This is a genomic window from Mesorhizobium sp. M4B.F.Ca.ET.058.02.1.1 (genome assembly GCF_003952505.1).
Lineage (GTDB): Bacteria > Pseudomonadota > Alphaproteobacteria > Rhizobiales > Rhizobiaceae > Mesorhizobium.
On record NZ_CP034450.1, the window covers coordinates 3,143,877 to 3,256,930 of the forward strand.

The window sequence follows — 113,054 nt, forward strand, 5'->3', positions numbered from 1 at the left end:
CTGGCACAATTCCGTGCTGCAGACGAGCGACGAGATCTTCATCGTCTTCGAGCTCAACGTCGCCTCGCTCAGGCAAGGCAAGCGACTCTACAAGAAGATCCGCGAGCTGCGCGGCAACCAGGTGAACATCACGCTGGTGGCCAACAAGCACAAGCGCAAATGGTTCGGCAACCACTTCTCGCGCAGCGAGCTGGAGAAGATCTTCAAGGCGCCGCACATCAAGTCGGTGGCGCTCGACAACGCGCTTTTGACCGACGCGCTGAATCGCGCCATTCTGCCCTCCGAAGTCGACGGGCGGGCGCGCTTCAACAAGGACCTGAAGCTGATGTTCAAGGAGCGGCTCAGCGATGCCAGTCGCTAGAGCAGTTCCAGGAAAAGTGCGCAGCGGTTTTCCGTCCGGAATTGCGTCAAGACAGATGCCCGGGGCGGGTCTGCGTTTCCATGAAACGCTGAACCGCTCCAGGTGGCAAATTATCCGTGCCCTCGCTTGCGCGTGCATCGCGGTGACAGCGCTGGCGTCGAGCCTGCCGCCGGCCGGGGCCAGGTCCGCGCTTGCCGACCGGCCGCCGCTGCCGGCCATGGGGCCAAGCCTGCGCAAGGCGGTCGCCTTCCAGACCAGCGAACAGACCGGCACGATCATCATCCGCAAGGACGAGAAGGCGCTCTATCTGGTGACGAACCGGGGCCAGGCGCTGCGCTACCAGATCAGCGTCGGCCGCGACGGCTTCGGCTGGACCGGGACGGTCGAGGTCGGGGCCAAGACCGAATGGCCGGAATGGCGGCCGCCCAAGGAGATGCGCGCCCGCCAGCCCGAGCTGCCGGCGATGGTGCCCGCCGGGCCCTACAACCCTCTCGGCGCGCGCGCGCTCTATCTTTCACGCGGCGGACGTGACACGCTCTATCGCATACATGGCACCAACGATCCCAAGGGTGTCGGTTTCGACGGCACGTCGGGCTGCTTTCGCCTGACCAATACCGACGTGATCGATCTCTTCAAACGCGTCGCGGTGGGCGCAAAGGTGGTGGTGGAATGACTATGATCAGGGACCCGGACATTCCGGCAATCGAGCTCGGCGCTCAGGAAGCCGCCGTCGGCAAACCCAGCCGCAAAGGCACGATCGGCGTTGTCGTGGCGGGCGCCGCGCTGGTCACGCTGGTGAACCTGACCGCAGCCGTCTACCTCTACCGCGGCATCAGCGACCTGCGCAGCGTGGAAGCGCGGCTGGAGCAGCTCGGTCAGTTCGAGCAACGCATTAGCGCCCGGCTCGATACCGTCAACAACGGTTTCCAGAGCCGGTTCGAAAAGCTCGACGACCAGTTGCAGGCGAAGTTCAACGAGGTCAACGGCGGTATCGCCCGGTTGGGGCAGAGCCGGCCTTCCATCGCCGACGAACCTATGGCCAGCGCTCCGGAGCCGGCAGTAGCCCCCACCAGCAGCGAGGCGGAGACGCCGGCCGTCGCCGAAAACATGGCGAACCCAGGGTCGGTCGAAATGCCACAGCCTAGGAAGCGAGCAGCGCCGCCTGCCCCGAACCCTGCCTACCAGCGTATCCAGCAGGCGGACGGCAAGGTCTACTACCGGAAAATCAACTGAGGTTGCCGGGCGTTCCGGGCGATTGAGGCAGCAGGTCTAGAAGTCCCGCTGCAGCGCGAGAATACGGATCGCGCGTGTTTCAGCGCGCTGCCGCGCTTCGCTGAGGAAGGCGACGTGGCAATAGGCGCACGCCGCAGTGCCAAGGATCAGCACCAGGCTGTTCTTCATGGTGAAATCGATCGCCAGCGAGAATGGGATGCCGCTGGGCGCGGTGAAGGCGGCAATCGTGCTCGCCGTCTCCGAATGGCTGCCGGCGGCGATCATCAGCCCAGCGAATAGAATGGCGATATGGTTGGCCAGGAAGAAGGCGGCCGATGCCTTCGCCTGGCACGCCATCCAGCAGGCGATCGCGGCAGCGGCGAGGATGGCGGCGTCAAGCGCGATCGAAGCGCCGAGATAGAGGTCGACCTGCTGCCAGAACATCGTCGCCAAGGGCCGCAGCTCCAGCCAGACCCGCCATATCGTCGGACTGGCGGGATAGGCGCCGAGCAGGAATGTCGCCGCTCGCTCAGCCGCCAGGATGAGCAGCATGAGGGCCGGAAATGCAAAGAGCAGTATCGGTTTGCGCTTCATGTCGTCCTCGACAATTCCGAGGCCAGAATAGGCAATAGAGATTGCGCAAGCCTTAACGAAGCTTAACAAGCCGCTTGCTTCGGCATCCTTCTTACCCGTGCTATGCTGGGCCGCTGGGACGCAAACGCGGGTTCAGGCGGCCGGAGCCGTTTCATCGGGGGTTGAAAGGGTGCGCTCAAGCAGTTTGCCAAGTCGGCCTTCTGTTCGACAGCAAGCTCCGGGACATCGCCGATGAGCGGCGGCGTCCCTGTGGGAAGGTCTCGCCTGGCGATCGCGTTAGGGAGTGTCGAGCTCGTGGCCGGAGTCCTGCTGATCCTTCACGCCGGCGCTTTGATCGGGGTCAACCGGGCCACGCCGGCATTGAACGTCGTCAGAAATCAGCCGCTGCCAACGGCATTGCCTGTGTTCGATGCCGGACCGCGGCAACCTGCACGCAAGATCGCCCAGGAGCTTATCGCGCCACCGCAGCTCGAAGCATCCCGGTTCGAGCGGGTCGAGCCCCGTCCGCCACTTGGCGAACTCGGTCTCGCATACTGGCCGAAGACGCCGATGCCGGACGATTGGCGCGAGACGCGGCTCTATCGCCCGATCGCCACCTCGTCGGCGACCTTCGAGGCGATGGGGCGAACGGTGGCGATCAGCGGCACCCTCGGCATCGACCCCGACAGGAGCTGTTCCTTTCACGAAGCCGCCTGGCCGTGCGGCCAGCGCGCGCGGGCGGCCTTCAATGCCTGGCTGCGCGGGCGGGCGCTGAAATGCTTGGTGCCGCCCGATGTCGACCGCTTCACGATTGCCGCGCCCTGCAAGCTCGGCAGTCAGGATGTCGGCGCCTGGCTCGTCTCCAATGGCTGGGCGATGGCGCTGCCCGGCGGTATCTACGGCAAGGCCGAGGCAACGGCCAGAAATGCCGAGATGGGCATATTCGGACCGCCTCGCTAGTTTGCCAGTGTAACCAGGGCCCGTTCACCTTAGGCTGCCCGCCAGGCCTGCGCCAACAGCCGCCTTCGATATTTGTTTTGTTAACCCTTGCGGCGCAGTTTTCTTGGCGCGGGCCGGTTTGATCGGTCTTTCCGCACCATCGATCAAATTGTACGGATCGTCGAAACCGAAATTGCAACACACCGGCCTTATGCCAGCGCATCGGACAGGAGATTGGCCAGTGACCAAACCGACAGCGACCCCCCTGCACAAGCCTGGAAAGATGTCGCGTGGCTGACGGTGCTGGGGACGGCCGCCTGCCTCATCCTCTCGCTCGGCCTCAACTACCTGCTTTTGTTCAGCGAGGCGCTGACGCCGTTCGCGCGCAGCGTGATCACGGCAACGCTTGTACCGGTTGCCATCGGCCTGCCGCTGTTCCTGCTGCTCGGCTCGAAGCAGGCCGAGATCCGCCGCTATCGGCAAGAGCTCAACCGGTCGGCGACTTATGACAGGCTGACCGGCTGCCTGAATGGACCAGTCTTCACGTCGATGGTGGACCGACGGGCCGCGAAACCGTCCGAGGACGGGCCGCGCTCCGGCGCTTTCCTGGTCATCCATCCCGAGCATCTCAAATCCCTCAACCTGCGCTTCGGCCTGGAGTGGGGCGACGAGGCGCTGCGGCTCATCGCCTCGACCATCCAGTCATCGGTTCGTAAGGAGGATCTCGTCGGCCGCATTGGTACCTCGATGTTCGGCGTCTTTCTGCCCGGCGCGAGCGAAAAGGACGCCAAGGATATCGGCGAACGCATCAAGGCGCGGGTGCGCGACGTCTATTTCGCGCCCAAGGGAACGGAGGACGTGCTCGCCGTTCAGGTCGGCGGCGTCATCTTCGAGCACGAGCTTGCCTTCGAGGACATGTTCCGATCGGCGGAAGAACGCCTGTCGGCCGCACAGGATCGTCTGGAATTTTCGCACCTGAGCAGCTAGGCGTCGACACGGCAGTGCGGCCGAACACGAGCGGACAGATGCAACGAGAGCGGCTCTGAAGCATATCAGCGTCTCTGCTCTGCCTTTGGCAAAGACAGTCGCAGCATTAATCGGGCGTTGACTCGTTCGGCGCAATCTCGGCGGGATCGAAGCAGCGATCTGCCGAATTCTGATCCTCGTCGGGTTGGCTTACGAATGTGCGTGCTGTCGCAGGAATGAGCGAATCACTTCGTCACGCCCTGCCGGATGTCGGGGCAATCTCGGTGTTCGTGAGCGAACCATGTCGCGTTTGGTGATGATTCTTCACCCTATGCAACGCCCGCTGTCGCACGCGCTGGCCAAGATCGTCGCGGTTGCGGCTCTGTATTACCTGACCGGCCAGCTTGGGCTGCTTCTGGCCGTGCCGCCCGGCTACGCGACAATCATCTGGCCGGCATCCGGCATCGCCGTCGGGGCATTGCTCGCCTACGGGCGTTCATTGTGGCCGGGGATCTTCGTCGGATCGCTCGTGCTCAATGCCGCTATCGGCGGCGGCTATTCAGCTGAAACCGGCTGGGCGCTCGACAAGCTCGCCGTTGCCGCCGCGATTGCTGGCGGCTCGACCGCGCAGGCCCTGGTCGCGCGGTGGCTTGTCGGTCGCGTGGTCGGGATACCGATCAATCTCAGGGGCATGCGCGATATCATCGCGCTGTTCCTTGCCGCCGCTCCGTTCAGCTGCATCGTCGCGCCCTCGGTTGGCGTGACCTCCCTGTACGTCGCCGGCGTTGTTCCTCCCGCGGGCGTGGCGCACAACTGGCTCACATGGTGGAGCGGCGATGTGCTTGGCATCGTCATTTTTTTGCCAATCGTGCTCATTGCCCCCGGCGCCAAGCGCCAGCTCAGCTGGCGCGGCACACCGCTGGGCGCATTGCCGATTGCCGCGATCCTTACGCTGCTTTTGCCCCTCGGCCTGACGTTCTACGGCTGGAAGGCAAGCAACCAGTTCATCTACGATCGCAACAGCGCGATTTTCGCCTCCATGGCGATCGAAAACGAGCAGGCGCTGATGCACCGCCTGGCGTCCTACGATCAGGCCTTGCTTGGCGGCGTCGGCTTCTTCGAAGGATCGAACTCCGTGAGTGCCGAAGAGTGGCGCTCCTATGTCGATGTCCTCGACCTCAAGCGCAGCATGCCCGGCGTCAACGGCATCGGCTACATCGAAAACGTTCCGGCGGAAAAGATATCGGACTTCCTTTTACGGGCGCAGATGGCGCAGCCGCAATTCACGATCCACCCCGACGTTCCCGGCGAACCTCGCTTTATCATCACCTATATCGAGCCGCTGGCACCGAACCGTCCGGCGCTTGGGCTCAACATCGCGTTCGAGAGCAATCGCCTGGAGGGCGCGACTCTCTCGCGAGATACCGGCAAGCCGGCCATCACCAAGCGCATCGTGCTGGTGCAGGACCAGACAAAGAGCAACGGCTTCATCCTGCTCCATCCCATGTACCGCAAGAACGTGCCGCTTGGTTCGGTCGACGAGCGACGCGCGGCCCTGACCGGTTGGATTTATGCGCCCTTCGTCGCGCAGAAATTCATGAGCGGGCTGACGACGAGCGAAGACCGTTCGCTGACATTGCAGGTCTATGACGGCGACGGCGAGAACGCCGATGCATTGATCTACCAGAGTGGTGAGCCCAACCAGTCCGCGTCCGCGCCGGCGTTTTCGATACGAAAGCAGGTCGACGTGATGCAGCAGCGTTGGACACTTTCGTGGCACAGCACGCCCGCGTTCGAGCAAAGCGTCGCCAGCCGGGAGCCGCTCCTCGTGCTCGCGAGCGGCATCGTCTTCACCGCCCTGTTCGGCCTCCTGCTGTCCTTGTTCGCCCGCCGTGCCGAAACGATCAAGGTACTCGTCGATCGAAAGACGAGCGAACTGGCCGAGCGGGAAGCGCTCTATCGCCTCCTGGCGGAAAATACCTCGGACATGATCAGCCGCGTCGCCTTCGACGGAACGCGGCTCTACACCTCGCCTGCCTGCATGCGGCTTCTCGGCTACACGGCCGAGGAACTTCTAAATTCAAATGCGTTTTCGGATGTCCACCCAAAGCAGCGATCTCGTCTCCAGGCCGAGTATGCGAAGCTGGCGCGCGGCGAAATCGACGAATCGAAAGGCGTGTTCACGCTGCACCGCAAGGACGACGACTGGGTGCAGGCGGAAATCACCCTGCAGCTGGTGCGCGACCGGACGGGAAGCCCCGCCGAGTTGGTCGTCACCGAGCGCGACGTCACGCTTCAGGAGCAGAGAGCCGAGGAACTCAAGCTTGCCAAGGCCGAAGCGGAAATCGCCAAGATGAACGCCGAGCAGGCGAGTGAAGCCAAGACGGCCTTCCTCGCGACCATGAGCCATGAAATCCGCACGCCGCTCAACGGTGTAATCGGCTATGGCGACCTGCTGCTTTCCTCCAACGAACTGTCGGAACAAAACAGGCGCTATGCCGAGCGCATCGGCACGTCGGCCGCGGCGCTGCTTACCGTCGTCAACGATATTCTCGACTTCTCCAGGATCGAAGCCGGTCAGATCGAAATCGACGCTCATCCGTTTGCGCTCGGCGCCTTGATCGACAATGTGCTCTCGATCGTCGGCGGCGTCGCCGCACGCAAGGGTCTTGCATTGGTCCGGAAGGTCGACCCGACCTTGCCGCCCCGCCTGATTGGCGATCAGGACAGGCTGAGACAGGTTCTACTCAATCTTCTGAACAATGGCGTGAAGTTCACCGCCACGGGAAGTGTCACCCTGGCCGTCGACCGCATCGGCGATTCCGGCGCCGGACCGGTCGGGCTGCGCTTTGCCGTCCGCGACACCGGCATCGGCATCTCGTCCGAACAGCGCGATCGTCTGTTCCAGCGCTTCTCGCAGGTTGACGGATCGATCCGTCGCGAATTTGGAGGCAGCGGTCTCGGACTGGCGATCTCGAAGCGCCTCGTCGAACTGATGGGTGGGCGGATCGGCGTTGAAAGCACGGCCGGCGAAGGTTCGCTGTTCTGGTTCGAAGTCGCGCTTGCCGAGGCCGGCTCGGAAGCGGAACCCTCCCGATTTGTCGAGGCGATGAACCAGACGACGGCGCCTGCCCGGATCCTGCTGGTTGAGGACATGGAGATCAACCGTGACATCGCTTGCGCGGTACTTCGATCCCGCGGACACGAAGTCGACATCGCGGTCGACGGCACGGAGGCCATCGCGGCGGTGCAGAACCGGACCTATGACGTCGTGCTGATGGACGTTCAGATGCCGGTCATGGACGGGCTCAGCGCAACCCGGCATATCCGGGCGCTCAATTCCCCGGCGCGGGATATCCCGATCGTCGCGTTGACCGCCAACGTGCTGCCGTTCCAACTCGCCGAGTTGCAGGCCGCCGGCATGACCGACCATGTCGGGAAGCCTTTCAAGCAGGCCGAATTGCTGGCGGCAATCGTCCGCAACACCGGCCGCGGGCCGGATCGAAACGCCGGCGAACCGGGTCCGGCCGCAGACGGCGGCCGGGACTTCAATGCCGATGTCTTCGGAAATCTCGAGACGGTGCTCGGCAAGAACAGAGTGGACAAGCTGCTCGACAAGCTGGCCGACGTGCTCAGGACCCGGCTCGTTTCGATCTCGCCTGAGGCGATCGATCGCGACGTCGTCCAACGCGACGCACACTCACTGGTCTCGTCGTCGGGCATGCTCGGTTTTGAAGCCCTGTCCAATTTGTGCCGCGACATCGAGACATCGTGCATCGCCGGCGCCGACCTGATGCCCGCCCTGCAACGTTTCGAGCGCGCGCGTGACGCCGTTCTGCACAAGATAGCGGCGCTCAAATCCGCTGCCTGACAGTCTGGTCCGTCATTCGGGCCAGGCGCGCCTCCTGATGGTCAGCATCGCTATGATCTTCATCATGGCCCGCGCGTCGGAGCCGGACTCAGATCACCGCTTCCTCCAGAAAAGGCTCGTTGCGCGATATGCGCTCGTAGCAGAATGGCGACAGATCGAGCGTCTGGAAGGCGCCGTGAACGATCAGCTCCGACACCGCTCGGCCGACGGCTGGCGATTGCTGCAGGCCGTGCCCGGAGAAGCCGTTGGCGAACATGAAGTTCCTCACCTCCGGATGGAAGCCGACAATGCCGTTGTGGTCGAGCATGTTGTATTCGTAGTGACCGGTCCAGCTGGTCTGGACCTTCAGCGCGTCGAAAGCCGGAATGCGGTGCCACAGCGCCGGCCAGATATGGTCGTCGAACTCCTCGAAGTGCATTTCGAAGTCGTCGTAGTCGGCCGGTCCGTCGCCCTGCGGCGTGTTGCCGGTGAGAAAGAGTTCGCCTTCCGGACGCACGAAGGTGCCGGAGAGGTCGATGACATTGGGCATGCGACCCGGGATCGGATTGGCGCTGGCGAAGACGAAGCTGTAGCGTTTGTAGGGCGCCACCGGGATCGACAGGCCAGCCATCGCCGCGACCTGCTGCGCGCGCGGACCGGCGGCGTTGACCAGGGTTCCACAGGCGACCGTCTGACCTGTCGCGAGACGGACTGAAACAACCCGCCCATCGGCGAGATCCAGTCCGGTCACGGCGTTGTCGATGTATTCGACGCCGCTGGCGCGAGCGGCGCGGCGGAAGCCGTTCATCATGCCCATGGAATCGAACCAGCCCTCTTCCCGCGAGCCCCAGGAGCCGCCGCCGAGATCCTCGACATTGAGCCAGGGAAAACGCTCCTTCAGCGGACCTGGCTCGAGGAAGACGGTGTGGGCGCCGAGACTGCGCTGCAGGTCGACGCGCTCGCGCGCCGCGTCCACGCCTTCGGGCGAGCAGCAGTAGAGATAGCCGTGCTCGCGAAAGCCGAGGTCGGGCGCCGGCTCGTCCTTGTAGAAGGGCGCCATGCGCTCCTGGAAGCCGCGGATGATCTCGATGCCGAACTGGCTGATCTTGACGTTGATCGGATTGGAATATTGCTGGCGGATGGCGCTGGTGGAGAGCGCCGTCGAGGAGAATTCGTAGCTCGAGTCGCGCTCGACCACGAGGATCGAGGCGCCATTGCCCAGCGCCTGGGTCAGCCAGTAGGCCGTCGACGAACCGATGACCGCGCCGCCGACGATGACGATGTCGTAGGCGGTGCGCGATGGCGCTTTGTAAGGGGGGATCGCCATGACTTTTCCTAGTGGTTGAACGAGGCGATCAGGGCATCCGAGCCCCGTGCCAGCAGGCTAAGGTCAGAACCGACGGCGACCATGGTGAAGCCATCTGTCAAATAGCGGTCGGCGTCGGCCTTCACCGGCGCCAGGATGCCGCTGGCCTTGCCCGCCGCGGTGGCGGACCTGCGCACGGAGGCGATCGCCTCCTGGACATGGGAGGCATTAGGATTGCCCATCGCGTCCATGTTGGTCGAGAGGTCGCCGGGGCCGACGAAAAGGACGTCCACGCCATCCACGGCTGCGATCGCGGCGGCATTGGCGACGCCGGTTTCGTCCTCGATCTGCACGGCGAGAAGCTGCTGTTCCCGCGCTTTGGCATGATAGCCGGCGATGCGGCCGAAGGCGTTGGCGCGGTGGCCGACCGAAAAACCACGGAAGCCGCCCGGGGCATAGGTCATCGCCGCGACGATGGAACGCGCCTGATCCGCTGTCCGTACGTTCGGGATCATCAGGCTGCGGCCGCCGATATCCATTGCCTGCTTGATCAGGCTGGCGTCGTCGGAGGGTAGCCGCACGACCGCCTCGCTGTCGAAGCCGCCCATCACCTGAAGCTGCGCCATGATGCTGCGCAGATGGTTGGGACTGTGCTCGCCGTCGACCAGGACCCAGCCGGCTCCGGAGCCGGCGACGATCTCGGTGGTGAGGGCGGAAGCCAGCGAGCACCAGATGCCGATATGGGCTCGGCCGGCAGAAATGGCGGCCTTCAGCGAATTGACGCGCTCCTGCATTTGCGATCGTCTCCCATGAGAAGAAGGTGCATTGAAATTTGTATGATGTCCTATATCATACGCCTCGCTTGGGCTGCAAGACGCTTAGACGCCGCACAGGAGTTGGCACATGAAAATTGGCTTTATCGGGCTTGGCGTCATGGGAGCACCGATGGCGCGACATCTCGCCGATGCCGGATACGAGATCGTCACGGTTCTGAACCGCTCTCCTCTCCCGAAAGATCTGCAAGCGTCGGTTGTTGCCTCCCCTGCCGAGGTTGCCCGAGCATCCGAAATCGTCATCACCATGCTGCCCGACACGCCGGACGTGGAGCGCGTCCTGCTCGGACAGAACGGCGCGCTGGAGGGACTGTCGGCCGGCAAGCTGGTCATCGACATGAGCTCGATCAGTCCGATCGCCACGGCGGAATTCGCGGCAAGGATTCGAGAGGCCGGAGCCGGCTATCTCGACGCTCCGGTCTCGGGCGGCGAGGTCGGCGCCAGGGCGGCGAGCCTCACCATCATGGTCGGCGGGCCGGCCGCCGAGTTCGAGCGGGCGCTGCCGATCTTCGAGAAGCTCGGCAAGAACACCACCTTGATCGGCGAAAAGAACGGCGCCGGCCAGACCTGCAAGATCGCCAACCAGATCATCGTCGCGCTCAACATCGAGGCGGTGGCCGAGGCGCTGGTCTTCGCCAGCAAGGCCGGCTGCGATCCGGCCAAGGTGCGCGGCGCGCTGATGGGTGGCTTCGCCTCGTCTCGCGTGCTCGAAGTGCATGGCGAGCGCATGATCGCGCGGACTTTCGCGCCGGGCTTCCGCATCCGGCTGCACCAGAAGGATCTCAACCTTGCGCTCGAAAGCGCCCGCGCGCTCGGCGTGGCGCTGCCGAGCACGGCCACGGCGCAACAGCTGATGAATGCCTGCTCGGCCCGGACAGGCGGCGCCGAAGCCGACCACTCGTCCCTCGTCAAGGCGCTCGAGATCCTCAGCGCCCATGAACTGTCAAACGGAAAGGAATGAACCAATGCGCGGTACCGGCAAGGCCGACGTCTTCGTCATGCTGGCCCATCCCGTGGGCCATGCGAAGAGCCCCGGCATGTTCAACGAGATATTCGAGCAGAAAGGGCTCGATAGCCTGATGGTGCCGCTGAGCTGCCGCCCGGAGGATTTCGACACCTTCTGGGCCGGCATAACTGCGGCCGAGAACATTCGCGGCGTGATCATCTCGGTGCCGTACAAGGTCCCGGTCTACCACAAATGCAGTGCTGCTCACGATCGCGCCGCGCGGGTGCAGAGCGCCAATTCCGTGCGCAGGCTGCCGGATGGAAGCTGGTACGCCGAAAATTTCGACGGCGTCGGCTTCATCGACGGGCTGAAGGCAGGCGGGCATCCGATTGCCGGCCGGCGCATACTGCAGGTCGGCGCCGGCGGCGCCGGGGCATCGCTGACCTACTGCCTGGCCGAGGAAGGCGCGGCGGAGATCCGGCTGGCCGACATCGACACGGATCGCGCCGGGAAACTCGCCGCGCTGGTCGGCAGGGCGTTTCCGAACTGCCGCATCGAGGTTGGCGAGCCCGATCCGTCAGGCATGGACATGGCGATCAACGCGACGCCGTCCGGGCTGAAAGCGAGCGATCCGTTGCCGCTGGATGTTAGCAAGCTGACTCCGGAGATGACGGTGGTCGACATTATCATGGAGCCGGCCGAGACGGCGCTGCTCAAGGCGGCGAAGGAGATCGGCTGCCGCATCCAGCCCGGACGCCCGATGATGGATTTCCAGGTGGAAGCCATGGCGGAATTCTTCGATATCGAGCGCAAGGAACGCCATCATGGCTGAGGCTTTGACCGCCGTCATCATCGGCGGCACTTCCGGCATTGGGCGCGCGATCGCCCTGCGCTTCGCCGAGGACAGCTATCAGGTGGTCGTCGCCGGCAGGGACTCCGAACGAGGCAAGGAGACGGCTCTCGCCTGCGAGACGGCGGGCGCGCCGCGTGCCCTGTTTGTCCAGACCGACGTCGGCAATCCCGCCTCCGTCGAGGCGCTGGCGCAAGCCGTCGTGGGGGTGCTCGGCACGCCGCATGTCGTCGTCAACTGCGCCGGCGTCCTGCAGAGCGGCAAGCACGTGCTCGACCAGGACCTGGACGAGGACGAGAAGATGTGGCGGATCAACTATCGCGGCACGCTGCTTGGCTGCCAAGCATTCGGCCGGCTGATGTCGGCCGCCGGGCGCGGCGCGATCCTCAATGTCGGCTCGCTCGCCTCCTTCGCGCCGCTGTCACTGCCGGCCTACACACCCGGAAAGCATGCGGTGCTGGCGCTGACGCAGATCCTTGCGGCCGAACTCGGCCCGCACGGCGTTCGCGTCAATGCGTTGGCGCCGGGCTACACGCTTTCGGACGGGCTGAAAGCGAAGATCGCCAAGGGTGAGCGCAACCCGGAAGCCATACAGGCCACCACCGCGCTGCGCCGCTTCGTCGAGCCGCGCGATGTCGCCGAGGCCGCGCTGTTCCTCTGCTCCGAGCGCGCCGCGTCGATCACCGGCGTCACCCTGCCCGTCGACGCCGGCTGGCTCGTTCAGGCGCCCTACGCGCAATATCTGCAAGGCAACCCGATCCGGCAGACGCCGGCAATCTGACAAGGACGATCCAGTGGGCGATATCCAGCGCTTTGACTTCGACACCCGCATCCACCACGGTGTCATCCACAACGGCACGCTCTATCTCATCGGCCAGGTCGCCCAACCCGGCCAGTCCGCGGCCGACCAGATGCACGAGGTGCTCGGCAAGATCGATGCGCTGCTTGCCAAGGCCGGCACGGACAAGAACCGCATCCTTCACGTCCAGATGTGGCTCGACGACATCAGAGACTTCGACGAGGTCAACACGGTCTGGGACGCCTGGATGCCGAAGCAACACGCGCCGGCGCGCTCTTCCGGCGAGGGCCGGATGGCGAAGCCCGGCATGCTGGTCGAGCTGATCGTCACCGCGGCGGTTTGAATGGTTCTGCCGGTTCGGGCATCATCCCGAATCGGGCGAGAGGGAGACTGATGACGAAGCGCAAGCCGCTGTCCACCGTCGTGGCCGAGAGCCTGTCCGAGAAGATCCGTTCCGGCCGGCTGCCTCCCGGCGCGCAGCTGCCGACCGAGGCGGAGCTGTGCGCGGCATACGACGTCAGCCGCACCGTGGTGCGGGAAGCGGTGGCGCGATTGCGTTCCGACGGCATGGTGGTGCCGCAGCAGGGACGCGGCATGTTCGTCAGCGAGACGCCGGCGCCGCGCAATTTCTCGATACCGGACGAGGCGCTGAGGACCTTGCCGGAGACCATCGCCCTGCTGGAACTCAGGCTGAGCGTCGAGGTCGAGTCCGCCGGGCTCTGCGCGGAACGGCGGAGCGAAGCAGAGGCGGGCGCGATCCGGGCCGTAATGGAGCAGGTCGACGCCCAGCAGGCGGATCCCGCCGTCGTCCAGATCCACTACGACTATGATTTCCACCTGGCGATCGCCAAGGCCGCGCGCAACGAATTCATCCACGGCTTCCTGGTCTATCTCCGGCCGATGATCGTGCCGCGCTTCCAACTCGGCTATGTGGTCGAACCCGCGCTCAAGGACAGCTACTACGCGCGCATCCACAGCGAGCACAAGGCAATCGTCGATGCCATCGAAAGGCAGGACGGCCGCGCCGCCCGCCAGGCCATGCGCAAGCACCTGCACAACAGTCTCGGCCGGGTGCGCGCGCTCGCCCGGGCCTCGGGCGTCGAGGCGACCGACGCCGAGCAGAAGGCGGCGGCGGCGGCGCTGTTCACCGAGAAGAACAAGCCCGTGCCGACGGCCGGATAGGCTTCGCCACCTTCGATGCGGCGCGCGTTCGCCGAGCAGGGCCGGCCGGGCGTTCACGAAAGCCATGTTTTTGCTCGATCGGCGGCCGAAAGCCCAGGTTCACGCGCTGAAAGCCTTACTTTGCCTGGGTTTGCGGGTTTCGCGGCTGCGCAAGCGCATTGGAATATTCCAGCCGCCAAAAAGGCCTTCGAAAGTTTATCTTTCCTTTTTGCTGGTTTTCTTGGTTTCGCGGCACCGGTCAAAGCCGCACAGTGAAAGCCAGGCAATCGGGGAAAGCCCACGTGACGACAGCCTTCATCACAGGTGCGACGAGCGGCATAGGGCGGGCCATCGCGGTCGCGTTGAGCGACGCGGGTTACGACGTCTATGCCGTCGGGCGCAGCCAGGCCGCGCTCAAGGAGTTGCAGGCCGAGCGGCCGGGCATCGTGCCGATCGCCGTCGACGTTACGGACCGCGAGGCGCTGGAATCGGTCGTGGCCGATCTCACCATCGACGTGCTGATCAACAATGCCGGGATCATGCCGCCGCTCGGCAATTTCGCCGACATGAAGATCGCCGACATCGACACCGCGCTCGAGGTCAACGTTAGCTCGGCAATCCTGCTCACCCGCCTCGTCGTGCCGCAGATGCGCGAGCGGCAGTCGGGGCACATTCTGTTCACCGGGTCTTCCGCCGGCCATGCGGCGTTTCCGAACGTCGCCGTCTATTCTGCCACCAAGGCGGCGATAGCCGGCTTTGCCGCCGCGCTGCGCGCCGACCTCTCCCCTCACGGCATACGTGTCACCGAAATCGTGCCCGGCCGCGTCGAGACGCAGCTCTACAAGGACATACTCGACGCGGAGGCCCGGGCCGCCATGTACGCCGGGAACGTCGCCGTGCAGCCGGACGACGTAGCGAGCATGGTCGTCACGCTGCTCGGCCTGCCCGCATGGGCCGACGTAACCCGCTTCGACATCATGCCGACCCGGCCGACCAGCCCAAGCGGCAGCAAGCAAGGAAAATAGGATGAAAGACCTTTCCGTTCTCATCGTTGGTGGCGGCGCCGGCCTCGGCGCGCTTTTGGCACGGATGGCCGTGGAGGCCGGGGCGGCAAAGATCGGCATCATCGACATCAACCAGGACGCGGCCGAGAGCGCGCTGGAGCCGGCCAAGGCCAAGGGCCTGCCGACCGCGTCTGCGACCTGCGACATCCAGGTCGGCCCGCAGTGCCACGCCGCTTTCGAGGCCATCGTCTCGAAGCTCGGGCGCGTCGACACGCTGATCAACTGCGCCGCGATCTACCCGCGCCGCCCACTGCTCGAGATCACCGACGCGGAGTGGGACGCCTCCAATGGCATCAACATCAAGGGCACCTACCACATGATGGCGGAGGCCGTCCGCCACATGCAGTCGCAGGAGCCGAAAGCGCAAGTGCGCGGGCGGATCGTCAACCTGACCTCGGTGGATGCGTTCAAGGCGCATCCGCAGAACGCCCATTATGCGGCGACCAAGGCTGCCGTCGTCAGCCTGACGCGGTCCTTCGCCCATCACGTCGCCAAGGACGGCATCCTGGTGAATTCGGTGGCGCCGGCCGGCATGGCGACGGAGAAGGCAAAAGCCCTCGGCTTCCTCGAGGAACTGGCCAAGGCAAGCCCGCTCGGCCGCGGCGCCGAGCCCACCGAGATCGCCGAGTGGGTGCTGATGACCGGCGGCCCCAAGAATACCTACATGACCGGCGAAAACGTAATCGTTTCAGGTGGTTATATCTACGCATGAGGCGACATTCCGCAGCCGCCGGCGGCGGAAAATACAGCAGTGCATGATCGACGGAGCCCAAGCAAAGAGGAGGCGGAATTCACGATGACCGGCAAGCTTCGCCTTCCCTCGCTCAATGCGCTCAGGGTCTTCCATGCCGTCGCGCAGCACAAGAGCTTCCGGCAGGCGGCCGACGAACTGCTGGTGACGCCGCAGGCGGTCGGCCAACAGATCAAGCTCCTGGAAGACACGCTGCAGGTGACGCTGTTCGAGCGCAAGGGCCGATCGATCGAACTGACGGAATCGGCGATCCTGCTGTCGCATTACGTCAAGGCCGGCTTCGACGAGTTCTCGGAAGGCGTCCGCCGCGTCACCAAGTCGAACTACCGGGATCGCATCAACCTGAATGCGAGCCCGTATTTCGCCACCCACTATCTGCTGCCCAGGCTTTCGCTGTTCCGCGAGATCCTGCCGGGCGCCGACCTGCGCCTGACGACGATGGTCGACCTGCCGGATTTCGGGCGCGACGACATCGATATGACAGTGCAGTGGGGTTACGGCAGCTGGCCCGACTACGACACGACGCTGCTGGTGCCGGACCCGAAGATCATCTGCTGCACGCCGGCGATCGGCGAGAAGATCAAGTCGGCGCACGACCTGACGAAGTTCACGCTGCTCGACACCGTCAAGTCGAAGCGCCTGTGGCCGGATATATTGCGGCACCTGGGGGTGGAGCTGACAGATGGTGACCGCAGCATCAGCTTCGACGATGCGGCAACCATGCGCCGGGCGGCCTTGCAAGGCATCGGCGTGGGCCTGGTTTCCGTCATCGACGCCGAGGAAGACTTCCGGTCGGGCGCGCTCGTTGCGCCGATCGGCCGCGACGCCATTGCCGACATGAAGCCGGAGGAAGTCCCCGGCTTCTACCTTGTCGTCCCGCGCGGGCATCTGCGTGTGAAGGCTGTGGCCGCGCTGCACCGATGGCTGGCGCAGCAGGACTGGCGAAGCGACCTCAAGATTTCCTTGCCGAAACCGACCCCGCTTTCCGACTAGGAAGCGGCTTCGCGACCGAGTTCCGAACGCTGTTTCGGACTCCAACAAAAACAAGAAACTGAACAACCTCAACAGTGGAGACAACACCATGAAAATGATGCAATGGGGGGCTGCGGCCCTGGCCGTTGGCCTGGTTCATTTCGCGGCGCCGGCCGAGGCCGCGGGCGGCAAGACGCTCGAAACCGTCAAGGCACGCGGCTTGCTCAACTGCACCGGCCATGACGGCTCCTATCTCGGCTTCGCCGAGGTCGACGACAAGGGCAACTGGAAGGGCATGGACATCGACCTCTGCCGGGCGGTGGCCACGGCTGTGTTCGGCGACCCGGCAAAACTGAAGGTCGTTCCGATCAGCTGGGCCCAGCGCTGGCCGTCGCTGCAATCGGGCGATGTCGACATTATCATCAAGGCCTCGGGCGGCACGCTCAGCCGCGACACCGAGCTCGGCCTGCAGTTCTCCATGTCCTATTATCTGGGCACGACCAAGGTGATGGCGCACAAGGAGCTCAACCTCAAGTCGCTCAAGGACGCCGATGGTGGCACGATCTGCATTCCCGCCGGCACGACCATCGAGCAGCAGGTCGCCGCCTATGCGCAGAAGGTCGGGATCAAGCTGGAACCGGTCGTCATCGAAAAGACGGAAGAGCTCGAGCAGGCATACTTCTCGGGTCGCTGCGACATGTACGCCCAGTGGGGGCCGGTCCTTGCAATCGCGCGCGTGGCCAAGGGCAAGGTCGACGATCACGTGATCCTGCCCGACGTGCTTGCGGTCGAACCCGAAGTCATGATCGTGCGTCAGGGAGACGATAACTGGGTCGACGTCGCCAACTGGACGCTCACCGCCCTGCTCTTCGCCGAGCAGGAAGGCATCACGTCGAAGAATGTCGACGAGATCAAGGCCAAGCCCACCTCGCCGGCAGTCGCGAAGTTTCTGGGTGCGGCACCGGGCATGGGCAAGGGTCTCGGGCTTCCCGACGACTGGGCCTACAACGTCATCAAGAAGGTCGGAAACTATGCGGAGATCTTCGATCGCGATCTCGGCAAGGAGTCGCCCTACAAGATGGATCGTGACCTGACCAACCTCTGGAACAATGGCGGCGTCCTGTTCCCGCTGGTCATCGACTGACCGTTCTTAACGCGTCCCGCTCTGAGTTCCGCCCGGTCTTGCCGGGTGGAACCGGCGGCAATTCGGGAGATTGGCAAATGGTCAGCCTGCTGAGAAATCAGAGGGTCCGCAACGTTTTGTTGCAGGTTCTCTATGTCGGCTCGCTTGTAGCACTTGTGCTTGCCGGCGTGATGATCGCGCGGCGCAACCTCGCTGAACAAGGGATCACTTCGGGATTCGACTTCTTGTACAAATCGACGGGCTGGGACGTGAACTTCTCGCTCCTGCCCGTCACAGCCAACGACCCCTACTGGTGGTTCTTCCTCATCGGCATCGTCAACACCCTGTTCCTGGGCAGCGTCGGACTGCTGCTGGCAACGGTCGTCGGGACGATCGTCGGCCTGGCGCGGACGTCCTCCAACGAATTGGCGCGGCTGCTCGGCCGAACCTATGTCGATGTCTTCCGCAACATCCCGCTGATCCTCCAGGTCTTCTTCTGGTACGCGATCATCACGCACCTGCCGACGCCGCGCGCCGCGCACGAAGCCTGGGGCATGCTGCTGACCAGCCGCGGGCTCTACCTCCCTGCTCCCAATGTCGGCGGCGTGGCAATGGCGCTGGCCATTTTGTCGGTGATCGCCGCTGTCGTGCTGCCGGTCTGGCTTGGCCGGACATCGCGGCTCAGCCAACCGGTCGGCGAGCGCCGGACCATCCAGCTCGCCGGCATGGCAACGGCGCTTGCCTGCGCGGTCCTCATCCTGATCGTCGGTCGTCTGCCAGATGCGCCGCTGCTCGACTTCCCTGCCCTGCAAGGCCTCAACCTAAGGGGCGGCCTGCGCATCCCACCAGAGTTTTCCGCGCTCGCGGTCGCCATCGCCATCTATGGCGGCTCCTACATCGCCGAGATCGTCCGCGGCGGCTTCAAGGCGGTCGGCAAGGGCCAGGTGGAGGCGGCACTCTCGCTGGGGCTCAGCCCATGGCGGGTCTTCACGCTGGTCAAGCTGCCGCTTGCTCTGCGCGCCATGCTGCCGATCCTCGCCAACCAGTATGTCTGGCTGATCAAGGCGACGACGATGGGCATCGCAGTCGGCTTCACCGACTTCTTCATGATCGTGGCGCTGACCATCAACCATTCCGGCCAGACGCTTGAGGCGATCGGTATTTTGATGGCGGGCTTCCTGACCATCAACCTCAGCCTCGCCGCAGTGTTCAACCGCATCAACAAGGCTATTGCCCTCAAGGGCAATCAACTGAGGGGGTGAGAGATGGAAATGGTCTTTGTCGCGCCACCTGCTCCCAGGAGGATCGAGGACCTGAAGCGGCGCTTCTTTGCGACGCCAGTTCAGGCGCTGCTGTCGTTGATCTCCCTGGCGGTAATGGTCTTCCTTGCCTGGAAGTTGCTCAACTGGGCGATCTTCTCAGCTGTTTTCACGACAAGCGGCGGCCCTGAAGCCTGCCAGGCGGCGGCGGGAGCCTGCTGGTCGGTCATCGCCGCAAGATGGCGGATCATCCTGTTCGGCCTTTATCCTTTTGAGGAGCAATGGCGCTCGGCGCTCGCCTGCGTCGCCGTGGTGGTGATGACGGTTCTGAGCTGCATGCCGGCCTTCTGGACCGGGCGCCGCATCGCGCTGGTCTGGGGCGCCGGAACGGCCCTCTATTACATGCTGATGAAGGGCGGGGTACTTGGCCTCGCCTATGTCGGCGAGGAAGCATGGGGCGGGCTGGCGCTGACCCTCTTCATCTTCGTGACCACCTGCCTGATCGGCTTCCCGCTGGCGATCTGCCTGGCCTTGCTGCGCCGGTCGGAACTGCCGTGGATATCGCGGACCACCGGCATCATCATCGACTCGGTCCGCTCGCTGCCGCTGATCTCGATCCTCTTCACCTTCGCAATCGTCCTGCCGTTCGCGCTGCCGCAGTGGCTGGCGGGCGACAAGCTGTACCGGGTAATCCTGGGCTCGGCCCTGTTCTTCTCCGCCTACCAGGCGGAGATCGTCAGAGGCGGCCTGCAGGGCGTTCCCAACGGACAGGAAGAGGCCGCCATGGCACTCGGCATGAGCTATTGGCAGCGCATCGGCCGCATCCTTCTGCCGCAGGCCATGCGCAACGCGCTGCCGGCCACGATCAACCAGTTCGTCATCTCGTTCAAGGAGACCTCGCTGGTGGTCATTGTCGGCTTCTTCGAGATCCTGGCGTCGGGCAACGCCGCCTACGGAACCGGCGAGTGGCGCTTCGCCTATGTCGAGGTCTACGCCTTCATCGCCTTCATCTACTTCGTCTTCGTTTTCAGCCTGTCCCGCTACGGCGCCTTTCTCGAGCGCCGCATGTCGGTCGGCGAACGCTAGGGAGGCCCGCATGACCATAGGCAATTCGGATGAATCCGGCGGGCCCGCGGTCCGCATCGAGAACCTCGACAAATATTACGGAGCCTTCCACGCGCTGCGGAACATAGATCTTTCCGTGGGGCAGGGAGAGAGGATCGTCGTCTGCGGTCCCTCCGGCTCCGGCAAGTCCACCATGATCCGCTGCATCAACCGGCTCGAGCAGCACAATGGCGGCCGCATCACCGTGCTCGGCACCGAACTCAACGACGATGTCGGCAACATCGACGAGATCAGGCGGGAGGTCGGCATGGTGTTCCAGCACTTCAACCTGTTCCCGCATATGACGGTGCTGGAGAACTGCATGCTTGCGCCGATGATCGTGCGCAAGCATGCGCGCGCGGAGGTCGAGGCGACCGCACGGCGCTATCTGGAGAAGGTCCGCATCCCCGAGCAGGCGATGAAGTTTCCCGGCCAGCTCTCCGGCGGCCAGCAGCAGCGGGTGGCGATCGCGCGTGCCCTTTGCATGCAGCCGCAGATCATGCTGTTCGACGAGCCGACCTCGGCGCTCGATCCGGAAATGATCTCCGAAGTGCTGGACGTCATGGTCACGCTCGCCTCCGAAGGCATGACGATGATCTGCGTCACGCATGAGATGGGCTTCGCGCGCCGGGTCGCCGACCGGGTGATCTTCATGGACGCCGGCGAGATCGTCGAGCAGGCGCCGCCGGAGCAATTCTTCGCCGGCTCCGAGAACGAGCGCACGCGGCAGTTCCTGTCGCAAGTGCTGGGTCATTGAACGGCATTCGGGAAGATGCAACGTTCCGCAGCTGCACGCCGCCAGCTATCTCCCGGGTATTTCGATGACTGATCCCACCGCCGTGCTGAGCGAGATTCTCGGGCCGAAAGGCTGGCTTTCGGGCAGCGATTCCGAGCCCTACCAGCGCGACTGGCTCAACCGTTACGGCGTGCCACCGCTTGGCGTCGCCAGACCGGCGAGCACCGCCGAAGTGGCTGCGGTGGTCAACGTGTGTCGGGAGGCTGGGCTGGCGGTGGTGCCGCAAGGCGGCAACACCGGGCTTTGCGGCGGCGCCGTCGCGGAGCAGCCCAACGCGGTGATCGTCTCGCTGTCGCGCATGGCGGCGATCGGCAAACCGGACCTCGACAGCGGCTCGATCATCGTCGAGGCGGGCGTCGTGCTCGCCGCGCTACACGAGGCGCTGGAGCCGCACGGCCTGATGTTCCCGATGCATCTCGGAGCGGAAGGCAGCGCCAGGATCGGCGGCCTGATCGGCACCAATGCCGGCGGCAGCCTCGCATTCCGCTACGGCATGATGCAGGACCTGGTGCTCGGGCTCGAGCTCGTGACCCCGGACGGGGTGGTGTGGGACGGGCTGCGCGCGGTGCAGAAGGACAATGCCGGCTATCAGCTGCGCAAACTGTTCTGCGGCGCGGAAGGCACGCTCGGCATCGTGACGCGCGCGGGGCTCAGGCTCTACCCGACGCCAAAACAGCAGGCGGGCGCGCTCCTGGTCCTGCCCGACTTTGCCGCCGCCGTCTCCTTCGGCGCTTTCCTGCGCGGCGAGGCCGGCGAATTCCTCACCGGGCTCGAATTCTTCTGCGATCTCGGCCTGGAGCTGGCGCTCAAGCATGTTCCCGATCTCACCTACCAGTTGGAGACAAGGGGCGACGTCTATCTGCTCGTCGAGCTGGCTTCGGGTTCGCCTCGGGTTCCCCTGGACGGAATCCTGAACTCGGCGCTGGAATGGGGCATGGAGCAAGGCCTGGTGCTCGACGGCGCGCTGGCGACATCGGGCGCGCACCGGGCCCAGTTCTGGCGACTGCGCGAGGAACAGCCGGAGGGACAGCGGCTGGAGGGCGAGCAGCTCAAGCATGACATCTCGGTGCCGCCGGGCGCCATCGCCCGTTTCATCGAGGCGGGCGCCCGGGTCTGCCAAGACATCCTGCCCGGCGTGCGGATCAACCCGTTCGGGCATCTCGGCGACGGCAACATCCACTACAATCTGTCGCCGCCGGAAGGCCGTGCCGATTTCGACGGCAAGGCCGGGCGGTTGGCCGAAGCACTGTCGGCGCTCGCCACGGAGATGGGCGGCAGCTTCGCAGCCGAGCATGGGCTTGGCCGCGCCAAGATCGCCATGGCCGATCGCAATCGCGATGCGGTGGAGCGGGACCTGATGGCGCGGCTGAAGGGCGCGCTCGATCCAAAGGGCACCATGAACCCCGGCGTTCTGGTGCGCCCGCCACTGTAAAGAAAAACTTTCGAATGGACCGCATTTCTTGATTTCGTCCCGGCCTGCCTGCGTGCAGGTATAGATCCGAAGAGGCAGGCTCGATCCGCTTGCCGCCAATCGTGAGGATGCCGAAGCATGGTCCGCAATGGCGGTCACCTTCTTGTCGAGTGCCTGATCGCGCTTGGCGCGAGCAAGAGCTTCGGCGTTCCCGGCGAAAGCTATCTCGCCGTCCTCGACGCGCTGCACGACACCCATGGCAAGCTCGACTACGTGCTTTGCCGCAACGAGGGCGGCGCGGCGTTCATGGCCTCCGCCTATGGCAAGCTGACGGGCTCGCCCGGTATCTGCTTCGTGACGCGCGGCCCGGGCGTGACCAATGCCAGCATCGGCGTGCATACGGCCATGCAAGACAGCTCTCCGATGATCCTCTTCGTCGGCCAGGTCGGCACCGACATGAAAGGGCGCGAGGCCTTCCAGGAGATCGACTACCGCGCGGTGTTCGGAACGGTCGCCAAATGGGCGGTCGAGATCGATGACGTCTCGCGTCTGCCGGAGATCGTGGCGCGGGCCTGGACCACCGCCCTGACCGGGCGGCCCGGCCCGGTTGTGATCGCGCTGCCTGAAGACATGCTCACCACCCTGACCGAGGCCGCGCCGCTCACCAGGCCGGCCGCGATCTTCGAGCCGGCACCGTCAGCGGAAGCGCTCGCCTCGGCGTTCAAGCTGCTGACGGGAGCCGAAAGGCCGGTGCTGCTGATGGGTGGCACCAACTGGACGGCGGAGGGACGCACAGCGCTGCAGGCTTTCGCCGAGGCCTCCGACATCCCTGTCGTGGCGGCCTTCCGCTATCAGGACCGGTTCGACAATCATTCGCCGGCCTTCGTCGGCGAGGCCGGCGTCGGCATGGTAGCGCATGTCAGGAACCTGATCCGCGAAGCGGACGTGATCCTGGCTATCAATGTCCGCTTCGGCGAGATGACGACGGACGGCTACACGCTGCTGTCGGTACCGGTGCCGCGGCAAAAGCTGATCCATGTGCATGGCTCCGACCGCGAGATCGGCAAGATCTATGTGCCGACGATCGGCATCCATGCCGGCCCGAACGCCTTTGCCAAGGCGCTGACCCCGGTCAAAGGCGGCTGGGCCGACTGGCGGGCATCCGCGCGCAAGGCCTATGAAGACACATTCGCGGCGCCCGTCCAGCCCGGCCCGGTGGACATGGTGCAGGTTGCCGCCTGGCTGCGCGACACCTTGCCGGCCGATGTCATCCTCACCAACGGCGCCGGCAATTTCACGGTATGGCCGAACAAGTTCTTCAAGTTCGGGCCGGAGGCGCGGCTGCTTGCTCCGCAGTCGGGCGCGATGGGTTACGGCCTGCCGGCGGCGATCGCGGCCAAGGTCGCGTTTCCGCAGCGAACGGTCGTCTGCTTTGCCGGTGACGGCGACTTCCAGATGAACTGCCAGGAACTCGGAACCGCCATGCAGGCGGGCGCGCAGCCGATCGTGCTGATCCTCAACAACGGCATCTACGGCACCATCCGCGCGCACCAGGAGCGCAACTATCCGGCCCGCGTTTCCGGGACCTCGCTCGAGAACCCGGACTTCGTGACGCTGGCGATGGCCTATGGCTTCCACGCCGAGCGGGTAGAGTCGACGGAAGATTTCGCCGCCTCGTTCGGCCGCGCGCTTAGCTCCGCGACCGGCGCCGTTCTCGACATCGCCATTTCGCCCGAAGCGCTCACGCCCCGGCAGACCCTTTCCCAGATGCGCGACGCCGCGCTCGCTTCCCAGAAGGCCAAGGCATGACCTCCAGAACTGACGACATCCGTCTCGGCGCGGACATCGGCGGCACCTTCACCGACATCGCCCTAGACATCAGGGGGACGCTGTTCTCGACCAAGGTGCTGACCAACTATTCGGCGCCCGAGCAGGCGATCCTAGACGGCATCGCCATCGTGACCCGCGATGCCGGCATCTCGCCTTCCGAAATCGGCATCATCATCCACGGCACGACGCTGGCGACCAATGCGCTGATCGAGCGGCGCGGCGCGAGGACCGCGCTGGTCACGACCGAGGGGTTCCGCGACGTGATCGAGATGCGGACGGAGAACCGCTTCGAACAGTATGATCTCAACCTGCAACTGCCGACGCCGCTGATCCCGCGCGAGGACCGTTTCACGGTCAAGGGCCGCATCGGCGCCGAAGGCCAGGAGTTGCAGCCGCTCGACGAGGCAGCGCTGGAGGAAATCGCTGATCGGATCGCGGCGGCCAATTTCGGCTCGGTGGCGATCGGCTTCATCCATGCCTACGCCAATCCGGACCACGAGCGCCGTGCCCGCGAAGTCCTCTCGCGAAAACTTAGCATCCCGATCTCGATCAGCGCCGAGGTGTCGCCGCAGATGCGCGAGTTCGAGCGCTTCAACACGGTCTGCGCCAACGCCTATGTGCGGCCGCAGATGGCCGACTACCTCGCCCGCCTGCAGATCCGCCTGAAGGAGATGGGCGCCGACTGCCCGGTGTTCATGATCCATTCGGGCGGCGGCCTGATCTCAGTGGAGACCGCCTCGGAATTCCCGGTGCGGCTGGTCGAATCCGGACCGGCCGGCGGCGCCATCTTCGCGGCCGACATCGCAAGGCGCTTCGGCCTGGAAAAGGTCGTCTCCTACGACATGGGCGGCACCACCGCCAAGATCTGCCTGATCGAGGACTATGCGCCGCGCACGGCAAGGACCTTCGAGGTGGCGCGCACCTACCGCTTCTGCAAGGGATCGGGCATGCCGATCTCTATTCCCGTGATCGAGATGATCGAGATCGGTGCCGGCGGCGGCTCCATCGCCTGGGTCGACGCCATGGGCCGCATCCAGACCGGGCCCGAAAGCGCCGGATCGGAGCCAGGTCCGGCCTGCTACGGCCGCGGCGGCAAGCGTCCGGCGATCACCGACGCCGACCTTGTGCTCGGCAAGCTCGATCCTGACAATTTCGCCGGCGGCGCGATCAAGCTCGATACCTCTGCCTCCGAGCAGGCGATCCTGCGCGTCGGCGAGCGGCTGTCACTCAACGCGATGTCGACCGCCTTCGGCATCTGCGAAGTGGTGGACGAGAACATGGCCAATGCCGCCCGCGTCCATGCCGTCGAAAACGGCAAGAACATCTCCGACAATCTGATGATCGCCTTCGGCGGCGCCGCGCCCCTCCACGCGGCAAGGCTGTGCGAGAAGCTCGGCATCGACCAGTGCATCGTCCCCAAGGGCGCCGGCGTCGGGTCGGCGATCGGTTTCCTGAAGGCGCCATTCGGCTACGAGGCGCTGGCCTCTAAGCTGACGCGGCTGTCGCGGTTCACGCCTTCCGAGGTCAACGCCCTGCTCGCCGATCTCAAGGCGTCGGCCGAGGGCTTCGTGCGAACCGGCGCCAGCGGCAGGATCGCCTGCGAGATCACCGCCTTCATGCGCTACGCCGGCCAGGGCTGGGAAATTCCCGTGGCGCTGGCGGACGAGCCGTTCGGCGACGATGCCGTAGCAAGGCTGAAGGAGCTGTTCGAGACGAACTACCAGCGCTTCTTCGGCCGCGCCATCGAGGGGCTCGACGGGCTGGAGATCGAGATCGTCACCTGGTCGGTCAAGGCGACGGATGTTCGCCCGGCCGTCGCCAGGCATGAACTTACCGCCGGCAAGCGGTCGAGTGAAGCAGTCACCACCCGGGCTGTCTTCGATCCGGCGAGCGGCGCGCCGCAGACCTATGGCATCATCGACCGTGAGACGCTTTGCGCCGGCGATCGCGTGGCCGGGCCGGCGGTCATCGTCGAGCGCGAGACCTCCACCGTCATCACCACCAGCTTCGATGCCGTCATCCAGAGCGACGGCGCGATCCTTCTCATCCGCAAAGGCGGCCAGGCATGAGCGACATTGGCGAAATCCGCATGCAGGTGATGTGGAACCGGTTGATCTCGGTGGTCGAGGAGCAGGCGCTTACCCTACTTCGCACCGCTTTTTCGACCTCGGTGCGCGAGTCCGGCGACCTGTCGGCGGGCGTGTTCGACCCGCGCGGCCAGATGCTGGCGCAGGCGGTCACCGGCACGCCTGGCCACGTCAACACCATGGCCGAGGCCGTGCTGCATTTCATGAACGCGATCCCGCGCGAGGAGATGTTCGAGGGCGACACCTACGTCACCAACGATCCCTGGCAGGGCACCGGCCATCTGCACGACATCACCATGGTGTCGCCGTCGTTCCTGAATGGCGAGCTGGTGGCGTTCTTCGCCTGCACGGCGCATGTCGTGGATGTCGGCGGGCGCGGCTTCGGCGCCGACGCCAAGTCGGTTTACGAGGAAGGCATCCAGATCCCGATCATGAAGTTCGCGGAGATGGGCAAGGTCAATCTCGACCTCGTCAGGTTGCTGCGCGCCAATGTCCGCGAACCGAACCAGGTGGTCGGCGACTTCTATTCGCTGGCCGCCTGCAACGAGGTCGGCCACCGGCGCCTCGTCGACATGATGAGGGAGATCGGGCTGGCGTCGCTGGATGGGCTCGGCGACTTCATCTTCTCGCGCACCCGCGACGCCATGCTCGACCGCATCAAGGCGCTGCCCAAGGGAAGCTGGTCGAACGAGCTGGTGACCGATGGCTATGACGAGCCGGTCAAGCTTGCCGCCACGGTTTCGGTCCGCGATGATCATGTCGAGGTCGATTTCACCGGCACCGACCCGATGAGCCGCTGGGGCATCAACTGTCCGATCATCTACAGCAAGGCCTATGCCTGCTACGCCCTGAAATGCGTGGTGGCGCCCGACATTCCGAACAATGCCGCTTCGCTGGCCTTCTTCACTGTGTCGTCGCCGGTCAACATCCTGAACGCCGTGCGGCCGGCGCCGGTGGCGCTGCGCCACATCTTCGGCCATATGGTCCCAGACCTCGTGCTCGGTGCGATTTCCCAGGCGCTTCCCGGCAAGATCCTCTCGGAAGGCGCCGGTGCGCTGTGGAACATCCACATCTCGGCGCGGCCGGTCGCGGGCGGTTCGGGTCGTCGCGCCGAGGTGCTGATGTTCAACTCGGGCGGCATGGGCGCCCGCCCCGAGCTTGATGGCCTATCAGCGACGGCCTTCCCGTCGGGCGTGCACACGATGCCGATCGAGGCGACGGAGCATACCGGGCCGATCGTTATCTGGCGCAAGGAACTGCGCCCGAACTCCGGCGGCGACGGCGAATTCCGCGGCGGCCTGGGACAGGTCATCGAGATCGAGGCGACCGACGGCCATGAATTCGACTTCTCGGCCATGTTCGACCGCGTCAACCATCCGCCGCGCGGGCGCAATGGCGGCAGGCCCGGCGTTGCCGGGGTGGTCAAGCTGGACGACGGCACGATGATGCGGCCGAAGGGCTGGCAGCATGTTCCGGCCGGGCGCCGGCTGATCCTGGAATTGCCGGGCGGCGGCGGTTATGGCGATCCGGCCAGGCGCGACGCCGCCGCGCGGGCGAACGACCGATCCAAGGGTTACATCTCGGAGAACGACTGATGAGCTATGTTTCCTCGCGACTGTCGGTGGTGAAGCCCTCGGCTTCGATGGCAGCCTCGCAGGCGGCCAAGGCGCTGCGCGCCAAGGGCGTCGACGTGATCGACCTCGGGCTCGGCGAGCCGGATTTCCCGACGCCCACGCACATCATCGACGCCGCCCATTTCGCGGCGAAGGCCGGCCAGACGCTCTACACCGGTGCCGCCGGCACAGCCGAGGTGCGCGAAGCCATTGCCGGCAAGTTCCGACGTGAAAATGGTCTCGACTCCACGGCCGACGACATTGTCGTCGCCAATGGCGCCAAGCAGATCATCTTCAACGCGCTGCTGGCGACGCTGGAGGGCGGCGACGAGGCGATCCTGCCGGCGCCCTATTTCGTCTCCTATCCGGAAATGGTCAAGCTGCTTGGCGGCACGCCTGTCGTCGTCGAATGCCCGGAGACCACCGGCTTCCGGCTGACGCCGGCGCTGCTGGAAGAGGCGATCACGCCAAGGACGAAGTGGCTGTTCCTCAACATGCCCGGCAACCCGTCCGGCGCCGTCTATTCGGAAACCGATCTCAAGGCGCTGGGGGCGGTGCTGGCAAGGCACCCGCAGGTGCTCGTGCTGTCCGACGAGATTTACGAGCACATCCTTTTCGACGGGCGCGAATTCGTGTCCTTCGGCAAGGCCTGTCCCGAGCTCAAGGACCGCACGCTGATCGTCAACGGCGTATCGAAGTCCTATGCGATGACCGGCTGGCGTGTCGGCTACGCGGCCGGACCGGGGCCGCTGGTCAAGGCGATGTCGACGATCCAGAGCCAGTCCTGCACTTCCGTCTGCTCGATCGCGCAGGCGGCGACAGTCGCCGCGCTCAGCGGCCCGCAGGACGAAGTGGGGCGCTTCAGGCAAGCCTTCGAGGCGCGTCGCAACCTGGTTGTGGACGGCATCCGCAAGATCAACGGGCTGACGCTTTCGCCGCCGGACGGCGCTTTCTATGCCTATATCGGCTGCGCCAGCCTGATCGGCCGCAAGACCCCGAAGGGCGTCGTGCTCGAGGACGACGCGGCCGTGGCAGACTATCTTCTCAACGAAGGCCGCGTGGCGTCCGTGCCTGGCGTGGCGTATGGACTGTCACCCTATTTCCGCATCTCGACCGCGACCAGCGCAGAGGTGCTCAGCGAGGCGATCTCGCGGATCAACACCGCCGTCGCGCAAGTGGAGTAAATGATGCCGCACTACGAACGTATCCTGATCACCGGCGCCGCCGGCCGCCTCGGCTCGGAGCTGCGCAAGGGGCTGGTGCCGCTGGCAAAAACCATCCGCCTGGCGGGGCGCCATCCGTTTGGCGATCTTGCCGCTCACGAGGAAGAAGCGGTCTTCGACCTCGCCGACATGGAGGCGACGATCGCGGCGACCAAGGATTGCGATGCGATCGTCCACTTCGGCGGCGCGCCGCTCGAATGCGAGTGGCAGACCATCCTCGATTCCAGCATCCGCGGCTCCTACCACATCTATGAAGGCGCCCGGAAACACGGGGTGAAGCGCGTCATCTATGCCTCCTCGGTACATGCCATCGGCTATCACGAGGTCGAGGCGCATATCGGCGTCGACGCACCGGTGCGGCCCGACAGCCTGTATGGCGTGTCGAAGAATTTCGTCGAGAGCCTCAGCCGGCTCTACTGGGACAAGTTCGGCATCGAGACGGTGTGCCTTCGCATCTTCTCGTCCTTCCCCGAGCCGGCGGACCGGCGCATGCTTTGGTCCTACCTCTCCTTTGCCGATTGCGTGCGGCTGGTCGAGGCCTCGCTGACGGCGCCGCGCGTCGGCCACACGATCTCCTTCGGCATTTCCGACAACAAGGTGAAGACGGTCGACAACAGCGGCGCCAACCATCTGGGCTTCATCCCGCAGGACAGCGCCGAACCATTCCGCGCCGCCGTCGAGGCGAAAACGGCCATTCCCGATCCAAAAAGGCCGTCAGTGAAATATCTCGGCGGATGGTTCTGCGAACTCGGCCATCCGGACGACAAGGCCGAATAGCGATCGGTCGGGCAGGAACGCCCCCATCAGCGCAATCTTGCCGTCCGGAAAGACTGAAGGCTTTTCGGGACGGCAAGCCGCGCGAAGCCGTCTCACCAAGGCAATTTTGCACACGCCGGGGCATTGGCGCCTGTCCGTTTGCTGCGGGGTTTGCAGCGCCGGAACGGACGGAAAGCCTTGCCTGTCCAAGGTTTCAGCGATTTCAAAGGGATGGGCTGGCGCTGCGTAACATTGTGACGTCCAGTGAAAAGACCTTGGCGTTCAATCACGGACGATCGAGTTCCTTCGAAACGGCGCGCGCCTTTGCCTTGGCCTCCTGTTGCGATAGCATGGCCGCAAATTAGCTGTGGCTGAAAAATCGGATTTCGCTGAGGGGGCGAAAGTTCATGGAGATGCAGCAGGTCCGCTATTTTTTGGCCCTGTCGAATACGTTGAATTTCACCAGAGCGGCCGAGGAGTGCAACGTCACGCAGCCGGCGCTCACGCGTGCGATCAAGACGCTCGAAGAGGAATTGGGTGGAGAACTGCTTCGGCGCGAGCGCCAGCATTCGCACCTGACGGAACTCGGGCGGCGTATGCTGCCGCTTCTGCAGCAGTGCTATGATGCGGCGACGTCCGCCAAATCGCTTGCCAAGGCCGTGCAAAGCAGCGACGTCGCGCCGCTCAACGTGACGATTTCGAACAGCATCAATATTGCGCTGCTGGTTTCGCCTTTCACGGAGCTTTTCCGGGCCTATCCAGGCGTCCACCTCAAGATCAACCGCGGCTCGCCGGCCGCCGTCATGGACGCGCTCAAGAATGGTGACGTCGAACTCGCCGTTGCCGGCCCGCTGGGGCAAGCCTGGGATCGCCTCGACATGTGGCCGCTCTTCCAGGAGGGAATCGAACTTGCTGTGAATTCCGATCACCCGCTCGCGCGGCGCAATGAGGCCGATGTCGCGTTGAACCAGCTTGCCGCGGAACCGGTGCTCAGCCGGATCGATTGGGAGACGAGCGAGGAGCTATCGCGTGGCCTGTCTGCCAAAGGCCTCACGCCTCGAACCGCGCACGAAGTCGAGACCGACCAGGATCTGCTCGCGCTGCTCGAGGCCAACGCCGGCGTAGGATTCGTCTGCCTGACGGCACCCCGGTCGCCGAACACGCGCCGGCTCAAGCTTCGCGATCTCGATGTCTCGCGGATCGTCTCCGTCTACGCGGTTGCCGGGCGGCACAGATCTCCCGTGGCCGCGACCCTGCTCAACCTGTTGAGGTCGACGGACTGGTCGCCCTTCGGCGTCAGCGAGCCCGCCTGAGCGCCGCGATCAGGTCGTCGATGTCCATTCGTCGGCGGTAATCAGGATCGACAAAGCGATCGGTGATGATCCCGTCCGTTCCGACGATGAAAGTCGCGGGGATTGGCAGGAACCAACTGGCGTTGCCCTGGTAGTTTGGAAGATCGTAGGCAACGCCCATCAAGCGCTCCATCTCGGCCCCGATCCAAATCGCCAGGTTGAGGGACAGAGCGTAGCCATTGTCCATATCGGTCAGGAAGGGGAAGCCTGCGCCAACGGCAGCCTTCATCGCCTTGGTGAATTTGCGTCGCTCAGGCATGATCACCACGACCTGGCCGCCCAAAGCCGCGATCTCCTGCTGGGCTTCGACGATGCCGATCGCGTTCAGCCGGCAGTAGGGGCACCAATGCCCGCGCTGAAAGGTGACCACGGCGGGACCCTGGAGCAGGATGTCGGCCAGGCCAACCAGCCTGCCCTCATCGTCCGGCAGCAGGAACGGCGGCATGGCATCGCCGGGAGTTGGCGCCGCGGCTCCGGCTCCCTGTTTCTCCAGGCGATCCACAAGGCGGTCTACCGCCTCGGCGAAATTCGCGTCGATCCGTCGGACTGCCGCGGCAATCACCGCCAGCCGCTCGTTGAGAGGCGCATCAAGTTCGACGGCTGCATGGACGGCCTGTTCAAATGTCATGGGCTGGTCGGCGGCGGCCATTTCTGCGCTTTCATCGATCTGACGCAGCCTATCATCGAAGCCCCTCCGCCGCGGCCATGTTTTTCTTGCATGGTTTTGATGCCTTGCGCGCATCAAAGCGGGCGAGGTTCGTATTCTGTTCGCCGCCTGACCTCAGTTCGTTACAACATGTTCCTGATATCGGCGGAGAAGGTCGGGAAACCGTAGACCATATCGGCAAGCTGCGATGCCGTGATGGCGTGTTTCATCGCGAGTGCAAAGATATGGATCAGTTCTTCGCCGGCATGGCCAACCATGTGGGCGCCGACGATCCTGCCCGTCGTTTCCTCGACAATGATCTTCGACCACGCCACCGTCTCGGCATAGGTCCTCGCCGTGAGCCAGCCCTGCATATCGTTGAGGTGGATCCTGACGTCGAGTCCCCGTTCCCTCGCCTTGGCTTCGGTCAGTCCGACACTTGCCACGGCCGGAATGCTGTAGAGACACGCCGGGATATGATCGTAGTCGGGCCGATGTTTCGGTCCGTCGACAATGTTGCGGCCAACGATGCCGCCCTCGTAGGTCGCTACCGGCGAAAGCTGCGGAGAGTTCCACACCGCGTCGCCGCAGACGTAGACATCGGGATTGGAGCGCGAGCGCAGATGGCCGTCGATTTCGATCCTGCCCTCGCGATGCACGATAACGGCGGCGCCAAGATCGAGGCCCTCGACATTGGCCACGCGCCCGGCGCAATTGACAACCCTGTCCGCTTCCACCGCGCACTCGGCACCGTCCGCCACGAAAGTGACGCGCAGCCGTCCGTCAGCCTCGTCGATCCTCTTGACCCAGGCCAGGGTGCGTATGCTTATGCCGATACGCTCGCTCACATCCCGGATCTGTTCGACGGCTTCGACATCGAAACCTCCGAGCAAATGCGGCAGCGCTTCGAGAATCGTGACCTCAACGCCGGCGCGCGCATAGACGTGGCCAAGTTCGAAGGCGATGACGCCGCCGCCAATGAACACCGCGGCGCGGGGCAGCACTGGATCGTTCAAAACATCGTCGGAAGTCGTCAGATGCTCGGCGCCCGGGATCGGCAGCGAGCGTGGCTTCGAGCCGGTGGCAATGACGATGTTCCTGGCCTCGAGTTCCCGCCCGTCGACGCGGATGGCGTTGCTGCCGATAAAGGCGGCCTCGCCGTGGATGACATTGACGCCTCGCTTGGCCATCAGTCCGGACAGCCGGGACGGAATGTCCCTGATCATTTCCTTTTCCCGCTCGATCAGCGCGCTCCAGTCGAGCCTCGGGGAATCGATGCTGATCGCATGCCGATCGGCCCGTTCGATTTCATCAAGCGCATGGGCCGCCGCAACCAGCACTTTCTTCGGCGTGCAGCCGCGATTGGGGCAGGTGCCGCCAAGGTCGCGGGCCTCGATCATGGCGACGGAAAGCCCTGCGGCGCGGGTCGCGACCGTGACGCCCATTCCTGCATTGCCGCCGCCAAGGACGACCACGTCATACTTTTCCATCTAACCGACTCCGCCCTGCCTAGTGGAGCTTGATCCGGGGTCTGGTGCGCCTGACCACCATCTCGCCGATCGAGTCCAACGCGGTCTTTGCGAGGCCGTGCACCGCCTTGAGATGCATCTTGTGCAGCGAGCGATAAACGAGCCTCGCAAGCAGGCCCTCGATCTTCAGCCCGCCGATCAGGCTGCCGAACGCACCGTAGTCGGCAAGCGAGACAAGGGAGCCGTAGTCGCGGTAGCGGAAGGCCGGCGTGGCCTGTCCCGCGAGGCGCGCGGCAACCACCTTCACCAGGTGGTCGGCCTGTTGATGAGCCGTCTGTGCGCGAGGCGGCAAGGCATTGTCTTCGCCCGGCAGGACGCAGTTCGCGCAGTCGCCGATCGCGAACACATTCTCGTCTCCTACAGCACGCAAGGTCTCGTCCACCATCAGGCGGTTGATGCGGTCTGTCTCGAGGCCATCGAGGGTCTTCAGGAAATCCGGCGCCTTGATCCCGGCCGCCCAGACCACGAGCTCTGCTGGCACAAACAGCTTTTCGCCCAGCCTGATGCCCTCCTCGGTCACTTCGGTGACCTTGATGCCGCAGCGTACATGGACGCCCATCTTGATGAGCAGGCGTGCCGAAGCCCGCGCCATGTGCTCCTGAAGCGCCGGCAGGATGCGCGGCCCGGCCTCGACGATGGTGATGCGAATCAACTTCTCGAAGTCGATGTTGTCGAGGTTGTGCGAAGCGATTTCCCGCATCGATTTGTGCAGTTCCGCGGCCAGTTCGACGCCGGTCGCTCCGGCGCCGACGATGACGCAATGGAGCTGACCGGGCGACAGTTGCTCGTATTGCGCATTGGCCCGCAGGCATGCGTCTATCATGCGCTTGTTGAAGCGGGTGGCCTGCTCAGCCGTGTCGAGCGAAATGGCATGGCGCGCGGCGCCCGGCGTGCCGAAATCGTTGCTGACGCTGCCGACGGCCAGCACCAGCGTGTCATAGCCCAGCACCCGCGGCGGTATGACCTGCCTGCCGTCGTCGTCGAAGCTGGGCGCGACGAAGACCTGGCGCCTTGCACGATCGATGCCGACGACCTCGCCTATGCGGTATCGATAGTGGTGCCGGCTGGCATGGGCGATGTATTCGACGGCGTCATGCGAAGTGTTCAGCGCGCCCGACGCCACCTCATGCAACAGCGGCTTCCAGATATGGGTGCGGTTGCGATCGACAAGTGTGACGGAAAGCCGCCGTTTGCCGAACTTGCGGCCGAGCCGTGTCGCCAGTTCCAGGCCGCCGGCGCCGCCGCCCACAATGACCACGCGATGCAGGGACTTGTCCGCATGCGAGGGAGTCTCCGTGATCGTGCGGAACAGCGCGGCGTTGTTGGCAAGCACGGCTTCCGGAATCAATCGCATGCCGGGGGTGATGATCTGCATCGGTGGTCTCCGTGTCTTCTCGGCGCGCGCCCATCACTCTTGCGACTCGTGGATGACGATGCCCTGCAGCATGTCGACCTCGCATTCCCACGGCTTTTCCGCGAGGACGCGCTGCCCATGCTCGTATCCTGCTTGCCAGCGGGTGCGGATGCCCGAGCGGGTGAAATCGATGTCCTTGGTGTGGTCCTCGCCGTCGAGGCGCGGCGAAAGGAGCCGGACAAGATGCATGACCGAAGGGCAGCCATAGGACGCCAACTCCTTGAAGATGGGATCCTCGCGCCGCTCCTCGGGTACGAGCTTTCCCATTTCTCGCACGACGTGACGAAGCCGATGCAGCTGCTCCTGGCGGGCCACGTGGCTCTTGCCGCGGCTGGCGTATTGAAGGTCCTTTTGCCGCCCCATCACTTGCCAGATCGATTTCGGCTCCGTGGCGCGCGGTTGCCACATGTTGACCGCAAAGATCAGCGCGTCGCGCCGCGGACGTGCGTCGAGCACCACCTCGATCGGCGTGTTCGAATAGATGCCACCGTCCCAGTACGGCTCGCCGTCGATGCAGACGGCTGGAAACGCCGGCGGCAAGGCACCTGACGCCATGATGTGCGCCACCGACAACGTCATCTCACGCGTGTCGAAATATTTGAGTTCGCTGGTGTTGACGTTGACCGCGCCGACCGTCAGTCGCGTGTGGCGCCCGTTGAGGTAGTCGAAGTCGATCAGATTGCTCAGCGTCCTTTTGAGCGGATCGGTGGTGTAATAGGATGCATTCTCAACGCCGACCTCGCGATTGAGCCCGAACATGGCGCTTGGGTTCGGTTCGAAGAAACCCGGGATGCCGCGCATCACCGTGCCCATGTTGGCGAAGATATTGCTCGGAACCATCATCCGGAAAAACTCGTCGAGCGGGCTGCTCCGGCAGACGCCGTCCCAGAACTCCTGAAGCCTCGGCAGGCGATCCCTGGGGTCGTTTCCGGCAATCAGCGCGGCGTTGATGGCGCCGATCGACGTGCCGATGACCCAATCCGGTTCAACGCCGCCTTCGACGAGCGCTTGGTAGACCCCGGCCTGATAGGCCCCGAGCGCACCACCGCCTTGAAGGACAAGGACGGTCTGGCGTTTGGGCTCACCCTGAGGGCCGATCTCAAGTGCCGCCTCGGAGACGGGCGGATTTCGCGTGATCCTGTTCATGGCCTTGTCGCTCCTCGTTGCCGGCTCAATGGGCGGTCCAGCCGCCTTCGATCGGCATGACTGCGCCGGTGATCGAGGCCGCTTCGTCCGAGGCTAGGAACAGGCAGAGCGCAGCAACCTGCTCCACCGTCACGAACTGCTTGGTCGGCTGCGCGGCCAAAAGCACATCCTTGATCACCTGCTGTTCGGTGATCCCGCGCGCCCTCGCGGTGTCCGGTATCTGCTTCTCGACCAGCGGGGTGAGCACGTAGCCGGGGCAAACCGCGTTGACGGTGATGCCCTGCTCGGCGACTTCCAGCGCAACCGTCTTGGTCAGGCCGGCGACACCGTGCTTGGCCGCGACGTAGGCGGATTTGTAGGGGGAAGCGACCAGAGCGTGCGCGGAGGCGACGTTGATTATGCGACCCCATTTGCGCGCCTTCATCGCCTGCAGGGCACGCCGGATCGTATAGAAGGAAGACATGAGATCGATCGCCACGACCGCTTCCCATCTCTCGATCGGGAAGTCATCGATCGGCGCGACATGCTGAATGCCGGCGTTGTTGACCAGAATGTCGACCGCGCCGAATTCTGCGATGGCCTTGTCCATCATCTCCGTGACGGCATCGCCCTTGCTCATGTCAGCGCCGTCATAGCGGACGGTCACACCGTGGTCGACGGCCAGTTTTTTCCGCAGCAACTCGATCTCGCCGGCATTTCCGAAACCGTTCAGAACGATGTTGCAGCCCTTGGCCGCGAAGGCTTCGGCGATGCCTTGGCCGATGCCGCTGGTCGAGCCGGTGATGAGTGCTGTCTTTCCATTGAGCATCGTCATTTCCTCTTGTTTGAGCCGCGGGCGCGAATGGCCAGTGGTTGCGAGCGACGGGCTGCAGCACCCCGGCTCTGGATCTGCGGACCAGTATGGCGAGCGGCCCGAAACTGCGGAAATGCCGTTGAGACATGGATTCGATAGCCGACGGTCAGATCGTGGTCCCGCATCCGAGGTGTCGATCGACCGATCGGGTTGTTTGACGTAAGGGCAGCTAGTAAGATCATCCGGCAACGCGGGGGCGTGCGTATGCGCGTTCGGTGAGGGAGCGTGCAGTGGAGATCAGCCAGGTCAGATACTTCTTGGCCGTCGCCAAGGAGCTGAATTTCACCAGGGCGGCCGAGCAGTGCAATGTCACGCAGCCCGCGCTTTCACGCGCCATCAAGCTGCTGGAAGACGAATTCGGCGGAGCGCTATTCCACCGTGAGCGCCGCTTCACGCACCTCACCGAGCTCGGCCGGATGGTCGAGACCTATCTCGAGGGCGTCTTCGAGAACTCGCGCCAGGCAAAGCAGATCGCCGAGCAATATGTGAATTTGAAAAAGATGCCGCTCAGGGTCGGCATCATGAGCACGATCGCCCCGGACGAGATTATCGAGCTCATCGCGGCTGTCCGGGGGCATCATCCTGGCGTAGAGCTTCACCTTTGCGATTCTGACGCCGTGAGCCTGAGGCGGAGGCTGCTGGAAGGCAACCTCGAGGCCGCCATCTATGCGTTGCCGTCGAACGTGCCCGACGAAGAAGTGCATTCCCTGCCACTGTTTCAAGAGCAGATGGTGATGGCGGTTCACCTGGCTCATCGCCTCGCCAACCAGCGCATGGTGCGGGTGAAGGATATGAGCAACGAAAGCTACATCCACCGCAACAATTGCGAGTTTGCAGGCTATGCGGATGCCATCCTCGCCGAACAGGGCGTCACGGTCAGCCCGGTCTACTGGAGCGATCGTGACGACTGGACGCTGGCGATGATCGCGGCCGGGCTCGGTTTCGGTTTCATGCCTGAGCACACCGCCAAGCACCCGGGCGTGGTGGCCTTGCCAATCACCGAACCGGAGTTCTGGCGCGAGGTCAATCTTGTCACCGTGCGCGGCCGCAGGCACTCGCCTGCGGTCGGCGCGCTGGTGCGCGAGGCCACGCAGAAGAAGTGGTTCGGCGAACGGGCGAAGGCTCTGGCCGCCGCCGCCGAGTAGTTTCGCTGTGCGGGGCGCCCTCCTTGGATGCACAGGCAGCGGATCTCCGGCACTGTCCGCGCTCAATTCTTTCTTACCGTCGAGGTCACGGACTGGATGACCTCCGTCGCCATCTTGAACTGCGCGGTGCGGTCGGTGATGCCGTGCCGTTTGGCGATCCAGTCGAAATCGCTGTAGGCGGCGTAAACCGAACCATCGGGGGTCTGGTAGACCAGCACCCGCACCGGCCAGTCCAGGCCGGCCTCGGGATTGGACGTGATGAAGGTAGTGCCGAGCGCCGGATTGCCGAACATCACCAGCCGGGACGGCCTGACATCGTTGCCGGCATTCTTGCCAAGCCTGGCCTGGTCGATCACGCCGAAGAACATGATGCCCTTCTTCAGCACGTCCTTCTTGATGCGAGCTACGGTCTCGACGACGGAATAGTCGCTCTTGACCGTGACGACGCCGTCGGATGCGGCGGCCGGAAGGGCAACCGCCATCAGCATGGCGGCGCCTGCAATCATGGTTTTCAGGTAGTTGGTCATGTCAATCTCCTTGGTTGGATAGCGAAGTTGTCGGTCTTTGCGTGTCACGTCCTCGGCGTTTGCAACATGCGCGCAGTCGCGATCGCGCCGGCGAGAACCGAGGCGAGCACACCCACGCACGCGGCCCAGCCGATACGGTCGTAGAGCTGCCCGATGATGAAGCTGCCGGCGAGCCCGCCCGCATAGTAGGACGCAAGGTAGATGCCGCTTGCGGCGGCGCGATCGCGCGAGGCGGTCCGGCTCACATGCCCGGTGGCTATCGCCTGCGCCAGGAAGGTGCCGATGGCGACCAAAGCCATCCCGGCAAGAACGACCGGGAGGCTGGCGGCGAGCAGCAGAAGCAGTCCGACGATCGCCAGCCCGAGTGTCGCTCCGATCCCTCCGCTCGGACCGAGACCTGCCGCGACGCGCCCGGCAAGCGGGGTCGTCAGCATCGAGGGCAGGAAGACGAAATAGACCGCGCCCAAGGCCATCGGTGTCAGCGACAGCGGTGTCGCAACGAGCTGGAAGTTCACATAGGTGAAGGTGCCGATGAAGACGAAAAGGATCAGGAAGCCGATCGCGAAACAGGCGCGCAGCTCGGCGTTTTGCAGCGGAGCCTTCCATGCGGCGCGGGCGGGCTCGCCCATCCCATCGGCGCGCATCATTGCAGAGGTCTTCTGCAGTGTGAGCCAGACAAGGGCGGCGCCGAACAGATTGAGGCCGGCGAAGATCAGAAAGTTGGTGGAGATGCCGAATGTGTCGGCGACGGCGGCTGACATCAGCCGGCCGAAGAAGTTGCTGGCAACATTGCCGGTCACGTAAGCCGCAAGCGCGCTCGTCGTCTGCCGCGCGGAGAAATGCTCGGCCAGGTAGGCCATCGTCAGCGTAAAGGCGGTCGACATGCACAAGCCTTGCGCTACGCGCAGCAGGGCGAAGACCACAATGCTGTCGGTCTGTGAAAGCAACGTCGTCGGGATCGCCAAAATGGCCAGGCTGATCCAGATGCCGTTGCGGCGATCGATGCCGCGCCCGAAGAGCGCGACGGCGATACCGGCCACCGCCATGCCGAAGGTGCTGGCATTGACGGCGAAACCCATGGTTGCGCGACTGACGCCGAATCTTGCCACCAGCGAAGGCAGGATGGCCTGAGTGGCGAACAGGTCGACAAGCGTCAGAAACGCGATCAAGGCAATCAGGCCGAAGCGCCAGCTGTCCGCGGCAACCATGCGGAGCCGCCTCGGTTCGGTATGTTCACTGGACGTCATGTCAGGCTCCGTGGCCACACGTCCCCAGGCCATCGCCCGAGGACGCGATTTTATTGCTGATGCTGGGATCTGCTGACCGCGACGAGCGGCTCACATCATGTGGTCTTCGTGCATCGCAGGCGGCAGGACGTCGGCCGAATAGAGCACCGCTGGAACCTTGCCGTTGTTCTTCCACCAGTGGGCGAGCTGGCCGAACTCGGCCGTCGCGTCGCCGGCCGGATGTTCGATGCCGACCTTACAGGTGCTGCGGTATTCGGTGATCGAGCCCTCGACCACCAGAATGTTTGCCGGGCGGACATTGTGCTCATGCCACGGCACGACGCCGCCAGGCTGAACAACGAGCTTGCGCAGGCGCAGCATGTTGCCTTTCCAGCCTTCGCCCTTGCTGCTTAAATCGATTGCGGAAAGGACCGTGTCGGTCACGCCGACCGGTTTACTGGGATGTTCCTGGATGTCGGTGGTGGCGGCCTGGCCAGCAGGGCAGTCGCCGGCGAAAACCGGAGCCACCGAGAACGCGGCGGTCGCGGTGAGAAGTCCGAGTGTCAACGCCAACTTCAGCGGCACCCGCAATGCAATAGTCTTGCAAGCCATGTCTAGTTCTCCTTTGTCGGTGCCCAATCGCGGAAGCGGGGCATGAGTGGAGAGTGACGGCAGCCTCGACGAAAGAGAAATGCTGACTGGCTCTTAATTCGATACCTGAAAACTATGATGGACAACCGCGCCAACGAGGCTGTTTCGCCACGACATTTATCGCGGCGTTAGACTTCATTTCGAATTGCTACGCAGCCGTTTTCCTGGCCGGCAGATCTATGCCGCTTTCCGGCCAGCTGTGTGCCTTGACACTGTTCACGAAGGTCGAGGTCGCCGGTGAGAACCGGCGGCCCGACACGACGACCAGCGAGACCTCCCGCCAAACCTCGGGATCGATGACAGGCCTGATCTGCAAGCCCGGGATGACGGCGCTGAATTCCGGGATGAAGCAGATGCCAAGTCCACCGGAAACCATGTTCTGGATCCAGTCTTCGCGCTCGCTGGCGTAGGATATCCTGAGCTTCACACCGCGGTCATTGCAGAGACCGGCGAGGTGGTCGCGATACTCGCAATTCAACCTTCTCAGGTAGTTCTCGCCGTCGAGTTCGGAAATGGCGACATTGTCGTTGCGAGCCAGCCGGTGGCCGTTCGGGAAGGCCAGGACGAACCGCTCGCGATAGAGCGGAGTGACGTCGAAACGCTCCGGAAAACTGTTGCTGGACGCCATGATGGCGACGTCGATCTCACCCGCTTCAAGCAGTTGCGACAGCGAAGCCGGCACACCCTCCACCAGCTGCAACTGGATGCCCTGCTGGCGTCTGTTGAAATCGGCCAGCAAGCCGGTGAAGCGACGCGGACCAATGGTGCACATGACGCCAACCTTGAGATTTGCGTTTTCCAGGCAAAGGAATTTCGACGCCTCCTGGCGCACGCCGGTCACCTCGTCGAGGATCTGCTGGAACCGCGGGCGTAGCAGGGCACCCAGATCGGTAAGGTGGGTCAGGTTCCGTTCGCGGCGAAACAGCAGGCCGCCGACCTCATCCTCCAACTGCTGGATGGCGCGCGACAGCGCTGGTTGGGTGACGTTGCATTTTTCGCCGGCGCGCGTGAAGTTCCGCGTCTCGCACACGGCCAGGAAGTAGCGGATGTGATGAATGTCCATGCCGGTTTATCCCTCTGCTGCATAGATGCATGTGCAGGTTGGAACCGTGCCGCAAACCATTCCATCACGCCAATGCATGGGGGCTATGAAGTCGATAGCGTTTCGTCATGCGCCAATGGCGGGCCAGGGCCCGCCATCAAACCCTGCAATAGTGCTCGGCGCCCGCAAGCGTCAGCTGTGATGGCCCAAAGCGAAGAGCTGGGCGCAGAACTGAGCATGCGGCTTGCTCATGGCGGCGTCGTTGCATTCCTTCATCATCGCATCCTGCGTCGCCTTCGGCATGGCTTTCCACGCCGTCTCGAAGTCGGCACTCGACTTCATCGCCTTCATGCCGGAATCGGTGAAGAAGGGCTGCATGTTGGACGGTTCGTCGAGCGCGCCGGCGAAGGCAACGCCGCCGAGCTTGGAAATGGCAAAAGCACCGAGGCAGATAGCTTTTAGATTCATTTTCAAGTCCTTCTCTGATCGGGTAGTCGCCCTATCGACGACCGTTTGACTGATTGACAGCAAGTCAGAATTTCCGAGTTCCTCATTGCTGAGTTTGATCTTGCGACGACCAGCCGGCAACCTGCCAATGCCATCTGCGTATCGAGGTTATGCCGCGCATGCATCTCGTAGATGTCTACGGTCGCACCGCTAATTAGCTCCGCCCAAAGCGAGGACGTTGGCGCAGAATTGGGCGTGGGGCTTACTCATCGACGGGTCGTTGCAAGCCTTCGTCATCTTGACCCGGTCATGCTTCGGCACGGCGAACCAGGCCTTCTTGAACCCGGCCATCGGTTTCATCGTCTGCATCGTGGCGTCCGTATAGAACGTCGGCAATGCGGCGAGGTCATTGAACGGGTCAGCTGAAGCCGGGCTCGCACCAAGACCAATTGCAAGCGCAGCCACACAGACGAGTGGTCTTCTCATCATTCACCTCCTGTTCCAGGCCGCGGTTCTGGCAACGATGCCAGAGTTGGTGACACGCATCGCCTGGCCTGATCGGGAGGAAGAGTGCGGCCCGAAAAGACCGGCAGCCAATGCAATCTGCCTATGGACTTCATGCCACCTTGGCATTTCGGCTGAAGAAGAAGATGCGGCAGTCTCCTCACCAGTCGCCCCGCCAGCGACTTTGGGATGGAGACCAAGAGATGCACGTCCAGTCCGGAACGCGAATTGACCAGGCCATCATTCCCGGGACGCGTTCCCGGCTGGAAGAGGGGCAGTCTGTCGACATCATCCTGGCAAGTGATGCACACGGCGCCTTCGTCTGGGGCGTGCTCGACCGCCTGCTGGATGAGCCGAACCTTGTCTTCAGCGCAGTTACAGCGTCCGGTTTCGGAGCTGTGGAGGCGGCGGTCCTGGCCTACGGCTTGAGCCTTGGCGGCCGGCGTGGCGCTCGGATGGCGCTCACCAACTTCTGGCGGCGCGTCAGCCACGCCTCGATGTTCTCCATCGACAGAGCCAGTCTGCTTCGATCGATACTGGAACAGTCGATCGACATCGAGCAACTCCGCGACGAGCGCTGCCCGGTGAAACTCGGCGTCCTGGCCGTCAACGCCGGCACCGACGCCGTGAAGGTCTTCACAGGCGAGCAATTGTCGATCAACGCTATCGTGGCGGCAGCCACCGTCCCGTTCCTCTCCCCGCCTGTCGAAATCGACGGCGACAGCTATTGGGGTGATGGCGAACTCTCGCAGTTGCCGCCTGCTCGGTCGCCGAAAACCAGCCATCGCCTGATCATCGCAGGTAGGCCTTCACTGTTCACGACACTATGTCCGGATCGCAGCTTCTCCTCCACCCATTGCACGACCAAATGCGCGCCGGTTCACACCATCTTCGACAGTCAATACCGAGGTGGGGCTGCGCTCTTCGCGAGACCCTGGATCGACTGGGGTGAACTGACTGGCATGCGTGACAGAGGTCGGCAATGTGCCGAAGGCTGGCTTGTCGCCGATCTTTTCGGCATCGACGAACGCCCAGCTGTCGGCTGCCGAGTCCAACACATATAGGCGCGCCTCCCTCCCGCCTAGCAGCGTCTGCTTCGCATACTCCCGAACGCAGGCGCCAAGCCCTCCGGTGGCCCCGCCGGAGGGCTTTTTCGCATCGCTCTCCAGAACATAGTGGCCGCGTATCAATTCCATGCCGAGACAGCATTTCAGCTCGGCATCACGATCGGAGAGAGTGCATGCAGACGGGCCCTGCAGGCCGGTCTTTCCCTCGAAACACCAACCAGGAGACAAGCCTGTGATCAACACCAAGACCCTCATCGGATCGGCCCTCGCGGCCGCCACTTCGCTCGCCGCGACGGCGGCCTACAGCGGTCCCTCCGCCAAGCCCGGCTTCGCCTTCGAGAAGTGCTACGGCGTCGTCAAGGCCGGCCAGAACGACTGCCAGACCGCGACGCATTCATGCGCCGGCACCGCAACCACCGACAATCAGCCGGATTCCTGGCTCTACGTGCCCGCAGGCAGCTGCGCCAAGATCACCGGCGGCAGCGACAAGCCGAAAGCCTGAACGATCCAGACTTCGAACCGACCCTCTTGAATGGAGCAGACCGATGTCCCGTGCGTTTCAGCCCCTCGCGATCCCCGCATCAGCGGGCATCGGTCTTCGCTCCCCCCACATCTCGGAGATGCTGACGCGACGGCCCTCCGCCGGCTGGCTCGAAGTTCATGCCGAGAACTACATGGGAGACGGCGCCTGCGTCGAGGCGCTAGAGCGGCTGCGTGAGATCTACCCGCTCTCGGTGCATGGCGTTGGCCTGTCGCTCGGCAGCGCGCGGGGAGTTGACCGTGCCCATCTGGAGCGCCTGCGCAAGGTCTGCGCGCGCTTCCAACCCGATCTGGTCTCGGAGCATCTCGCCTGGAGCGTTGCCGACGGCGCCTATCTCAACGATCTCTTGCCGCTGCGCTATGACGAAGAGGCGCTGGCCGTCGTTGCCCGCAATGTCGAGACCGTCCAGGACACGCTGAAGCGGCAGGTGCTCATCGAGAACCTGTCGGCCTATCTGGCCTTTGCGGACTCCTCGATGAATGAGGCCGAATTCCTGGCCGAGCTGGTGGCTAGAACAGGCTGCGGCCTGCTGCTGGACGTCAACAACGTCCAGGTTTCGGCGCACAATTTGCAGTATGACGCCAAAGCCTTCATCGATGCGCTGCCGGCCGACGCGATCGGCGAAATCCATCTTGCCGGCCACGCGATCAATCAGGTCGGTGCCGACACCGTGCTCATCGACGACCATGGCTCGCGGGTGCCGCCGGTCGTCTGGGCGCTCTACCAGCATGCCGTGGGCCGGCTCGGACCGCGCCCGACGTTGATCGAATGGGACACCGACGTTCCCGTTCTCGACGTGCTGCTTGGCGAAGCGATGTGGGCCGACATGCTGACCGCCTCGATCATGTTCAACCGTCGGCAGGTTGCGAGACGCAACCAAACGACCGAAGCCCGGTCGGCGCCCATCCGCCTTTCTCTCGAAGGTGAAACGACGACCAGCATGCCGGTGCTTGCGGCGTTTGCCGCTGCCAGAGCCGCCAGGCCGTCCATGTCCGCAGCGTTGCCGTCAATTGAGGAGGAATACCATGCTGCCGCTTGAACTCCTGCAGACCACCCTGGCGCGATCGGTGCTCGCCATGGAACCAGTCGCAGCCGCAAATGTGCTGACCGCCGGCAGGGCCGATCCGTTGGCCCGCCTGCGCATCTACCAGAACAACACGCGCAGTTCGCTGACCGCGGCGCTGATGGCGGCTTTTCCCGTCACCGTCCGGCTGGTAGACGAACGCTTCTTCCGTTATGTGGCGAGCGAGTTCATTCGACGCCACCCGCCGGTTGAATCCCGTCTTTCGCGCTATGGGGCCGGCTTCCCGCGCTTCCTGAAGACGATCGACACGCTGTCTGACATGCCGATCGTCGCCGAAACGGCGCGGCTCGAATGGGCCATAGCGGAGGCACTCGATACGGCTTCGCTGCCGCCCCGCAGCCTCGCAGAATACGACAACACCGACCTCGGGTCCTCGCCGGATATCCTGCTCCAGCCTTCACTGCGGCTGATCGTCTCGCACTGGTCGATCCTGTCGGTATGGATGGCGCATCAACAGGAGACGGCGGCCGACGAAAGCACTACCTGGACAAGGCGTCCCGAACGTGTGGCGTTGTGGCGATCGGGGAACTACGTGCGGCTTTTTCTGCTCGACCGCGCGAGCTTCGCCTTCTGGCATTCGCTGAAACACGGTCTCGGCCTCGAGCATGCCACTGGCCGTGCCCTGGCTCTCGACCCGACCTTCGACCTGGTTTCCGCCCTTATGCGTCTGTTCCGCGACAGGCTCGTCACCAACGTGCGAGTCGCCGCGAATTCCCCCTCAAATTGATGGAGATGGTCATGACCGCAATATCCGAACACTCCTCGTCCAACCCGGCCGGCTTTGTCGGCTTCTACAAGCGTATCATCAAGCTTCCCGAACACATTCCGTTTTCGCTGGTCCAACTCGCCGCACGCGTCGCGGTCGCGCATGTCTTCTGGCAGTCCGCGCAGACGAAGCTCGTATCCTGGCCGGTGACGCTGCAGCTTTTCGCCAACGAATACAATCTGCCGTTCATCGACCCGTCGATCGCGGCGCTACTGGCCACGGCGGCTGAACTGACGGGCTCGGTGTTGATATTCCTCGGGCTGTTTTCGCGCCTCGCTGCCCTGATGCTGATCGGCGTCGTCTCCGTCATCCAGATCTTCGTCTATCCGGAGAACTGGGCGGAGCACCTGCTATGGGCGTCGTTGCTGCTGCTCGTGCTGGCACGCGGCGCCGGTGTGTTCTCGCTAGACTATGTCGCGGCGCGGGTTCTCTCGGCGCCTGGAAGGTGAACATTCCGACCGAGGGGGAAAAGCACGGCGCGCATCTTCATCGATCACGCCCACCCCGAGCCCAACAGCTTCAACGGCGCCCTGACCCGCGCCGCACAGGGTTGTCTGCGGCGGGACACGAAGTTGTTGTCTCAGATCTCTATGCTATCGGCTTCAACCCAATATCAGATCGTCGCAACTTCACGACGATACGCGACGCAAACTACTACCGTCAGCAGTCTGAGGAGGCGAACGCGGCTGCCCATGACGGGTTCGCGCCGGACATCCAGGCGGAGATGGGCAAGCTTTTCTGGTGCGACGCCTTGATCCTGCAGTTCCCGCTCTGGTGGTTCGGGCTGCCGGCGATCCTCAAGGGCTGGGTTGACCGAGTGTTCGCGTCCCGGCGGCCGCATCTATGGCGGCGGCAAATGCTATGATCGCAGCGTCTTTGCGGGAAAACGAGCGATGTGTTCCGTCACCATCGGCGGACCGCCGCCGATCTATTCAGGCTGTGGACTGAACGGCCCAATCTCGGAGATCCTGTTCCCGTCAACCACGGAATGCTCCATTTTTGTAGGCTTCACGGTTATCGAGCCTTTCCTTGTGCACGCACCAGCGCGCATCAGCGACGGTGAACGCCAGAGGTGGCTCGATCGTTACCGCGAATGCGTCCTCAGCCTCGCGAATGCTCCGACGATCACGCATCCGAAGCTCGCGGACTTCGACGACGCCCATGTCCTGAAATCGGTGTGAAAGATGGGCACAAGCCCTTGCATGTCAAGGACTTCAGCGATTTCAATGGGATAGGCTGGTGCTGCGAGAGAGGATTGAACTCTCGACCTCTCCCTTACCAAGGGAGTGCTCTACCACTGAGCTACCGCAGCCGATGGCGGGGCTTCTGCCATAACGAACCGGCGAGCGCAAGGCCAAGAAAAACCTAAAGTGTCGCGCTTCATCGTCGCAAAACCGCCACGCGGTTTTGGGCGGCATGACCCTGAGTGTTGCATGTCGTTGTCCCGAAACCACTGCGCACTTTTTGGGCGACATGCATTGGCAATGCCGCGGCTGTGGAAGCCGCCTTCCTCGACATGGCCGCGCCACAATGTTGGCTATGCCTCAGCAAGGTTGGCTAGTCAGCCGGCCGGGGATGGGACGATGAATGACAAGGCAAATCCACCGAAAAAAGGCGCAGGCGACCGCAAGGACCGGCTCGCCGAAGCCTTGCGCGCCAATCTCGGGAAGCGCAAGGCGCAGTCGCGCTCGCGCCGCTCGGGCGACGCCGACAAGCGGCGCGCCAATGAGCCCGATCAGCGGCCGGAAGGATTGCCGACTGCTGGAAAAATGCACAAGGACTAGCCCAAACCCGGCCACACTGCTCCGCCACACTCGGCGCAGGGGACCCAGAATCCTTGAACCAAGCCGGCCAATGGTCTAGACGGGCCGATACTCAAACGATTGAACCGGCCGTTCCGGCCGAGGGGACATTCTCTCATGGATCGCATCAGAATTGTCGGCGGCAACAAGCTCGCCGGAAGCATTCCGATCTCCGGCGCGAAAAACGCGGCATTGCCGCTGATGATCGCCTCGCTGCTCACCGACGACACGCTGACGCTGGAGAACGTGCCGCATCTGGCCGATGTCGAGCAATTGATCCGCATCCTCGGCAATCACGGCGTCGACTATTCGGTCAACGGCCGTCGTGAGAAGCAGCAGGAAGGCTATTCGCGCACCATCAATTTCTCCGCCCGCAACATCGTCGACACCACGGCGCCGTATGAACTGGTGTCGAAGATGCGCGCCTCCTTCTGGGTGATCGGGCCGCTGCTGGCCCGCATGGGCGAGGCAAAGGTGTCGCTGCCGGGCGGCTGCGCCATCGGCACGCGCCCGGTCGACCTGTTCCTGGAAGGCCTGCAGGCGCTCGGCGCCGATCTCGACGTCGACACCGGCTATGTCATCGCCAAGACCAAAAACGGCCGTCTCGTCGGCAACCGCTATGTGTTCCCGAAAGTGTCGGTCGGCGCCACTCATGTGCTGATGATGGCTGCTTCGCTGGCCAAGGGCGAGACGGTGCTGGAAAACGCCGCTTGCGAACCCGAGATCGTCAACCTCGCCGAATGCCTCAACGCCATGGGCGCCAGGATTTCCGGCGCCGGCACGCCAACCATCACCATCGATGGCGTCGAGGCGCTGTCGGGGGCCCGCGTGCGCGTCATTCCCGACCGCATCGAGACCGGCACCTATGCGATGGCGGTGGCGATGACCGGCGGCGACGTCGTGCTCGAAGGCGCCCGACCAGAATTGCTGCAGACCGCGCTCGATGTCATTTCCGAGACCGGCGCCGAGATCACGCCGACCAATTCCGGCATCCGCGTCCGGCGCAACGGCGCCGGCATTGCGCCGGTCGACGTGACGACGGCGCCCTTCCCGGCCTTCCCGACCGATTTGCAGGCGCAGTTCATGGGCCTGATGACCATGGCCAAGGGCAAGTCGCGCATCACCGAGACCATCTTCGAGAACCGTTTCATGCATGTGCAGGAGCTCGCCCGGCTCGGCGCCCACATCACGCTTTCCGGCCAGACGGCCATCGTCGACGGCGTCGCCAAGCTGAAGGGCGCGCCGGTGATGGCGACCGATCTGCGCGCCTCGGTCTCGCTGGTCATCGCTGGCCTTGCCGCCGAAGGCGAGACCACGGTCAACCGCGTCTATCACCTCGACCGCGGCTTCGAGCGGCTGGAGGAGAAGCTTTCCGGCTGCGGCGCGGTGATAGAGCGGATTTCGGGCTGACGGCCGCAAGGCACCCGTTGCAGACAAAGAGGCCTTCAACTCGTTTTGGAATGGCCAATTGTTAAAAGTCGGCGCCGCCCCTCATCCGCCTGCCGGCACCTTCTGCCCGTAAACGGGGGAGAAGTCCGCTGGCAAACCTGAGCCGGTTGCCTTGACAGAAACCCTGTGCGGTTGCGCGGAATGGAAAGACCGCCTAACACGAAGCTTGAAACCAACGTTAGGTACAAATTCCGCATGGCTCTCAAGCTCATCGCGCTCGACGACCAGGACCTGGGCATCGTCTCGGCCCATGTCCAGGACGCCGTGATGAAGGTCTCGGACCTCGAATTCCTGCCGGCGGCCAAGCGCTTCGTGCTGACCATGAACCGTTTCGTCTGGGAGGCGAAATCCAGCCTGTTCCGCCAGCACAATGAGCGGCGGCAGGCGGTGCTGCATTTCGACCGCGTGCTAGGCGCCAAGACCAGCGGTATCGCCCGCGACAAGCCGGCCGAGGTGCTGTCACTTTTGGCGATCAGCTTTGTCGAAATCAGCAAGCCCGCCGGCATCGTCGAGCTTATCTTCTCCGGCGGCGGCACGATCATGCTCGATGTCGAGTGCATCGAGGCGCGGCTTGCCGACATAGGCGGCACCTGGGAAGCCTCCTCGCGTCCCGTGCACAGGGCTTGAGCGCAGCAGATGGCCATCACACTCAGCCATTCCGACGCCGATTTCGAGCAGCGTTTCGCCGCCTTCCTGACGACCAAGCGGGAGGTGTCGGCCGATGTCGACGCCGCGGTGCGCGAGATCGTCCAGTGCGTGCGCGCCGAGGGCGACAAGGCCCTCATCGACTATACGCTGAAGTTCGACAAGGCCGACCTCGCCAAGCTTGGCGTCGCCGTCTCCAAGGATGACATCGCCAAGGCCTATGCCGAGGCCGATCCGCAAACGGTCGAGGCGCTGCGCTTCGCCCGCGACCGCATCCGCTCGCATCACGAGCGGCAGAAGCCGAAGGACGACCGCTACACGGACGCCGCCGGCGTCGAGCTCGGCTCGCGCTGGACGGCGATCGAGGCTGTCGGGCTCTACGTGCCGGGCGGTACCGCAAGCTATCCGAGCTCGGTGCTGATGAACGCGGTGCCGGCCAAGGTTGCCGGCGTCGAGCGCATCGTCATCGTGGTGCCGGCGCCGGGCGGCGTCATCAACCCGCTGGTGCTGGTGGCGGCCGATATCGCCGGCGTCTCCGAGGTCTACCGCGTCGGCGGCGCGCAGGCGATCGCCGCCCTTGCCTATGGCACGGACACGATAAGGCCGGTCGCCAAGATCGTCGGGCCCGGCAACGCCTATGTCGCGGCGGCCAAGCGCCAGGTGTTCGGCACGGTCGGCATCGACATGATCGCCGGACCGTCGGAAGTGCTGGTGGTGGCCGACGGCAGCAACGACCCCGAGTGGATCGCCGCCGACCTTTTGGCCCAGGCCGAGCATGACGTGTCGGCGCAATCGATTCTGATCACCGACGACCCCGCCTTCGGCAAGGCGGTGGAGGAAGCCGTCCAGCGCCAGTTGCAGAACCTGCCACGCGCCGAGACCGCCGCTGCAAGCTGGCGCGATTTCGGCGCCGTCATCCTGGTGCCGACGATCGAAGCCTCGCTGCCGCTGGTCGACCGCATCGCCGCCGAACATGTGGAACTTGCCATCGACGACGCCGAGGCCTTCCTTGCCAGGATGCGCAATGCCGGCGCCGTCTTCCTTGGCCGCCACACGCCCGAGGTCATCGGCGACTATGTCGGCGGCTCAAACCACGTGCTGCCGACCGCGCGCTCGGCGCGCTTCTCATCGGGGCTTTCGGTGCTCGATTTCGTCAAGCGCACCTCGATCCTCAAGCTCGGGCCGGAGCAGCTGCGCACGCTGGCGCCGGCGGCGATCGCGCTCGCCAGGGCGGAAGGGCTTGATGCGCATGGCCGTTCCGTCGCGATCAGGTTGAACATGTAGCGATGTCCGACTACGACCAAACCCGCGCCAGGCTGATCGATGTCGAGCTCGACGAATCGATCGGCCGTTCGACGCCCGATGTCGAGCACGAGCGGGCGGTGGCGATCTTCGACCTGATCGAGGAAAACAGTTTCCAGCCGGTCAATGACGACGGAGCCGGACCGTACAGGCTGAAGCTGTCGCTGGTCGATTCCCGGCTGGTCTTCGCCGTGGCGCGCGAGGATGGCGCGGCCGTCGTCACGCACATCCTGTCGCTGACGCCGCTGCGGCGCATCGTCAAGGACTATTACCTGATCTGCGAAAGCTATTACGACGCCATCCGCTCGTCGACGCCGAGCCATATCGAGGCGATCGACATGGGCCGGCGCGGCCTGCACAATGAGGGTTCGCAAACTCTGATGGACCGGCTTGCCGGCAAGATCGACATCGATTTCGACACGGCGCGCCGGCTGTTCACGCTGGTCTGCGTGCTGCACTGGCGAGGCTAGGCCCTGGCCTCGCTGCCGCATTCGGTCCTCTTTCTGTGCGGCATGAACGCCGTGCGTTCGCCGATGGCCGAGGCGCTGGCGCGGCGCATGCTGCCCTCGGCCATCTTCGTCGCCTCGGCCGGCGTGCGCGCGGGCGAACGCGACCCGTTCGTCGACGCGGTGTTGACCGAGGACACGCTGTCGCTCGGTGAGCGCCAGCCGAGGACCATGGACGAGCTGGAGGACGACTATTTCGACCTGATCGTCACGCTGGCGCCGGAGGCGCACCACGCGGCGCTCGAGCTCACCCGCTCGCTCGCCGTCGAGGTCGAATACTGGCCGATGCCGGACCCGACGGATGCCGGCGGCACGCGCGAGCACATCATGGCCGCCTATCGCGATGTGCGCGAGCGCCTGAAGGCGCGCATCGCCAGACGTTTTCCCGCATCCGAGGCAAAAAGCGCCTTGGATTAAGCGTGTTCACAAGCGGACGATTATCATATAGGTTCCGCCGAAATTCCGGCCGGAGTCGGATGATTTCCGGTCGGTTCGGCCGGAAATCATCCGACTCCGGATCAAAGAAGTAGAGCATGATGTCGTCCGAAAACCGCTTGACACTTTTCGGCATCATGCTCTAGGCGCCGGAACCGAAATCCAAGCAAAGGTATCGAATGCCGAAGGAAGAAGTCCTCGAGTTTCCGGGTGTGGTCACGGAACTGCTGCCCAACGCGATGTTCCGGGTGAAGCTCGAAAACGAACACGAGATCATCGCCCACACGGCCGGCCGCATGCGCAAGAACCGTATCCGCGTGCTGACCGGCGACAAGGTCCTGGTCGAGATGACGCCCTACGACCTGACCAAGGGCCGCATCACCTACCGTTTCAAGTAACAGCCCGGCGCGACCCCAGATGAGCATCCTGCAGAAGCTCGTGCTTGCCTCGGGTTCGCCGCGCCGCATCGAGCTGCTGCAGCAGGCCGGCATCGAGCCGGACCGCGTGCTGCCGGCCGATGTCGACGAGACGCCGCTGCGCGCCGAGCATCCGCGCTCGCTGGCCAAGCGGCTTTCCAAGGACAAGGCCGAGAAGGCGTTCGCCTCGCTGAAGAGCGAGGACGACTATGCGCCGGGCTTCGTTCTCGCCGCCGACACGGTGGTGGCGGTCGGCCGCCGCATCCTGCCCAAGGCCGAGACGATCGACGACGCCGCCAACTGCCTCGGCCTGCTCTCCGGCCGTTCGCACCGGGTCTATTCCGGCATCTGCCTGATCACGCCGGGCGGCAAACTGCGCCAGAAGCTGGTCGAGACCCGGGTGCGCTTCAAGCGGCTGCCGCGCGAGGAGATCGACGCCTATGTCGCCTCCGGCGAATGGCGCGGCAAGGCCGGCGGCTATGCCGTGCAAGGCCTCGCCGGCTCCTTCGTCGTCAAGCTGGTCGGCTCCTACACCAACGTCGTCGGCCTGCCGCTCTACGAGACGACGGCCCTGCTTGCCGGCGAGGGCTTCAAGGTGCATGCGAGCTGGCTCACCGCGCGCCCATGAGCCTGGACGACAAGGTCACGCCGCTGCGCCCCCGGCGCCCCTGCCCCGAATGCGGCAAGGCATCGGTGCGCGAGCACTATCCGTTCTGCTCGGCGCGCTGCAAGGACATCGACCTCAATCGCTGGCTGAAGGGCGCCTACGTCATCCCCGGGCGCAACGCAGAGGAAGAAGGCGAAGGGCCGGAGCAAAACCCGGCGCCCAAGGACGAGCCGTAAGCGCACGATATCAGCTGTTTTGCCGCCGTCTTTCGGTGGTTTTCTTTTCCCGGCTGAAATCCGTGCTTAGGCGCTGGACAGGCTGAATTCCCGTGCTATAACCCACGCGCTTTCTAGGGGCGCCGGCGGCGTCTTCAAGAAATCCGGCCTGCGAAATCTCGTTTGCCGGCGAGGCCCAGATAGCTCAGTTGGTAGAGCAGCGGACTGAAAATCCGCGTGTCGGTGGTTCGAATCCGCCTCTGGGCACCATTTTTTCCTCACAATGTCCCAACCACTACCGGGCGCCTTGCGCCAGACGCCGATTGGCGGGATGCTGCCGCAGGCGAACCGGGGGGCAAACCGGCACGCCGGATCGATATGGCTGCTGGAATGTCTGATGCCGCGAGCTTGCTTCGCCCTTGTTGCCATCGTTGCCTTGATGACGCCGTTAGAGGCAGGCGAGCGCGCGTCTCATCTGCTTGACCACGCCAGTCTCGCGACAGCCTATGCGCGGGAATCGGACACCGTCACTGCCTACACGACCGCAATGGCGCGCTTCCGCCTGCAACTCGGAACACGTCCCGGCCAAACCGGCCTCGCGGTTCCTCTTGAGCCGCGGCTGTTGCGGACCGAATTCAGCCAACGGACATGGCGCTCGGCGGACGGCAGCCTGCTGCAGGGCTTCGCCGGCAAGGGCGGCTTCCGGCTGACCGCCGGGAACTGCCTTGCCCAGATCTGCCTGGCCAGCGAATGCAGCGACGATGGCTGGCCGGTCTATGCCTGCAGCGACGGGCGCAAGCGCAAGATGTCCGTCACCGACTTCGTGACGGCGGTGTTCGACGGCGTGCCCTACCGGCGATTGAGCGCGCCTCCGGCGAAGTGACGTCGCAACACGTCGATCTTTCTGCCCGACAGGTATACGGCAAAGACCGGCCTACCTCACCGCAAACGCTGCCTGCACGGCGCGGTTGACCGTCACCGGCAGGATCGACATGTGGTTCTCGCCGGCAGCTCGAAGCTGGCGCTGATGCGGGAGATGGCGTCCAGCCGCTCGGCCATCAGGCGGGCGAATTCGTCGGTGCGCGTCACCTGCTTGTGCTCCAGGCGCTTCTGCTCATCCTCGGCGCCGACCTGGAACGGCGCCAGCTTTTCCGTCTCGTATTCGCCGGCCGACAGGATCACTTGCGCCTCCAGCCCCTCGGGTCTGGCTGTTTCGAAGGCCTCCAGAAAAAGGATCGATGGCGCGGTCTTCCCAATGGCGATTGTATATTTGACAGACCCGTTGCCTGAATCCGGGGTGCGCTGTTATGTGAAAAGCCCATGAAACCCAATAAGTATATGATGCGAGCCGTTATGGTCGCTACGGAGCTTGCTCTAGTCTGGTTGGTTGCCCAATCCTTTTGGACGGGCAGGATTCCTCTCAAGGATCACCCCGTAGAGCGAGCTCTTGACCCATTTACTTACTGGGTTGAGTTGGCCGTGATCACTTTCGCCATCATAACCCTGCCGCTCTGGATGCTCTACCGCGAGCGGCAGGAGCCTAGGCCATGAGTTGGTTTGTTTTGGCAGTCGTGATTGTCGGGCTTGTTGTTCCGGCTATTCTGGCTGCGGCCTATTATTGGACCGACCTCGAAACCCGTAAAGGCCGTGGGTGGAATTGGCTGCGAGGCAAGGGCTTTTAGCGCGCCGGCCCTGTCCCGTTCCACCGGATGTATCGGGCTTTACTCCGCCGCAGCCTCATCCGCGCCGCGACCGGGAAGCGCCGACACCTTTTCCAGCAGGCCAAGAGCGCGAGCCAAAGTGTCGGGGGGTACCAGCTTATATGCGTCTGGATTGGGCGCGATGAAATGCCTGCCATTCGGCGCGCGCCAAAGACAACCACTCTTGGTGCACGGGCCAATTTTGGCGCAGCTTCGCTCCAGCAGCGCTGCCTCTTGGAACAAAATCGTGAACAGTGGTGTCGGCGATCGGGGCGGGGGACGCCGTCGGCAGGGCGGACATTTCTATCTCCACTGGGGCAAGATCAGCGGCGGCGAAGCAGCCCCATCAGCACCGGGCCGCTGATCAGCGTGGCGACGAGACCGGCCGGAATCTGGCGCGGCAAGATCGCGGTGCGGCCGATCCAGTCGGCGGCGACCATGATCAGCGCGCCGAGGAGCACGGCGCCCACCGCCTGCGGCAGCGCGCGCGAAAGGCCGAGGCGGCGGGCGAGATGCGGCGCCATCAGGCCGATGAAGGTCAGCGGACCGACGATCAGGGTCGAGGCGGCGGTGAGCGCGGCGACCATCAGCAGGACGGCGAACCGGACTTTTCGCACGTCGAGGCCAAGCGCCATCACCGCGGCGGCGCCGAGCGGCAGCATGTCCAGCCAGCGGATGAAGAGGGGAGCCACGAGGAACAGGCAAAGCGCGGCGGCCGCAGTGAGCAGCGCCGAGTCCGCATCGACGCCGTAGGTCGAGCCGGTCAGCCAATTGAGCAGCAGCATGGCGCGCGGGTCGCCGGTTGCGGTCAGCACCAGGATCAGCGCATCGAACAGAGCGGTCAGCGCGACGCCGGCGAGCAGCAGCCGCTCCGGCGCGTAGGCGGCGCGGCTGCCGAGCGCAAGTGTCGCCGCCAGAGCAGCGAAGGCGCCGACGGTCGCCGCCATCATCTGCAGCGGACGGCTGGGGCCAGCCACGGAAAACAGCGCCGCCATCATGCCGAGCGCAGCACCCGCGCTGATGCCTAGCACTTCGGGGCTGGCCATCGGATTGCCTGTCAGGCGCTGCATCATCAAGCCGGCCAGCGCCAGCATGGCGCCGGCGGCAAGCGCGGCCGAAACGCGCGGCAGTCGCCATGACAGCAAGGGTGCCAACTGGTCGCCGAGGACGAAGCTCCAGCCGTGCGGCCCCGGTCCGTAGCAGAGCACAAGCGCGAGCAGCAAAAGGAGCGACAGGCCGATCGCCGCCAGCAGGGGGCCAGGAGGGCTCGCGCGCGGCAGCCGTTCGGCGATAGGCGCTGGAAGCTCGGCGCCAAGCGCAAGGCGCGGCAGCAGCCAGAGCAGCAGCGGCGCGCCGAGAAGCGCCGTGATGGCGCCGGTCGGCAAATGATCGCCCTGTGGCCCGGTCAGCAGTTGCACGCCCTGGTCGGCGGCCCATAGCAGCGCGGCGCCGATCAACGGCGCCATGACCAGCCGCTGGCCGAGCCGGCGGGCGCCGCCTATGCGGGCAAGGGCCGCCGCCGCGAGGCCGACAAAGCCTACGACGCCAACGGCCGCGACGACAAAGGCAATCAGCGCAACGGCAGCGGCAAGCCCGGAAAAGCGATAGACGCCGAGCGGCAGGCCGAGGCTGCGCGCGCCCTCGTCGTCGAGGCCGAGCAAGGTCAGCGGCCGCACCATCAGGCCGATCGCCAATGCCGCGAGGCTCAGACGCGGCAGGAGCCACAGCGTGGTCTTCCAATCCTGCTGACCGAGCGAGCCGGAGCCCCAGATAAACAGGTTGGCCAGCCATTCGTGCCTGAGCACGATAAGGGCGGCGCCAATCGCTCCGGCATAGAGGCTGACAACAAGGCCGCCGAGCACGACGGACAGCGGGGACAGGCCTTTGTGCCAGGACAGCGCGAAGACTGCAGCGAGCGCGACAAGGGCACCTGCAAGCGCCACCCATTCGCGACCGAAGGAAAGCAGCGCGGGCGAGAAAAGCGTGGCCAGCGCCAGTGCCAAATAGGCGCCGGCCAACACGCCGACGGTCTCCGGCGAGGCGAGCGGATTGCGCAGCACCTGCTGCAGCACCGTTCCGGCGAGGCCGAGGGCCGCGCCGCAAAGCAGGCTGACGGCAAGCCTCGGCAGGAAGGCATAGTGGACGAGCACCTGCCGCATGTCGTCGATTTCGGGTAAAGCGAGCGCCTTGAGCCAAAGCGCCGGCGGCAGTTGAACGGCAAGATTGGGAATGGTCGCCGCCACGGCCAAGGCCGCGAGCGCAGCGCAAAGCAGGATGGCTACGGTCGGCTGGCCACCGGCGCGCGGGACGATGAGACCGGCCGTACCCACTTTGCTTACCGCCGCATCAGCCATTGCCGTTTTCTCCTGTCATCGCCCTGGTCAGCACGCGGGCGAAGCGGGCGGCGGAAGGAAGCCCGCCGAACATCAGCACGGCGGGCAGGCGCATGATCGATCGGTTGCGCACGAAGGGCATGGCGTTCCAGACCGGGCTTTCGGTCAGCGTGCCGCCGGCGCCCTCGGGCATGGGCTCGAGAAAGGCGAGACGCGCATCGCTCGCTGTCGCCAGGCCGTCGATGCCGACGGTCGAAAAGCCCCAATAATTGGTCTCGCCGGTCCAGGCGTTGCGGATGCCGATGCGGTCGAACACCGCCTGGAAGAGACTCCTGGCGCCATAGACGCGCACATTGCGCGGATCGAGGAAGTTGACGATGTAGACCGGCCTTGCCGCCAGCGGCGCGAGTTTCTGCCTGGTCTCGGTGAAACAGGCCTCGGTCGCCGCGATCAGCGCCTCGCTTTCGGCCTGCCTGCGGGTCAGCCTGGCGAGCTCGCGGGTCGCCTCGACGGCTAGCCGGTAGGGTTCTCCGGCCTCGGTGTAGAGGCCGATCGTCTTCACCGGCGCGACGCGCTCGAGCTGCGGCTTGATGCCGTCGAGATAGGGAATGGACAGGATGATGTCGGGCTTCAGCTGCTGGAGGAATTCGAGATTGGGCTCGAGCAAGGTGCCGACATCGGCGATCTCCGGCGGCAGCGGCGGCTCGACCACCCAGGTCTCCCAGACCTCGCGATCGGCGATGGCGACCGGCCTGACGCCAAGCATCAGCAGGGTCTCGGCCAACCCGTCGTCGAGGCAGACGATGCGCAGCGGCCGCGCCTCGGCGGAGGCGGCCATGGGCAGCAGGAACAGCCCGAGCGCGGCGCGCCGGGTGATGTTGCCGCGCTTGGTCGTTCGCCTGTCGTTCTCCGGCACGATCCTGGTTTCCATGGACTTCCCGAAATCGGCCTATGCCGCCGATGCCAAGCTGACTATGAAACATGACATCTCCAGTCAACATTTAAGATGACAAAGTCGATCAGGATTTTGCAGCGGCACGATCCAGCTTCCTGAAGACGAATGGAACCCAGGCGGGTTGCGATCCCGCCGCCACCCGTGGCATCTGTCGCCGTCCATCGGGAAAGAACGCCGGATCATGGCACGACCGCAGCATACCACCAGACGCGCTGCGAGCGCGGGTGTCAGCCTCAGTCGCGCGCTGTCGAAGCTTGGGCTGTGCTCGCGCAAGCAGGCCGAGGTACTGATCGCGGAGGGCCGCGTGCGGGTGGCAGGCAAGGTCGCGCGCGATCCATCGCTGCGCATCGATCTCGACCGCGACCGCATCGCGGTTGACGGCGAGCAGGTCGTTGCCGAGCGCAAGGTCTATCTGATGATCAACAAACCGCGCGGGCTGGTCACAACCCGCGACGATCCCGAAGGACGCGGCACGGTCTACGATTGCCTCGAGGGGCTCGACCTGCCCTTCGTGTCGCCCGTCGGGCGGCTGGACAAAGCCAGCGAAGGCCTGCTTTTGATGACCAATGACACGCGCTGGGCGAACGGACTGCTCGATCCGGCCTCGCATGTCGACAAGACCTATCACGTGCAGATCGGCACCGCGCCCGACGACGCCATGCTGGCACGGTTTCGCGACGGCGCGACGGTCGACGGCGAACTGCTGACGGCGCGCTCGATCGAGCTGCTGCGCAGCGGCGGCCGCACGGCCTGGCTGGAGGTCGTGCTCGACGAAGGCCGCAACCGCCAGATCCGCCGGCTACTTGCCGCCTTCGACGTCGAGGTGCTGAGGCTGATCAGGGTGGCTGTCGGGCTCTTACAGCTCGGCGAACTCGCGAAGGGCAAGGCACGGCACCTGACGGTCGAGGAACTGACAATGCTTGAGGGCGACAGCGTCTAGCATTCCCCCTCGCCCGGATCGCCAACCGAATTGCGAAGGGCAATTCGGGGCATGCGACCTCCCCCGAGGGGAGAGGAGATCAGAGGCGCGGGCGCTTCCTCCTCTTCTCCCCTCGGGGAGAAGGTGGCCGCTAAGCGGCCGGATGAGGGGGACACCCGATCGGCTACCTCTGATTCCACCTGCGGATGACAGGCTCGCTCAAATCGTGCTCATAGCCGAGAACGCTGAGACTCGCCGTGTCCAGCACGAAATGTTCGCCGCCTTCAGGCGGCAGTCCGATCCACCGCGCCGCGAGCACGCGCAGGAAATGCGCGCTCGAAAAGATCAGGACATTGCCAGCGACAACGCGGAGCCCGGCGATGATGGCATCGGCCCTGGCGCCGACATCGGCGGCCTGCTCGCCGCCGGGACAGCCGTCGCGAAACACGTTCCAGCCGGGGCGACCGGCGACAATCTCCTTCGTCGTCACGCCTTCATAGGCGCCGTAGTCCCATTCCTGGAGGTCCGGGTTCTTCACAGCACTTTCCCCGAAGCCGGCAAGTTGGCAGGTGTCGAAGGCACGCTGCGAAGGGCTCGACCACACCGCCTGGAAGGACAGGCCCTTGAGGCGATCGGTGAGGCCGCGGGCGGTCTCCTCACCCTTCGCCGTCAGCGGAATGTCGGTGCGACCGGTGTGCTTGCCCGAGGCGCTCCATTCGGTTTCGCCATGGCGGATCAGGTAGATCTCGGGAAATTTGCTGCTCATTGCCGGCCCCTCGGCGCTGGTGACAAGGCCGGACGACCAGCCCGCGCCAGCCTATGCGGCGACCGGCAAAAAGAACAGGCCGCGACCGGTTTTACCGGCCGCGGCCTCTCCATGCTTGGGAGGCGCCTGACGGGGTCAGGCTGGCTGGAGACCGCCCGACAGCGCCAAGTCGGCTTCTTCCGGCAACTGGCCAGCCATGGCGGCGGCGAATTGCGTCTGGTCGAGCTCGCCTTCCCAGCGCGCCACGACGATGGTGGCCACGGCGTTGCCGACGAAGTTGGTCAGCGCCCGGCATTCCGACATGAAGCGGTCGACACCGAGGATCAGCGCCATGCCGGCGACCGGCACCGAAGGCACGACCGAGAGCGTGGCGGCCAGCGTGATGAAGCCGGCGCCGGTGATGCCGGCGGCACCCTTGGAGCTCAGCATGGCCACCAGCAGCAGCAGGATCTGGTCGCCGAAGGTGAGCGGTGTGTCGGTGGCCTGAGCGATGAACAGCGCGGCCAGCGTCATGTAGATGTTGGTGCCGTCGAGGTTGAAGGAATAGCCGGTCGGGATGACCAGGCCGACCACCGACCGGTTGCAGCCAGCGCGCTCCATCTTGGCCATCAGGCCAGGCAGGGCGGCTTCCGAGGACGAGGTGCCGAGCACCAGCAGCAGCTCTTCCTTGATGTAGCGGATCAGCGCCAGGATCGAGAAGCCGTTGTACCATGCCACCGCGCCGAGCACGACCAGCACGAAGAGCAGCGACGTCAGGTAGAAGGTGCCGATCAGGAAGGCGAGGTTGGCGATCGCGCCGATGCCGTATTTGCCGACGGTGAAAGCCATGGCGCCGAAGGCGCCGATGGGGCGGCCTTCATCAGGATGGCGACGAGGCGGAAGATCGGCGCGGTGAGCGCCTGCAGGAAGTCGACCACCGGACGACCGCGATCGCCGACCAGGGCCAGCGCGACGCCGAACAACACCGAGAAGAACAACACCTGCAGGATATCGCCCTGCGCGAAGGCGCCAGTGATGGTGTCGGGAATGATGTTCATCAGGAAGCCGACGATGGTCGTGTCATGCGCCTTCTCGGTGAAGGTCGACACCTTGCTGGCGTCGAGCGTCGCCGGATTGATGTGCATGCCGGCGCCGGGCTGGACGACATTGGAGACGACGAGGCCGACGACCAGCGCCAGCGTCGAGAAGAACAGGAAGTAGATCATCGCCTTGCCGGCGACCCGGCCGACCTTGTGCAGGTCGGAGACGCCGGCAATGCCGGTCGCCACGGTCAGGAAGATCACCGGCGCGATCACCATCTTGACCAGCTTGATGAAGGCGTCGCCGAGCGGCTTCAGCGACGCGCCGATGTCGGGATAGAAATGGCCGAGCAGAATGCCGGCGGCGATAGCCGCCAGGACTTGCACATAGAGATGCCGATAAAAGGGTATCTTGCCGCGCGGCTCGGCGGCAGCGAATGCTGTCTGCATGACGTCCTCCGTTGCGCCCCGATCGAAAGGCTCGACCTCCCGGGGCATTTGACCTCCAACAGCCTCGCGGCTGCCGATTCCGTCTTTGCAACCCGCGTGCCAGTTTCCGTCGGCGCGGACTTACTTTGATTTTGTTGGTTTTTTTCGAGCCGCTGGCCGCCCGGTCTGGCGGCGGCGTGCGGCCATCCGCATGGGTCGAATTGTGTTTTGTGCGAAATCATGCACAGATGGGCGATGCTGCAGCGCCCCGCAGCCGGCGCCATTGCCGGCCTTTCTCCAACGCCCGAGCAGCTCGGCAAAAGGGCGCGCCGAGCGTGGCTGCTGTTTGCCGGCGTGGCCCTCGCCATCATCGCCGCGGCGCTCTACGGCGCCGGCCTTTATGGCCGCGCGGTCGAGGTCGACGCGCTTGCCGCGCAGGGGCGCACCGACGCCAACCTGAAGGTGGCGCTGCTCCGCGCCGTGCTGGAAAACCCGCGCGCGCTGCCGCTGCTTCTGTCTGAGGACCAGCAGGTGCATGACGCGCTGACCGCGCGCACCAATGCCGCGATCGACGTGCTCAACCGCAAGCTCGAAGGGCTGGTGTCCGGCACCAAGGCGTCGGTGCTCTACGTCACCGGCACGGACGGCCTGGCGGTCGCGTCGAGCAACTGGCGCGAGCCGACCAGCTTCGTCGGCAACGACTACGGCTTCCGCGCCTATTTCTCCCGCGCCATGCAGACGGGAACCGCCGAGTATTTCGCGCTCGGCAATGTCAGCAAGCGCCCCGGCCTCTACATCTCGCGCCGTGTCGGCAGCGCCTCGGCACCGCTTGGCGTCGTTGTCGTCAAGATGGAGTTCGACCAGCTCGAGGCCGACTGGCACGAGGCCAACCGGCCGGCCTATGTCAGCGACGAGCATGGCGTCGTGCTGATCACCAGCGTGCCGTCCTGGCGCTTCATGACGACGGCGCCGCTTGCCGGCGCCTCCCTTGCCGAAATCCGGGACAGCCAGCAGTTCGGCGACGCGCCGCTGGTGCCGCTGCCGATCACGCGGAGGGAACCCTTGAGCGCCGACGTGTCCATAGTGCATGCGATCACGCCGGGCGGCAGCGATGGCGAATATCTCAGGCTGTCGACGCCGGTCGCCTCGACGCCGTGGCGGCTCGACTATCTCGTTCCGGCCGAGGCGCCGATCGCCGCCGCCCAGCGCGAGATGCGGCTCCTGGCGCTCGGCGTCATCGGGCCGCTCATCGGCCTTGCCGCCTATCTGTTATGGCGCCGGCAATCCGCGCAGATGCGGATCGCCGCCGAACAGGCGACGCGCGCCGAGCTCGAACGTCGTGTCGTCGAGCGCACCGAGGATCTGAGCCGCGCCCGCGATCGCCTGCAGGCCGAGATCACCGACCATCGCAGCACAGAGGCCAAGCTGCAGGTGGTGCAGCAGGAGCTGGTGCAAGCCAATCGACTGGCCATCCTCGGTCAGGTCGCCGCCGGTGTCGCTCATGAGATCAACCAGCCGGTGGCGACCATCCGCGCCTATGCCGACAATGCGCGCGTCTTCCTCGACCGCCAGCAGACGGCGCCGGCCGAGGAGAACCTCGATGCCATCGCGGCGCTGACCGAGCGTATCGGCACCATCACCGACGAGTTGAAAACCTTCGCCCGCAAGGGCCGCACGGCGGCCGAGCCGGTCGAGTTGCGCGGCGTCATCGAGGGCGCGGTGGTGCTGCTCAGAAGCCGTTTCGCCGGCCGGCTCGACGCGCTCGATATCGCGCTGCCGCCGCCCGCACTCAAGGTCATGGGCAATCGGGTGCGGCTGGAACAGGTGCTGATCAATTTGTTCCAGAACGCGCTGGAGGCGCTGGACGGTCGCGACGGCGCCAGGGTCGAGGTTTTGGTCGAGGAAAAAGACGACGGCGTCGTGCTCAATGTCTCGGACAACGGGCCGGGCATTCCGCCGGCGATCCTGAAATCGCTGTTCACGCCCTTCAACACCTCGAAGGAGAAAGGGCTGGGGCTAGGTCTCGTCATCTCCAAGGACATCGTCGCCGACTATGGCGGACGCATCGAGGTCGCGAGCGGCGCCGAGGGCACGCGTTTCACCATCCATCTTGCGAAAGCGGCGTAGCATGGCGACCAACGACCCCGCCCCGGTCATCCTGATCGACGACGACGCCGATCTCCTGAAGGCGACAAGGCAGACGCTGGAGCTCGCCGGCTTCGCGGTGTCGGCCTTTTCGATGGCGCGAGAGGCTCTGGCCGGGCTCGACGCCGGTTTCGCCGGCGTGGTGGTGTCCGACATCCGCATGCCCGAGATCGACGGACTGCAGCTTTTCGACCACATCGTGGAGGTAGACCCGGACATCCCTGTCATCCTCGTCACCGGCCATGGCGACATCGCGATGGCCGTGAAGGCGATCAAGGACGGCGCATACGACTTCATCACCAAGCCCTTCGCGGCCGACCGGCTTGCACAAAGTGTCTGGCGGGCGGCCGAAAAGCGCCGCCTGGTGATGGAGAACCGGGCCTTGCGCGAGGCGGCCGAGCAGGCGCAGGACAGCCTGCCGCTGATCGGCCAGACGCCGGCGATGGAGCGGCTGCGCCGCACGCTGAGACAGATCGCCGATACCGATGTCGACGTTCTGGTGACCGGCGAGACGGGCTCCGGCAAGGAAGTGGTGGCGAGCCTGCTGCACCGCTGGAGCCGCCGCGCCCAGGGCAATTTCGTGGCGCTGAACTGCGGCACGCTGCCGGAGACGGTGATCGAGAGCGAATTGTTCGGCCACGAGGCAGGCGCCTTCACCGGCGCACAGAAGAAGAGGATTGGCCGCATCGAGCATTCAAGCGGCGGCACGCTGTTCCTCGACGAGATCGAGAGCATGCCGCCCTCGACCCAGGTGCAGATGCTGCGGGTGCTGGAAATGCGCGAGGTGACGCCGCTCGGCACCAATGAGGTGCGGCCCGTCGACCTGCGCGTCGTCGCCGCCGCCAAGGTCGATCTTGGCGATCCCGGCCAGCGAGGTGCCTTCCGCGAGGACCTTTACTACCGGCTGAACGTGGTGACGCTGTCGATCCCGCCGCTGCGCGAGCGCCGCGACGACGTGGCCCTGCTGTTCGGCTATTTCGCCGAGCGTGCGGCCGCCCGCTTCCAACGCTCGATGCCGGCCGTGCCGGCGGCGGTTACCCGCCATCTGAGAGAACATGACTGGCCCGGCAATGTGCGGGAGCTCGCCCATTTCGCCGAGCGTTTCGTGCTCGGGCTTGAGGACAGCGCCGGCGCGCAACAGCCTGCCCCGGCCGAATCGGATGCTGCCATGCCGCTGCCCGAACGGCTCGACCGCTACGAGGCCGAGATCATCCGCGAGACACTTGGCCGCAATGACGGCGATGTCCGGCGCACGATCGAGGCGCTGGGGATTCCGCGCAAGACCTTCTACGACAAGTTGCAGCGGCACGGCATCGTGCGCAGCGATTTTTCCAGATAATTCAATCGGGTGGAACGGAAAGCAGGGCGCGGCCGTTTGAAAGGCGCCGCGAACCGTGGCACGTCGGCACCAGATAGTCCCGAAGATCGCGGCGGAGTCCCCTGGCGAGGTGCGTTCGGGTTGCACTTGGCCGATGTTGATGGTTTGTTGCCGGGCAGCGGAGATTAAGTGATGCGAGAACCCGTCGGTCAAGACGAATATGGGTCGACCAGTCCCTTCGATCCGGACGAACTGTCGAATTTGAACGCGATCGGCCCGGCCATGGGGAGTGGCAACGACTTCGAGAAATACGCCGTCGCGGTGATCATTGTGTTCGGCGCGCTGATCATCGGCGGACTGATGGCCGCCTCGATGACCTTCGGCCACCGCAACGGCTTCCTGTTCGCGCTTGGCGGGGCAACATCCGCCTGGATATCGGGCAATGCGCTGCTGCTCGACCGGCCCCGCCTCTATGCCCTGTTCGTCGGCATCGCCGCCGTCATGCTGCTGGCCTCCACGTTGACACTGGTCGTCTGACCGGGCCTATCAACCAGGGCCTGGTAGCCAAGCGCCTCGCCAGCCGCGGCGCGGCTGTCGATGGCGCCGTTGTAGCGGGGCCGCCTGGCCCCAGCCACCATCAGGGCTTAGCAGCAATCAGAACATAACCCCGCGTGCGGTTAGCATTGTCCGAGTCTTGCGTGTTCATTGCGTTAAATAGGTCGGCTGTCGTCACCCAGACGGGGGATATTTGTACCGAGCAACGTCGAGGATGAGGAAACGGTCGGTCTCGGCATCATAAGCGGCCAAGGGTGAGATGTGGCCGCCTTTTTCCTGACCCATGGCTTTGCGCAAGTAATTGACGATGACAAAGTGCCTTTTGGTCGCGAGATAGCCTCGGACCTCCTTGCGGAAGGTGTCCATGCTGCTGTCGGCAGCATGTCGCACCTCAACCTGCACGGGCTGCAACGCAAGAAGGCCACCCAATTCATCTAAAGTCATGCCCTGCTTTTTGATTGTCTCAGCCGGAATGACCTGCTCGCTGCGGGCATCCAGAAGATTGTCCTGAGTGAAGGTGCTGTAGGGGTCATACTCGGGCACCGGTGGGGCTGGAACGCCAATGGCATTCAGAACCATGACACTGCTGGCCACCCCACAAAAAGCTTGGTTCTTCTGGGTGACGAAATTTATGGCCAGCGTAAAATAGGCTTCGCGGGCATCGGCCTCGATCAAGAGCGCTTCACCGGCATCGGAAGCCGCCCCGATGAGATTTGCCGGCAGCGGCAGCGTCTCGGCTCTGGCCTCCATCGAGGCCAATAACGTGGCAAGCAATGCGAGTCGAATGACATGCTTCATGAACATCGTCGCGCTCCTCGGCTGATCACCCTTCGGCCTGACAAACTTGCTCCCAAGTCTCGCAGCTGTCCAGACGAGCTTCGGCGCCATGAGAGCCATCTGTGACCCCTGATGTCAGCGAACGGCGAAGACGGCGGCCGATGGCGTGAAGGCGAAGGTGAGCGAAAGGCTGACGGCGATCAGCGTCCGGCGGTGAGATGCATGGCGGGGACTCCGGGGCGTGGGGGACGCCTAGGAAAGACCCTTGGAGCGCGATAGTCCAATAACAATTGAATAATCGAAACGGCCCGCTTACCCCGCCTCCGCTGCGGTCTTTGTCCGAAGGATAGGAAATGCCCAAGCTCAGTGCTGCCCCTCATCGCCCTGCCGGGCACTTCTCCCCCTAGACAGTTAGAAGGGGCACTCATCGGTGGTTTCGATAATCGCCAGGCTAGCAGAACAGACGCCGAGGTCGCGGTCAGCTCTCTTCTCCCCGTTCACGGGGAGAAGGCGCCGGCAGGCGGATGAGGGCAGCACTGAGCTTGGCGATTGTCGAAAAACTGCCTTGAGCAATCGCCGACTTGGCTTCAAACAATGCCCCCACCGCCGCTGGCGACCGCAGGCCGCTCCGCCGCGACCTTCGCCCGGTAGCCGGCGGCGCGGTAAGCTGCGACCGGATCGATGGCGCCGCCGGTCTTCATCCGCGCCATGGCCAGGATCGGCTCGACATCGGTGCGATAGGCGGCTTTCAGCGTCTGCGTCGCCATCAGCGCGTCATTGGTCTCCTGGAAGCCCTCGAGCGCCCTGCGGTCGACCAGCAGCGCCTGCGCATAGGAGCGCTGCACTTCCACCGCCGACAGCATCAGGCTTTCGATCGGGTCGGTGACGTTGTGGCTCTGGTCGAGCATGTGCGCTGGGTTGAACCGGTCGGCTCCGGATAGCTCGGCGTCGACCAACTCGTTGAAGACCAGGAACAGTCGGTAGGGATCGATCGAGCCGGCATCGAGATCGTCGTCGCCATATTTGGAATCGTTGAAGTGGAAGCCGCCGAGCTTCTTGAACTGGATCAGCCGCGACACGATCATCTCGATGTTGACGTTCGGCGCATGGTGGCCGAGATCGACCAGGCAGTAAGCCTTGTCGCCGAGTTCTTTCGCGATGATGTAGTTGGTGCCCCAGTCCTGCACGACCGTCGAATAGAAGGCCGGCTCGTACATCTTGTGCTCGGTGAAAAGCCGCCAGTCGTCCGGCAGCCCGGCATAGATGTCGCGCATGGCGTCGAGATAGCGCTCGAAGGCTCTGGCGAAATTGACCTGGCCGGGAAAGTTCGAGCCGTCGCCGATCCACACCGTCAGCGCCTTCGAGCCAAGCGTCTTGCCGATCTCGATGCATTCGAGATTGTGCTCGACCGCCTGGCGGCGCGTGCCGGCATCGGCATGCGACAGCGAGCCGAATTTGTAGGAAAGCTCCTGGTCCTTGGCGTCGGAGAAGGTGTTCGAATTCATGGCGTCGAAGCCGAGGCCGAAGCGCGACGCGGCCTGCTTCAGCCGCTTCGGGTCAGCCTTGTCCCAGGGGATGTGCAGCGAGACGGTCGGCGTCGCCTGGGTCAGCTGGCTGATGACTGCGCAGTCCTCGATCTTGTCGAAGATGTCGCGCGGCTCACCAGCACCGGGGAAACGGGCAAAGCGGGTGCCGCCGGTGCCGACGCCCCAGGACGGGATCGCCACGGCGAATTTCTCCACCTTGTCGCGGATAGCGTCAATGGCGATGCCGCGCCGGTCGAGGTGTTCGCCGAGCGAGTCGTAATCGCGTTCGAGGTCGCTCTTGCGCGCAGCGTTTTGGCTGGCGACGAGGTCGGCTGAGATAATGGTTTCGGACAACTGCTATTCCTCCCAAGACTACGTTCGGCTGGCGCTTCATCCGCCTGCCGGCACCTTCTCCCCGTGAACGGGGAGAAGGAAGTTGCCTAGCGCGTAAAGCTTTGCGCGTTGCCCGCGTCGACATTGATGATGTTGCCGGTCGACTTGGCCGACATGTCGGAGGCGAAGAAGTAGATCGCCTCGGCGATGTCCTCCGGGAAGACCGAGCGCTTCAGCATCGAGCGCGAGCGGTAGTGCTCCTCGAGATCGTTGGTCGACATCTTGTAGGCAGCGGCGCGCTGTTCCTTCCATTCGCCGCTCCAGATCTTGGAGCCGCGCAGCACGGCGTCCGGATTGACGACGTTGACCCTGATCTGCGCCTCCGCGCCCTCAAGGGCGAGGCAGCGCGCGAGATGGATCTCGGCCGCCTTGGCCGTGCAATAGGCGGCGGCGTTGGGCGAAGCGGCAAGCCCGTTCTTGGAGGCGACGAAGACGACGTTGCCGCCGATCTTCTGGGCACGGAACAGCCGGAACGCCTCGCGCGAGACGAGGAAATAGCCGGTGGACAATATGTCCATGTTCTTGTTCCACAGCGCCAGCGACGTCTCCTCGATCGGCGCCGAGGAGGCAAGGCCGGCATTCGAGACAAGGATGTCGATGCCGCCGAACTCGACCGACGTCTCGGCGAAGCCCGCGACGACCTGGTCCTCCGAGGTGACGTTGATCACCACCGGCCGGACGAAATCCTTGCCATAGGCTTTCGACAGTTCGTCATTGGCGCTGGCGAGCGCCGCCTCGTCGATGTCGGCCAGCACCACGCAGGCGCCTTCGCGCAGCAGCCGGTTGGCGGTGGCGCGGCCGATGCCGCCGGCGCCGCCTGTAACCAGCGCGATCTGGCCGGCCAGCGCCTTCGGCTTCGGCAGACGCTGCAGCTTGGCTTCCTCGAGCAGCCAGTATTCGATGTCGAAGGCCTCCTGCGCCGGCAGGCCGACATAGGACGAGACGGTCGAGGCGCCGCGCATGACGTTGATGGCGTTCACATAGAATTCGCCGGAGATGCGCGCGGTCGCCTTGTCGCCGGCGAAGGTGAACATGCCGACGCCCGGCATCAGATAGACCACGGCATTGGGATCGCGAATGGCGGGTGAGTCCACATGCTTGCAACTGTCGTAATAGGCCTGGTAGCCGACACGATATTCGGCGATGTCGTCGGCAAGACGCGCAATGACGGCGTCGACGTCAGGTTTCGCCGGGTCGAATTCGATCACCAGCGGCCGGATCTTGGTGCGCAGGAAATGGTCAGGGCATGAGGTGCCCAGTGCTGCCAGCGGCCGCAAATCCCTCGAATTGACGAATTCGAGCACGGCGGGCTGGTCGTCGAATTGGCCGAGCTTGTGGCTCTTCTCCGAGATCAGGCCGCGGATCCTCGGCATCAGCTTCGCGGCAATCGCGCGGCGCGCAGGCGCGTCGAGCGACTTCACCGCCTCGCCGCCGAAGATGGCCACGCCTTCAGACCGGCGCTCGAACCACTCGATCGCCTGGTTGATGACCGAGATCGTCGTCTCGTAGCATTCCTTCGGTGTGTCGCCCCAGCTGAACAGGCCGTGGCTTTCGAGGATGACGCCCTTCGCCTCGGGGTTCTCCAGGCAGAATTTCTCCAGCCACAGGCCGAGCTCGAAGCCCGGCCGCTTCCAGGGCAGCCAGCCGATGGCATCGCCAAAGATCTCCTTCGTCAGCGTCTTGGAATCCTTCGCCGCGGCAATGGCGATGATGGCGTCGGGATGCATGTGGTCGACGCAAGGCCTCGGCACGAAGGCATGCAGCGGCGTGTCGATCGAGGCCGCGCGCGGATTGAGGTTGAAGGTGCAGTGCGGCAGGTAGCCGACCATCTCGTCCTCATGCGCGAGGCCGCGATAGAGACCTTTCAGCGCACGCAATTTGTCCATGTAGAGCGTGGCAAAGCCGTCGAGCTTGATCGAGGCGCTGTCGCCGCCCGAGCCCTTGACCCACAGAACCTCGACGTCCTCGCCGGTCAGCGGGTCCTTCTGCCAGACCTTGGACGAGGTGTTGCCGCCGCCATAGTTGGTGACGCGCTTGTCGGAACCCAGCGTGTTGGAGCGATAGACCAGAAGCTCCGGGTCGCTCAATCCTTTGGCCTTCGCATCGTCCCACAGATTGGCGAGGCGCGAGCCGGAGCGCTTGTCGAGCATAGATATCCTCCCTTCGGACGCAAAAGGGTGCGGTCCTTTTCGCGGGGAATGTCTACGCAAGACGCCCTCTTGTCAATCACAAACGATCAATATCGATCATATTGCACTGCACAATGAAAATATATGATCGGAAATGATTGACACTGCTCGTTTTGAGTGCCTAGATGCTCAGGCAGGGAGGAACCATGCACGAAAAAGAGCGCCACAGGATCATTCTGTCCGCCGTCCAGGAAAAGCCTGTGGTGACGGTGCAGGAGATGGTCGACTTGACAGACTCCTCCGAGGCGACGATCCGGCGCGACATCGCGGCCCTGCATGTGCAGAAGCGCCTGCGCCGGGTGCGCGGCGGCGCCGAGGCGATCTCGCCGCCGCAGTTCATCGGCCTTGCCGGCCGCCCCTTCTCGGTCAACGAGACGCTGAACGCCGCGCAGAAGCGGGCGATCGCGCGGGAAGCCGTCGATCTCTGCAAGGACGGCGAGCCGATTATCATCAATGGCGGCACCACCACTTTCCAGATGGTGCATTTCCTGACCGGCCGCCGCATGCCGATCTTCACCAATTCCTTCCCAATCGCCGAACACCTGCTCAAGCACACGAAGAATACGGTGATGCTGTCAGGGGCACGATCTACCGCGAGCAGAACATCATCCTGTCGCCCTTCGACAATGACGTGACGCGCAATTTCTACGCGCGACGCATGTTCATGGGCGCGCAGGGGCTGGGGCCGCTCGGGCTGATGGAAGGCGACCCGCTGCTGATCCAGGCCGAGCAGAAGCTGATCGACCAGGCCGACGAACTGGTGGTGCTGGTCGATTCCTCGAAGTTCCGCATGCGCTCCAGCCTGATCCTGTGCGGGCTGACGCGCATCGCCACCGTGATCACCGACGACGGCATCGAGGACCGCGAGGCCAAGATGCTCGAAAGCGCCGGGGTAACGCTGATCGTCGCCCGCAAGGCGGCCACCGAGAAGGAAGAATCTTCACTGCAGGCCTGAGCGGCCCGCAGCGGCGATGGAAATGCAACGCTCAAGGGAGGATATTCGATGAGCTTTTTGAAGAAACTGCTGGTCACGGCGGCCTTTTCCGCCGCCATGTTCGTGAATGCCGCCTATGCAGAGAACGTCAAGATCGCGCTGGTGGTGAAATCACTCGGCAACGGCTTCTTCGACGCCGCCAACAAGGGCGCCGAGGAAGCGGCCAAGGAACTGGGCGATGTCGAGGTGATCTACACCGGCCCGACCAAGGCGACCGCCGAGGCGCAGATCGAGGTGATCAACTCGCTGATCGCGCAGAAGGTCAATGCGATCGCGGTTTCGGCCAATGACGCCGACGCGCTGGTGCCGGTGCTGAAGAAGGCGATGGATCGCGGCATCACCGTGATCTCGTGGGACTCCGGCGTTGCCAAGGAAGGCCGCCAACTGCACCTCAACCCGTCGGACACCGGCCTGATCGGCGAGACCATCATCAAGCTCGCCGCCGACTACCTGCCGGAAGGCGGCGACGTCGCCATCCTCTCCGCATCGTCGACCGCGACCAATCAGAATGCCTGGATCGAGGCGGCGAAGAAGGTGCTGCCGGAGAAGTTCCCGAAGATCAAGCTCGTCGCCACCGTCTATGGCGATGACGACTCGGCCAAGAGCACGGACGAAGCCAAAGGCCTGCTGAAGTCCTATCCGAACCTCAAGGCAATCATCGCGCCGACCACCGTCGGCGTGGTCGCCGCCGCCCAGGTCGTCACCGACGCGAACCTGATCGGCAAGGTCAACGTCACCGGTCTGGCGCTGCCGTCCGAGTTCAAGAAGTTCATCGACAACGGCGCCAGCCAGGCGGTCGCGCTGTGGAACCCGATCGACCTCGGCTACTCGGCCATCTACCTCGCCCATGACCTGGCAGTGAAGAAGGAAGAGGCCAAGCCCGGCGCAACGCTGTCGATCGGCCGCGTCGGCAAGGTGACGCTCGACGACACCAACTCGGCTGCGATGGCTCCGCCCTTCCAGTTCGACAAGACCAACATCGAGAAGTTCTCCAAGATCTATTGATCCTGGTCGACTTCAAGCTCGTGCGGCGGGACAATTGTCCCGCCGCATCTTCAAACGGACCTTCTCTCAGGGCCTGATACGGATATGGATACGACAGCCCAGCACAAAGTGGAGACGGAACGGCCGCTTTCGGGCCCGGCCCAGCCTGCCGCCCCGCGCCTGACGCTCTCCGGCATTTCGAAAAGTTTCCCCGGTGTCCGCGCGCTGCACAATGTCAGCCTGTCGCTCTATCCGGGCCAGGTGACGGCGCTGATCGGCGAGAACGGCGCCGGCAAGTCGACGCTGGTCAAGATCATGACCGGCATCTACCAGCCCGACGCCGGCGAAATCGGCATCGACGGCGAGGCCACAACGCTGCACAGCGCGCATGCCGCCTTCGGCCACGGCATCACCGCCATCCATCAGGAAACCGTGCTGTTCGACGACCTTTCGGTCGCCGAAAACATCTTTCTCGGCCACGCGCCGCGCACCCGCTTCGGCACCATCGACTGGCGCACCATGCGCAAGAATGCACGCGAGGTGCTGGAGACCATGCGCGCCGGCCATATCGACGCCGACGCGCGGCTGAGGGACCTCGGCATCGCCAACAAGCACTTGGTCGCCGTGGCGCGCGCCATGTCGATCGATGCGCGCATCGTCATCATGGACGAGCCGACCGCCGCGCTCTCGATGAAGGAGATCGAGGAGCTTTTCCTGCTGATCGAATTCCTGAAGAGCGAAGGCAAGGCGGTGCTGTTCATCAGCCACAAGTTCGATGAGATCTACCGCATCGCCGACCGCTACACGGTCTTCCGCGACGGCGAGATGGTCGGCGAGGGCTTGCTCAAGGATGCCGGCCAGAACGAAATCGTGCGCATGATGGTCGGTCGCAACGTCGACCACATCTTCCCGCAGCGCGAGCCGAAGATCGGCGCGCCGGTGCTCGCGGTTTCCGGCCTGTCGCATCCGACCGAATTCGACGACATCGGTTTCGAGCTGCGCAAGGGCGAGATCCTAGGCTTCTACGGCCTGGTCGGCGCCGGGCGCAGCGAAGTGATGCAGGCGATTTCGGGCATCACCCGCACCAGCCGGGGCACGATCACGCTGGACGGCAAGCCGATCGCGCCGAAATCGGCCGCCGACTCCATCGAGGCCGGCATCGTCTACGTGCCGGAGGAGCGCGGCAAGCAGGGCGTGGTGATCGGGATGCCGATCTTCCAGAACGTTTCGCTGCCCTCGCTCATGCGCACTTCGAAATCCGGCGTGCTCAGGCTGGCGGAAGAGTTCGCGCTCGCCCGCTCCTACACCGAACGGCTGGATCTCAGAGCCTCATCGCTCAGCCAGGATGTCGGCACGCTTTCCGGCGGCAACCAGCAGAAGGTGGTCATCGCCAAATGGCTGGCGACCACACCCAAGGTGATTATCCTCGACGAGCCGACCAAGGGCATCGACATCGGCTCCAAGGCCGCCGTGCACGGCTTCATGGCCGAGCTCGTCGCGCAAGGCCTGTCGGTGATCATGGTCTCCTCCGAACTGCCGGAGATACTCGGCATGTCGGACCGTGTCGTCGTCATGCGAGAAGGCCGCATCGCGGCCGTCCACGACAACAAGGGGCTCGATGCCGAGACGCTGGTAAGAACCGCAGCGGGGATCGCGGCATGAAGAATTTGCGCAAATACCGCGAGATCTGGCTGCTTGCGGCAATCGCGGTGCTGATCGGCCTGATCTCGACCCGCTTCCCGGGTTTCGCCGACCCGGCCAATCTGCGCCAGGTGTTCAACGATACCTCGATCCTGATGATCCTGGCGCTCGGCCAGATGGTGGTGATCCTGACGCGCTCGATCGACCTGTCGATGGCGTCCAACCTCTGCTTCACCGGTATGGTGGTGGCGATGCTCAACGCCGCGAATCCAGCGATCCCGATCCCGGCATTGATCGTGGTCGCGCTCGCCGTCGGGCTGGTTCTCGGCGCCATCAACGGCTTGCTGGTGTGGCGGCTGAACATTCCCTCGATCGTGGTGACGCTCGGCACCCTCACCATCTATCGCGGCGCGACCTTCGTGGTTTCCGGCGGCGCCTGGGTCAATGCCGACCAGATGAGCCCGGACTTCATCAACTTCCAGCGCGCCGCCTTCCTCGGCCTGCCGGTGCTTTCGTGGATCGCATTGCTGGTCATCGCGCTGTTCTTCGTGGTGATGACGCGCACGCAGATCGGCCGCTCGATCTATGCCATCGGCGTCAACCCGACCGCATCGGTCTACGCCGGCATCGATGTCGGCCGGACAAAATTCATCGTCTTCTGCATTTCCGGCATGATCGGCGGGCTCGCCGGCTATCTGTGGATCTCGCGCTATGTGATCGCTTCGGTCGAGGTCGCCAACGGCTATGAGCTCAACATCATCGCCGCCTGCGTCATCGGCGGCATCTCGATCGCCGGCGGCATCGGCTCGGTCGGCGGCGCGGTGCTCGGCGCGCTGTTTCTCGGCATCATCTCCAACGCGCTGCCGGTCATCAACATCTCGCCCTTCTGGCAGATGGCGATATCGGGCAGCGCCATCATCCTGGCCGTGGTGCTGAATGCGCGCGGTGAGCGCCGGCAGGGCCGGATCATCCTCAGAAAGGCGGAAGCGGCATGACCGACGCCCCTCACCCGCGCCACATCCCCGACCGGCTCGACAAGCCGCTCTCGTCCGCGATCTTTTCCTGGGAGGCGCTGCTCGTCGTCATCGCGGTTCTCATCTTCACGGTCAACAGCTTCGCCTCGCCCTATTTCCTCGACCCGTGGTCGCTGTCGGACCTGACCTTCAACTTCACCGAAAAGGCGCTGATCGCGCTCGCCATGGCGCTGTTGATCATTTCCGGCGAGATCGACCTGTCGGTCGCGGCGATCGTGGCGCTCGCCTCGACGATGATGGGGATGGCGGTGCAGGCCGGCGCCGGAACGCCGGTGCTGGTGGCCATCGGCATCGTTGTCGGGCTCGGCTGCGGCGCCTTCAACGGGCTGCTGGTCACGCGGCTAGGCCTGCCTTCCATCGTCGTCACCATCGGCACGATGAGCCTGTTCCGCGGCATCGCCTTCATCATCCTCGGCGACCAGGCCTACAAGGGCTATCCGGAGAGCTTCGCCTTCTTCGGCCAGGGCTATGTCTGGTGGGTTTTCTCGTTCGAACTGGCGCTGTTCCTCGTCGCCGCGCTCATCTACTGGTTCGTGCTGCATCGCACGAGCTTCGGCCGCCGCGTCTTTGCCATCGGCAACAATCCGGTCGCCTGCCAGTTCTCCGGCGTGCGCGTCGACCGCATCAAGTTCATCTTGTTTTGCCTGACCGGGCTGATGTCCGGCATCGCCTCGGTGCTGATCACCTCGCGGCTCGGCTCGACAAGGCCGTCGATCGCGCAAGGCTATGAACTGGAAGCGATCACCATGGTGGTGCTGGGCGGCGTCTCGATCCTCGGCGGCGCCGGCAGCATCCTGGGCGTCGTGCTCGCCGCCTTCATCATGGGGCTGGTGACTTTTGGGCTCGGGCTGCTCAACGTGCCGGGCATCGTCATGTCGATCTTCATCGGCCTCTTGCTGATCATCGTCATTGCGCTGCCCATCGTCTGGCGGCGCCTGCGCGAGGGACGCTTCGCGTGATGGAAAAATACGCCTTCAAGATGAAGCTCAATCCCGGCATGAAGGCCGAGTACAAGCACCGCCACGACGAGATCTGGCCTGAGCTGGTGGCGCTTTTGAAGCAGGCCGGTGTCTCCGATTACTCGATCCATCTCGACGAGGAAACCAACATCCTGTTCGGAGTGCTGTGGCGCAGCGATAGCCACGGCATGGCCGAGCTACCCAGCCATCCGGTGATGCAGCGCTGGTGGGCGCACATGGCCGATGTGATGGAAACCAGGGCCGATAACGAGCCGGTGGCGGTGCCGCTGGAAACCGTGTTCCATATGGCATGATCCGCCACGTCGCCGTCATCGATATCGGCAAGACCAACGCCAAGGTGGCGCTGGTCGATCTCGCGACCCTGCGCGAGACGGCGCTGCGCCGCAGCGCCAACGCGCCCCTCACTGACGGCCCCTACCCGCATCACGACATCGAGTGGCTGTCGACGTTCATCCTCGATAGCCTCGCCGAACTCCACCGCGAGCAGCGCATCGACGCCATCTCGATCACCACCCATGGCGCGACGGCGGTGCTGGTCGACGCCGACGGAGGCCTGGCGCTGCCGGTGCTCGACTATGAATTTTCGGGACCAGACGACTTCGCCGAGGACTATGACCTCATCCGTCCGCCCTTTGTCGAGACAGGCACGCCGCGCCTGCCGGCCGGCCTGAACATCGGCGCGCAGCTCCTTTGGCAGCAGAGGCGTTTTCCAGCAGAATTTTCCAAGGCGGCCGCGATCCTGATGTACCCGCAATACTGGGCGCAGCGGCTGACTGGCGTGACTGCCAATGAGGTGACATCACTCGGCTGCCACACCGACCTCTGGAACCCGTGGAAGTCCGACTACTCGACGCTGGTGGACAAGATGGGCTGGCGCCGGCTGCTGGCGCCGGTGCGGCCGGCGAAGGACCGGCTCGGCCCGATCCTGCCCGCACTCGCTCAGCAGACCGGGCTCGACCCGCAAACGCCGGTGTACTGCGGGCTGCACGATTCCAACGCCTCGCTGCTGCCGCATCTCTTGTCCGACCGGCCGCCCTTCTCTGTCGTCTCGACCGGCACCTGGGTGGTTTCGATGGCGGTCGGCGGCGGCAAGGTCGAGCTCGATCCGGCCCGAGACACGCTGGTCAACGTCAACGCGCTCGGCGATCCCGTGCCTTCGGCTCGCTTCATGGGCGGGCGCGAGTTCTCGCTGCTGACCGACGGTCAGTCGCAGGACTGGAGCGAGGACGATATCGCCGCCGTGCTGGCGGGCAGGACGCTGCTTCTGCCCTCGACCCAGCAGGGATCGGGGCCGTTCCCGCTGCGGCAAGCGCAATGGCTCAATGCCGACGGAACGAGCGGCGGCGAGCGCTTCGTCGCCATCTCCTTCTATCTGGCGCTGATGACCGCGGCCTGCCTCGAGCTGATCGGTGGCGACGGGCCGACAACCGTGGAAGGACCCTTTGCCCGCAACCGCCTCTTTACCGGCATGCTGGCGGCCGCGACGGGGCGCACGGTCATCGCCTCCGAGGCCGCCACCGGCACCAGCATCGGCGCAGCACTTCTGGCATCCAAAGAGACGCCCGCGCACAGCAAGGTCGAGACAATAGAACCGCAAACTGATCCCATCTGGGCGGCCTATGTCACCGGGTGGCGTGGGGCGGTCGAAGCGCGGGACTGATCAGGTCACGAATAGTAGGAATAAGTACGAAGAATACAAAATCGCCATATTAATGGCGTAAAAAGCATACCGGATCGGAAAATACACTTTGCTTATTGACGAAAATGCTAAAAATATAATGGCAACCAAAAAGGCGTATATAATTAGCGGAGTCAATAAGAAATCCAGCTTAAATCCACTTGATTGCGAAAATAGAGATATGCCGTAATTAATTGACAGATACGATTCACATTCCGAACCTCCATCCCCATAGCTAATACCCATTCCAACATAATTTCCACAATTGTTGGCTTTTTCAAAAACACAAGCAGACGAGCCTGATAAAAATGCCATTGCAGCAAACAAGATGGAATTAACTCTGCCAACGTCCCCAAGTATTCTCATCTAGGCATCCAACTGGATTCAAAATTTCTGGGTTGAGGTTACGTTCCGCTCCGATCGCAAGTCAATTTAGCTATAGAATCCGCTTGCCGAAGGCCGACATGACGAAGCTGACGGCATCGGTGGCGATCCTGGGTTCGAGATCGGCGGTGAAGCCAGAAACGCTCATCGACAAGAGCCCGCCCGAGAGTGCCACCGCCTCCATCGCCTGATGCGTTTCGCGCACGGTGATGCCGCCGGAGCCTGCCGCCCAGCCGGAGAACTCGGTGACCTCGGGCGCATAGGCGACGTGGAACCCTTGGGTGCCGGAGGAGGCGATGTGGATCGCCTCGCGCATCACTTCCCCCATGCCCATGGCGTCGATGTCGGTCATGGTGAAGGCGGAGACGCGCGAATCCGTCAGCACGCGCGCCTCGGCCGGATCGGCGTGGCGCAAGCCGACGATGACGATGTTTTCCGGCGAAAGCTGCGGCTGCAACGCGCCCGGCTTGTGATCCAGACCCAACATGCGGGCGAGCACCGAAGCCTCCGGCAGGTCGATGCCTTCGATCTCCTCGGGCATCAGCGCGGCGATGGAATCGATCCAGATCAGGCCAAATGAGTGTGTCGCCCGCGCGGTCGCGGCAAGTGCCGTGTGGGCAATGCGGCGGTCGGCGCCCGCCGTCAGCCGAATCAGGCCCGAAGGCGGCCGTTCCGCGTCGGCCAATTCGACGACATCGAAGTTCATCGCCTCGAGCCGCGCCCCGGTCGCCTCACGGGCGAGGATGCCCGCCGCCGACGGCTCGGCCGAGATCGACACCATCTTGCGGCCGGAATAGTCCTCGACGTCGTGCATCGGGGCCTTCTCGACATATTCGGAGGTCATGGCGAGAAGCATGGCGCCATAGCTCATGCGGAAGGCGACGCGGCCGCCGACGACGGGAGGTGGATCGGCGTCCTGGACGTCAAGCAAAAGATGATCGCTGGAGGCGCCGAGCACGCGCACGCCCTTGGCGATCGGCATCAGGCCTTCGACCAGCACGTCCTCGCGGCCGATATTGGCGATGGCGCGCAGCCTGTCGCCCTCGTCGGGAAAGACCGGCTGGTTGCCGAACGCGTCGTAGCCGGACTGGCCGATCGGCCGCGATGGCTTCTTCTTGACCTCGATGATGTCGGCGGTAAGCCGGCAGGCATCGAGCTCCAGCGCTTCCCAGGGCGGATCGCGAAAAGTTTCCAGCCCGCCCTGCAGGATCGCCTCGCCGACCCTCAGATTGTTGATGCCGGCGGGCAGCCGGCCTTCGAGCAACAGCGGCAGCGAGGACGAGGCGCCGCCCGATATCCAATCGAGGCTTTTGCCCGACAGACGCTCGATCTTGTAGGCATGGGCGACGAGCTGGCCGAGATTCTCCTCGGTCGGCAAGATGGCGCCGAAGCAGCCGAGATTGGTGCCGATGCCGGCAATGCGCACGCCCTTCATCTCCAGGATCTGCTCGACGGTCGGCACAAGGTCGTTCGGCCAGATGCCTTCCCGCAGGTCGCCGAGGTCGACCATCAGCATGATGTCGTGGACGCGGCCCATGCGCTCGGCGATGCGGGCGATCTCGCGAATGATCGAAAGTTCCGACTGCAGGCTGATGTCGACGGTCCGCACCACCTCCTCGACGCGCGCGATGGGCGGGCTGCGCAAGAGCATGATCGGCGCATTGATGCCGCTGTCGCGCAGCCGGCGGATGTTCTCGAAGCGTGACTCCGCGATGCCGGCAACGCCGCCGCGCAGCATGGCGCGCGCCACCTGCGGCATGCCGCACATGCCCTTGGTGACGCCGAAGACCTCGATGCCGGAATGCGCGCAGCGCTCGACGACGGTGCGCGCATTGCGCTCGATGCGGCCGAGATCGATGGCGACTTGCGGTCCAGACATCTCTAGTTCCTGTAGACCAGCCCTTGCGGATCGATCTCCGGCTTGCGGCCGGCGACGATATCGGCGAGGAATTTTCCCGAGCCGCAAGCCATCGTCCAGCCGACATGGCCGTGGCCGGTGTCGAGGTAAAGGTTGGTGTAGCGCGCCTGCCCTATCACCGGCACGGAGTTCGGCATCATTGGCCTGAGGCCCGCCCAAAGCTCCGCTTTCTTCTCGTCGAAGGCGCCGGGAAACAGGTCCTTGCCGGTCCTGAACATGGCGGCGAAATCACGCGGCTTGAAGCTGCGGTCGAAGCCGGTGAACTCGGCGGTGGAGGCAAGGCGCAGCCGGTTGCCGAGCCGCGAATAGCCGATCAGCTGGTCCTCGTCGGCGCCGCCCATGGTCGGCCCCTTGCTCTCGTCCTCCAGCGGTATGGTCGCGGTGTAGCCCTTCACTGGATAGACCGGCAGGTCGATGCCGTAGCGGCGGCCGAGCAGGCCGCTTTCCGGTCCCAAGGAGATGACCACCGCGTCACCGGCGACCGGGCCGGCCGAGGTCATCACCGAGCGCACATGATCACCTTCGATGTCGAGGCCTTCGACGGTCGTGCCGAAGAGGAATTTGACGCCGAGCTTTGCGGCCGCATAAGCGGCGAGCTTTTCCACGAACTGCCGGGAATCGCCCGTCTGGTCGATCGGCGAATAGACGCCGCCGGCGATCTTGTCCCTGGCGCCGGCGAGGCCGGGCTCCAGCTCGATCAGCCGGTCACGGCCGACGATCTCGATCGGCAGGCCGTGCTCGGCAAGGTAGCGGTAATTGTCGGTGCCGGTGTCGAGGCTGTGCTGCGAGCGGAAGAAATAGAGAATGCCCTTCTTACGCTCGTCGTAGTGAATGCCGGTCGCTTCCGAGAGCGCGTTGATGCAGTCGCGGGAATAGAGCGCCAGGCGCAGCTTGACCTGGCTGTTGGCGCGCAGGCGCGCCACCGTGCACTGGCGCAGGAAGCGCAGGCTCCAGGCGAGGAAATAGGGATCGAAGCGCAGCCTGACCTTGATGCCGAGATCGTGGTTCCAGAGCGCGCGCATGAAGGTCTTCAGCGCGGCGGGCGAAGCCCAGGCGGTGGCGTCCCCGGGCGAGACAAGGCCGGCATTCGACTGGCTGGTGCCACGCGCGGCGGCCTGGTGGCGCTCGATCACCGTCACCTCATGGCCATCGCTCGCCAGGTAATAGGCGGCCGCCGTGCCAACGACGCCGGCCCCAAGCACCAAGACCTTCATGCCGCCCCCTCGAGCGGTTCACCGTTTCACGGAAACGCAGAACCGCTCTATTTCCTTGTTTTGACGCAATTCCGGAACAGGGCGGCGCGCCTCCACGCGCCGCCGTGAGACCCTCAATAGCGCGTCTCGGCGCGCAGGACGAGCCCTTGGGCTCGCAAGCTGATTGGGTCAGCCGCGTGCCGAGTTCTTGCCGCTGAGGATGCGTTCCCAGGCCAGCGCGTCGGCAACGATCTGATCGAGATCGTCGCGCTGCGGCGTCCAACCAAGCTCAGCGCGGGCAAGCTCGGAGTTGGCGACAATGGCGGCGGCGTCGCCGGGGCGGCGGTCGCCCATCTTGACCTCGAAATCACGGCCGAAGGCGCGGCGCACGCTGTCGATTACTTGCAGCACCGAGTAACCGTGGCTGTAGCCGCAATTGGCGACCAGGCTGGTGCCGCCTTCGCGTAGCCGCTGCAGCGCCAGCCGGTGCGCCGCCGCCAGATCGCTGACATGGATGTAATCGCGGATACAGGTGCCATCCGGGGTGGGATAGTCAGTGCCGAACACCTGCATGAAGGGGCGCTTGCCGAGCGCGGTCTCGCAGGCGACCTTGATCAGATGCGTGGCGCCCGGCGTCGACTGGCCGGTGCGGCCCTTGGGATCGGCGCCGGCGACGTTGAAATAGCGCAGCGCCGTATAGCGGATATCGTGCGCCTTCGCCGCGTCGCGCAACATCCACTCACTCATCAGCTTGGAAAGGCCGTAGGGCGATACCGGCGAAAGCCCGGCATCCTCGCGCACCGGTTCCAATCCGGCGCCACCATAGACCGCGGCGGTGGAGGAGAAGATGAAATGCGGCACGCCCTCGCGCACGGCCGTTTCGATCAGGGTGCGCGTCTTGGAAGTGTTGTTCTCGTAGTAGCCGAGCGGATCGGCGACCGACTCTGGCACCACGATCGAGCCGGCGAAATGGATGATGGCATCGACCTTGTTGTCCCTGATGATCTGGCCGACCAGTTCGCGGTCGGCGACATCGCCGACGACGAGCCTGGCCTCCGGCGCCACCGCCCATTCGAAGCCGGTCGAAAGCCGGTCGAGAACGACAACGCTCTCGCCCGCGTCCAGAAGCTCCCAGACCATATGGCTGCCGATATAACCGGCACCGCCCGTCACCAAAACCGTCATACGCGTCCTCGCTGATCAAGATTTGTTGGAAACTGTCTCAAGGCCGCCTTACTGGAAAGCGCGCCGCAAGGCGAATAAAACTCCAGTGTCAAATGCGTAACAGTCGCCGGGGCCCAAGGCATCGTACTGAAACAAAGTTGATCCACATCAAGGGAATAGGCCACGATCCGTGGTCGTTAGGAACACGCTTGGGGCGTGGCATTTTGACCAAAGGGCCCCGGTGGACGCCTGATGGGGCAATGACTATGATCCGGCACAAAATCGGGAAGGCGACATGAACTACCAGCGGTTCTTCGAGGAAGCGATCGACCAGCTCCATGCGGAGCGGCGCTACCGCGTTTTCGCCGACCTCGAACGCATTGTCGGCAAGTTCCCGCGAGCCATCTGGCGTTCCAACGGCCGCGCCCAGGAAATCACCGTCTGGTGCTCCAACGACTATCTCGGCATGGGCCAGCATCCCGACGTCATCGACGCTTTCCAGAAGGCTGCCGGCAAGATGGGGTCGGGCGCCGGCGGCACCCGCAACATCTCCGGCACCAGCAACCCGCTGGTGGAGCTTGAACTGGAACTGGCCGACCTGCACGACAAGGAAGCAGCGCTCGTCTTCACCTCCGGCTTCGTCTCCAACGAGGCCTCGATCTCGACCATCGCACGGCTTCTGCCGAACTGCCTGATCATCTCGGACGAGCTCAACCACGCTTCGATGATCGAGGGCGTGCGCCGTTCGGGCGCCGAAAAGAAGATCTTCCGCCACAATGACGTCGCGCATCTGGAGAGCCTGCTGCAGGCTGCGGGACGCGAGCGCGCCAAGCTGATCGTCTTCGAGAGCGTCTATTCGATGGATGGCGACATCGCCCCGATCAAGCAGATCGTCGACCTCGCCGAGCGCTACAACGCTATGACCTATATCGACGAGGTCCATGCGGTGGGCATGTACGGTCCGCGCGGCGGCGGCATTACCGAGCGCGAGGGGCTGGCCGACCGCATCGACATCATCGAAGGCACGCTCGCCAAGGCCTTCGGCACGCTCGGCGGCTACATCACCGGCACCAGCGCGGTGATCGATGCCGTGCGCTCCTATGCGCCGGGCTTCATATTCACCACGGCGCTGCCGCCGGCTGTTGCCGCCGCCGCCACCACCTCGATCCGGCATCTGAAGCGCTCGCAGGCCGAGCGCGACGCGCAGCAGCGCCAGGCGTCGCGGACCAAGGAGGTGCTTGCCGCCGCCGGCCTCCCGGTGATGGAATCGTCCACCCACATCGTGCCGGTGCTGGTCGGCGATCCCGAACTTTGCAAGATGGCCAGCGACCGCCTGCTCGGCGTCCACGGCATCTACATCCAGCCGATCAACTATCCGACGGTGCCGCGCGGCACCGAGCGGCTGCGCATCACGCCGACGCCGTTCCATTCGGACGCGCTGATCGCCGAACTTCAGGACGCCCTGGTCGAGACCTGGGACGCGCTCGGCATCCCCTATGCCTCGAGCGGCCGGCCGTCCGTCGCCAAGAGCGACCGGATCATTCCCCTGCTGGTGCCGAAGTCGGGCGGGTGACCTGCTGGTGGTTCGTGGGCGGTGATGCGTAACAGGTCCTGCCAAATCATAGAACGCTGGCGCTGCCCCTCATTGTCCTGCCGGACATTTCTCCCCGTGAAGAACGGGGAGAAATGCGCTGGCGTTGATGGTTTCGCCACCTGGCGCGTCGCAGAAAGAGCGGCGAGGTTGCGGCCCTCCCTTCTCCCCGTCCTTCACGGGGAGAAGGTGCCGGCAGGCGGATGAGGGGGGGCACCGCCCTTGAAAGTAAGCCGTTCAGGCAAGAACTTGCCTGACGCACAATCCAGCCTTGCTCAAATCGTTGTCATCCATTTCGCCAGGCGGTGCGCCGCCTCCTCGAGCTGGTCGAGGCGGCGGTGGAAGCATAGCCTGAGGAAGGTCTCGCCGCCGGGTCCGAATGCGGTGCCTGGCGCCAGGCCGACATTGGCATGGTCGACGATGTCGAAGGCGGCGGTGCGGGAATCGGTGATGCCGTCGACCGTGAAGAACAGGTAGAAGGCGCCCTGCGGCACGGTGAAGCGTGCCTTGCCGGTCGCGCCCAGAATGCCGCAGACCAGGTCGCGCGCGGCGTGCGCACGCTCGACCTGTTCGACGATGAAGGCATCCCCCTCGTCGAGGGCGGCGACGGCGCCGCGCTGCATGAACTGGGCGACACCCGAGGTCGAATACTGGATCAGGTTCTCGAACACCTGCTGCAAGGCGGGGTGGGTCCTGATCCAGCAGACGCGCCAGCCCGTCATCGCCCAGTTCTTGGAGAAGCTGTTGACGAACAGGATACGGTCTTCCGCCGTCGACACATCGAGGAAGGACGGCGCGCGGCCGCTTCCATAGTGGAAATGCGAGTAGATCTCGTCGGCAATGATCCAGACGCCGCTTTGGCGGGCAAGATCGAGGATCGCCTGCAGCGTCTCCCTGTCAGCGGTCCAGCCGGTCGGGTTGGACGGCGTGTTGACGAACAGCGCCTTGGTGCGCGGCGTGATCGCGGCCGCGATCTTGTCGACGTCGCAGGACCAGCCATTGCCGGACGGATCGAGTGTGACCGCAACCGGAACGGCGCCCGCAACCCCTGCCGCGGCGGCGAAATTCGGCCAGGCCGGCGACAGATAGATCACCTCGTCGCCCTGGCCGGCGAGTGCGTCGATCGCAAGCTGGATGGCATGCATGCCCGACGCGGTGACGATGAATTCCTCCTCGGCGAAGCTCTTGGTGAAATGCCGTCCATAGTAGCGGGCAAGCGCCTGCCGGAGCTCCGGAATGCCCTTCTGCCAGGTGTAGAAGGTCTCGCCGGCGGCCAGCCCGCGGGCGGCGGCATCGCTGATGAAGGAAGGCGTCGGCAGGTCACCCTCGCCGGCCCAGAGCGGGATCATGCCGTCGCGCAGCCGGCCGTGGTTGATCACGGCCACGATGCCGCTTTCGGGCGCGGCGCGCGCCTCGGCGCGCAAGGTCTGAATGAGCGTCATGCAAAAATCCGTTCCGTTTCGCGACTGCTAGCGCCTTTTACGACGGCCGAAAACAGAAAACCCCGGCCGCGAGCGACCGGGGTTTTGGTCCAGAAATCCGCTTCGCGCTATTTCCTGGCCAGCAGATCGCGAATTTCGGTAAGCAGTGCGATATCGGCCGGCGGCGGAGCAGCTGGTGCTGCAGGCTTCTCGCGCTCGAGCCGCTTGCGCATGCCGTTCACGGCCTTGACCATCAGGAAGATGATGAAGGCAAGGATGAGGAAGTTCAGCACCGCGGTGATGAAGCTGCCATAAGCAAAAACGGCGCCCTCTTTCTTGGCGTCGACCAACGCCGCCGAATGAACGTTCGAGGACAGTCCAAAGAAGTAGTTGTTGAAGTCCAGCCCGCCGAAGATCGCACCGACGATCGGCATGATGACGTCGTCGACCAGCGAAGTAACGATCTTGCCGAAGGCGGCGCCGATGATGACGCCGACGGCCAGGTCCATGACATTGCCCTTGGAAATGAATTCCTGGAATTCTTTCAGCATTCGACCCTCCTTGCCGTGGCCATGTTGCCGTCCCCAGCTTCCGCTCGGCGCTAGCCCACGCCCACCATAACAAAAACCCCCGGTTGCAAAACGGGAAAATGGGGCCAAGGCGCCGCTTTCTGCCGGTCAGGGGCGGCCACTGCCGTCCGCCTATGCGCCGAAAGCCGTGATGGACTCGCCCCCAAAGCTGTGGTTGCGTCGGGCATCGGCCGGCGGGAGACCGGCCAGGGAGGAAGTTCGAACCGTGCAAGGCTGGTTCATCGTCATCATCGCGATCGCCTATGTGACGCTGCTGTTCGCCATCGCCAGCCTTGGCGACCGGCGCTCCGCGTCCACGCCAGGCCGGGCGCGACCTTTCATCTATGCGCTCAGCCTCGCCATCTACTGCACCTCCTGGACCTTCTTCGGCTCGGTCGGCCTCTCCTCGGAGCGCGGCCTGGAATTCCTCGGCATCTATGCCGGACCGGTGCTGGTGTTCGTGTTCGGCTTTCCGCTGCTCAACCGCATCGTCAGGCTGGCCAAGACCGAGAAGATCACATCGGTCGCCGACTTCCTCGGCGCGCGCTACGGCAAGAGCTTCGCCGTCTCGGCGATCGCCACGCTGATCGCGACCATCGGCGCGGTGCCCTATATTGCGCTGCAGCTGAAGGCGATCTCCGGCTCGGTCAGCCTGATGGTCGAGCACTACACCGGCTCGCCGCCCTCCTTCGACCCGTTCGTCAGCGACATCTCACTGGTGGTGGCGATGCTGCTCGCGCTGTTCGCGGTGCTGTTCGGCACCCGCCATGCCGACGCCACGGAGCACCAGGACGGGCTGGTGCTGGCGGTGGCGGTGGAAACCGTGGTCAAGCTCGCCGCCTTCCTCGCCATCGGCCTGATGGTGACGTTCCTGATCTTCGGCGGTCCGGGCGACATGTTCGACAAGCTGGCCAACAACGCGCAGGCGCGGCAGGCCATGGGCTACGGCACGTCGCTCGCCACCTGGCTGGTGCTGACCTGCCTCAGCGGATTTGCAATTCTGATGCTGCCGCGCCAGTTCTACGTCACCATCGTCGAGAATCGCAGCGAGGCGGAACTGCGCACCGCGACCTGGGTGTTCCCGCTCTATCTGGTGGCGATCAACCTGTTCGTCCTGCCGATCGCCTTCGCCGGCCTGGCGCTGGTCGGCGACAGGACCAGCAGCGACCTCTACGTCTTGTCGCTGCCCCTGTTCAGCGGCCATGATCTGCTGGCCATGGCCGCCTTCATCGGCGGCCTGTCGGCGGCGACTGCGATGGTCATCGTCGAAAGCGTGGCGCTGTCGATCATGATCTCCAACGACCTCGTCATCCCGCTGTTCGTGCGCCGCCTGGTCAGAACCTCTAGCTCGGAAAACGAGGACTGGTCGACGCTGATCCTCAATGTGCGGCGCGGGGCGATCTTCATCATGCTGTTCATCGCCTTCCTCTATTATCGCGAGAGCACCAACAGCGCGCGGCTGTCCTCGATCGGCCTGATGTCGTTCGCGGCCATCGCGCAGTTTGCGCCGGCGCTGATCGGCGGGCTGATCTGGCGCGGCGCCAACGGCAGGGGGGCCGCGCTCGGTATGGTCGCCGGCATTCTGGTGTGGGCTTACACGCTGCTCCTGCCTTCGCTGGTGGGTCCCGACGCCGACATCATCGTCCACGGCCTGTTCGGTTTCGAGGCGCTTCGGCCGCAGGCGCTGTTCGGCACCGTCGCCGAGCCGCTGAACCATGGCGTGCTGTGGAGCCTGTCGATCAACGCACTGTTCTTTGTGCTCGGCTCGCTCTCCCGCGCGTCGGTGCCGCTGGAGCGCATCCAGGCGGCGATCTTCGTGCCGCGCGAAGCCGGCCCGATGCCCAGCCTGCGCCGCTTCCGCACCGCCGTCACCGTCAACGACCTCAAGGACACGATTTCCCGCTATCTCGGCGTGGAGCGCACGGAGCGCTCCTTCCAGTCGTTCGAGAAGAGCAATGGTGTGACGCTGCATGGCAATGAGCAGGCCAACATGGATGTCACCCGCTTCTCGGAACAGCTTTTGGCGAGCGCCGTCGGCTCGTCCTCGGCGCGGCTGATCCTGTCGCTGCTGTTCCGCCGCAACGATCGCGATTCCAGGGACGCCTTCCGCCTGCTCGACGACGCCACCGAGGCGCTGCAGCACAATCGCGACCTGCTGCAGATCGCGCTCGACCAGATGGAGCAAGGCATCACCGTCTTCGACCGGGATTTCCGCCTCATCTGCTGGAACCGCCAGTACCGGGCGCTGTTCGGCCTGCCCGACGAAATGGGCCAGGTCGGCGTCTCGCTCGACCGGATCCTGCGCCACCTCGCCGAACGCGGCGATATTGCGGCCGACCAGCGGGTGGCCATGCTCAACCGGCTGACCAGCTTCGACGGTCCCTGGCAGATGGAGCTGAAGACCAGCGGCCGCATCCTGGAGCTGCGCTCCAACCCGATGCCGGACGGCGGCATCGTCGCCACCTATGCCGACATTTCCGGCCGCGTCGAGCAGGACCTGGCGCTGAAGAGGGCCAATGAATCGCTGGAGCAGCGGGTGAAGACCCGCACCATCGAACTGACCCGCGTCAACGAAGAGCTGGCGCAGGCGCAGATGCTGGCCGAGGAGGCCAATCTCGGCAAAACGCGCTTCCTCGCCGCCGCCGGCCACGACATCCTGCAGCCGCTCAACGCCGCCCGGCTCTACTGCTCGTCGCTGATCGAGAAGCACGGCAAGGGTCCCGCCGGCAAGGCCGCGGTCAACATCGAATCCTCGCTGGAGTCGGTCGAGACCATTTTGGGCGCCGTGCTCGACATTTCCCGGCTCGACGCAGGCGCCATGAAGCCCGACGACACCGCCTTCAGCCTCGATGGGCTGCTCCGCCAGATCGGCACCGACTTCCGGCCGATGGCAGCCGAAAAGAAGCTCGAACTCACCATCATGCCGTCGTCGCTCACCGTGGTGACGGATCGCAACCTCTTGCGCCGCCTGATCCAGAACCTGGTATCGAACGCGATCAAATACACCCGCCATGGCCGCATCCTGGTTGGCGTAAGGCGGCGGGGGTCGCTGGCCGAGATCCAGGTGATCGACACCGGCATCGGCATTGCTGGCGACGAGCTGAACACGGTGTTCCACGAATTCACCCGGCTGGACGAAGGCGCGCGCGAGGCCGAGGGGCTTGGCCTTGGCCTTTCGATCGTCGACCGTATCGCCAGGGTGCTGAGGCTGGAGATCCGCATCTTCTCCAATCCCGGCAAAGGCACGCGCTTCTCCGTCATCCTGCCGGTGGCCGCGGTCGCGGCTCCCCGGCGCGAGATCGAGAAGGCGCCGGCGCGCGTGGCCTCCTCGCTTGCCGGCCTCAAGGTGCTGTGCATCGACAACGATGCCCGCATTCTCGACGGCATGCGGCTGTTGCTCGAAGGCTGGGGCTGCCATGTCGAAACGCTCACCGGCGCCTGGCAGGTGGCGGGATCGGCGGAGAGCCGGCCAGACATCGTGCTGGCGGACTATCATCTCGACAGCGGCACCGGGCTCGACGCGATCGCGACGCTGCGAGCGCTTCACGGCCAGGATTTGCCGGCCGTGCTGGTCACGGCCGACCGATCGAGCGAAGTGCGCGCATCGGCAGGCCGGCTCGACGTGCCGGTGATCAACAAGCCGCTGAAGCCGGCCGTGCTGCGCTCGATGATAGCGCGGATTAGGCCGCTGGCTTCGGCGGCGGAATAGCCGCGCCTGCTTACAACACAGGCCCAGCCCTGTCTCAGCGGTGTCCAAGGCTTGCGATGTAGGCGCAGAACATGTCGGCCATGGCATCGGCGTAGGCTTCGATCTCCGCGTCGGTGCGCGGGCTTGCCGAAAAATCCTTTCCCGCCGCGCTCAACGTCATCGTGATCAGATCGCCGGCCAGGTCCTGGGTTGCTTGCGGGGTCCCGGGCAGAACTTCGCGGAGGAAGGCCTGGACGGTGCGCTCACCCGAGGCCCTTGCCTCGTGCGCCTCGGGCGCGTCGCGGTAGAGTGGGGCGGCGTCATTGAGTGCCACGCGCACGGCAGCTTCCTCGCACTCCGAGCGGATAAAGGCATGGACCAGCGTGCGCATCCGCTCCAGCGGCGGCCGCTTGTCGTCCTCCAATATGGTGCGCAGCAAACCGCCCGTCTGCCGCCATTCATCGCTCTGCAGCCTGAACAGCAGCGCTGCCTTGTTGGGGAAATATTGGTAAAGCGAGCCGACGCTCACGCCGGCCCTTTCTGCCACGCGCGTGGTGGTGAAGCGCTGGGCGCCCTCACTCGCCAGAACCTGAACAGCAGCCTCCAGGATCGCCGAAACAAGTTCCGTCGCGCGAGCCTGCTTGGGCTGCTTTCGCGAGGAAATAGAAAGGCTTAAGCGTTCGGTCATGGCGCGGCCGGGTAATGCGAATTGGAAACCTGAAGGATTATTCGTATTTTCAGCACAACACAAGAACACAGCCATTTTCGATTGGAGACTTCGATGATCACGCTCACAAACGCCCCGCTTGCACCCCTGCTCGCCCGCCTGTTCAAGGAAGCCGAGACCGCAACCAGCCCGGCAATGGCCGGCATCTCGCACGACGAGCGGGAACGCCTGCTGCGCAGCAAGACCGAGTATATCGATCTCTACGGGCGGCTGAGGGATTTGTGGCTCGCTGTTTCGCCGGAAACCGGCACGCTGCTTTATATGCTGGCACGCAGCAGCGGCGCGCGCGTCATCATCGAGTTCGGCACCTCGTTCGGCATCTCGACGCTCTATCTTGCCGCGGCGCTCAGGGACAATGGCGGCGGCCGCCTGATCACCACCGAGTTCGAGCCGTCCAAGGTGGTCCGCGCCAAGGCAAATCTGACGGAGGGCGGCCTCATCGACCTGGTGGAAATCCGCGAGGGCGATGCGTTGCAGACGCTGAGGGCCGACCTGCCCGACGCGATAGACCTTCTATTGCTGGATGGCGCCAAGGCGCTCTATCCGGAAATCTTGAGCCTGGTCGAGAGCCGGTTGAAACCGGGCGCGCTGGTCATCGCCGACAATGCCGACCTCTCTCCCGAATATCTGGAGCGCGTGCGCTCGCCGGCATCGGGCTACATCTCCACCCCCTTCGGCGACGATGTCGAGCTGTCCGTGCGGCTCAGATGAACAAGCCTCGGTACAAGCAGCTGATGCTGCTTCGACGGCCGCCAATCAGCTCGCAGGTTGCAGCGGGTCGCCGCCAATCCGGGAGAGCTGGATCACCGCCTGGGTGCGGCTGTCGACGCCGAGCTTCTGCAGGATGGCCGAGACATGCGCCTTGATCGTCGCCTCGGAGACGCCAAGCTCATAGGCGATCTGCTTGTTGAGCAGGCCTTCGGCCAGCATGCCGAGCACACGCGTCTGCTGCGGCGTCAACGCCTGCAGGCGCTTGATCAGGTCGGAGATCTCGGGATCGCGCTCGACGCCGAGATCGATACCGACGGGCGCGGCGATATCGCCGGCCAGCACCGCCTGCACGGCACGGCGGATTTCCTCCATGCTGGCCGATTTGGAGATGAACCCGGAGGCGCCGAGGTCGAGCGCGCGGCGGATCGTCACCGGGTCATCATGCGCCGAGACCACGATCAGCGGCACGGCCGGATGAACGCCACGCAGCGAGATCAGGCCGGACAGGCCGCTGGCGCCCGGCATCGACAGGTCGAGCAGCACCAGATCGATATCCTCATTGGCCACGACCAGCGCCTTTGCGCTTTCGAAATCGCCGGCCTCGTGGATGGCGGCGACGTCGCCGATGCCGGCAAGCGCCTCCTTCAGCGCACCGCGAAAAAGCGGATGATCGTCGGCGATGACGAAAGTGTAACCCGACGGCAAACAGTCCTCCCCGAATCCCGGCATTGCTGTTGTGCTTTTTACGGGATCGGATCGATTATGCGGCGATATCGGCCGTTTTCAAGCGGCAAAGGCCGGGCGCTCAGGTCTTTTGCTGGTTGAGCCTGGCGCCGTCGTCGCCATTCTCCTTGTCCATATCCTTGACGATGTCCTTGAACGTCCGGAAGAACTGCTCCATGTAGCCCAACGTCTTGTTGAAATCCTCTTCGCTCGGCAGCTGTGATTCCAACCGGGCGGAAAGCGAGTTCTCAAGCTTGGCGACACGCTCGTCCAACGCCTTGACCGAGGTCTGCAACTTGTCGACCTCGTCCTGGAAGGCGGCGCGTTCGTCGGCCGCCATCTTGCAGACGAGCTGGCCGGAGCGCTCTTCGCAGATCGACATGGCGCCGGTCTGGGTGTCCATGCGGACATAACCGTTGGCCGACTTTTCCAGCCGGTAGCGATCGGTTTCCTCGGAAAAGGCCGACACGGCGACCAGCGAGAAAAGTGCCGCTGGGATCAGTATGTACTGCGGACGCATGTTGTCCTCCATGAGCCAGTCTATGCAACCTATCACAGCTTTGCGCCGGAAGTGGGGAAGAGTCGTTCCTTGACTCGACGCAGGCTACCGCCGAAAAAGCCGTGCAACACTTTTCCAGACCTTGCCTGCACCCTTTCCCGCGCGGTTCGTTCGGACTATAGCGCAGCCATGTCTCAGTTTATCTACAAGATCGCGCCAGAAGCGCTCTGGCGCGAGGCAGAGCGAAGCGGCCGCTTCACCGGCGCACCGATCGACGTCGCCGATGGCTTCATCCATTTCTCGACCGCCGATCAGCTGCGGGAGACGGCGGCCAGGCATTTTGCCGGCCAGACCGGCCTGCTGCTGATCGCCATCGATGGCGACCGCCTCGGTGGTGCCCTGAAGTACGAGGTCTCACGCGGCGGCGCGCTGTTCCCGCATCTCTACGCGCCGCTCGATCTCTCAGCAGTCCTTTGGATCCGTCCCCTGCCGCTCGGCGCCGACGGTCGGCATGAGTTTCCCGACCTGGAGACGGAATGAGCATGCTCGACCGTATCGGCCAGAAACTGCTGTTCACGCTCGATCCGGAAACGGCACATGGCCTGTCCATCGCCGCGCTCCGATGCGGCTTGCCGGTCGCCCCGCGCGCGCCGCGCGACGATCGGCTGAAGCTGCGCGTCGCAGGCCTCGATTTCCCGAACCCGCTCGGCATGGCGGCGGGCTACGACAAGAATGCCGAGGTGCCGGACGCACTGCTCGGCCTCGGCTTCGGCTTCGCCGAGGTCGGCACCGTCACGCCGCTGGCGCAGACGGGCAATCCGAAGCCGCGCATCTTCCGGCTGACGGCCGACGAAGCGGTGATCAACCGGCTGGGCTTCAACAATGAGGGCCACGAGGCGGCCGAGAAGCGCCTTGCAGCCCGAAAGGGTCGCCTTGGCATCGTCGGCGTCAACATCGGCGCCAACAAGGACAGCGCCGACCGCATCGGTGACTATGAGCGCGGGGTCGCCCGCTTCGCGCCCCATGCCACATATCTCACGGTCAACATCTCCTCGCCGAACACGCCGGGCCTGCGCAACATGCAGGCGCGCGAGCAACTCGGCGAGCTGCTGTCGCGCGTCATGGCTGCGCGGGCGTCGGCTTCGGCGCAGCCGCCGGTCTTCCTCAAGATCGCGCCGGACCTGGTCGAGGCCGAACTGGAAGACATCGCCGCCGAGGTCGCCGAGAAAAGGGTCGACGGCGTCATCGTCTCCAACACAACTCTCGCGCGGACGGGACTACGGAGCGCAAGCCTCGCCGGCGAGGCCGGCGGCCTTTCAGGCAAGCCGCTGTTCGAACGCTCGACCGCTGTCCTTGCACGCATGCGCAAGCTCGTCGGTCCCGAGATGGCGATCATCGGCGTCGGGGGCGTCAATTCCACGGAGACAGCGCTGGAAAAGATCCGCGCCGGCGCCGATCTGGTGCAGCTCTATACCGGCATGATCTATGCCGGGCCGGCGCTGCCGGGGCGAATCGTTGCCGGCATGGCGCGGTTTGTGGAGCGCGAAGGACTGACTTCGCTGCGCGAGTTGCGCGACAGCCGCCTGGATCATTGGGCCGTCAAGGCTCATTAGAAGGCCATGGCGCCCGTGCGCCCACACCTTTATGTCATCTCTCATCGCGTAGCCCTTCCGCGTTCAGGCTGCCGGATTCATCCATACGATCTCCCAAACATAGCCATCTGGGTCTTCAATGTGGCGGTTATACATGAAGCCAAGATCCTGTGCCGGGTTGGGATCGGCGCGACCGCCCGCCGCAACCGCGCTGGTCAGCGTTGCATCGACGGCGGCGCGGTCGTCGACCGTGAGGGCGATCATTGCCTGACTGTCACGCCGCGCGTCGCCGATAGGGCGCTTGGTGAATTCGCGGTAGTGGTCATGGCTCAGCAGCATCACCCCGATCGCGTCCGAGAACATGAGCGAGGTAGATTTCTCGCCCGAAAACTGCGGGTTTACGGTGCCACCTAGAGCCACGTAGAACGCCGTCGACGCCGCCAGGTCGCGCACAGGCAGGTTCACGAAAATCATTCTGGACATCGCTTTCTCCTTCTCTATCGCCGCGCCCTGCGCTATTGTCTTGATGCAATGTTAGTAGATGCAATGTATCTCGATGTCAAGATACATTTTGTTGAGAGAATATTCGAATGGATCGTGCCGAGGCCGCGGCTAAGCAATGGGCTCGCGAGCGCCCCGACCTTCCAGTGTTGCCTATTGAAACGGTAGGTCGTCTGCTCGATGCCGCCGCGCGCGTGATCCGCGATCACATGAACCCGCTGCTTTCGGGAGCAGGCCTGAATGTAGGTGAGTTTGATGTGCTGACGCCGCTCAGGCGCTCCGGCGAACCCTATATGCTTTCGCCAACGCAGCTTTACGAATCGGCAATGATCTCGTCGGCCGGCATGACCAACCGCCTGGATCGACTGGAGCGCGCCGGGCTGGTTGAACGACGCCCCGATCCCAAGGACCGGCGCGGCAAGAAAATTGCGCTAACGACTGGTGGCAAGCGGGCGATAGACGATTTGATCGGTCCAATGGTGGCGCTAGAAGAGCAATTGATCTCCGTGCTGACGCCGTCGGAGCAGGAGACTCTCAACGCCCTGCTCAAGAAATTGCTCACCGGCCTCTAGGTCGTTGTCGTCGCCAGCAGCCACCTCTCCCGGCGTCAACGGATCCTGATCCCGAGCGGAGGCACCACCTAAAACGCAGTCCGCGCCCGCACCCGCAGAACCATAAGCAGGCTCACGCCTCGCACTAGCAGGAAGACGTGCAGCGACGCCCAGAGCCCGCTGTTGCCGAAGGCCGGCGCCAAAGTCAGCAGCGCGGCGCTGAAGGCGAGGAACGACAACAGCATCATGTTGCGCATGTCGCGCGACCAGGTGGCGCCGATGAAGACGCCGTCCATCTGGAACGCCAGCACGCCGCTGAGGGCGGTGAACGCCGCCCAGGGCAGATAGGTGTCGGCAACCTCGCGGACCTCGGGCGATGTCGTGATCAGGCCGACCAGATCGACACCGGCCAGCAGCAGCACGAGGGTGGCGACGCCCGACAGGCCGAAACCCCAAAACAGGGTCAGCCGCACTGCTTGCCGGAAGGGCGTTTCGGCGCCCGCGCCGATGGCGCGGCCGGCGAGCTGCTCGGCGGCGGTGGCGAAGCCGTCGAGGAAGTAGCCGGCGATGAGGAAGAAGTTCATCAGCACCGCGTTGGCAGCCAGCGTCACCGTGCCGAACTGCGCGCCCTGGCGGGTGAACAGCGCGAAGGCGGCGAGCAGCGAGAAGGAGCGGATCATGATGTCGCGGTTGAGCGACAGCATGCGCCGGTAGGCCGGCAGGTCGAGGATGCGCTGGCGCGAGGGGCGCTCCAACCTCCGGAAACGACGCAGGACGATGGCGAGGCCGAGCAGCATGGCAAGGAACTCGCCGGTGACGGTCGCCCAGGCAACGCCGGCGACGCCCCAGCCGAGCTTCAGGCCGAGCAGGAAGCAAAGCGCGATGTTGATGCCGTTCAGCACCGCCTGCAGCATCAGGCCAAGCCCGCCCTCGCCGCGCCCGAGCACGTAGCCGAGGATGGCGTAGTTGATCAGTGAGAAGGGCGCGGCGAGCAGCCTGATATGGACATAAACAGCCATCGCTTCGCTGACGCGCGGTTCGGCGCCCATGAACTTTTGCCCGCCAATGGCGATCACCGGCGCAAGGGCGGCGAGCACGATGCCGGCGACGACGGCGATCAGCACGGCGCGCCAGAGCACCGCCTGCTCTTCCAGTGCGTCGCCGCGCCCGAACGCCTGGGCGACGAGGCCGGTGGTGCCGGAGCGCAGGAAATTGAAGGTGGTGAAGACGACGTCGAAGGCAAGCGCGCCCGCCGCCAGGCCGCCGAGCAGGGCGGCGTCGCCGAACTGGCCGACCACCGCCGTATCGACGATGCCGAGCAGCGGCGTCGTCAGATAGGCGAGCGTCATCGGCACGGCGATGGCAAGCACCGAGCGGTTGGTTACGGCGAAAGACCGGCTGGCGGCCGATGTCGATAGCTGATCCAGGGCCTGGTCCTCGGGACGGCTTGATCGGACGACCGATGTGCCCCAGTTTGCCGGTGCCGCGCAATCACGATCCGGCGTCGGCCAACCGAATCCCGGAGCTGGCATGCCGCTGCAGATCGTCCACCACCCCGGCTATGACGCCGGTTTCGCCGTCAACCACCGCTTCCCGATGAGCAAGTATCCGCTGCTGATGCAGGCGCTTGAGGCGCGCGGACTGGCGAGCCGCGACACGCTCGCCATGCCCGAGCCGGCGCCGGCATCGTGGCTGAAGCTGGCGCACGCGGCCGACTATGTCGACCAGGTCCTGGCCTGCCAGGTGCCGGAAAGGATCGAACGCGAGATCGGCTTTCCGGTCGGTCCGCGGGTTTCGCTCAGGGCACAGCTTGCCGCCGGTGGCACGGTGCTGGCGGCGCGGCTGGCGCTGAGGCACGGCATCGCCTGCAACGCCGCCGGCGGCAGCCACCATGCGCGGCGCGCGCAGGGCGCCGGCTTCTGCACCTTCAACGACGTCGCCGTCGCCTCGCTGGTGCTGCTTGCCGAGGGTGCCGTGGGCAGCATCCTGATCGTCGACCTCGACGTGCATCAGGGCGACGGCACGGCGGATATCCTGAAGGACGAACCACGCGCGTTCACCTTTTCCATGCATGGCGAGCGCAACTATCCGGTGCGCAAGATCGCCTCTGACCTAGACGTCGCGCTGCCTGACGGCACCGGCGACACGGCCTATCTCGAGAGGCTCGGCGGCATCCTGCCGGAACTGTCGGCCAGAACGCGCTGGGACATCGTCTTCTACAATGCCGGCGTCGACGTCCACGCCGGGGACAGGCTGGGCCGGCTGTCACTCAGCGATGACGGCCTGCGCGCCCGCGATGCGATGGTTCTCCGCCATTTTCGCGGGCTCGGCATGCCGGTCTGCGGCGTCGTCGGCGGCGGCTATTCGACGGACGTGGTAACACTTGCCGCGCGTCACGCCATCCTGTTCGAGGTGGCGTCAGGCTTCGTCTGAGGGTCACTTCCTGTAGCTGGCGATCCTGAGCAGGATGAAGACCGGCACGACAATCGCCGCGCCCAAAACGATATAGCCGAGGAAACGGTCGATGGCATGGAAGCCAAGATTCCACAGGTCGAGGAAGAACTGGCGGATGCCGTGGTAGACGTCCATCGGCGACCAGCCGAAGGCGTGCATCACAAGGCCGACGAGGAACGAGACCACAAGCAGCTTGATCAGCACCCGGAGCGGTGAGTCACCGAGAAAGCGCGTCAGTGCGGACAAGTTCCGTCTCCACGTTTCGGCTGCCCCGATTCGGGGGTTCGATCCCAGAAATACGCACTTGCCCGCCCGGCATCAAGCCAGCTGGATGTCGGCAAAGGCCACGCTCACCAAAACCGCCAACGCAAGATGCGGGCCCATGGCGGCCGTTCGCGATAGACTTCCCGGTAGCGCCAGAGCCTATTGTAGCGGTTGCCGCCGCCGATGCCGAGTTCCGACACTGGGCCGCCTCCCCGCTTGCGCTTGATCGCCACCAGTTCCTTGGCGTGCTGAAGGCAATGGCTCGGCTTCTGCGCAGGTTCGCCCTCGCCTGTCGGCAGCGTCAACCTGACCGCCTCTCCGACGATTAGGTCTTCCGGATCGCAGGTCATGGCGATGGCCTTACCGAACAGCGTCGGTCCGGTCGGGCACAAGGCGGTCGGCCCGTAATATTCGCGTTTGACGTTGGCGCAGACCAACTCGATGGCCTTGGCCATGGCCCTGTGGCGCATGGGGGCGGCGACCACGCCGAGGCTGGTGTCCCATGGCGTCGAGCTCAGCAAGTCACGAAATACCGACAGGCGGCCCTTTTCGCGCGGAACGCCGCGCAGGAATTCATAGGAAAGGTCGGCGTAGACGCCGCCCCGTTCGTAGAGCAGGCAGTATTTGGCGAGGTCTGCCTTGTAGGTGTAGGGGCGCAAGGTGCGGAAAGCCGATAACACCTCGGTGTCGAAATGCGCCGCGATGAACTCGCTCAATTCGGCTTCCCCGAACAGGACATGCTCCTCGCCCGGATGCGCGGCCTTGAACGAGCGGATGTTCTCGCTGACCCGTTCGGGAAGGTCAGCGCTCTGATCGTCCGTTATGAGAATGCTGAATAGCGGCATGAGCTCTCGACCGTCAGCGCGAGGTGAACGCGGTCAGTTTCTCCCAGTCGCGCCATTGATGCGGCCAGCTTTGCAAATAGGGCAGATGCCGGTCGGCAAACTCCTGCGCGGCGCTTTGGATCATCTCGGCCTTGTCCCGATAGCGGGAGAGATCGATCGGGCGCTCGACGACCACGTGCAGTTGGCCGGTGCTGTCGTCGCGCCCGACAAAGACCGGCAACAGCGGAGCGCCGGCGATCCTGGCCAGCCGGGGCGCGCCGCTGGCCACTTCCATGCCCGATTCGCCTATTCGCGCCGTGACCAGCACTTCGCCCTCCCAGGCTCCGGCGGTTATTGAAACGAACTTGTTGGCGCGAAGCAACCGACGGGCCTCGTTCATGCTGGCAGCAGGATCGGCGCGGTCGATCACGACGCGGCCGGCCGCGTATCTCAGTTCCGCGCCAATCCTGATCGGGTTCAGGAAGCGGATGCCGAAACGCGACTTGGTGAAGCCATGCACTGGCCGGCTGACGTGAAACACCTCGAACCCGGCCCTGGCGAAGGCCATCTTCGCCGCCAGCGCATTGAAGCTGAAATGCGCGATCCACAGCACCGCGCCATGGCCTGCATCTTGCGCGGCTTCGAGATGCTCGATGCCTTGCAGCGCTATGGCCGGGTTCCACCCACCGAGCCGTTCGCGCAGGATCTGTATGTGATGCTCGTGACGCGTCGCGCGGACGCCGCGCAGATCGTCATTGCCGGCCAGTCCGAACGAGCGAAAGGTCTGCAGGACCCGGCTGTCCCGGTTGGCGAAAGACGCGCCGCCCAGCCGCGCCATGGACAGGCAGATCGCTCGCCATTCGCGCTCGGGAACGAGCCGGGAGACAATCGCCAAAGCAGGGAGTTGCAGCAGGAATTTGAGGTCTTCCAGCGCAAATATCTTCCTGGCCCCGGAGGCCCGTTTTCTCTTGCGTATGTTGAATTCCAAGCCGGGTCCCCACCCACGCACCTTGCTTACGGGGGGTCGGCGGGCAAATAAACTGCCGATTCCCAAAGCGCAGGCGCTACTAGCATGACCGATCGCCGGCATCAAAGGCTCTCTTGTCATCCGGGCACGGCTTTGGCGATTGCCCGAAGCCCGGCCATCATGGTAACGAGGGCGCGCGCGGGTATGATGTAATGGTAGCCTGTCAGCTTCCCAAGCTGAACGCGCGGGTTCGATTCCCGCTACCCGCTCCAGCTTGTGCCGCGCCGTATTCACTCATCAGTGGCTCGATGAACTCGAACCGGCCAACGCCGGCAGGCTTGCGCATGGAACGCCCCGCAACTCGAATTTGATTCAATATCGCAGGACGGTTTCCGTTCCGTTAGCCGTTGCTAAAAGACCGCCGGCCGAAGCCGGCGGCAGGGTCTACTGTGTCACCAGAGGTACGATCTGGTAATAATCAACGGCTCCAGCCGGCTTTTGTTTCAGCATTCGATAAAATGTGAAACCCGCCGCCAATCACATGGCAGCGGGCCTTTTCCCAAGGGACCGGAAGGATGGAGGGGACATGCAATCCGGCCGGCATTTCCAACGAGACGTGCAAGTTTTTGTTCCGACGCAATTTAGCAAAATTGAATATTCCAATGATCGGCCTATAATTTGCCAGCCGGCAACCTACCCCGTTTGCCGGTTAGGCCCGGCGGTCAAACCCCGAGCCCCCGCCCTTGGCCGCCGGGCCGCTGGAAATCGGCTTGGCAACGCTGCGGCGGAAGTACTGGGAGGGAGGCCTTTCCCATGCGCACGGCGGCACTGCGGCTTCGCTCGATCCGACAAGTCCTGTTGCCGCTGATGGGGTTTACCGACTGGCACGAAGGAACCGGCGTGGACGGCAGGCCCATTTGGAAGCACTACATAGCCAGAACGGACTCATGGGAGTCACGTCCGATGACACCCAAAGAGGAAGCCGAGGCCTTCTGGTGGTGTCACCCACCGTATTGAGCGCAAAGTGGCTTCTAGCGCTTCTTCGGCTGCCGTCCCGGTCAGTTCCCTCACCCTGCGAATTACCAGGGCGATAGAGACTCTCTTGTGAATGGCGGTTTCGAGAGCGGGCATGCAGGACCGGCCGGCAACAAACCTGCTACCCGCTTCAGCCGGAATCAATCGATCAGATGGCGCCTTCCTGCACCTGCCGGGACCGCGCAGTCCGGTCAGGTGCGGATGGATGCCGCACCTTTCATGCCAGCACGCCGCACAGCGGAAGGTGCTTTGCCGCCTCGTCGGCTTCCATCCGCACTATGGTGTGCGTCAGGCCGCCATGCTCATCGATCCATTGCCGCACCCAGTCAGGATATTGCGATATAAGGTAATTGGCGGCGACCGCGTTCTGCCGAGCGCCGACGCCGTAGGGCAGATGGAAGCCGAAGGATGCCTGAGGGGTCACGCAAAGCTGCTCGACGGGCAGCGACAGATAGAGCGTGCAGGCGCTGTCACACGCCCCCTCGAGGCTCACCGGCTCGTCGGCGGCGCGCAATTGGGCAATGTGCAGGGCGAAGCTCACGATCTGGCCACCGTGATTGTCGCCGACCGTCTCGGCCTTCGCGGGCAGCGCCGCCAGAATGGCGGCGAACCCAATCGCCGTGGTCTTCAACGCCCATCCAAGCTTTGCAGGCAGCAGATCGATTTTCATCCTGTGTTCTCGTTCTCGCGTTTGTCTCGCGGGCGGCTACGCTAGCATCAAGATGGTTAACATTAGGCAGCGCTCATCAATCTTCCGATCGGCCTGTTACACTCGCGCGAGCACGGTACCCCTAGAGGGGGCGCTCTACGGCGAAGGAGACGCCAGGAAGCGCGCCACGACCGGCGACTGTTCTGTGCAATTGAAGAACGAGCGCCCGTCCAGGCTCTTGGAGTATCGGCCGATCCTGGCATGGGCCGGAATTTTGTCTGGGTCGGCCTTCAAGCCGAGCAGAATACGCAGTTTCTTGAAAGCCATCTATGGAGAGCCCCACCCCGACACTCACGTTGGAATCCGGGCTCCCGATTTGTAAAGGGTGGATTTTGGGTTTTGAACATGCGCGAGCATGAAATCGCTGGCCGCCAGCGCGCGGCTGTCACGACCGAAACTGACGTCGAGACTGGTTGCGCTTCCGTTTGGTCCGGCGCCCTACCGCCTTCGCTAGCGGCGGCCGAGCCAACCGTCACCCAACTTCGCGCAGGATGAAATCGTGCAGCATCTTGGCGGCCGGAGAGAGCACGCGGTTCTTCACCGTGATCAGGCTGTAGGGCCGGACCTCGATGTCGAACTCGGTCTGGACGACATCGATGGCGCCGGCCAGCCCGTCGGGATTCTGGATGAATTTCGCCACCTGCACCGACACCGGCGCAATAGCATCGGACTGCGCCACCATGACCAGGGTGAGCAGCAGCGAGCTGGTGTTGAGGATGCGATCCGGGAGCGCGATGTTGCGGTTGAGGAAATTGCTCTCCATCGCCTGGCGCAGCGGCGAGCCGCCGGACTGGAAGACCCAGTCATAGGCGGCGGTCTCCTCCAGCCGCACCGCCTTGCCGTTGCTCAGCGGGTGGCCTCGGCGCACGATCAGGCAGGCCTTCTCGACGCCGATGACGCGCGATTCGAACAGACGCGGATTGAGATCGTCGGGAATGCGCGCGATGATGAAATCGTGGCGCGACGCAATCAGCTCGCGTGCCAGCACGTTCGAGGTCTCGACCTGCATGGTGATCTCGATGCGCGGATAGAGGCGGCGGATCTCGCGGATCGCCGGCACCGCCAGTTCGATCGCCGGCGCCGTCACTGCGCCCAGGAATACCGAGCCACCCTTGCCCGCCTTGAGCTCAGAGATCTCGCGGTCGGCCTCGCGCATCTCGAGCAGGATCGAGCGCGCGCGCCTGGCCAGCGCCTTGCCGTAGGGCGTCAGCGTGATGCCGCGCGGCAGCCGCTCGCAGAGCTTCACGTCGAGCACCGCCTCCATTTCCGAAATCATGCGCGAGGCGGCGGGCTGCGATATGTTCATCACCTGGGCCGCGGCGCTTACCCGGCCGTGATCGTCAAGGGCTGCGATCATGCGCATATGGCGCAGGCTGAGCCCGCTGCGCAGAAGCGTTTCGCCATCTCCCGGCAGCTCGTCGTATCCACCTGAAATACCAACAGGATTGCCCAATGCCGCCATGCTTTGTCTTCGCTCCCGCAACGCATTCGTCGGCTTTTGATATATACCAGTTTCGGTATAGCAACCATCAGAGATCGCATTTGACAGTTATGTCAAAGGGACACACCCTTCGCGCGTCCCGTGGCATGACGGTCGATGACGAGGGAGATCGTGTCGACTGAAATCAGCGCCGCGGGGCCGATTGGGAGGATACCGGAGATCGATAGACGACAGCGGCGCATCTCGCGCTTCTGCTCGCCTGCGCGGCCCGCGAAGCCCCGAGGTGTCGCGTCCATCAACCAGGGAGAGTTACTGTGAAAATCATCAAGACACTGGCCGCCGTGGCGGCCCTTGGCATCGCGGCCATGACGCTGCCGGCGCATGCAGGCGAAGGCCTTGTCGGCGTGCTGATGCCGACAAAGACCTCGCAGCGCTGGATCAATGACGGCGACGCCGTCAAGTCGCAGCTCGAGGCTCTCGGCTACACCGTCGACCTGCAGTACGCGCAGGACGACATCCCGAACCAGCTCAGCCAGCTGGAAAACGAAATCACCAAGGGCCCGAAGGCGCTGATCATCGCCTCGATCGACGGCACCACGATGGCCGACGCGCTGCAGAAGGCCAACGACGCGGGCGTCGTCGTCGTCGCCTATGACCGCCTGATCAAGAAGACCCCGAACGTCGACTACTACACCACCTTCGACAATTTCGGCGTCGGCGTGATCCAGGCGAACTCCCTGGTCAAGGGCCTCAAGGAGCGCTTCCCGAACACCAAGCCGTGGAACGTCGAACTGTTCGGCGGCTCGCCGGACGACAACAACGCCTTCTTCTTCTACAATGGCGCGATCTCCGTCCTGCAGCCGCTGATCGACGACGGCTCGATCAAGATCAAGTCCGGCCAGACCGGCATGGACAAGGTCGGCACGCTGCGCTGGCTCGCCGCCACCGCCCAGGCGCGCATGGACAACCTGCTCTCGGCCAACTACTCGGACGGCAGCCGCGTCGATGGCGTTCTGTCGCCCTATGACGGCCTGTCGCGCGGCATCACCGCCTCGCTGCGCGCCGTCGGTTACGGTACCGACGCACAGCCCTGGCCGATCGTGACCGGTCAGGACGCCGAGACCGCCTCGGTGAAGCTGATCATCTCGGGCGAGCAGTACTCGACGGTGTTCAAGGACACCCGCGAACTGGCCAAGGCCACCGTGCAGCTGGTCGACAAGGTGCTCTCCGGCGGCAAGCCCGACGGCCTCGACGAAAAGACCTACAACAACGACGTCAAGGTCGTCCCCTCGATCCTGTTGACGCCGCATGAGGTCGACAAGTCGAACTACCAGGCGCAGGTAGTCGACTCCGGCTACATCAAGGCCGACGAGCTGAAGTAATCCGGCTTCAAAGGGAGGGGTCCTGCGCGACGCAGGGCCCCTTTTCGTTCAGAAGCGACCCCGGTATTGTTTTTTGCCGGCTTCTGCAGCGCCATGCACCGTCGCGGCGCGGACCAGACTGCAGTATGTTGATTTCGCGCATGACGCTTTCCGAAACCGGAAGGCATGCGCCAGGGAGCGGAATTCCTAATGACCTCGACGATTTTGGAGATGCGCGACATCACCAAGACGTTCCCCGGCGTGAAGGCGCTGTCGAACGTCAACCTCAGCGTCGAGGAAGGCGAGATTCACGCCGTCGTCGGCGAGAACGGCGCCGGCAAATCGACGCTGATGAAGGTGCTGTCAGGGGTCTATCCGTCCGGCACCTATGAGGGACAGATCGTCTTTCGCGGCCAGGAATGCCACTTCAAGGGAATCCATGACAGCGAGCATATCGGCATCGTCATCATCCACCAGGAGCTCGCCCTGGTGCCGATGCTGTCGATCGCGGAAAACATCTTCCTCGGCAACGAGCACGCGACCTGTGGCGTCATCGACTGGAACGCCAACGAGAAGCGCACCGCCGCATTGCTGAAGAAAGTCGGGCTCAAGGAAGACCCCAAGACGCTGATCACCAATATCGGCGTCGGCAAGCAGCAGCTGGTCGAGATCGCCAAGGCGCTGAGCAAGGAAGTGAAGCTGCTGATCCTCGACGAACCGACGGCTTCGCTCAGCGAAAAGGACAGCCAGGCGCTGCTCGACCTTCTGCTCGAGTTCAAGCGGCAGGGCATGACCTCGATCCTGATCTCGCACAAGCTGAACGAGGTGAACCGGGTCGCCGACAAGGTCACGGTGATCCGCGACGGACGCACCATCGAGACCTTGCCCAGGGAAGACATCAGCGAAGACCGCATCATCACCTCGATGGTCGGCCGCTCGCTCGACGACCGCTATCCGCCGCGCGAGCCGCAGATCGGCGAGGTCGTCTTCGAGGTCAAGGACTGGTCGGTCTACCATCCGATCCACGCCGACCGGCAGGTGATCAAGAACGTCAACCTCAATGTGCGCAAGGGCGAGGTGGTTGGCATCGCCGGGCTGATGGGCGCCGGCCGGACCGAATTCGCGATGAGCCTGTTCGGCCGTTCCTATGGCCGGCACATCACCGGCGAGGTTTTGCTCGAAGGCAAGCCGATCGACCTTTCGTCGGTGAGCAAGGCGGTGGAGAACCGCATCGCCTATGTCACCGAGGACCGCAAGACCTACGGCCTCAACCTCATCGACCATATCAAGCACAATGTGACTTTGGCCAATTTGGGCGGAGTTTCGAGCCGCGGCGTCATCGACGACATGCGCGAAATGAGCGTGGCCAACGACTATCGCAAGAAGACGAACATCCGCGCGTCCAGCGTTTATCAGCTGACCGGCAATCTTTCTGGCGGCAACCAGCAGAAGGTGGTGCTGTCGAAATGGCTGTTCGCCGACCCGGAACTGCTGATCCTCGACGAGCCGACGCGCGGCATCGATGTCGGCGCCAAGTACGAAATCTATACGATCATCGCCCGTCTCGCCGCCGAGGGCAAAGCGATCATCGTCATCTCGTCGGAAATGCCGGAGCTGCTCGGCATCACCGACCGCATCTATGTCATGAACGAAGGGCGCATGGTCGGCGAAATGGCGGCAAGCGACGCCAGCCAGGAAAAAATCATGCGCGCCATCGTTCGCGGAGAAGGAAAAAAGCATCATGAGCACAGAAAGCGCTCCCGCGCCGCAAAGCGGCGCAGCCGAAGACGTCAAGCAGGGTCCGCGCGTCGCCGTCTCGGCGCTGACGACGAACCTGCGCGAATACGGCCTGATCATCGCGCTGATCGTCATCATGCTGTTCTTCCAGTACACGACATCAGGAACGCTGTTCAAACCGGTCAATCTCAGCAACCTGGTGCAGCAGAACTCGTTCATTATCGTGATGGCGCTGGGCATGCTGCTGGTGATCGTATCCGGCCATATCGACCTCAGTGTCGGTTCAGTGGCGGGCTTCATCGGGGCGCTGGCGGCGATGATGATGGTCATCTGGCCGCTCGGGATAATAAGCAATCCGCTGGTGGTCTCGATCGTGTGCCTGATCGTGGGCGCCCTCATTGGCGCGGCGCAAGGCTACTGGATCGCCTATCACCGGATACCGAGCTTCATCGTGACGCTGGCGGGCATGCTGATCTTTCGAGGCATCTGCCAGGCCCTGCTGGGCGGCGGCTCCTCGGTCGGCCCGCTTCCAGACAGTTTCAAGGCGCTAAGCTCGGGCTTCATTCCGGACGTGATCGGGCCGCTGACGCTGATCCCGCCGACGGTGAATGCCGCCGGCAAGACCATCCTCGGCAGCGGGCTTACGCTGCACATGACGACGATCGTGCTCGGACTGATCGCGGTGCTGGCCTATGCCTATTTCGGGCTGCGGGCCCGCCGCAAGCGTGAGCGTCATGGCTATGAGGCCGAGCCTTTCCCGCTGTTCGTCATCAAGACGCTGGTCGGCAGCGCGTTGGCGCTGTTCCTGGTCTTCCAGTTCGCGAGCTACAGGGGCCTGCCGGTTGTGCTGCTGGTGATGGGCGTGCTGATCTCGCTGTTCGTCTTCGTCACCAAGCGCATGACCATCGGCCGCCGCATCTATGCCATGGGCGGCAACGCCAAGGCGGCGCAACTGTCGGGCATCAACACCGAACGGCTGACGCTGATGGTGTTCATCAACATGGGCGTGCTGTCGGCGCTCGGCGGCCTGATCATCGCGGCGCGCCTCGGCCAGGCGGTGCCCGCGGCCGGCCTCGGCAGCGAGCTCGACGTCATCGCGGCCGTGTTCATCGGCGGCGCCTCGGCGATGGGCGGCGTCGGGCAGGTCATCGGTGCGGTGGTCGGCGGCTTCATCATGGGTGTGATGAACAACGGCATGTCGATCATGGGCGTCAACGTCGACTGGCAGCAGGTGGTCAAGGGCCTGGTGCTGCTCGGCGCGGTGATCTTCGACGTCTACAACAAGAACAAGGCCTGACGGCAGCAATTCCAGGAAAGCTGCATAGCGGTTTTCCGTCCGGAATTGCGCAGAGACAATATATTGGAAGCGGTCGGCTGCTCGAAGCTGAACCGCACCAGCCGAGGAAAGCAGGAGGCATACGGGTCCAGATCGCGAAGCTGCCGGCAACCCGCCGGCGCCAAGAAGTCCCCGGAGGGACCAGGCTCGCGAGCGCAATCCGGACGAAGAGTTTCAACCGTGGCACGGAACTGTTCCGGGCCGCGACGGTCAGGGTTTGCCCATCGGCGGCCGGGCCAAGGCAAAAGAGAGAGGGTTCATCATGCTGATCTCCCAGATCCTCGACGACGCCGAGACGATCCGCGTCGTCGCCCGCAACGGCGGCAAGACGCGGATCATCAACGGCGCCCGCAGCGTCTATTCGCTGGCGATGGAGGCGGCGCGCACCGGCACCGGCCTCGTGGCGCTGATCGAGCGCAAGGGTTTCGGCGAAACCATCGATCTCGATGCCGTTTACAAGAAAGGACGGCTGGTCTCGCCGATCAACCATCCGGATCCGGCGCACCTGCATCTCACAGGCACCGGCCTGACGCATTTGGGCTCCGCCGCGACGCGCGATTCCATGCACAGGAAGCTCAGCGCCGACGGTGAGGAGCAACTCACCGATTCCATGAAGATGTTCCGCATGGGGCTGGAAGGGGGCAAGCCTCCAAAGGGCCAGGTCGGCGTGCAGCCGGAGTGGTTCTACAAGGGCAACGGCACGATGGCAGTGGCGCCGGGCGCGGCGCTAATGTCGCCCGCTTTCGCGCAGGACGCCGGCGAGGAGCCGGAGATAGCCGGCATCTACGTCATCGGCGACGACGGCGCGCCGTTCCGTGTCGGCTTCACCCTGTCGAACGAGTTCTCAGACCATGTGACGGAGCGGGTGAACTACCTGTTCCTCGCCCACTCCAAGCTGCGCAACGCCTCGTTCGGGCCAGAGATCCTGATCGGCGACCTGCCGGCCGACATCAGGGGCTCCTCGCGCATCTGGCGCGACGGCAAGCTGCTTTGGGAAAAGCCGTTCCTGTCGGGCGAGGCGAACATGTCGCATACCATCGCCAATCTCGAGCATCACCACTTCAAATACTCGGCCTTCCGCCAGCCGGGCGACGTGCATGTCCACATGTTCGGCACGGCGACGCTCTCCTTCGCCGACGGCGTCAAGACCGAGGCGGGCGACACTTTCGAGATCGAGGCGAAGGATTTCGGCCTGCCGCTGCGCAACCCGCTCGAGATCGAGAAGCCGGTGAAGGTGGCGGTCAAGGCGCTTTGAGCGCATTCTCCTTCTCCCCTTGTGGGAGAAGGTGGCCTCGCGAAGCGAGGTCGGATGAGGGGTGCTCCAGCTTGGCAAAGACGGGTGATCCGTCACCTACCCCTCATCCGTCTCGGCGCTGCGCACCGATCCACCTTCTCCCACAAGGGGAGAAGGCGGAGGGCGCACAACCTCAATAGATATCGAAGTCGAAATACTTCGCCTGGATCTTCTTGTAGGTGCCGTCGGCGACGATGGCGTCTATTGCCGCGTTGAGCTTGTCGCGAAGTGCAGTGTCGTCCAGGCGCACGGCGATGCCGGCTTCGGTCTCGGTGCCCTTGACGTCACCGACCAGCTTGCAGCAGCCGTCGCTCGCCTTCTTCAGCCAGTCCACCAGCACGAACTTGTCCGAAATGACGGCGTCGAGCCGGCCGTTCTGGAGATCGGTAATCGCCTCCTCCTGGGTCGGATAGAGCTTGGCCTCGGCGCCGGCCTTACCATAAACGTCCTGGGCGAAGTCGGCCTGAGTGGTCGAGGCCTGGGCGCCCACCGTCTTGCCGGCGAGCGCGGCCGGTTCGGTCGAGGTGAGTTCGCTGTCCTTCGGCGCGACCAGCGCAAGCGGCGTCGTATAGTATTTGTGGGTGAAGGCGACCTGCTTCTTGCGCTCCTCGGTGATGCTCATCGAAGCGATAATGGCGTCGAATTTCTTGGCCTGGAGGGCCGGAATGATGCCGTCCCAGTCCTGGGTGACGATCTCGCATTCGACCTTCATCTGCGCGCACAGCGCGTTGGCGATGTCGATGTCGAAGCCCTCGACCTTGCCGTCCGGCGTGATGGTGTTGAACGGCGGATAGGCGCCCTCGGTGCCGATCTTGATCTTTTCCGCGGCCTGCGCCGACAGGGCGCCGGCGCCGAGCGCCAGCATGGCGGCAGCGGCCGCCGACAGGATCCATCTCGAAATCCGCATTGTCTTCTTCCCCTTCATTTCCGTCACCTTGACGGGCTGGGCACAGCCAAGCATGCCGCGTGGGGCCGGGCAAGCGGAGTCTAACGATGACGATGGATCAGCGCGCGGCGCGGAAATGCTTGGAGAGCTTCAGGCCCTGCGCCTGGTAGTTCGAGCCGAGATCGGTGCCGTAAAGCGCCTGTGGCCGCTTCAGCATGTGTTCGTAAACCAGACGGCCGACGATCTGGCCGTGGTCGAGGATGAACGGCACCTCGTGGCTGCGCACTTCGAGCACCGCCCGGCTGCCGGTGCCGCCGGCCGCCGAATGGCCGAAGCCCGGATCGAAGAAGCCGGCATAGTGGACGCGGAATTCGCCGACCAGCGGATCGAAGGGCGTCATCTCGGCGGCGTAGAGCGGCGGCACATGCACCGCCTCGCGGCTGACCAGGATGTAGAATTCGTCTGGATCGAGCACCAATTCTCCGGCGCCGCTCTTGTAGAGCGGCTCCCAGAAATCGACGACGTCCTGCGCGGCCCGCTTGTCGACATCGACGAGGCCGGTATGGTGCTTGCCGCGATAGCCGACCAGCCCGTCCTTGTCGCCGTCGAGATCGATCGAGAGCGCGATGCCACCGCCGGAAATGTTGGGCGGCTCGGTGGCGACCAGCATCTCGCCATGGTGGAGCTCGCGCAACTCGCTCTCCGACAGCAGCGCATTGCCGGTGCGGAAACGGATTTGCGACAGCCGGGATCCGGCACGCACCACGATCGGGAAGGTGCGCGGGCTGACCTCGAGGTAGAGCGGCCCGGCATAGCCGGCAGCGATCTTGTCGAACTCGTGACCGCGGTCGGTCATCACCCGGGTGAAGATGTCGAGCCGCCCGGTCGAGCTTTTCGGATTGGCCGAGGCAGAGACATTCGCCGGCAATGCCAGGCTCTCCAGCAGCGGCACGATGTAGACGCAGCCCGTCTCCAGCACAGCGCCGTCAGCGAGATTGATCTCGTGCAGCTTCAGCCGGTCGAGCTTGTCGGCCACCAGATGATCGGGGCCGGGCAGGAAGGAGGCGCGCACGCGGAAAGCCTTGTCGCCCAGCCTGAGGTCGAGGCTGGCCGGCTGGACCTGGTCGGCATCGAGGGCGCGCGGCGACTTCAGCGCGCCGGACTGGAACAGCGCGGAAATGTCCTGATCGGGAAGAATGCCTGTCTGCCGCAAAGCTGGCTCCGCTCCAAGGCCGCTGGTACAAACCTCTTAATGAAGCCGGCAATTGACGCAAGCGCGGTGCGGGTCTAAAGGGTCGTTATCCCGTGGTGATTTGGCCGGTCGGCTTGCAGCCACGTTAAACAAGTCGCTAAAGGACCGTCGGGCCGCAAGGCCGTATGGACCGGTTGCGACTTTTCGCGGCCGGTTTTTTTGTATCTGGAAGTAGAGCGATGACCAAGAAGCGTGACTGGAAGCCTCAGACGGCACTCGTGCATGGCGGAACGCTGCGTTCCGGCTTCGGCGAGACAGCCGAGGCGATGTACCTCACCCAAGGCTATGTCTATGAGACGGCGCAGGCGGCGGAGGCCCGCTTCAAGGGCGAGGAACCAGGCTTCATCTATTCGCGCTACGCCAACCCGACGGTCGACATGTTCGAAAAACGCATGTGCGCGCTGGAAGGTGCGGAGGACGCGCGCGCGACCTCCTCCGGCATGGCCGCGGTGACGGCGGCACTACTGTGCAGCGCCAGGGCCGGCGACCATATCGTGGCGGCGCGCGCGCTGTTCGGCTCCTGCCGCTGGGTGGTCGAGACGCTGGCGCCGAAATACGGCATCGAGGCGACGCTGGTCGACGGCACCGACATCGCCAACTGGGAAAAGGCGGTGAAGCCCAACACCAAGCTGTTCTTCCTGGAAAGCCCGACCAACCCGACGCTGGAAGTGGTCGATATCGCCGCCGTCGCGGCACTCGCCAATTCGATCGGCGCCAGACTGATCGTCGACAATGTCTTCGCCACGCCCCTGCAGCAGAAGCCCTTGCAGCTCGGTGCCCATATTGTGGTCTATTCGGCGACCAAGCACATCGACGGCCAGGGGCGCTGCCTCGGTGGCGTCATCCTGTCGGACAAGAAGTGGATCGACGAGAACCTGCACGACTATTTCCGCCATACCGGCCCCAGCCTGTCGCCGTTCAACGCCTGGACGCTGCTGAAGGGCCTGGAGACGCTGCCGCTGCGGGTGCGCCAGCAGACCGAAAGCGCCGGCAAGATCGCCGACTTCCTCGCCGAACGGCCGGAGATCGCCCGCGTCATCTATCCGGGCCGGGCCGACCACCCGCAGGCCGAGATCGTCAGGAAGCAGATGTCGGGCGGCTCGACGCTGATCTGCCTCGACGTCAAGGGCGGCAAGCAGGCGGCCTTCGCCTTCCAGAACGCCCTCGACATCGTGCTGATCTCCAATAATCTCGGCGACGCCAAGAGCCTGATCACCCACCCGGCGACGACCACGCACAAGAACCTCAGCGACGAAGCGCGCGCCGAGCTCGGCATCGGCCCGGGCACGCTCCGGCTCTCGGTCGGCCTGGAGGACACGGACGACCTGCTCGCCGATGTCGAGCAGGCACTGAAGGCGGCGAAATAGGGGACCTGGGCGAAGGCCCCGGTCAGGCACTCGAGGGCGTCTCTTCCAGTTCGGCCACCTTGGTGCCGATGGTCATGGCGTTGCCGCGCCAGTCGACGGCGCCGCCCAGCCAACCGCGCGCCCATATCGCCGGCAGCATCGCGTCGCGCGCGATCATGGCGGCGACGATGCGCGGCGACAGGTACCAGCCCTTGGCCGAGGCGAGCGCGCATTCCGGCAGATAGGCGAGCGCCAGCACGCAAAGCGCCGTGGCCGGCAGGCTGATGCCCGCGTGAGCCGCCGCAAACAGCGCCAGCAGCAGCGGCAGCGCCGCGCCGGTCATGATCTCCGGCGCGAAGAACAGCGGGAAGGTGACGCGGCGCAGCCGCGCCCAGCGCGCCTGGCGCGACCAGATCTCGCCGAGCCGGCGCTCGCCCAGCGGCTGTTCGAAGGGCGAGGCAACGAGATGGACGCGAAGGCCGAGCCCGTTGACCAGCTTGGTCGCCGCGGCGTCCTCGGCGATCTCGGCGGCAAGCGCGCGGATGCCGCCATTGGCGTCGAGCATGGGCTTGTTCCACAGCATGCTCTTGCCCTGGGCAAAGCCGAGGCCAAGCGCCTCGCCGGCATATTGCCAGCGCGCCTGCAGCGTGTTGAGGAAGGCGCATTCGACCTCCGCCCAGAAGCCGTCCGGCCGCGAGCCGATCGGCGTCGAGCAGACGAGGCCACTGTCCGACCGCCAGGCTGCCATCAGATGCTGAATATAGTCGTGCCGCATCAGCACGTTGGAATCGGCGAGGATCACCCAGTGATGGCGCGCCGCCTCCCAGCCCTTGACGCAATTGTTGAGCTTCGGATTGGCGCTGACGCGGTCGTCGCCGACCAGCAGCCGGCACCTTGGGAAACCGGGCAATCGCCCGGTTTATCAGCTTGGCCACCGGATCGTCGGCATGGGCGACGCAGAAGATCAGTTCGTAACGCGGCCAGTCGAGCGTGAAAGCGCGCTGGAGCGTCTCCTCGGTGAACGGCTCGACGCCGCGCGCGGGAATGACGATCGAGACCGGCGCCGTCCTGCCGGCGGGCGGCGCCGCGCCGCGCGGGGGTTTCAGCCTCAAAGCCGCGAGCAGGATGCTGGTGAGATTGGCGAGGAGCAAGGCTATCGAAAGCAGGGCGGCGGCTATGGCGATCAGTTCCATCGAGGTCTGGTCACTCCGGAAAAGCCGGCTGGGAATGGCCGTCTTGAACAGGTCGACAGAGCGATGAGTCGCCCGGCACGGTCTGCGCACACCATCATTGTCGTGTGTCACTTAAATGACATTGTTTGCCGGCACGTGCGCATAAGGACGGAAGGGATGGGCATCACGCATCGTTGACCTGATCGCGGAGCGAGCCGAAAGTTCCCGAACTGTTTGGAGCAGCTCATGTATCGCGCCGTCACGCGCAAGATCGAAGTGCAGGTCAGGCCGTTCTATCTGGAGGATC

At 64.3% G+C, this 113,054-nt stretch carries 106 protein-coding genes, 3 tRNA genes, 4 pseudogenes and 1 riboswitch (2 of these 114 cut by a window edge); of the genes and pseudogenes, 71 read left to right on the forward strand and 42 right to left on the reverse strand.

The features are described 5' to 3' along the window. The 3 genes from EJ073_RS15475 to EJ073_RS15485 form a co-directional block, all read left to right on the forward strand. On the forward strand, positions 1-361 hold the final stretch of the coding sequence (locus tag EJ073_RS15475; protein ID WP_126056498.1) for an AAA family ATPase. It extends 803 nt beyond the left edge of the window; 361 of the gene's 1,164 nt are visible here — the last part of the coding sequence; the start codon falls outside the window, past its left edge; the stop codon is at positions 359-361. A gap of 142 nt (positions 362-503) precedes the next feature. After that, entirely contained in the window at positions 504-1,034 is a 531-nt protein-coding gene (locus EJ073_RS15480) for a L,D-transpeptidase (protein ID WP_245455642.1), read from the forward strand. 2 nt (positions 1,035-1,036) lie between these two features. Then, the gene (locus EJ073_RS15485) at positions 1,037-1,594 is read left to right on the forward strand and encodes a hypothetical protein (RefSeq protein WP_245455643.1); all 558 of its coding nucleotides are present in this window, start codon (positions 1,037-1,039) and stop codon (positions 1,592-1,594) included. A gap of 36 nt (positions 1,595-1,630) precedes the next feature. On the opposite strand, the gene EJ073_RS15490 is transcribed toward EJ073_RS15485, so the two are convergent. Next, positions 1,631-2,167 carry a hypothetical protein gene (locus EJ073_RS15490; protein ID WP_126056501.1) on the reverse strand — a complete coding sequence of 179 codons (537 nt, stop codon included), beginning with the start codon at positions 2,165-2,167 and terminating at the stop codon, positions 1,631-1,633. Positions 2,168-2,461: 294 nt separating this feature from the next. Here EJ073_RS15490 and EJ073_RS15495 point away from each other — a divergent pair, with 294 nt between their 5' ends. From EJ073_RS15495 to EJ073_RS15505, 3 genes are all read left to right on the forward strand, one after another. Continuing rightward, entirely contained in the window at positions 2,462-3,106 is a 645-nt protein-coding gene (locus tag EJ073_RS15495; RefSeq protein WP_245455645.1) for a thermonuclease family protein, read from the forward strand. A 213-nt stretch (positions 3,107-3,319) separates the two neighbouring features. Next, positions 3,320-4,072 carry a GGDEF domain-containing protein gene (locus EJ073_RS15500; protein WP_126056503.1) on the forward strand — a complete coding sequence of 251 codons (753 nt, stop codon included), beginning with the start codon at positions 3,320-3,322 and terminating at the stop codon, positions 4,070-4,072. 310 nt (positions 4,073-4,382) lie between these two features. Continuing rightward, positions 4,383-7,922 carry a CHASE domain-containing protein gene (locus tag EJ073_RS15505; RefSeq protein ID WP_189347356.1) on the forward strand — a complete coding sequence of 1,180 codons (3,540 nt, stop codon included), beginning with the start codon at positions 4,383-4,385 and terminating at the stop codon, positions 7,920-7,922. An 88-nt stretch (positions 7,923-8,010) separates the two neighbouring features. Here the strand turns inward: EJ073_RS15505 and EJ073_RS15510 are convergent, their stop codons facing one another. Then, entirely contained in the window at positions 8,011-9,228 is a 1,218-nt protein-coding gene (locus tag EJ073_RS15510) for an FAD-dependent oxidoreductase (protein ID WP_126056505.1), read from the reverse strand. 8 nt (positions 9,229-9,236) lie between these two features. Further along, positions 9,237-10,001, reverse strand: a complete 765-nt coding sequence (locus EJ073_RS15515) for an aldolase/citrate lyase family protein (RefSeq protein ID WP_126056506.1) — start codon at positions 9,999-10,001, stop codon at positions 9,237-9,239. A 109-nt stretch (positions 10,002-10,110) separates the two neighbouring features. Here EJ073_RS15515 and EJ073_RS15520 point away from each other — a divergent pair, with 109 nt between their 5' ends. From EJ073_RS15520 to EJ073_RS15615, 20 genes are all read left to right on the forward strand, one after another. Further along, positions 10,111-11,001: a 2-hydroxy-3-oxopropionate reductase gene (locus EJ073_RS15520; protein WP_126056507.1), complete on the forward strand. Its 891-nt coding sequence runs from the start codon at positions 10,111-10,113 to the stop codon at positions 10,999-11,001. A gap of 4 nt (positions 11,002-11,005) precedes the next feature. Further along, positions 11,006-11,818 (forward strand): shikimate dehydrogenase, encoded by an 813-nt coding sequence (locus EJ073_RS15525; RefSeq protein ID WP_126056508.1) that lies wholly within the window; start codon positions 11,006-11,008, stop codon positions 11,816-11,818. Next, positions 11,811-12,617, forward strand: a complete 807-nt coding sequence (locus tag EJ073_RS15530; RefSeq protein WP_126056509.1) for an SDR family oxidoreductase — start codon at positions 11,811-11,813, stop codon at positions 12,615-12,617. Before EJ073_RS15525 ends, EJ073_RS15530 begins: the two co-directional genes overlap by 8 nt. A 13-nt stretch (positions 12,618-12,630) precedes the next feature. Beyond that, the gene (locus EJ073_RS15535) at positions 12,631-12,978 is read left to right on the forward strand and encodes a RidA family protein (protein ID WP_126056510.1); all 348 of its coding nucleotides are present in this window, start codon (positions 12,631-12,633) and stop codon (positions 12,976-12,978) included. 50 nt (positions 12,979-13,028) lie between these two features. After that, positions 13,029-13,817: a FadR/GntR family transcriptional regulator gene (locus tag EJ073_RS15540; protein WP_189375068.1), complete on the forward strand. Its 789-nt coding sequence runs from the start codon at positions 13,029-13,031 to the stop codon at positions 13,815-13,817. A gap of 15 nt (positions 13,818-13,832) precedes the next feature. After that, positions 13,833-14,072: a hypothetical protein gene (locus EJ073_RS15545; RefSeq protein WP_126056512.1), complete on the forward strand. Its 240-nt coding sequence runs from the start codon at positions 13,833-13,835 to the stop codon at positions 14,070-14,072. 26 nt (positions 14,073-14,098) lie between these two features. Beyond that, entirely contained in the window at positions 14,099-14,821 is a 723-nt protein-coding gene (locus tag EJ073_RS15550; protein WP_126056513.1) for an SDR family oxidoreductase, read from the forward strand. A gap of 1 nt (position 14,822) precedes the next feature. Then, positions 14,823-15,572, forward strand: coding sequence for an SDR family oxidoreductase (locus tag EJ073_RS15555; RefSeq protein WP_126056514.1), 750 nt, complete (start codon positions 14,823-14,825; stop codon positions 15,570-15,572). Between the two features lie 84 nt (positions 15,573-15,656). Beyond that, a complete protein-coding gene (locus EJ073_RS15560) occupies positions 15,657-16,604 on the forward strand; it encodes a LysR substrate-binding domain-containing protein (protein WP_126056515.1) in 948 nt (315 codons plus the stop codon). An 88-nt stretch (positions 16,605-16,692) separates the two neighbouring features. After that, complete coding sequence (locus EJ073_RS15565) at positions 16,693-17,727, forward strand: amino acid ABC transporter substrate-binding protein (protein ID WP_126056516.1); 1,035 nt, start codon at positions 16,693-16,695, stop codon at positions 17,725-17,727. 77 nt (positions 17,728-17,804) lie between these two features. Continuing rightward, complete coding sequence (locus EJ073_RS15570) at positions 17,805-18,968, forward strand: ABC transporter permease subunit (RefSeq protein WP_126056517.1); 1,164 nt, start codon at positions 17,805-17,807, stop codon at positions 18,966-18,968. A 3-nt stretch (positions 18,969-18,971) separates the two neighbouring features. Then, positions 18,972-20,051 carry an amino acid ABC transporter permease gene (locus EJ073_RS15575; protein WP_126056518.1) on the forward strand — a complete coding sequence of 360 codons (1,080 nt, stop codon included), beginning with the start codon at positions 18,972-18,974 and terminating at the stop codon, positions 20,049-20,051. 10 nt (positions 20,052-20,061) lie between these two features. Further along, positions 20,062-20,826, forward strand: a complete 765-nt coding sequence (locus tag EJ073_RS15580) for an amino acid ABC transporter ATP-binding protein (protein ID WP_189347239.1) — start codon at positions 20,062-20,064, stop codon at positions 20,824-20,826. A 64-nt stretch (positions 20,827-20,890) separates the two neighbouring features. Then, positions 20,891-22,297 (forward strand): FAD-binding oxidoreductase, encoded by a 1,407-nt coding sequence (locus EJ073_RS15585; protein WP_126056519.1) that lies wholly within the window; start codon positions 20,891-20,893, stop codon positions 22,295-22,297. Between the two features lie 117 nt (positions 22,298-22,414). Continuing rightward, complete coding sequence (locus EJ073_RS15590) at positions 22,415-24,085, forward strand: thiamine pyrophosphate-binding protein (protein ID WP_126056520.1); 1,671 nt, start codon at positions 22,415-22,417, stop codon at positions 24,083-24,085. Beyond that, the gene (locus EJ073_RS15595; protein WP_126056521.1) at positions 24,082-26,175 is read left to right on the forward strand and encodes a hydantoinase/oxoprolinase family protein; all 2,094 of its coding nucleotides are present in this window, start codon (positions 24,082-24,084) and stop codon (positions 26,173-26,175) included. The genes EJ073_RS15590 and EJ073_RS15595 overlap by 4 nt, the downstream gene beginning before the upstream one ends. After that, entirely contained in the window at positions 26,172-27,788 is a 1,617-nt protein-coding gene (locus EJ073_RS15600) for a hydantoinase B/oxoprolinase family protein (protein WP_126056522.1), read from the forward strand. Before EJ073_RS15595 ends, EJ073_RS15600 begins: the two co-directional genes overlap by 4 nt. Continuing rightward, positions 27,788-28,990 (forward strand): pyridoxal phosphate-dependent aminotransferase, encoded by a 1,203-nt coding sequence (locus EJ073_RS15605; protein ID WP_126056523.1) that lies wholly within the window; start codon positions 27,788-27,790, stop codon positions 28,988-28,990. Before EJ073_RS15600 ends, EJ073_RS15605 begins: the two co-directional genes overlap by 1 nt. Positions 28,991-28,993: 3 nt before the next feature. Continuing rightward, positions 28,994-29,806, forward strand: a complete 813-nt coding sequence (locus tag EJ073_RS15610; RefSeq protein WP_126056524.1) for an NAD(P)-dependent oxidoreductase — start codon at positions 28,994-28,996, stop codon at positions 29,804-29,806. Between the two features lie 386 nt (positions 29,807-30,192). Next, the gene (locus EJ073_RS15615) at positions 30,193-31,098 is read left to right on the forward strand and encodes a LysR family transcriptional regulator (RefSeq protein ID WP_126056525.1); all 906 of its coding nucleotides are present in this window, start codon (positions 30,193-30,195) and stop codon (positions 31,096-31,098) included. On the opposite strand, the gene EJ073_RS15620 is transcribed toward EJ073_RS15615, so the two are convergent. The 5 genes from EJ073_RS15620 to EJ073_RS15640 all read right to left on the reverse strand — a co-directional run bounded on the left by EJ073_RS15620 (position 31,082) and on the right by EJ073_RS15640 (position 36,680). Beyond that, positions 31,082-31,786: a peroxiredoxin-like family protein gene (locus EJ073_RS15620; protein ID WP_126056526.1), complete on the reverse strand. Its 705-nt coding sequence runs from the start codon at positions 31,784-31,786 to the stop codon at positions 31,082-31,084. The genes EJ073_RS15615 and EJ073_RS15620 overlap by 17 nt on opposite strands. Before the next feature lie 140 nt (positions 31,787-31,926). Further along, the gene (locus EJ073_RS15625) at positions 31,927-33,273 is read right to left on the reverse strand and encodes an NAD(P)/FAD-dependent oxidoreductase (RefSeq protein ID WP_126056527.1); all 1,347 of its coding nucleotides are present in this window, start codon (positions 33,271-33,273) and stop codon (positions 31,927-31,929) included. A 19-nt stretch (positions 33,274-33,292) separates the two neighbouring features. Beyond that, a complete protein-coding gene (locus EJ073_RS15630; protein ID WP_245455647.1) occupies positions 33,293-34,687 on the reverse strand; it encodes an NAD(P)/FAD-dependent oxidoreductase in 1,395 nt (464 codons plus the stop codon). A gap of 33 nt (positions 34,688-34,720) precedes the next feature. Next, positions 34,721-35,872 carry a patatin-like phospholipase family protein gene (locus EJ073_RS15635; protein WP_126056528.1) on the reverse strand — a complete coding sequence of 384 codons (1,152 nt, stop codon included), beginning with the start codon at positions 35,870-35,872 and terminating at the stop codon, positions 34,721-34,723. A 25-nt stretch (positions 35,873-35,897) separates the two neighbouring features. Next, on the reverse strand, positions 35,898-36,680 hold the full coding sequence (locus EJ073_RS15640) for a 3-hydroxybutyrate dehydrogenase (RefSeq protein WP_126056529.1): 783 nt from the start codon (positions 36,678-36,680) through the stop codon (positions 35,898-35,900). A 275-nt stretch (positions 36,681-36,955) separates the two neighbouring features. On the opposite strand from EJ073_RS15640, the gene EJ073_RS15645 reads away from it, so the two are divergent. Beyond that, positions 36,956-37,870, forward strand: coding sequence for a LysR family transcriptional regulator (locus EJ073_RS15645; protein ID WP_126056530.1), 915 nt, complete (start codon positions 36,956-36,958; stop codon positions 37,868-37,870). A 62-nt stretch (positions 37,871-37,932) separates the two neighbouring features. Here the strand turns inward: EJ073_RS15645 and EJ073_RS15650 are convergent, their stop codons facing one another. From EJ073_RS15650 to EJ073_RS15675, 6 genes are all read right to left on the reverse strand, one after another. Continuing rightward, positions 37,933-38,397 carry a DUF302 domain-containing protein gene (locus tag EJ073_RS15650; RefSeq protein WP_126056531.1) on the reverse strand — a complete coding sequence of 155 codons (465 nt, stop codon included), beginning with the start codon at positions 38,395-38,397 and terminating at the stop codon, positions 37,933-37,935. A 44-nt stretch (positions 38,398-38,441) separates the two neighbouring features. Next, complete coding sequence (locus tag EJ073_RS15655; RefSeq protein ID WP_126056532.1) at positions 38,442-39,644, reverse strand: MFS transporter; 1,203 nt, start codon at positions 39,642-39,644, stop codon at positions 38,442-38,444. Positions 39,645-39,734: 90 nt separating this feature from the next. Beyond that, positions 39,735-40,235, reverse strand: coding sequence for a cupin (locus EJ073_RS15660; protein WP_126059243.1), 501 nt, complete (start codon positions 40,233-40,235; stop codon positions 39,735-39,737). 187 nt (positions 40,236-40,422) lie between these two features. Further along, positions 40,423-41,337 carry a LysR family transcriptional regulator gene (locus EJ073_RS15665; RefSeq protein ID WP_126056533.1) on the reverse strand — a complete coding sequence of 305 codons (915 nt, stop codon included), beginning with the start codon at positions 41,335-41,337 and terminating at the stop codon, positions 40,423-40,425. Positions 41,338-41,508: 171 nt separating this feature from the next. Further along, positions 41,509-41,784, reverse strand: coding sequence for a hypothetical protein (locus EJ073_RS15670; protein WP_126056534.1), 276 nt, complete (start codon positions 41,782-41,784; stop codon positions 41,509-41,511). A gap of 189 nt (positions 41,785-41,973) precedes the next feature. Then, the gene (locus tag EJ073_RS15675; protein WP_126056535.1) at positions 41,974-42,249 is read right to left on the reverse strand and encodes a hypothetical protein; all 276 of its coding nucleotides are present in this window, start codon (positions 42,247-42,249) and stop codon (positions 41,974-41,976) included. 140 nt (positions 42,250-42,389) lie between these two features. Here EJ073_RS15675 and EJ073_RS15680 point away from each other — a divergent pair, with 140 nt between their 5' ends. The 7 genes from EJ073_RS15680 (at position 42,390) to EJ073_RS32770 (ending at position 46,906) form a co-directional block, all read left to right on the forward strand. Beyond that, positions 42,390-43,331 carry a hypothetical protein gene (locus EJ073_RS15680; RefSeq protein WP_190233861.1) on the forward strand — a complete coding sequence of 314 codons (942 nt, stop codon included), beginning with the start codon at positions 42,390-42,392 and terminating at the stop codon, positions 43,329-43,331. A 235-nt stretch (positions 43,332-43,566) separates the two neighbouring features. Then, positions 43,567-43,836, forward strand: coding sequence for a DUF2282 domain-containing protein (locus EJ073_RS15685; RefSeq protein ID WP_126056537.1), 270 nt, complete (start codon positions 43,567-43,569; stop codon positions 43,834-43,836). A gap of 43 nt (positions 43,837-43,879) precedes the next feature. Then, a complete protein-coding gene (locus EJ073_RS15690; RefSeq protein WP_126056538.1) occupies positions 43,880-44,914 on the forward strand; it encodes a DUF692 domain-containing protein in 1,035 nt (344 codons plus the stop codon). After that, positions 44,901-45,686, forward strand: coding sequence for a DNA-binding domain-containing protein (locus EJ073_RS15695; protein ID WP_126056539.1), 786 nt, complete (start codon positions 44,901-44,903; stop codon positions 45,684-45,686). Before EJ073_RS15690 ends, EJ073_RS15695 begins: the two co-directional genes overlap by 14 nt. Positions 45,687-45,697: 11 nt before the next feature. Beyond that, on the forward strand, positions 45,698-46,174 hold the full coding sequence (locus EJ073_RS15700) for a DoxX family protein (RefSeq protein WP_126056540.1): 477 nt from the start codon (positions 45,698-45,700) through the stop codon (positions 46,172-46,174). Next, positions 46,171-46,590: an NAD(P)H-dependent oxidoreductase gene (locus EJ073_RS32765; RefSeq protein ID WP_210211292.1), complete on the forward strand. Its 420-nt coding sequence runs from the start codon at positions 46,171-46,173 to the stop codon at positions 46,588-46,590. The genes EJ073_RS15700 and EJ073_RS32765 overlap by 4 nt, the downstream gene beginning before the upstream one ends. A 28-nt stretch (positions 46,591-46,618) precedes the next feature. Then, positions 46,619-46,906 carry an NAD(P)H-dependent oxidoreductase gene (locus EJ073_RS32770; RefSeq protein ID WP_127400780.1) on the forward strand — a complete coding sequence of 96 codons (288 nt, stop codon included), beginning with the start codon at positions 46,619-46,621 and terminating at the stop codon, positions 46,904-46,906. A gap of 56 nt (positions 46,907-46,962) precedes the next feature. On the opposite strand, the gene EJ073_RS15710 is transcribed toward EJ073_RS32770, so the two are convergent. Next, positions 46,963-47,037, reverse strand: a tRNA-Thr gene (locus tag EJ073_RS15710). Positions 47,038-47,308: 271 nt separating this feature from the next. On the opposite strand from EJ073_RS15710, the gene EJ073_RS15715 reads away from it, so the two are divergent. From EJ073_RS15715 to EJ073_RS15770, 11 genes are all read left to right on the forward strand, one after another. After that, positions 47,309-47,509, forward strand: a complete 201-nt coding sequence (locus EJ073_RS15715; protein WP_126056541.1) for a hypothetical protein — start codon at positions 47,309-47,311, stop codon at positions 47,507-47,509. Positions 47,510-47,644: 135 nt separating this feature from the next. Next, on the forward strand, positions 47,645-48,937 hold the full coding sequence (murA, locus tag EJ073_RS15720; protein ID WP_126056542.1) for a UDP-N-acetylglucosamine 1-carboxyvinyltransferase: 1,293 nt from the start codon (positions 47,645-47,647) through the stop codon (positions 48,935-48,937). A gap of 234 nt (positions 48,938-49,171) precedes the next feature. Further along, complete coding sequence (locus EJ073_RS15725) at positions 49,172-49,603, forward strand: DUF2948 family protein (protein WP_126056543.1); 432 nt, start codon at positions 49,172-49,174, stop codon at positions 49,601-49,603. Positions 49,604-49,612: 9 nt separating this feature from the next. Next, positions 49,613-50,905, forward strand: a complete 1,293-nt coding sequence (gene hisD / locus EJ073_RS15730; protein WP_126056544.1) for a histidinol dehydrogenase — start codon at positions 49,613-49,615, stop codon at positions 50,903-50,905. A 2-nt stretch (positions 50,906-50,907) separates the two neighbouring features. Then, positions 50,908-51,393, forward strand: coding sequence for a UPF0262 family protein (locus tag EJ073_RS15735; protein ID WP_126056545.1), 486 nt, complete (start codon positions 50,908-50,910; stop codon positions 51,391-51,393). 42 nt (positions 51,394-51,435) lie between these two features. After that, positions 51,436-51,846, forward strand: a complete 411-nt coding sequence (locus tag EJ073_RS15740; RefSeq protein WP_126056546.1) for a low molecular weight phosphatase family protein — start codon at positions 51,436-51,438, stop codon at positions 51,844-51,846. Positions 51,847-52,043: 197 nt separating this feature from the next. After that, positions 52,044-52,262, forward strand: coding sequence for a translation initiation factor IF-1 (gene infA, locus EJ073_RS15750; protein WP_006200926.1), 219 nt, complete (start codon positions 52,044-52,046; stop codon positions 52,260-52,262). Positions 52,263-52,281: 19 nt separating this feature from the next. Next, positions 52,282-52,908 (forward strand): Maf-like protein, encoded by a 627-nt coding sequence (locus EJ073_RS15755; RefSeq protein ID WP_126056548.1) that lies wholly within the window; start codon positions 52,282-52,284, stop codon positions 52,906-52,908. After that, positions 52,905-53,123, forward strand: a complete 219-nt coding sequence (gene yacG, locus EJ073_RS15760) for a DNA gyrase inhibitor YacG (protein WP_126056549.1) — start codon at positions 52,905-52,907, stop codon at positions 53,121-53,123. The genes EJ073_RS15755 and yacG overlap by 4 nt, the downstream gene beginning before the upstream one ends. A gap of 173 nt (positions 53,124-53,296) precedes the next feature. Continuing rightward, positions 53,297-53,372 (forward strand) — tRNA-Phe (locus tag EJ073_RS15765). A 61-nt stretch (positions 53,373-53,433) separates the two neighbouring features. Continuing rightward, entirely contained in the window at positions 53,434-53,985 is a 552-nt protein-coding gene (locus tag EJ073_RS15770) for a hypothetical protein (RefSeq protein ID WP_245455649.1), read from the forward strand. Positions 53,986-54,077: 92 nt separating this feature from the next. On the opposite strand, the gene EJ073_RS32175 is transcribed toward EJ073_RS15770, so the two are convergent. Continuing rightward, on the reverse strand, positions 54,078-54,284 hold the full coding sequence (locus tag EJ073_RS32175) for a hypothetical protein (RefSeq protein WP_245455651.1): 207 nt from the start codon (positions 54,282-54,284) through the stop codon (positions 54,078-54,080). 365 nt (positions 54,285-54,649) lie between these two features. Here EJ073_RS32175 and EJ073_RS32775 point away from each other — a divergent pair, with 365 nt between their 5' ends. After that, on the forward strand, positions 54,650-54,784 hold the full coding sequence (locus EJ073_RS32775) for a hypothetical protein (protein WP_281033070.1): 135 nt from the start codon (positions 54,650-54,652) through the stop codon (positions 54,782-54,784). Positions 54,785-55,125: 341 nt separating this feature from the next. Here the strand turns inward: EJ073_RS32775 and fhuB are convergent, their stop codons facing one another. Both fhuB and EJ073_RS15785 read right to left on the reverse strand, forming a co-directional pair. Then, on the reverse strand, positions 55,126-57,156 hold the full coding sequence (fhuB, locus tag EJ073_RS15780; RefSeq protein ID WP_126056550.1) for a Fe(3+)-hydroxamate ABC transporter permease FhuB: 2,031 nt from the start codon (positions 57,154-57,156) through the stop codon (positions 55,126-55,128). After that, complete coding sequence (locus tag EJ073_RS15785) at positions 57,149-58,066, reverse strand: ABC transporter substrate-binding protein (RefSeq protein WP_189347953.1); 918 nt, start codon at positions 58,064-58,066, stop codon at positions 57,149-57,151. The genes fhuB and EJ073_RS15785 overlap by 8 nt, the downstream gene beginning before the upstream one ends. A gap of 205 nt (positions 58,067-58,271) precedes the next feature. On the opposite strand from EJ073_RS15785, the gene EJ073_RS15790 reads away from it, so the two are divergent. Next, positions 58,272-59,030 (forward strand): pseudouridine synthase, encoded by a 759-nt coding sequence (locus tag EJ073_RS15790; RefSeq protein WP_126056551.1) that lies wholly within the window; start codon positions 58,272-58,274, stop codon positions 59,028-59,030. A 163-nt stretch (positions 59,031-59,193) separates the two neighbouring features. Here EJ073_RS15790 and EJ073_RS15795 read toward each other — a convergent pair whose 3' ends face one another. Together EJ073_RS15795 and EJ073_RS15800 are read right to left on the reverse strand one after the other, a co-directional pair. Beyond that, the gene (locus tag EJ073_RS15795) at positions 59,194-59,775 is read right to left on the reverse strand and encodes a histidine phosphatase family protein (protein WP_126056552.1); all 582 of its coding nucleotides are present in this window, start codon (positions 59,773-59,775) and stop codon (positions 59,194-59,196) included. A gap of 135 nt (positions 59,776-59,910) precedes the next feature. Then, a pseudogene (locus EJ073_RS15800) lies at positions 59,911-61,244 on the reverse strand (dicarboxylate/amino acid:cation symporter). A 234-nt stretch (positions 61,245-61,478) separates the two neighbouring features. On the opposite strand from EJ073_RS15800, the gene EJ073_RS15805 reads away from it, so the two are divergent. The 3 genes from EJ073_RS15805 to EJ073_RS15815 all read left to right on the forward strand — a co-directional run bounded on the left by EJ073_RS15805 (position 61,479) and on the right by EJ073_RS15815 (position 65,223). Further along, positions 61,479-63,350 carry a sensor histidine kinase gene (locus tag EJ073_RS15805; RefSeq protein ID WP_126056553.1) on the forward strand — a complete coding sequence of 624 codons (1,872 nt, stop codon included), beginning with the start codon at positions 61,479-61,481 and terminating at the stop codon, positions 63,348-63,350. A gap of 1 nt (position 63,351) precedes the next feature. Beyond that, positions 63,352-64,707, forward strand: coding sequence for a sigma-54 dependent transcriptional regulator (locus EJ073_RS15810; RefSeq protein ID WP_126056554.1), 1,356 nt, complete (start codon positions 63,352-63,354; stop codon positions 64,705-64,707). A gap of 171 nt (positions 64,708-64,878) precedes the next feature. Further along, entirely contained in the window at positions 64,879-65,223 is a 345-nt protein-coding gene (locus EJ073_RS15815; RefSeq protein ID WP_126056555.1) for a hypothetical protein, read from the forward strand. Between the two features lie 192 nt (positions 65,224-65,415). Here the strand turns inward: EJ073_RS15815 and EJ073_RS15820 are convergent, their stop codons facing one another. The 3 genes from EJ073_RS15820 to EJ073_RS15830 all read right to left on the reverse strand — a co-directional run bounded on the left by EJ073_RS15820 (position 65,416) and on the right by EJ073_RS15830 (position 70,087). Then, positions 65,416-66,045 carry a phytochelatin synthase family protein gene (locus EJ073_RS15820; protein ID WP_245455653.1) on the reverse strand — a complete coding sequence of 210 codons (630 nt, stop codon included), beginning with the start codon at positions 66,043-66,045 and terminating at the stop codon, positions 65,416-65,418. A 560-nt stretch (positions 66,046-66,605) separates the two neighbouring features. After that, positions 66,606-67,898: an L-rhamnose catabolism isomerase gene (gene rhaI, locus EJ073_RS15825; protein WP_126056556.1), complete on the reverse strand. Its 1,293-nt coding sequence runs from the start codon at positions 67,896-67,898 to the stop codon at positions 66,606-66,608. A gap of 86 nt (positions 67,899-67,984) precedes the next feature. Beyond that, the gene (locus EJ073_RS15830; RefSeq protein WP_126056557.1) at positions 67,985-70,087 is read right to left on the reverse strand and encodes a bifunctional rhamnulose-1-phosphate aldolase/short-chain dehydrogenase; all 2,103 of its coding nucleotides are present in this window, start codon (positions 70,085-70,087) and stop codon (positions 67,985-67,987) included. A gap of 185 nt (positions 70,088-70,272) precedes the next feature. Between EJ073_RS15830 and EJ073_RS15835 the strand changes: the two are divergent. The 7 genes and pseudogenes from EJ073_RS15835 to EJ073_RS15865 all read left to right on the forward strand — a co-directional run bounded on the left by EJ073_RS15835 (position 70,273) and on the right by EJ073_RS15865 (position 77,419). Further along, positions 70,273-71,081 (forward strand): annotated as a pseudogene (locus tag EJ073_RS15835) (DeoR/GlpR family DNA-binding transcription regulator). 48 nt (positions 71,082-71,129) lie between these two features. Continuing rightward, entirely contained in the window at positions 71,130-72,125 is a 996-nt protein-coding gene (gene rhaS / locus EJ073_RS15840; RefSeq protein ID WP_126056558.1) for a rhamnose ABC transporter substrate-binding protein, read from the forward strand. 84 nt (positions 72,126-72,209) lie between these two features. Continuing rightward, positions 72,210-73,766, forward strand: a complete 1,557-nt coding sequence (locus EJ073_RS15845) for a sugar ABC transporter ATP-binding protein (protein ID WP_126056559.1) — start codon at positions 72,210-72,212, stop codon at positions 73,764-73,766. Next, positions 73,763-74,740: an ABC transporter permease gene (locus EJ073_RS15850; protein WP_126056560.1), complete on the forward strand. Its 978-nt coding sequence runs from the start codon at positions 73,763-73,765 to the stop codon at positions 74,738-74,740. The genes EJ073_RS15845 and EJ073_RS15850 overlap by 4 nt, the downstream gene beginning before the upstream one ends. Beyond that, positions 74,737-75,738: an ABC transporter permease gene (locus EJ073_RS15855; RefSeq protein WP_126056561.1), complete on the forward strand. Its 1,002-nt coding sequence runs from the start codon at positions 74,737-74,739 to the stop codon at positions 75,736-75,738. The genes EJ073_RS15850 and EJ073_RS15855 overlap by 4 nt, the downstream gene beginning before the upstream one ends. Then, positions 75,738-76,052 (forward strand): L-rhamnose mutarotase, encoded by a 315-nt coding sequence (gene rhaM, locus EJ073_RS15860; RefSeq protein WP_189347918.1) that lies wholly within the window; start codon positions 75,738-75,740, stop codon positions 76,050-76,052. The genes EJ073_RS15855 and rhaM overlap by 1 nt, the downstream gene beginning before the upstream one ends. Further along, positions 76,049-77,419, forward strand: a complete 1,371-nt coding sequence (locus EJ073_RS15865; RefSeq protein ID WP_126056563.1) for an FGGY-family carbohydrate kinase — start codon at positions 76,049-76,051, stop codon at positions 77,417-77,419. The genes rhaM and EJ073_RS15865 overlap by 4 nt, the downstream gene beginning before the upstream one ends. A gap of 454 nt (positions 77,420-77,873) precedes the next feature. Here the strand turns inward: EJ073_RS15865 and EJ073_RS15870 are convergent, their stop codons facing one another. From EJ073_RS15870 to galE, 3 genes are all read right to left on the reverse strand, one after another. Continuing rightward, on the reverse strand, positions 77,874-79,700 hold the full coding sequence (locus EJ073_RS15870; RefSeq protein WP_126056564.1) for an alanine racemase: 1,827 nt from the start codon (positions 79,698-79,700) through the stop codon (positions 77,874-77,876). A 2-nt stretch (positions 79,701-79,702) separates the two neighbouring features. After that, complete coding sequence (locus EJ073_RS15875) at positions 79,703-80,953, reverse strand: D-amino acid dehydrogenase (protein WP_126056565.1); 1,251 nt, start codon at positions 80,951-80,953, stop codon at positions 79,703-79,705. A gap of 168 nt (positions 80,954-81,121) precedes the next feature. After that, positions 81,122-82,117 carry a UDP-glucose 4-epimerase GalE gene (gene galE, locus EJ073_RS15880; protein WP_126056566.1) on the reverse strand — a complete coding sequence of 332 codons (996 nt, stop codon included), beginning with the start codon at positions 82,115-82,117 and terminating at the stop codon, positions 81,122-81,124. Positions 82,118-82,391: 274 nt separating this feature from the next. On the opposite strand from galE, the gene hemA reads away from it, so the two are divergent. Next, entirely contained in the window at positions 82,392-83,669 is a 1,278-nt protein-coding gene (hemA, locus tag EJ073_RS15885) for a 5-aminolevulinate synthase (RefSeq protein WP_126056567.1), read from the forward strand. 293 nt (positions 83,670-83,962) lie between these two features. On the opposite strand, the gene EJ073_RS15890 is transcribed toward hemA, so the two are convergent. Together EJ073_RS15890 and mscL are read right to left on the reverse strand one after the other, a co-directional pair. Beyond that, a complete protein-coding gene (locus tag EJ073_RS15890; protein ID WP_126056568.1) occupies positions 83,963-85,129 on the reverse strand; it encodes a pyridoxal phosphate-dependent aminotransferase in 1,167 nt (388 codons plus the stop codon). 107 nt (positions 85,130-85,236) lie between these two features. Then, positions 85,237-85,659, reverse strand: a complete 423-nt coding sequence (mscL, locus tag EJ073_RS15895) for a large conductance mechanosensitive channel protein MscL (RefSeq protein ID WP_126056569.1) — start codon at positions 85,657-85,659, stop codon at positions 85,237-85,239. Between the two features lie 244 nt (positions 85,660-85,903). Between mscL and EJ073_RS15900 the strand changes: the two genes are divergently transcribed. After that, the gene (locus EJ073_RS15900; protein ID WP_189347252.1) at positions 85,904-89,386 is read left to right on the forward strand and encodes a PAS domain-containing hybrid sensor histidine kinase/response regulator; all 3,483 of its coding nucleotides are present in this window, start codon (positions 85,904-85,906) and stop codon (positions 89,384-89,386) included. Positions 89,387-89,420: 34 nt separating this feature from the next. Here the strand turns inward: EJ073_RS15900 and EJ073_RS15905 are convergent, their stop codons facing one another. Further along, positions 89,421-90,053, reverse strand: coding sequence for a TetR family transcriptional regulator (locus EJ073_RS15905; RefSeq protein ID WP_126059246.1), 633 nt, complete (start codon positions 90,051-90,053; stop codon positions 89,421-89,423). A 93-nt stretch (positions 90,054-90,146) separates the two neighbouring features. On the opposite strand from EJ073_RS15905, the gene EJ073_RS15910 reads away from it, so the two are divergent. Beyond that, positions 90,147-90,803 (forward strand): O-methyltransferase, encoded by a 657-nt coding sequence (locus EJ073_RS15910; RefSeq protein WP_126056571.1) that lies wholly within the window; start codon positions 90,147-90,149, stop codon positions 90,801-90,803. Positions 90,804-90,848: 45 nt separating this feature from the next. On the opposite strand, the gene EJ073_RS15915 is transcribed toward EJ073_RS15910, so the two are convergent. Together EJ073_RS15915 and EJ073_RS15920 are read right to left on the reverse strand one after the other, a co-directional pair. Beyond that, on the reverse strand, positions 90,849-91,508 hold the full coding sequence (locus EJ073_RS15915) for a response regulator transcription factor (protein ID WP_126056572.1): 660 nt from the start codon (positions 91,506-91,508) through the stop codon (positions 90,849-90,851). A gap of 100 nt (positions 91,509-91,608) precedes the next feature. Further along, entirely contained in the window at positions 91,609-92,046 is a 438-nt protein-coding gene (locus EJ073_RS15920) for a hypothetical protein (RefSeq protein WP_126056573.1), read from the reverse strand. A 168-nt stretch (positions 92,047-92,214) separates the two neighbouring features. On the opposite strand from EJ073_RS15920, the gene EJ073_RS15925 reads away from it, so the two are divergent. Both EJ073_RS15925 and EJ073_RS15930 read left to right on the forward strand, forming a co-directional pair. Further along, positions 92,215-92,565 carry a DUF952 domain-containing protein gene (locus tag EJ073_RS15925; protein ID WP_126056574.1) on the forward strand — a complete coding sequence of 117 codons (351 nt, stop codon included), beginning with the start codon at positions 92,215-92,217 and terminating at the stop codon, positions 92,563-92,565. After that, positions 92,562-93,638 carry a quinone-dependent dihydroorotate dehydrogenase gene (locus tag EJ073_RS15930; RefSeq protein WP_126056575.1) on the forward strand — a complete coding sequence of 359 codons (1,077 nt, stop codon included), beginning with the start codon at positions 92,562-92,564 and terminating at the stop codon, positions 93,636-93,638. The genes EJ073_RS15925 and EJ073_RS15930 overlap by 4 nt, the downstream gene beginning before the upstream one ends. A gap of 63 nt (positions 93,639-93,701) precedes the next feature. Here EJ073_RS15930 and EJ073_RS15935 read toward each other — a convergent pair whose 3' ends face one another. Continuing rightward, positions 93,702-94,100, reverse strand: coding sequence for a VOC family protein (locus EJ073_RS15935; RefSeq protein WP_126056576.1), 399 nt, complete (start codon positions 94,098-94,100; stop codon positions 93,702-93,704). Between the two features lie 107 nt (positions 94,101-94,207). Here EJ073_RS15935 and EJ073_RS15940 point away from each other — a divergent pair, with 107 nt between their 5' ends. Continuing rightward, a complete protein-coding gene (locus tag EJ073_RS15940; protein WP_189347254.1) occupies positions 94,208-94,690 on the forward strand; it encodes a MarR family transcriptional regulator in 483 nt (160 codons plus the stop codon). 68 nt (positions 94,691-94,758) lie between these two features. On the opposite strand, the gene EJ073_RS15945 is transcribed toward EJ073_RS15940, so the two are convergent. Beyond that, complete coding sequence (locus EJ073_RS15945) at positions 94,759-96,096, reverse strand: MATE family efflux transporter (protein WP_189347259.1); 1,338 nt, start codon at positions 96,094-96,096, stop codon at positions 94,759-94,761. A gap of 103 nt (positions 96,097-96,199) precedes the next feature. On the opposite strand from EJ073_RS15945, the gene EJ073_RS15950 reads away from it, so the two are divergent. Continuing rightward, on the forward strand, positions 96,200-97,102 hold the full coding sequence (locus EJ073_RS15950) for a histone deacetylase (RefSeq protein ID WP_126056578.1): 903 nt from the start codon (positions 96,200-96,202) through the stop codon (positions 97,100-97,102). Positions 97,103-97,105: 3 nt separating this feature from the next. Here the strand turns inward: EJ073_RS15950 and EJ073_RS15955 are convergent, their stop codons facing one another. The 3 genes from EJ073_RS15955 to EJ073_RS15965 all read right to left on the reverse strand — a co-directional run bounded on the left by EJ073_RS15955 (position 97,106) and on the right by EJ073_RS15965 (position 99,301). Continuing rightward, complete coding sequence (locus EJ073_RS15955; RefSeq protein WP_126056579.1) at positions 97,106-97,369, reverse strand: DUF6460 domain-containing protein; 264 nt, start codon at positions 97,367-97,369, stop codon at positions 97,106-97,108. 104 nt (positions 97,370-97,473) lie between these two features. After that, complete coding sequence (locus EJ073_RS15960) at positions 97,474-98,232, reverse strand: glycosyltransferase (RefSeq protein WP_126056580.1); 759 nt, start codon at positions 98,230-98,232, stop codon at positions 97,474-97,476. Between the two features lie 13 nt (positions 98,233-98,245). Next, positions 98,246-99,301 carry a hypothetical protein gene (locus EJ073_RS15965; RefSeq protein WP_189347255.1) on the reverse strand — a complete coding sequence of 352 codons (1,056 nt, stop codon included), beginning with the start codon at positions 99,299-99,301 and terminating at the stop codon, positions 98,246-98,248. A 75-nt stretch (positions 99,302-99,376) separates the two neighbouring features. Here EJ073_RS15965 and EJ073_RS15970 point away from each other — a divergent pair. Next, positions 99,377-99,450: transfer RNA gene (locus tag EJ073_RS15970), tRNA-Gly, on the forward strand. A 980-nt stretch (positions 99,451-100,430) separates the two neighbouring features. Here the strand turns inward: EJ073_RS15970 and EJ073_RS15975 are convergent. The 3 genes from EJ073_RS15975 to EJ073_RS15980 all read right to left on the reverse strand — a co-directional run bounded on the left by EJ073_RS15975 (position 100,431) and on the right by EJ073_RS15980 (position 102,384). Next, a complete protein-coding gene (locus EJ073_RS15975; RefSeq protein ID WP_126056582.1) occupies positions 100,431-100,883 on the reverse strand; it encodes a hypothetical protein in 453 nt (150 codons plus the stop codon). Positions 100,884-101,018: 135 nt separating this feature from the next. Then, positions 101,019-101,189, reverse strand: a complete 171-nt coding sequence (locus EJ073_RS31600; protein WP_189347257.1) for a hypothetical protein — start codon at positions 101,187-101,189, stop codon at positions 101,019-101,021. Positions 101,190-101,394: 205 nt separating this feature from the next. After that, a complete protein-coding gene (locus EJ073_RS15980) occupies positions 101,395-102,384 on the reverse strand; it encodes a LysR family transcriptional regulator (protein WP_126056583.1) in 990 nt (329 codons plus the stop codon). A 293-nt stretch (positions 102,385-102,677) separates the two neighbouring features. Between EJ073_RS15980 and chvE the strand changes: the two genes are divergently transcribed. The 4 genes and pseudogenes from chvE (at position 102,678) to araD1 (ending at position 108,052) form a co-directional block, all read left to right on the forward strand. Next, positions 102,678-103,745: a multiple monosaccharide ABC transporter substrate-binding protein gene (chvE, locus tag EJ073_RS15985; RefSeq protein ID WP_126056584.1), complete on the forward strand. Its 1,068-nt coding sequence runs from the start codon at positions 102,678-102,680 to the stop codon at positions 103,743-103,745. Positions 103,746-103,934: 189 nt separating this feature from the next. After that, positions 103,935-105,458 (forward strand): annotated as a pseudogene (mmsA, locus tag EJ073_RS15990) (multiple monosaccharide ABC transporter ATP-binding protein); the annotation flags it as partial. A 7-nt stretch (positions 105,459-105,465) separates the two neighbouring features. After that, a complete protein-coding gene (gene mmsB / locus EJ073_RS15995; protein ID WP_126056585.1) occupies positions 105,466-106,758 on the forward strand; it encodes a multiple monosaccharide ABC transporter permease in 1,293 nt (430 codons plus the stop codon). A gap of 301 nt (positions 106,759-107,059) precedes the next feature. Then, the gene (gene araD1 / locus EJ073_RS16000) at positions 107,060-108,052 is read left to right on the forward strand and encodes an AraD1 family protein (protein ID WP_126056586.1); all 993 of its coding nucleotides are present in this window, start codon (positions 107,060-107,062) and stop codon (positions 108,050-108,052) included. Between the two features lie 172 nt (positions 108,053-108,224). Here araD1 and EJ073_RS16005 read toward each other — a convergent pair whose 3' ends face one another. Both EJ073_RS16005 and EJ073_RS16010 read right to left on the reverse strand, forming a co-directional pair. Next, positions 108,225-108,998: an ABC transporter substrate-binding protein gene (locus EJ073_RS16005; RefSeq protein WP_126056587.1), complete on the reverse strand. Its 774-nt coding sequence runs from the start codon at positions 108,996-108,998 to the stop codon at positions 108,225-108,227. A 97-nt stretch (positions 108,999-109,095) separates the two neighbouring features. Beyond that, positions 109,096-110,190 carry a 2'-deoxycytidine 5'-triphosphate deaminase gene (locus EJ073_RS16010; RefSeq protein WP_126056588.1) on the reverse strand — a complete coding sequence of 365 codons (1,095 nt, stop codon included), beginning with the start codon at positions 110,188-110,190 and terminating at the stop codon, positions 109,096-109,098. Between the two features lie 82 nt (positions 110,191-110,272). Next, positions 110,273-110,350: riboswitch (SAM riboswitch) on the forward strand. A 58-nt stretch (positions 110,351-110,408) separates the two neighbouring features. On the opposite strand from EJ073_RS16010, the gene EJ073_RS16015 reads away from it, so the two are divergent. Further along, on the forward strand, positions 110,409-111,596 hold the full coding sequence (locus tag EJ073_RS16015) for an O-succinylhomoserine sulfhydrylase (protein ID WP_126056589.1): 1,188 nt from the start codon (positions 110,409-110,411) through the stop codon (positions 111,594-111,596). A gap of 22 nt (positions 111,597-111,618) precedes the next feature. Here the strand turns inward: EJ073_RS16015 and EJ073_RS16020 are convergent. Continuing rightward, positions 111,619-112,768, reverse strand: a pseudogene (locus EJ073_RS16020) (ceramide glucosyltransferase). Between the two features lie 225 nt (positions 112,769-112,993). Here EJ073_RS16020 and apaG point away from each other — a divergent pair. After that, positions 112,994-113,054: the 5' end (the start) of a Co2+/Mg2+ efflux protein ApaG gene (gene apaG, locus EJ073_RS16025; protein ID WP_126056590.1), read on the forward strand. 332 nt of this gene lie beyond the right edge of the window; only the first 61 of its 393 coding nucleotides appear in the window; the start codon lies at positions 112,994-112,996; the stop codon falls past the right edge of the window.

Excerpts from the sequence above, each read along its gene's own strand:
- EJ073_RS15555 (WP_126056514.1), top strand. The coding sequence starts at position 14,823 with ATGAAAGACCTTTCCGTTCTCATCGTTGGTGGCGGCGCCGGCCTCGGC.
- EJ073_RS15600 (WP_126056522.1), top strand. The coding sequence starts at position 26,172 with ATGAGCGACATTGGCGAAATCCGCATGCAGGTGATGTGGAACCGGTTG.
- murA (WP_126056542.1), top strand. The coding sequence starts at position 47,645 with ATGGATCGCATCAGAATTGTCGGCGGCAACAAGCTCGCCGGAAGCATT.
- EJ073_RS15580 (WP_189347239.1), top strand. The coding sequence starts at position 20,062 with ATGACCATAGGCAATTCGGATGAATCCGGCGGGCCCGCGGTCCGCATC.
- EJ073_RS15575 (WP_126056518.1), top strand. The coding sequence starts at position 18,972 with ATGGAAATGGTCTTTGTCGCGCCACCTGCTCCCAGGAGGATCGAGGAC.
- EJ073_RS15655 (WP_126056532.1), bottom strand. The coding sequence starts at position 39,644 with ATGACGTCCAGTGAACATACCGAACCGAGGCGGCTCCGCATGGTTGCC.
- EJ073_RS15820 (WP_245455653.1), bottom strand. The coding sequence starts at position 66,045 with ATGTTCATGAAGCATGTCATTCGACTCGCATTGCTTGCCACGTTATTG.
- EJ073_RS15520 (WP_126056507.1), top strand. The coding sequence starts at position 10,111 with ATGAAAATTGGCTTTATCGGGCTTGGCGTCATGGGAGCACCGATGGCG.
- EJ073_RS15855 (WP_126056561.1), top strand. The coding sequence starts at position 74,737 with ATGACCGACGCCCCTCACCCGCGCCACATCCCCGACCGGCTCGACAAG.
- EJ073_RS15740 (WP_126056546.1), top strand. The coding sequence starts at position 51,436 with ATGAACGCCGTGCGTTCGCCGATGGCCGAGGCGCTGGCGCGGCGCATG.
- fhuB (WP_126056550.1), bottom strand. The coding sequence starts at position 57,156 with ATGGCTGATGCGGCGGTAAGCAAAGTGGGTACGGCCGGTCTCATCGTC.
- EJ073_RS15630 (WP_245455647.1), bottom strand. The coding sequence starts at position 34,687 with ATGCAGATCATCACCCCCGGCATGCGATTGATTCCGGAAGCCGTGCTT.
- EJ073_RS15510 (WP_126056505.1), bottom strand. The coding sequence starts at position 9,228 with ATGGCGATCCCCCCTTACAAAGCGCCATCGCGCACCGCCTACGACATC.
- hemA (WP_126056567.1), top strand. The coding sequence starts at position 82,392 with ATGAACTACCAGCGGTTCTTCGAGGAAGCGATCGACCAGCTCCATGCG.
- EJ073_RS15980 (WP_126056583.1), bottom strand. The coding sequence starts at position 102,384 with ATGGCGGCATTGGGCAATCCTGTTGGTATTTCAGGTGGATACGACGAG.
- EJ073_RS15910 (WP_126056571.1), top strand. The coding sequence starts at position 90,147 with ATGATCACGCTCACAAACGCCCCGCTTGCACCCCTGCTCGCCCGCCTG.
- EJ073_RS15875 (WP_126056565.1), bottom strand. The coding sequence starts at position 80,953 with ATGAAGGTCTTGGTGCTTGGGGCCGGCGTCGTTGGCACGGCGGCCGCC.
- galE (WP_126056566.1), bottom strand. The coding sequence starts at position 82,117 with ATGACGGTTTTGGTGACGGGCGGTGCCGGTTATATCGGCAGCCATATG.
- EJ073_RS15670 (WP_126056534.1), bottom strand. The coding sequence starts at position 41,784 with ATGAATCTAAAAGCTATCTGCCTCGGTGCTTTTGCCATTTCCAAGCTC.
- yacG (WP_126056549.1), top strand. The coding sequence starts at position 52,905 with ATGAGCCTGGACGACAAGGTCACGCCGCTGCGCCCCCGGCGCCCCTGC.
- EJ073_RS15610 (WP_126056524.1), top strand. The coding sequence starts at position 28,994 with ATGCCGCACTACGAACGTATCCTGATCACCGGCGCCGCCGGCCGCCTC.
- EJ073_RS15850 (WP_126056560.1), top strand. The coding sequence starts at position 73,763 with ATGAAGAATTTGCGCAAATACCGCGAGATCTGGCTGCTTGCGGCAATC.
- EJ073_RS15965 (WP_189347255.1), bottom strand. The coding sequence starts at position 99,301 with ATGCCGGCGATCGGTCATGCTAGTAGCGCCTGCGCTTTGGGAATCGGC.
- EJ073_RS15960 (WP_126056580.1), bottom strand. The coding sequence starts at position 98,232 with ATGCCGCTATTCAGCATTCTCATAACGGACGATCAGAGCGCTGACCTT.
- EJ073_RS15650 (WP_126056531.1), bottom strand. The coding sequence starts at position 38,397 with ATGACCAACTACCTGAAAACCATGATTGCAGGCGCCGCCATGCTGATG.
- EJ073_RS32775 (WP_281033070.1), top strand. The coding sequence starts at position 54,650 with ATGAGTTGGTTTGTTTTGGCAGTCGTGATTGTCGGGCTTGTTGTTCCG.
- EJ073_RS15545 (WP_126056512.1), top strand. The coding sequence starts at position 13,833 with ATGCGGCGCGCGTTCGCCGAGCAGGGCCGGCCGGGCGTTCACGAAAGC.
- EJ073_RS15560 (WP_126056515.1), top strand. The coding sequence starts at position 15,657 with ATGACCGGCAAGCTTCGCCTTCCCTCGCTCAATGCGCTCAGGGTCTTC.
- EJ073_RS15755 (WP_126056548.1), top strand. The coding sequence starts at position 52,282 with ATGAGCATCCTGCAGAAGCTCGTGCTTGCCTCGGGTTCGCCGCGCCGC.
- EJ073_RS15665 (WP_126056533.1), bottom strand. The coding sequence starts at position 41,337 with ATGGACATTCATCACATCCGCTACTTCCTGGCCGTGTGCGAGACGCGG.
- EJ073_RS15595 (WP_126056521.1), top strand. The coding sequence starts at position 24,082 with ATGACCTCCAGAACTGACGACATCCGTCTCGGCGCGGACATCGGCGGC.
- EJ073_RS15770 (WP_245455649.1), top strand. The coding sequence starts at position 53,434 with ATGCTGCCGCAGGCGAACCGGGGGGCAAACCGGCACGCCGGATCGATA.
- EJ073_RS15795 (WP_126056552.1), bottom strand. The coding sequence starts at position 59,775 with ATGAGCAGCAAATTTCCCGAGATCTACCTGATCCGCCATGGCGAAACC.
- EJ073_RS15615 (WP_126056525.1), top strand. The coding sequence starts at position 30,193 with ATGGAGATGCAGCAGGTCCGCTATTTTTTGGCCCTGTCGAATACGTTG.
- EJ073_RS15605 (WP_126056523.1), top strand. The coding sequence starts at position 27,788 with ATGAGCTATGTTTCCTCGCGACTGTCGGTGGTGAAGCCCTCGGCTTCG.
- mmsB (WP_126056585.1), top strand. The coding sequence starts at position 105,466 with ATGAGCACAGAAAGCGCTCCCGCGCCGCAAAGCGGCGCAGCCGAAGAC.
- EJ073_RS15675 (WP_126056535.1), bottom strand. The coding sequence starts at position 42,249 with ATGAGAAGACCACTCGTCTGTGTGGCTGCGCTTGCAATTGGTCTTGGT.
- EJ073_RS15735 (WP_126056545.1), top strand. The coding sequence starts at position 50,908 with ATGTCCGACTACGACCAAACCCGCGCCAGGCTGATCGATGTCGAGCTC.
- EJ073_RS15805 (WP_126056553.1), top strand. The coding sequence starts at position 61,479 with ATGCTGCAGCGCCCCGCAGCCGGCGCCATTGCCGGCCTTTCTCCAACG.
- EJ073_RS15920 (WP_126056573.1), bottom strand. The coding sequence starts at position 92,046 with ATGCGTCCGCAGTACATACTGATCCCAGCGGCACTTTTCTCGCTGGTC.
- EJ073_RS15660 (WP_126059243.1), bottom strand. The coding sequence starts at position 40,235 with ATGGCTTGCAAGACTATTGCATTGCGGGTGCCGCTGAAGTTGGCGTTG.
- EJ073_RS15935 (WP_126056576.1), bottom strand. The coding sequence starts at position 94,100 with ATGTCCAGAATGATTTTCGTGAACCTGCCTGTGCGCGACCTGGCGGCG.
- EJ073_RS15950 (WP_126056578.1), top strand. The coding sequence starts at position 96,200 with ATGCCGCTGCAGATCGTCCACCACCCCGGCTATGACGCCGGTTTCGCC.
- EJ073_RS15715 (WP_126056541.1), top strand. The coding sequence starts at position 47,309 with ATGAATGACAAGGCAAATCCACCGAAAAAAGGCGCAGGCGACCGCAAG.
- EJ073_RS15565 (WP_126056516.1), top strand. The coding sequence starts at position 16,693 with ATGAAAATGATGCAATGGGGGGCTGCGGCCCTGGCCGTTGGCCTGGTT.
- EJ073_RS32770 (WP_127400780.1), top strand. The coding sequence starts at position 46,619 with ATGTGTTCCGTCACCATCGGCGGACCGCCGCCGATCTATTCAGGCTGT.
- EJ073_RS15940 (WP_189347254.1), top strand. The coding sequence starts at position 94,208 with ATGGATCGTGCCGAGGCCGCGGCTAAGCAATGGGCTCGCGAGCGCCCC.
- EJ073_RS15865 (WP_126056563.1), top strand. The coding sequence starts at position 76,049 with ATGATCCGCCACGTCGCCGTCATCGATATCGGCAAGACCAACGCCAAG.
- EJ073_RS15810 (WP_126056554.1), top strand. The coding sequence starts at position 63,352 with ATGGCGACCAACGACCCCGCCCCGGTCATCCTGATCGACGACGACGCC.
- EJ073_RS16005 (WP_126056587.1), bottom strand. The coding sequence starts at position 108,998 with ATGCGGATTTCGAGATGGATCCTGTCGGCGGCCGCTGCCGCCATGCTG.
- EJ073_RS15590 (WP_126056520.1), top strand. The coding sequence starts at position 22,415 with ATGGTCCGCAATGGCGGTCACCTTCTTGTCGAGTGCCTGATCGCGCTT.
- EJ073_RS15925 (WP_126056574.1), top strand. The coding sequence starts at position 92,215 with ATGTCTCAGTTTATCTACAAGATCGCGCCAGAAGCGCTCTGGCGCGAG.
- araD1 (WP_126056586.1), top strand. The coding sequence starts at position 107,060 with ATGCTGATCTCCCAGATCCTCGACGACGCCGAGACGATCCGCGTCGTC.
- EJ073_RS15930 (WP_126056575.1), top strand. The coding sequence starts at position 92,562 with ATGAGCATGCTCGACCGTATCGGCCAGAAACTGCTGTTCACGCTCGAT.
- rhaM (WP_189347918.1), top strand. The coding sequence starts at position 75,738 with ATGGAAAAATACGCCTTCAAGATGAAGCTCAATCCCGGCATGAAGGCC.
- EJ073_RS15570 (WP_126056517.1), top strand. The coding sequence starts at position 17,805 with ATGGTCAGCCTGCTGAGAAATCAGAGGGTCCGCAACGTTTTGTTGCAG.
- EJ073_RS15635 (WP_126056528.1), bottom strand. The coding sequence starts at position 35,872 with ATGAACAGGATCACGCGAAATCCGCCCGTCTCCGAGGCGGCACTTGAG.
- EJ073_RS15620 (WP_126056526.1), bottom strand. The coding sequence starts at position 31,786 with ATGGCCGCCGCCGACCAGCCCATGACATTTGAACAGGCCGTCCATGCA.
- hisD (WP_126056544.1), top strand. The coding sequence starts at position 49,613 with ATGGCCATCACACTCAGCCATTCCGACGCCGATTTCGAGCAGCGTTTC.
- EJ073_RS15725 (WP_126056543.1), top strand. The coding sequence starts at position 49,172 with ATGGCTCTCAAGCTCATCGCGCTCGACGACCAGGACCTGGGCATCGTC.
- EJ073_RS15625 (WP_126056527.1), bottom strand. The coding sequence starts at position 33,273 with ATGGAAAAGTATGACGTGGTCGTCCTTGGCGGCGGCAATGCAGGAATG.
- EJ073_RS15640 (WP_126056529.1), bottom strand. The coding sequence starts at position 36,680 with ATGCTCAATGGAAAGACAGCACTCATCACCGGCTCGACCAGCGGCATC.
- EJ073_RS15905 (WP_126059246.1), bottom strand. The coding sequence starts at position 90,053 with ATGACCGAACGCTTAAGCCTTTCTATTTCCTCGCGAAAGCAGCCCAAG.
- EJ073_RS15700 (WP_126056540.1), top strand. The coding sequence starts at position 45,698 with ATGACCGCAATATCCGAACACTCCTCGTCCAACCCGGCCGGCTTTGTC.
- EJ073_RS15585 (WP_126056519.1), top strand. The coding sequence starts at position 20,891 with ATGACTGATCCCACCGCCGTGCTGAGCGAGATTCTCGGGCCGAAAGGC.
- EJ073_RS15525 (WP_126056508.1), top strand. The coding sequence starts at position 11,006 with ATGCGCGGTACCGGCAAGGCCGACGTCTTCGTCATGCTGGCCCATCCC.
- EJ073_RS15490 (WP_126056501.1), bottom strand. The coding sequence starts at position 2,167 with ATGAAGCGCAAACCGATACTGCTCTTTGCATTTCCGGCCCTCATGCTG.
- EJ073_RS15690 (WP_126056538.1), top strand. The coding sequence starts at position 43,880 with ATGTCCCGTGCGTTTCAGCCCCTCGCGATCCCCGCATCAGCGGGCATC.
- rhaS (WP_126056558.1), top strand. The coding sequence starts at position 71,130 with ATGAGCTTTTTGAAGAAACTGCTGGTCACGGCGGCCTTTTCCGCCGCC.
- EJ073_RS15890 (WP_126056568.1), bottom strand. The coding sequence starts at position 85,129 with ATGACGCTCATTCAGACCTTGCGCGCCGAGGCGCGCGCCGCGCCCGAA.
- EJ073_RS16015 (WP_126056589.1), top strand. The coding sequence starts at position 110,409 with ATGACCAAGAAGCGTGACTGGAAGCCTCAGACGGCACTCGTGCATGGC.
- EJ073_RS15845 (WP_126056559.1), top strand. The coding sequence starts at position 72,210 with ATGGATACGACAGCCCAGCACAAAGTGGAGACGGAACGGCCGCTTTCG.
- EJ073_RS15870 (WP_126056564.1), bottom strand. The coding sequence starts at position 79,700 with ATGTCTGGACCGCAAGTCGCCATCGATCTCGGCCGCATCGAGCGCAAT.
- EJ073_RS15975 (WP_126056582.1), bottom strand. The coding sequence starts at position 100,883 with ATGAAAATCGATCTGCTGCCTGCAAAGCTTGGATGGGCGTTGAAGACC.
- EJ073_RS15540 (WP_189375068.1), top strand. The coding sequence starts at position 13,029 with ATGACGAAGCGCAAGCCGCTGTCCACCGTCGTGGCCGAGAGCCTGTCC.
- mscL (WP_126056569.1), bottom strand. The coding sequence starts at position 85,659 with ATGCTGAAAGAATTCCAGGAATTCATTTCCAAGGGCAATGTCATGGAC.
- EJ073_RS15815 (WP_126056555.1), top strand. The coding sequence starts at position 64,879 with ATGCGAGAACCCGTCGGTCAAGACGAATATGGGTCGACCAGTCCCTTC.
- EJ073_RS15830 (WP_126056557.1), bottom strand. The coding sequence starts at position 70,087 with ATGCTCGACAAGCGCTCCGGCTCGCGCCTCGCCAATCTGTGGGACGAT.
- EJ073_RS15515 (WP_126056506.1), bottom strand. The coding sequence starts at position 10,001 with ATGCAGGAGCGCGTCAATTCGCTGAAGGCCGCCATTTCTGCCGGCCGA.
- EJ073_RS15530 (WP_126056509.1), top strand. The coding sequence starts at position 11,811 with ATGGCTGAGGCTTTGACCGCCGTCATCATCGGCGGCACTTCCGGCATT.
- EJ073_RS15505 (WP_189347356.1), top strand. The coding sequence starts at position 4,383 with ATGCAACGCCCGCTGTCGCACGCGCTGGCCAAGATCGTCGCGGTTGCG.
- EJ073_RS15485 (WP_245455643.1), top strand. The coding sequence starts at position 1,037 with ATGATCAGGGACCCGGACATTCCGGCAATCGAGCTCGGCGCTCAGGAA.
- EJ073_RS31600 (WP_189347257.1), bottom strand. The coding sequence starts at position 101,189 with ATGGCTTTCAAGAAACTGCGTATTCTGCTCGGCTTGAAGGCCGACCCA.
- EJ073_RS15695 (WP_126056539.1), top strand. The coding sequence starts at position 44,901 with ATGCTGCCGCTTGAACTCCTGCAGACCACCCTGGCGCGATCGGTGCTC.
- EJ073_RS15785 (WP_189347953.1), bottom strand. The coding sequence starts at position 58,066 with ATGGAAACCAGGATCGTGCCGGAGAACGACAGGCGAACGACCAAGCGC.
- EJ073_RS15790 (WP_126056551.1), top strand. The coding sequence starts at position 58,272 with ATGGCACGACCGCAGCATACCACCAGACGCGCTGCGAGCGCGGGTGTC.
- infA (WP_006200926.1), top strand. The coding sequence starts at position 52,044 with ATGCCGAAGGAAGAAGTCCTCGAGTTTCCGGGTGTGGTCACGGAACTG.